We start from the raw sequence: 115,343 nt of genomic DNA on the forward strand, positions 1-115,343 counted from the left end.
CGGCTGGCGCGCGACTGGTCCGGGGTGACGGTTGACGAGCCCTACCGGCCGGAGCCGCAGCTGCCTCCGCGGCGGCCGGACGGGCTCTACGAGGTGAACAAGCACCTCTACAAGACCCCGCAGTGGGCCCGCTACAACCTGCGGATTGACCGGTCCTGGCGCGACCCGGCCACCTGGCGCGACTTCCTCTTCCTGCTGCTCGACCCGATCGTCGGCGGCGCGATCGTGGGCGCCTCGGTCGGCGCGGTCGGTGTCGGCTTCCTGGGCCAGGTGATCCCCGCGGTGCGGCTGTTGGTCGGCGACGACGCCGTCGACGGCCCGTTGGCCCTGGCCGGCCGGCCGTGGCTGGCTCTCGTGCTCGGCGTCGCGCTCATGGTCTTCGGCCTCGTGTCCGCCCCGACCGCGCTGCGCCTGCACGGCCGGTGGACGGGCTGGCTGCTGCGGCCGACCGAGAAAGCCCGGCTCGACCTGCGGGTGCGGCAGCTGACCGAGAGCCGCGACGACGCCAACGAGGCCCAGGCCGCCGAGCTGCGCCGTATCGAGCGGGACCTGCACGACGGCGCCCAGGCCCGGCTGGTGGCGGTCGGCATGGCGCTCGGCCACATCGAGTCGCTCATCGACAAGGACCCGGCGGCCGCCCGCAAGCTCATCGCGGAGGCGCGGAAGACCTCGGCGGAGGCGCTCGCCGAGCTGCGCGACCTCGTACGCGGTGTGCACCCGCCCGTCCTCCAGGAGCGCGGGCTGGGCGACGGGGTCCGGGCGCTGGCCCTGGAGATGCCGGTGCCGACCACGGTGACGGTCGACCTGACCGGCCGCGTCCCGGCGCCGATCGAGGCTGCCGTCTACTTCGCAGTCAGCGAGGTGCTCACCAACGCGGCCAAGCACTCCGGGGCACGGCGGGTCGAGGTCCGGATCGAGCACGACGGCCGGGCCCTCTACGTCCGGGTCGAGGACGACGGGCGGGGCGGCGCCGACCCGGCCCTGGGTAGCGGCCTGCGGGGCCTGCGGCACCGGCTCGCGGTCTTCGACGGTACTGTCCGGGTGGAGAGTCCTTCGGGCGGCCCGACCGTCGTGACGTTGGAGGTACCGTGCGCGTCGTCCTCGCCGAGGACCTCTACCTCCTGAGGGAGGGGCTCATCCGGCTGCTGGAGGCGCACGACTTCGACGTGGTCGCCGCCGTGGACAACGGTCCCGACCTGTTGAAGGCCCTCCTGGAGCACCGGCCGGACGTGGCGGTCGTCGACGTACGGCTGCCGCCGACCCAGACCGACGAGGGCCTCCAGGCCGCGCTGGCCGCCCGGCGCGAGATCCCCGGCCTGCCGGTGCTCGTGCTCTCCCAGCACGTCGAGCGGCTGTACGCGCGCGAGCTGCTCGCCGACGGCACCGGCGGGATCGGCTACCTGCTCAAGGACCGGGTCTTCAACGCGGACCAGTTCGTCGACGCCATTCGTCGGGTCGCCGGCGGCGGCACGGCGATGGACCCGGACGTCGTGGCGAAGCTGCTGGCCGGCGCCCCGACGACGGCGTCCGGGCGGGCGGTCGACCGGCTCACGCCGCGCGAGAAGGAGGTCCTGGCGCTGATGGCCGAAGGCCGTTCCAACGCGGCGATCGGCCAGCGGCTCTTCCTCAGCGAGAGCGCCGTCGGCAAGCACACGGCCAGCATCTTCACCAAGCTCGACCTCAGCGTCTCCGACGACGACAACCGCCGGGTGCTGGCCGTGCTGGCCTACCTCGACGGCGCCGGCTGAGAGGCCCAGCCTGGCGCGGAGGGCGACCTGCCCGCCTGGAACGATGGGCGAGTGAAGATCACCCGACTCGTCACCCCGGAGGACGCGCCGGCCCTGGCCGAGTCGCTCCGCGTCAACCGTGAGTTCCTCGCGCCGTGGGAACCGCTCCGGAGCGAGGACTACTTCACGGCAGACGGCCAGCACGCCGTCATCGAAGCCGATCTCCAGCAGCACGAACAGGGATCGAAGCTGCCCCACGTCATCCTCGACGACTCCGGTCGCGTGATCGGCCGCATCACGCTCAGCGGCATAGTGCGCGGCCCGTTCCAGTCATGCGCCATGGGCTACTGGGTGAGCGCCAGCCACAACGGCCGAGGTTTCGCGACCAGGGCGGTGCGCGAGATCGTGCGGGTGGCGTTCGATGAATTGGGGCTGCATCGGGTGCAGGCAGAGACCCTGCTGCACAACGCCAGATCGCAGCGGGTGCTGGAACGCAACGGGTTCGTGCGGTACGGCATGGCGCCGGAATACCTCAACATCGCCGGCCGATGGCAGGACCACGCCATGTACCAGGTGGTGAAGCCGTGCCCAGCCCCACCACCTGCATGACGGCTGGTCCAGGAAGTGCGGGCGGCCGCGGGTGCGGGCTGCGGCTCATGGCGGTATACAGGCCGGAAGCCCGTTCCGGTTGGGCCGGTAACGGGCTTCCGCGCTGTTGCCTCCATCGGGAGACGGTCCTTGCTACGCGCTCACGGCTCAGCCGGGGATCTCTCGGGGGTCGCGGCTGCGGGGGTAGGTGTTCTTCTCACCGATGGTGCCGTCCTGCTTCTTGATGACGTGCTCGGCGTCCCGCTGCTTGGCCATCTCGCGGCCGGCGGCCTCGGCCTCCGCCTTGGTGTCGTGCACGCTGCTCGCGCGCTGGTTGCCCTCCGGACGGTTCTTCCACTGGCCGTCCTGCGGGTAGGTGTCGATGTCGCCCTTGGCCATGCTCTTCGCCTCCCTGATCGTCATGGTCGGTCACGAATATCTGCCCCGACTGTGCGGTGCCTGAAACGTTCCGCATGCAGGTCCGGTGGAAGCCACGATCAGGGAACGCTCATCCGAAGGCGATTCCGTACGACAGCCCGCACCGGTTCACGGCCGGGCGACGACCATCGCCTCGTCAGCGAGGGCCGCTGACGAGGCGATGGTCACCAGGGGGCGCCGAGCTGCCCGACTACTGGGCGACCGTGATCGTCGCCGTACGGTAGTTGTTGCGCTTGTCGTTCTTGGACGGGTCGTAGTTCTGCTCGATGTTGCCGGCGCTGTCGACCGAGAACCAGTGGAACGTGGTCGTCTCGGTCACGTGGAACACCTGCCCCGGCTCACGGAACTCGGTCGCCGCGTAGCGCGGGGACTCGAGGGTGGGCCGGCTGCCGTCCGTCGTGTAGTAGATGGTGGCCGGTTCGCTCGTCTCGAAGCGCACGTCGACGGGCCCGGAGTACTTCCCGCCGCCGGGAACGAGCTGGGACGTCGGCTTCTGGTGGTCCTTGCCCCAGTCCGCCGCGATCCGGAACATCTCCATGATGCCGTTGGCGTACTCCATCGTCTCGGAGTGGCCGCTGACGAGGTCCGGGTCGCCCACCCACGCCGGCTGGAACGAACCGCCCTGCCAGTTGCCGGTGGCCGGGTTGTAGACCGAGCCGCCGACCTCCCAGCCGAAGGCGTAGATCCCGTAGTTGTAGTAGAGGTCCTCGCGCACGTTGCCCGCGGAGGAGTAGAGGACGTCCGACGAGCCACCGACGTTCTCCGGCGTCACGACGGTCTGCCGGTGCGCCTTCACCTGCGACAGGATCCGGGCGGCCGACTGCCAGTAGAAGGCCTCGTCACCCAGCGGGGGCCGTGGGGTGGTGATCCGACCGTCCGCGATGTAGGCGCCCGGCTGCCAGAACAGCTGGCCGCCGTTGGAGTGCACGGACATCATGAACTTGATGTTCCGGTACTTCTCGACCAGCCAGATGATGTTCTTCGACTCCGGCTCGGACAGCTTCTCCGGGCCCTGGTACGTGTCGCTGACGCAGCTGAACGACCCGCCCGAGTAGCCGTCGTGAGCCGACCCCACCCGGTAGTTCCGGTTCAGGTCGACGCCCCAGGAGTTGCGCCGTGCCGGATCGGCGTTGTCGTCCGCGCAGTGGTTCGTCATGTTCCGGCGCTGGGAGGCGAAGTTGTAGAAGCTGTAGTTCGCCCCGTCGGGGTTGTTGGACAGGATGAAGAAGATGTCGGTGTTGTCGACGATCTTCTTGGTCTCCCGGTCGGACTTGTAGTTGTGCACCAGGCGCTCGGCCGACTCCAGGCTGGTCGTCGCGGGCACCCATTCGCGGGCGTGGTCCTGCGCCTGGATCAGCACACCCGGGTTCCGGCCGTCGCGGTGCTTGCTGATCCGCAGGACGGGGATCGTGGCCGGGCCGCGCGGCACCTCGCCCTCCGGGGCGCCGACGCGCTTCTGGTCGAGGAAGTCGGTCAGCGCGACCGGGCCGGCGGTCGCCGCGACGACGCCGGTGCCCGCGTTGGTCCGGTACGGGTGCGCCCGATCGATCAGGCCCTGGGACTGGCTCTCCAGTGCCGCCGCCACCTGCGCGGCCGTACTCGCCAACCCACCGGAGGCGTTCTTCGCGAGGAGGACGCGGATCGCCTTGCCCGCAACCTCGACCCCGAGCGGGAGGTTCGCCCCCGGCCGGTCCACGAACTCGACGGTGATGTCGTTGCCGCCCTCGTGGCCCCAGGCGGCCGAGCTGACGACGACCGCGCTCTGCCCGGTGCCGCCGATCGTGGCCTGCGCCTTCCGCTGGTAGCCGTTCGTCTTGTTCGGCAGGTAGACGATCTCGGCGATGTCCGGGTACTGGCGGGCGATCTCCTCGGCGCGGCTGAAGAGCTGCTGCGGGTGCCGGTAGCCGTCGACGAAGTCCCACTTGTAGGCGGGGTTCGCCGTCAGCGGCGGCGCGGCGTCCTCGAGCCAGTTGGAGACGTTGCCGGTGGCGACGCCACCCGTCGAGCTCGTGACCCGGATCTGGCTCGGGCGGGTGTCGAGCTTGAACAGGTTCCGGTGGAACATGTACTGCCCGGAATCGACGAACCGGCTCATCGTCCGGGCGGAGCCGAACGAGGTGCCCGGGCCCGAGTCGTTCTCGAGCTGCATCGAGACGATCGGGTTCGTCTGCGCCCCCTCGGTGGTCCGCGCCTCGACGTACAGGAAGCCCTGGCCCTTCGTGGTGAACCAGTCGGCGCGGGCGATCCGGACCGTCTCCTGGTGCGCGAGCGGCTGGACGGCCGCCGTGCGGAGGGCCTGGAGGCCGCCGTCGGCCTCCTCGCTCCAGGCGAAGCCCTCACCGTCGCCGAGGATCTCGACGCCCAGCGCCTCGAGTTCGGCGACCTGCTCGGCGGTCGCCACCGCCTCGCCCTCGATGCCCGTCGGCACGCGCTTCAGACCGTGTTCGAGGTCGAAGCCGGCGGCGACCACCTTGTCCAGCATGTCGGCGCCGGTCAGCTTGACATGGACGAGGCGTGCGGCCTCCGGAACCTCGAGGCGGGATCGTTCTGAGCCTGCCGCTGCCGACCCGGCGGGGTCCGCGCCCGCGGGCCCGGTCGCCATGAGGACGCTTCCCACCAGGGTGGGCAGCGCGAGAAGCGCAATGCGTCGTTGTACGGGTCCCATTCTCCCCTCCTTCTGCTTGCGCCGCGTGGTGGTCGGCCCGGCTGCGGGTCGAGCCGATCCATCCGCGACGGTCGTGCCGAGCTCGCGCAGGGTCGGCCCGCGCGCGGCGGTGGTTGCCGCCGTGACGGGCTCGGGGAGGACCGTGAGAGAGCCAGGTGCGTCGAGCGTATGTACGCCCGTCGCATCGAAGGATCGGCCGAGCTGGATTTGAGAATTACTTGAGGCGCGCGGCGAACCGCCTGCGGACCTGGAGGCGGCCGGCCAGGAAGAGCAGCGCCGGCCCAGCCGTAGCCCGGAGATCACCCACAGGTAGGCGAGCGCGACCAGCGCCACGGGTACCTTTCCCACTCAACCCCGGACGCCACAGATCGCGTCTCACCCTGCATCCGCACGTGAACGCGAGGCGGACGCGACCTGGAGGTGGCGTGAGACGGCACGAGGACGAACAGTTCCGGCTGTTCGTACAGCGGCAGTGGGGACCGTTGCTCCGGACGGCCTACCTGCTGACCGGCGACCGGGGGACGGCCGAGGACCTGACGCAGTCGGCGTTGGAGAAGACCCATCGGCGCTGGGAGCGGATCCTGCGCAAGGACGCGCCCGAGGTCTACGTACGCCGGGCGATGGTCAACACGGCGATCTCCTGGCGGCGCCGGCGGCGGCCGCTGGAGGTGCCGCTGCTGACCTCCGACAGCGCGCCCGGCCCGGACGCGTACGCGCAGGTGGAGCAGCGACAGCTGCTCCTCGCCGCGCTGCGTCGGCTGCCGCCCCGGACACAGGCCGTTCTGGTGCTGCGCTACTTCGAGGATCTCAGCGAGGCGGACACCGCCCGGATCCTCGGCTGCTCCGTCGGCTCCGTGAAGAGCAGGCGTCGCGCGGGTTGGCCCGGCTGCGGGGCGAGCTCAGCCCGACCGCCCCTCAGTCTTCGCTACGGCTTCAGGAGGAATCGGCATGACCGGGAGCTTCGTGAACGCGGCGCTCAGCCCCGCGCTGCGGCAGGCCGCGCAGGGCGTCGACGCGCCTGAGGACCCGTGGCCGGGGTTCGCCCGGCGGGAGCGACGGCACCGGCGTACCCGACTGGTCCGGACGGCGCTGGCCGCCGCGGTCGTGGCCGCGCTCGTCGGAGTCCAGACGAACGTGGTGCCGCTGCCCGGCTGGGCGCCCGGCATCGCGGTCGCCGCCGCCCCGGCAGCGCTGCTCGACGCACCGCCCCGGGGCACGCTGGCCGGCGACCAGGACTGGCTGGACACGCTGCGGGCGCGGATCAGCACCGACACTCCGTCGGGTGGTGGCTGGAACCCGGACGGCGCCTGGAGAGTGGGCGACCGCGACCGGATCCGCCTGCTGTACGGCAGTGACCGGCCGGGCCACCGGGTCGCACTGGTCGCGGTGCCGCTGCGGTTCGGCCTACTGACCAGGGAGGCGCTGGTCTGGTACGTGGGTCCGGCCGGGGCCGGCGCCGACCAGATGCACTACGCCGGCCACAGCGAGCGCGACGACAGCCCGGTGGTGACCCTGATGCGGACCGACCCCGACCTGGGCGGATTCGCCGTCGTCCTCGGGCCGGCCGACTCGAGCGTGACGATCAGCGGCGACCCCCGGTACACGCCGGGGGGGACCCTGGAGTACGAGAATCTCGCCAGGGCGGACGGCAGCGGAGCCGGGTTCGCCGTCCTGCCCGCCACGCCGCTCCAGCACGAACCCGTCGTGCGGGTCAGCCGCGACGACCACGTGCTCTACGAGGGCGGCCTGGGTGGCGGCCCGTACGGGCCCACGGTCGACCCGACCGGGCCGGAGATGGACGCCCTGCTCACCGCCGCCCGACGGGGCACCCGGGGTACGCCGCCGGACGACGCCACCCTGCGTACCTTCATCGAATCGGCACTCCAGCACAGTCGCCTCCCCGCTGCCGGGACGACGGTGCGGGTGCGCTGGTCGGGCAGCGAGCACGGCCGGGCCGCCGCGCTGCTCACCGTGCAGCCCACCGGCGGCGGAGTCATCGCGTACGCCATGCACGGCGACGAGCGCACCGGGTGGTGGGTCGACCTGCGGCTGCTGCTGCCGGCCGAGGGCGCCGGCCAGCGGCCGATCGGCTGGCGGATCCGGGCCGACGACACCACGCGCACGCCGACGGACCAGGTGCGAGTGATCGCCCCGCCGGACGCGGCTCGCGTCACGGTCACGGCGGGCGGCCGACCCCCTGCTACGGTCACCCTCGATCCGTCGAACGCCGGCACCACCCGGATACCGCCGGACCAGCCGGCCACCTTCACCGCGTACGCCGCGGACGGCAGGGTCCTCGGCACCACTCCGTTGCCGCCGGTCGAGGCCGACATGTCGGGCCTGCCGGGCGACAGCCCGGCTACCCGGGTGAACCCCTGACGAACCGAGGTGACCGGATGCCGCGCATCGAGCTGACCACGGTGGTCCCGGCCGCTCCGGAGACCGTCTTCGACGCCTGCCTCGACGTCGACACGCACACCGAGTCCATGGGGGCCAGCGGCGAGCGGGCGATCGGCGGCGTGACGGCCGGCCGGTTGACGGCCGGCGAGGCCGTCACGTGGGAAGCCCGGCACTTCGGCCTTCGCTGGCGGATGACCGTCCGGATCACCGACCACCGGCGGCCGCACGGCTTCACCGACGAGCAGGTCAGCGGCCCGTTCGGCCGGTGGCGGCACGAGCACCGGTTCACGCCGGACCCGGCTGACTCCTCGGCAACGGTCATGCGTGACGTCATCGACTTCACCGCGCCGATGGGGCCCCTCGGCCGCCTCGTGGCCAGCCTCGTCCTGCGGCCGTACCTGCGACGCCTCGTCGCGCGCCGGAACGCCTACCTCGCTGCGACCCTGGCGGATCTTCCTGGTCCGCCCGACGAGGAGGCGCATCGGGACGGTCGGTGACGGCGGGGCCCGGAGCCGGCCCGTCCTGGTCCGGCTCAGGCTGTCACAGGCTCCTGTAAGGATCGTCGCCGTGACGGCATGGAGATACAACGACCGCCCTGAGGGCGTCAGGTTCCTGACCGAGCGGATCGCGGAGCCGGGCCGTGCGGAGATCGAGCGCGAGATCTGGGACTGGGTCGTGCGAGGCGAGGACGACGCCGGCGAGTTCGTGGAGTTCTTCGACGCGGAGGAGGAGCGTCACGGCGCCTCCGACGAGGAACTCCGGGCGGCCTACGAGGCGGCGCTGGACGCTCGGCGGGAGCAGCAGCGGCAGTGGGGTGAGGTGCGCAGCAACCTCACCCGCGCCTTCGCCGAGCTCAACGAGCTCGGGGTGTTGGCCAGGGAGAACTTCAGCTGCTGTGGCACCTGCGCGGCCGCCGAGATCCACGACGAGCGGGACGGCTCCCGCCACTGGCACGGCTACCTCTGGTACCACGAGCAGGACACGGAGTCGCTGCTCGCCAGCGACGACGGCGAGGTCTACCTCGGCTACGGCGCCTATCCGCCGGCGGACTTCGACGAGGTGGCCTATGCCGCCCTGCCCGAGGCCGAGCAGCAGGCCCGCTACCAGGCGGACCTGGAGCGGCTGCTGGACGAGGTCGTGTTTCCGGTGCTCCGCACGCACGGCATGCGGCCGGTGTGGAACCGCAAGCAGTCCACGCGGATCCGGGTGACCGGCGCCCGGTGGTACGCGCCAGTGAGCTGAGCGCCACCCGCCTCGGCGGGCTCGGGCCGGCCGCGAACGCGAGCGGGTCGCGTGCGACGACGCCAGGAGACGCGGTTACCTCTGACCCTGGTGGTCACCGGCTACCGGCTCAGCGACGGGCTCTGCTCGCCCGGGTGCTGGGGCGGGACGGCCGTCGCGCCGGAGTCGCGCCGCGCCGAGGGCGTTCAAACCCACACCCCAGATGAGCAGAACGGCGAGCCACTGGACCCAGTTCAGTGCGCTCATCTGGCCGGAGAGCAGGTGCCGGACGGTGGAATACGGGGTCAGGGCCTGGGCCGGATTGAGGACCTCGACGGCACCCAGCAGGATCCACAGGCCGAGCGGCAGGACGATGCTGGCGGCGAACGCGAGGGCGGGGCGCCGCATCAGCAGGCCGAGTCCGGTGCCCACGAGCTGGGCGACCACCTGGACCAGCACGCTGCCCGCCGCGATGATGCCGACGTGCCGCCACGGCTGCGGCGCGGTCGACGTGGTCATCGCGAGGGCCGCGACGCACACCAGGAAGCCGAACAGACCGACGGCGGCGGCGAACAGCACCGCGGCCAGCAGGGTGGGCATGAGGCGAGTGATCCCGGCCCTCCGTCTCAGGTCGCGGGCGAGCAGGATGCCGAACGCCGGTACGACGACGGACATCAGGCTCTGCACCAGGTCGGAGAGCTTGGCGAAGGTGCGGTCACCGGGCGGCCCGGCCAGCGCGAGCCCGGCGGCGGCCAGCAGCCCGAGCAACAGGGTGACCGCGAGTAGACACCAGCGGGCCCGCGTCCCGAGGCAGCGGCGCAGGGCGGCGACAGTGGCCGCGCCGAGGGTGGAGGTGCTGCGGTCGTGAGGAATGCCGGTCTCGGTCATTGCGCCCCCGTTCGACGATCAGACCTCAGTCTCTCCTGAAAGGACGCTGCCAGTCACGACCGGTTCGAGAATCGCCACGCTCCGGTGAGGTGGTGGCAGGTCCCGGTCCGCGCCCCTCACCGGCGTCCGGTCCGATGAGGGGCGCGGAGGCTTGTCCTACTTCGATTCGATGCGGCCCATCTCTCCGGCGCTCGCCATGGCCCAACCGGCGTCGGTGGGATAGAGCGCGCTGCGCAGGTAGGCCCACGTGAGCCGCTGGATCAGGGCGACGCGTTCGGGGCTCTCGTCGGTCGTCTCCGTGACGGTGTAGCCGGCGATCCCGCCGAGGGAGTGTTCCGCTCCGAACAGGGTGAGCAGGCTCTTGGGGCCGGGGCTCAGGTGGTACGGGTCGGTGAACCAGTCCGGCCCCCGGACGGACAGCGGCGAGTCGTCCCGGTCGCCGGCGATCACCAGGGCCGGCGTGGTCATGTCCGAGAAGCTCGGGCTCATGAAGGGGAAGTGCTCGGCGGCGAACGGGCTCAGGTCGGCTCCGCCCGTGCCGGTCGTCGCCAGCAGCACACCGGCCTTGACCCGCGGGTCGGACATGTCCTCGCCGGGGACGCCGTCGGCGCCGACGACCCGGGCGCCCAGCAGCATGCTCGCCGTCTGGCCACCCCAGGAGTGTCCGGCCACGGCGACGCGGCTCCGATCGAGGCGTCCGCGCAGACCGGGTACGGCGGCCTCGATGAGATCGAGTTCGTCGAGGACGTGCCGGAGGTCCGCCACGCGGAGACGCCAGATCTCCGGGTACCGGGGATCGTCGGGCGTGACGGCCAGCGTCCTCGAGTCGAGGTGTGTGGGCTGCACCACCACGAAGCCGTGGGCGGCCCAGAAGTCGACCAGCGGGGCGTAGCCGTCCATCGACCAGCCGAAGCCGTGCGAGAAGACGATGACGGGCAGGTCCGATCCGGTCGCCGGGGCGGACACCCTGACCTGCAGGTCCTCGCCGCGTCCTTGATCCGGCAGCAGGACCGGACTGACCGAGACGACCGGGGCGGGCGCACCGGAGGCTTCAACGGAGTGAGGCATGGCTGTTCTCCTTCACGGGGCGAACCGAGTTGATGACGCGGCTTGGACACGGGGCTTCCGCCCTGACATCATGAACAAGCGGAACGGCGTTCCGTTAAGACGATACGGAACATGGTTCCGTTTACCAACTCGTGTGACGGAGGCAACTGCACGTGGCCCACTTCGACAGCGCGGCGGGGGAGTCCGCCCCGCGCAAGCGTGCCGACGCCCGGCGCAACGAGCAGACCCTGCTCGACGCTGCCGCCGAGGCCTTCCTCGCCTCCGGCGTCGACGTGCCGGTACGCGACATCGCCGCCAGGGCGGGTGTCGGCGTCGGCACGATCTACCGCCACTTCCCGACGCGGGCCGATCTTGTCGTCGCTGTCTACCGGCACCAGGTCGAGGCCTGCGCCGAGGCGGGTCCGGCCCTGCTGGCGAGCAGCGCCAGCCCGCACGCCGCCCTGGCCCGATGGATCGACCTGTTCGTCGACTTCCTGGTCACCAAGCACGGGCTGGCGGAGGCGCTGCAGTCCGACGATGCGGCCTTCCAGTCCCTGCACGCCTACTTCCTCGACCGCCTCGTCCCGGTGTGCGCCCGGCTGCTCGAGGCCGCCGCTACGGCGGGCGAGGTCCGTCCCGAGGTGCACGCCTACGAACTGATGCGCGGCGTCGGCAATCTCTGCATCGGCGCGGGCCGCGACCCGCGCTACGACGCGCGCCGCCTGGTCGGACTCCTGGTCGCGGGGCTGCGTCCCACCGGCGAGGAATGATCGCGGGCTCGGGGCGCCCGATCAGCTGGTGATCCGGATGAACTTCTCCCAGTTGCCGATGGCGGTCCGACTCGCGACCAGGGGCTGGGTGCCGGCCTGGTCCGCGGTGACGTACCGGTTGTTCGCGTTGGCGAGCAGGCTGACCGTGCCGTCGGCGTTGGTGATGAGGCGGAACTTCTCCCAGGGCCCGACCGCCGTGCGGTTGGCGATCAATGGTGAACCGCCGGCGTTCTCCGCGGTGACGTACCGGCCGTTGGCGCGGGAGCGGAAGGCCACGAAGCCGCCTCCCGCGTCGATCTGGTCGAACTGCTGCGCCGCACCGGCCGTGGTCTGGTTGGCGATCAGGGCCGAGGCGCCGCCGCTGCCCGCCGTGACGTAGCGGAGGTTCACGCCGGCCAGCAGGCTGACGAGGGCCGGCGGCGGGACGGCGCGGAACTTCTCCCAGGCGCCGACGGCGGTCCGGTTGGCGATCAGCGGCTGGGCGCCGGCCTGGTCCGCGGTGACGTACCGGTTGTTCGCGATGGCGAGCAGGCTGACCGTGCCGTCGGCGTTGGCGGTGAGGCGGAACTTCTCCCAGGCTCCGACCGCCGTGCGGTTGGCGATCAGTGGTGCGGCGCCGGCGTTCTCCGCCGTGACGTACCGGCCGTTGGCGCGGGAGCGGAACGCCACGAAGCCGCCTCCCGCGTCGATCTGGTCGAACTGCTGCGCAGGACCGATCGTGGTCTGGCTGGCGATCAGGGCCGAGGCGCCGGCGTTCTCCGCAGTCACGTAACGGTTGTTGACGGTCGCCAGCAGGCTCGTCGCGGGACCGCCGAGCAGCCGGGCCAGCGCGGCGTGGTCGCCCTTGAAGACGTCCAGGTCGGGCGAGGAGTAGTCGGAGCCGGGGATGGCGGCGCCCGCGGCGTGCTGCCAGACGGTGAAGGACGACCAGCCGGCCGGTAGCGGCGGCGGGTTCTGTGAATAGTTGGCGATGAACAGCGGGTTGGCCGCGAAGCTCTGGCTGCTGGCCGTGCAGGGATTCCACCAGTTGGTGTTGGTGTAGATCATGGCCTGCCGACCGGTGCGCACCGCGATCTCGGTGACGAAGTCCCGGACCCAGGCCACCAGTTGGGCGGGCGTCATGTTGTAGCAGTCGTTCAAACCCCAGTCGGCCCGGGGCCACTCGATGTCCAGCATCGGCGGGAGGCTGCGACCATCGGCGACGTAGGGGGCGAAGTCGAGCAGGACGTCCGCCTGCTGCTTGCCGCTGCTCAGGTCGGGGCGGGCCCGGTGGTACGCCCCGGTGTACAGGCCGTTGGCGCGGGCGCCGGCATCGTTGGTCGCGTAGAAGGGATCAGGATTGTTGTGCGGCACCACCCGGCCGTCCTGCTCGCTGACCCGGATGTAGGCGAACTTCGCCCCGCCCCGGGCCATCGCGGCCCAGTCGAGCGATGGTCCCTGGAAGTAGGACACGTCGACGCCGGTGATCGCGTATCCGCTGGGGGTGGGCAGCGCCCGGGCCGGTGACGCACCCCCGGCCAGCCCTCCGAGCCCCAACGCCGCACCCAGCAGCACAGCCAGACCTCTGCGTACCATGGCTCGCCTCCAGACACCGGCCAGGGCGCTACCCGCGTCGTGACGAAGCGTAACGCCGTCTCGGACGCACAGGTATGGGCCACGTGTCCACAGTTGGCGGCGCGCTGTGCGGGGAGCGAACCCCACCGGCGGGCGGGGACCGTGTCACGCGGGCGGTGCCACCTCTTGGTGATCCCGTCCTGCGGTGGTTCCGCCCCCGGGCGCTTAGGCTGGGTGCGGATCGTCCGCGCTGGGAGGCTGTTGTGGATCTGCTGATGTCGGTCCGTCCGGGCCGGGGTTGCACCGTGGTCGAGGTGCGCGGCGAGCTCGACATGGCGACCGCCCCGCAGCTGCGCGAGGGGCTGCAGCAGCTGGTCGACGCCGGTGACCGGCAGGTGGTGCTCGACATGGCCGGAGTGGGCTTCATCGACTCCAGCGCGCTGGGCGCGCTGGTGGTGACGTTCAAGTCGCTGCGGGATGTGGGCGGCCAGCTGCGTCTGGCCGCGGTGCGGCCCGCCGTGCGCAGCGTCCTGCGCATCACCTCGGTGGATCGGGTGATCGACATCTACGACAGCGTGCAGGCGGCCGAAGCCGACCTGCGGCCCGTGGACGGTGCGGCCGGCGGGTAGTCAGTCCGGCGGGGGCGCGCTGGCCCGCCGTGGGTCGGCGCCGGCAGCGGTACGCCGGCCTCGCCGGTGCCCGCCGTACCAGTCGAGAATCAGCAGGGTCGCGTCATCGGGCAGGCGCGGCCCGGCCACCTCGAGCACGGCGTCGGCCAACGCCCGGACAGCCTCCCGCGGGTGCAGATGCCCGATCGACCGCAACATGGCCAGCAGGTCCAGGCTGGCGGCGGCGCGCTCGCGCATACCGTCGGTGACCAGTACCAGGCGGTCGCCGGGTTGCAGTTCGACCTCTCCGTGGTGGTAGTCGGCCTCGGCGAACATGCCCAGCGGGAAGTTGCGCGGCAGCCGCAGCGGCTGCGCGTCCCCGCCGCGCACCAGCAGCGGCGGCACGTGCCCGGCGTTGAGCAACGCGCACGTACCGGTGCGCAGGTCGAGGCGGCCGAGCACCGCGGTGACATAGCTGCCGCGCACGCCGGCGTGTTCGGCCACGGCGGCGTTCGCGGCGTCGGCCTGCTGCACCAGACCGGCCCCGCGCCGGCGGGTGTTGCGCAGGCTGCCCACGCCGAGGGTGGCTGTCAGCGCGCTGGCGACCCCGTGGCCCATGGCGTCGGTGACGCTGAAGTGCAGCACGTCGCGGCCCAGGCTGTAGTCGAAGGTGTCCCCGCCGATGCTGGCGGCGGGTTCCAGCCAGCCGGACAGGGTGAATGCGCTGGCCTCACACGTGAACGAGGCCGGCAGCAGGCGGCGCTGGATCTCCGCGGACAGGGTGAACGGGGTCGTGCGCTGCCCCCACTCGAACAGGTCGGTGTGCCGGCGGTTCGCGATCACCACGAACGCCAACGCGTGCGCCGTGCGCGAGATCTCCGCCAGCATCTGGGCGGTCGGCTCCTCGGGCAACACCATCTCCAGCAGGCCGATCGCCTCACCGCGGTCCGTCACCGGCGCCAACACCGTCCAGCCGCCGGGCTGCGCGATGACCTGCACCATCTGGCTGCGCAGCGCCTGCTCGGCGGGGCCGCCGTCGAACGGCAGCACGGTGGCAACCTCTTCACCGTTGCGCCGGGCCCCGCCCGCGTCATCGAACGGCACGTGAGCCAGCCGAACCAGGGCCCGGCCGCCGAGATCGGCGATCAGGAACGAGACGGTACGCGCGGCGAGCGCCGCACCGAGCTCCCGGGTGACCGCCTCGACCGCGTCCACCGGCGAGGCGTCCTCCGCCGCGTCCAGCATGCCCGCCAGGACCTGCCCTTGACTGCTCTGCACCCTCGGAGTCTACGAGTGCCCCCGACCCCCGTCGTGCTCAGCGCAGCCCGGCGAACAGGTCGTCCTCGCGCGTCGGCGCGCCGGTGGTGTCGCGGACCCGGACGAAGGTCTCCACGCCCATCAGCTCGGTGAACCGGTCCTGCCCCAGCTGGAGGAAGAAGATGTTCTCGGCCTGGCTGGCGTGCGCGGCCAACGATTCGAACTTCTGCGCGCCGTAGGCGCTCGTGTCCACCCAGGTGGTGATCTCGTCGTCGGGCAGGCCGAGCTGCGGCATCTCCTCCGACGGCTCGTCCGGCTCGGGGAACTCGACGCCGATCTCCTTCATGACGCGACCGAACTCCTGGAAGGCGCTGCGCGGCACCGTGGTCCAGTAGACCTTCGCGGGGATGCCCGTCCGCTCGACGGCGGCCATGGTGATGCGGTGCGCCTGGATGTGGTCCGGGTGGCCGTAGAAACCGTTCTCGTCGTAGGTGACGACGACGTTGGGCCGGTAGCGCCGGATCAACTCGGCCAGCCGGTCGGCCGCCTCCGTCACCGGCGTGTTCCAGAACGCGCCGGGCAGATCGTTGGTCGCCCAACCCATCATCCCGGAGTCGGCATAGCCGAGCGTCTCCAGGTGCGTGACCTTCAACGCCTCGCAACTGGCCTCCAGCTCGGCGCGGCGCATCGCCGCCACGGCCTCCGGGTCGTGCCCCGGGTCGCCCGGCTTGATCCCGCCGGGGCCGTCGCCGCACCCCCCGTCCGTGCAGGTCACGAGCACCGTCGTGACCCCCTCCGCCGCATATCGGGCGAGGATGCCGCCGGTGCTCGTCGCCTCGTCGTCAGGGTGGGCGTGCACCGCCATCAAGGTCAGGGATCTGTCAGCCACCCCATCACCATACGAGGGTGGTCCGACGCACTAGCATTGCCGCGGTCCGGGACGGCTCTGCTGAAACGAGGCGAAATGGGTTGGCTCCAGCGGTTGCTGGGTGGCAGGCGGGTCCAGCTCGATCCGGAGCGGCAGCAGACACTGCTGCGGGAGGTCCGGCACCGGTACGGCGCCCGCGCGCAGATCCGGTTCCCCGAACAGGTCGACGCCGTCACCCGGATGCTGAGCGGCGACGACGGCCTGGTGGTGGCGGCCCGGATCGTGAGCGAGGTCGCCGACGAGGCCCACGCGGACCTGCTGGCCCAGGCCCAGGACATACACCGCCGGACGGGCCGGCGGCTCCTGGTGCACCGCCGGAACTACCGGCCGTTGTGGAAGGAGGCCGGCCGGGGGTTGCGGTGGCCGCTGTTCGCGCTGCCGTGCGGCTTCCACCCGTACGCGCAGGTGCCCGCCGCCGTCGCGGTGCTCGGCGGCGGGGCGTCCCGGCTCGACCGGGTGACCGACCCGGCCCCGGTCGTGACCCGGGTGTTCGAGCTGCTCGACCTCACCATCGCCGGCTGGGAGTACGGCCGGGTGCGGGTGGACACCGACGCCGCCACCCTGGCCGCTCGACTGATCTCGACCGCCGGGCAGGTCCTCGCGGCCATGGACGACCCGCCCCGGCTGCCACCGGCGGTTCGCGAGCTGATGCGCCGCAACAACACCCTCGACGTGTACGACCCGAACGGTCCCCGGGTCGTCCACGGGATCAATCCGGGCGCGACGATGCGGGAGACGCTCCTGGCGTGAGGGCGCCGGGGGAGCCGGCCCCGGGCGGGACACCTGCCGGCGATCCGGCGTGGGCCGGTGCCGGCTCCCGGTCGGGTACGACCGGGTGATCCTGGCGGCGCGGTAGCAGCAGCGGGCTGGCGAGGATCAGCAGCCCGGCCATCGCGATGGCCGTACGGGGGCTGGTCGCGCCGGCGAGCAGCCCGCCGAGCGCGCTGAGGATGGCGATCGTGGCGCTGCTGCTGATCGACCAGGCCGACAGGGTGCGCGCGATGCGGTCGGTGGGCGTGTGTTCGAGCCGATAGGTGGCGAGCACCGGGTTGTACAGGCTCATGCTGATGATGATCGCGAGTTCGACGGCGATCACCGTCGCGAGGCCGGCGACGCCGGGTTGGACGAAGGCGAGGCCGATCAGCCAGACCGCGCGCAGCGTGCCCACCGTCCGGAGGATCCGGTGCTGGCCGTAGCGCGCCACGACACGGCGGGCGAGGCGTGAGCCGATGAGCCCGCCGACGCAGGGAGCGGCGAAGGCGAGTCCGTACTGCCAGGGCGGGAATCCGAGTTGGCCGAGCAGGAGCACGGCCAGCAGCGGCTCGGTGGCCATGATCAGGCCGCCGACGAGCAGCTGGTTGAGGTAGAGCGCTCGCAGGCCGGGGTGGGCCAGGAGGTGGCGCCAGCCGTCGAGCAACTCGCCGGCCCGGACCGGCCGGCGGTCGTCGCGTCGCCGGTGTTCCTCCCGGCCGCGGACGGCCGTGATGCCCAGCGCGGACAGCAGGTAGCTGAGCGCGTCGGCCACCACGGTGGTCACCGGCCCGAAGAGGCCGACGGCCGCACCGCCCAGCGGCGGACCGACCGCGATGGCGCTCCACGTCGTCGACTCGAACCTCGCGTTCGCCACGAGCAGGTCGCCCGGCCGGACGAGGGCCTTCAGGTAGGCGCCGCTGGCCGCCTGGAAGGTGATCCTGGCGGCGGCGACCACGGCCGAGACGATCAGCAACTGGACGAAACTGAGCCGGCCGAGGGCGTAGGCGACCGGAATCGTCATGATGACTGCGAAGCGGGCCAGGTCCATCGCGATCATCACGGGACGCTTGCGGCGGAACTCCACCCAGGGCCCGAGCGGCACCGCGATCAGGGCGCCGATCGCCGGCCCCACCGCGGACAGCGCGGACACCTGAGCGGGACCGGCGTGCAACACCAGCAGGGCGATCAGCGGCATCGCACCGAAACCCAGCGCGGAGCCGTAGGCGCTCACGGCGTAGGCCGTCCAGAGCCATCCGAACTGCCGGCCGAGGGATCGTCTGACCACCAGGTTCCGCACCTTCCGTCCCGGACACGTGCCGTTGACCGCCGTGATCGAAGCAGGGCCGGGGAGGCGGGATCAAACAACCGAGCCGGCGGCGAGCCACAACGGTTCGTTGTGCGGCTAGGGTCGGTGAGTGGATCTCGACGCCGTGCGCACCTTCGTCGCCGCCGCCGACGCCGGCCAGTTCCAGGTGGCGGCCGCCGCGCTGTCGATCACCCAGCAGGCCGTCTCCAAGCGGGTCGCCGCGTTGGAGAGAGACCTGGATGTACGCCTGTTCACCCGTACGGCCCGGGGGGTGCGGCTCACGGTGGACGGCCAGGCATTCCTGCCCCACGCCCGGGAACTCCTCCGGGTGGCCGAGCGCGCCGACGCGTCCGTGCGTCCCGGCCGGCGCGCCCTCCGCGTCGACGTCCACAGCCGGCGGACCGCGCCGGCGGTGCTCCTGCAGGACTTCCACCGGGCGCATCCGCGGATCGAGCTGGACGTCGTGACCCTCGACGCCGACGTGCACGCCGCGACCGCCGCCGTCGAGGCGGGGACGGTCGACGCCACCTTCCACGCCGTCACCATTCCCGCGCGCCACCTGCCGGGCGCGATCAGGACCGCCCGCCTGATCGACGAGCACCACGAGGTCCTCGTCGGGCCACGCCATGCGCTCGCCAACGCCCGCGCCGTCACCCCCGCGCAACTCGCCGGGCACCGCATCTGGATGCCCGGCATGGCGGCCGGCACCGAATGGGCAAGCTACTACGACGAACTTGCCGCCGCGTTCGGCCTCACCATCGACCGGGTCGGGCCGGTCTTCGGGAACGAGGCGCTGCTGGCCGAGATCGCGGACTCCGCGGAACTGGCGACGTTGGCCGGAGAACGCACGCGGTATCTGTGGCCGGACAGCTACGACCTGCGGCGCATACCGGTGCGGGGCCCCGCACCGGTATACCCGATCTCACTGATCTGGCGTGACGACAACCCGCATCCCGCGCTCACCGAACTCCGCGCTCACCTCGACTCCCGGCGGGCGGACGCACCCGACACCGAGGTCTGGCTGCCGACCTGGCGCCTGACGTAGGGGCGGTGTTCAGACCGCGCCGGACAGGTACTCCCGACGTCGTTGCGGTTCGAACTTCTCGATCGCGTACCGCAACATGACCCGCGGCATGGTCCGGTACCGCCGGGCCAGGAACTCCTCCTCCGCCGCCCGGTCACGGTTGCCCACCTCGCGCAGCATCCACCCCACCGCCTTCTGGACGAGATCGTGCGGATCGTCCAGGAGCCGTTCGCTGAGGCGGAAGGTCCACTGGAAGTCGCCGGCCCTGATGAAGGCGAAGGTCGCCATGACGGCGATGCGCCGGTCCCACACCAGGCTCGACCCGGCCAACCGGTCCAGGACGCTCCGGTCCTTGTCGATCAACCAAGGGCCGACGATGTACGGAGCGGACGAGTCCACCAGGTCCCAGTTGTTGATGCGGCCCGTGTTCGCGAGGACGAGGCGGAAGATCCGGCCCCGTTCCTCCTCGTCTCCCTTGGCGAACTTCCGCACCAGGATGAACAGCGACGTCAGCCTCTCCTCGTGCACGCCACCGGCCAGCAGTTCCGCCGTTGCGGCCAGGGAGAGGTCGCGCCAGTACCGGGCGGCCACCTTGCGCTGCTCCGGCACCGGGACGCCGATGGTCCGGTCGCCCTCGCCGTACCCGCCCGGGGTCATCTGGAGGAACCGGCTCGATGCCTCCGCCCGCCGCGGATCGGCGAGGCGGGCGAGGTCGTGGCGGACGTCGGCGGTCGTGGCCATGACTGTGCAACCTACCGCGACGGCACCGCGAAAACTCGGGGGACAGCGAGGACGGGCGCGGCTAGCCTCCACGGGCACCAGCGATCGGGGGAGGGGCGCGCATTGTCCGGCGGCCAGATGCACGTTGATGAGGTACGCACGGACGCCGCCCTGGTCCGGCGGCTGATCGCCGGACAGTTCCCGCGGTGGGCGGACCGGCCCGTCACGCCGGTGCCCTCCGGTGGCACGGACAACGCCATCTACCGGCTCGGCGACGAGCTCACGGTCCGGCTGCCGCGCATCGCGAGTGCCGTCAAACAGGTCGAGTTCGAACACGAGTGGCTGCCGGTCCTCGCGAAGCACCTGCCGGTGGCGGTGCCGCAGCCGTGCGCCGTCGGTCGGCCGGCCGACGGGTACCCGTGGCCGTGGGCGGTCCACCGCTGGGTCGACGGCGAACACCCGACCGGGGGCAACACCGATCCGCGGGGCTTCGCCGCCGACCTCGGCGAGCTGGTGGGCGGCCTGCGGCGGGCGGACACCGCCGGCGCCCGCACCGGATACCGCAGCGGTCCGCTGAGCGGCCGTGACGAATACCTGCGGGAATGGACCGAGGCCGCCCGCGGCATGGTCGACACCGACGCCGTCCTGGCCATCTGGGAGGACGCCCTGGCCGCGCCGGCCTGGGACGGCCCGCCCGTGTGGACCCACGGTGACCTGCTCGCCGGCAACGTCCTGGTCAGGGGCGGCCGCCTCCGCGGTGTGATCGACTTCGGCGCGGCGGGGGTCGGCGACCCGGCCTGCGACGCGATGGCGGCGTGGACCCTGCTCGACTCCGACACGCGCGATGTCTTCCGCGAGACGGCGGGCTTCGACGACGCGACCTGGGCGCGCGGCAAGGGCTGGGCGCTGACCTTCATCAGCGCGCTGACCTATTACCGGGAGACCAACCCCACCATGTACGCGCTCGCGAAACGGGCGGTGGGCGCGGTGCTTTCCGACCGCGCCGCCCGGTGACCGCGCTGTAGCGGCGTCACGACGCGTCGTGCCATCCTGATCGGATGCGGGTCGCCTCGATTCACACGTACCCGATGAAGGGGTGCCGCCGGATGGACCGCGACACGGCGCGGGTCGAGCCGTGGGGGTTGGACGGCGACCGGCGCTGGCTCATCGTGGACGAACACGGCGTCGGCCTGACCCAGCGCCAGCACCGGGAACTGGTGACGACGCGGGCGGTGGCCCGGCCGGGCGGGCTGACGCTGGACGCGCCGGGCCTGGCCCCGCTCGATCTGGCCGAGCCCACCGGCGGTGAGGCGATCCAGGTCCGGGTGTTCCGGGGGCGGCCGCCCTCACCGGTACGCGCCGCCGGCCCCGAGGCGGACGACTGGCTCAACCGGCTGTTGGGGCGCGCCGCCCGGCTGGTGTGGCTCGGTGAGCCCACCCGCAACCTCGTGCCCTGGGCGGTGCCGGCCGGCGCCGGCGCCGAGGTGAGCTTCGCTGACGGCACCCCGTTGCTGCTGGCCAACACCGCGTCGTTGGATGCGTTCAACGACTGGCTGGTGGAGTCGGGCAGCGCCGAGGGGCCGCTGCCAATGAGCCGGTTCCGCCCCAACGTGGTGGTCGGCGGCGCCGCGCCGTGGGCCGAGGGCGAGTGGGTCGGCCGGCGGATCAGGATCGGCGGGGCCGTGTTCCACGGCGTCAACGAGTGCGGTCGCTGTCTGGTCTCGACGATCGACCAGGAGACCGGGGAGCGGGGTCGGGAGCCGCTACGGATGCTCGCCGCCCGGCGGAACATCGGCCAGAAGCTCCTCTTCGGCCTTCAGATGGTGGTGCGGACCGAGCCGGGCGGACCTTCCCCCGACGGTCGCACGGTCAGCGTCGGTGACACCGTGGAGGTGCTGGACTGAGCGGGACCGCCCGCGTCGGGCTGCCTTCGCCGGCTCGTCCCCGCGACTGGGGAGGATCGTCGGCTGCGCACCGCCGGACCCTTCGCGCGGCCCGATCTCTAGCCACTCGCACCCGGCGGGACCGCGTCGGCGGCGGTGCGACTGCGCCCCAGGGCATCCACCCTGCCCCACCGGCCGGGTATGTCGAGCAGTTCCAGCCGTCCCAGCCCGGGCGGGAGTTCCGGGTCGATGATGAGGTGCTCGTCGTGGGGCTGGAGGCCGAGGATCACCCGCAGCAGGAGCAGCGGCGTTCCTGCTGACCAGGCCTGGGGGCTGCACGCGGTCGGGTACTCCACGGGGTAGGTGGTGCGGGCCCGGGGGTAGCCGGCGAAGGCCTCGGGCAGCCGGCCTCGGAAGTAGTCGGCGGCGTCGAAGGCGGCCTGGCAGATGGTGGCCGCCTCGCGGCGGTAACCGTAGCGCCAGAGGCCCCACGCGATGATCGAGTTGTCGAACGGCCAGACGGTGCCCACGTGGTAGCCGAGCGGGTTGTAGCGGGCGCAGTCGGTGGCCAGGGTGCGCACACCCCAGCCGGAGAAGAGCCGTTCGCTGAGCAGCAGCTCGGCGATCCGGCCGGCCCGCGACTCCTCGACGATGCCGCTCCACAGCAGGTGCCCGATGTTCGAGGACAGCGCGTCGACCTGGCCTCCCTCCGCGTCCAGCGCGAGGGCGTAGTACTCGCGGTCGGCGATCCAGAACTCCTCGTTGAACCGGGCCTTCAGGTCGGCGGCCTCGCGTTCGAGCCGGTCGGCGTAGGCGGGGTCGTTCCAGAACAGCCGGGCCAGGCGGGCGCCCCGGATCTTGGCGTCGTAGGCGTAGCCCTGCTGTTCGCAGGTCGCGCGGGGAAACGGGGGCAGGCGCCCGTCGCGGTAGCAGATCGAGTCCGGGGAGTCCTTCCAGCACTGGTTGACCAGACCGTTGTCGCGGTTGCGGGTCTCGTACCAGAGGTAGCCGGTGCCGAGCAGGTCGCCGTAGGTGTCGATCCAGTCGAGGGCGGCCCGGGCCTCGAACTCGTAGGCGCGCACCAGGGCGCCGTCGCCGGTCCAGCGTTCGTACTCGTCGAGCAGGATGACGAACAGGGGAGTGGTGTCGGCCGCGCCGTAGTACGGGGAGTGGGGTTGTTCCTCGAATCCGGCGGACTCGCCGTAGCGCAGCTCGTGGAGGATCTTGCCGGGCTCCTCGTCCCGGAAGTCGTCGAGGCGGCTGCCCTGGCCGTAGGCGAGCGTGCCGAGGGTGGCGGGCACGAGCTGCGGGGTGAACGGCAGGGCCTGCAGGCAGGTGAAGATGCTGTCCCGGCCGAACACGGTCATGAACCACGGCAGTCCGGCGGCGACCAGTTCCTCCGCCATCGTGATGGAGGTGTAGCGCAGGGCGGCCAGGTCCACCAGGCTCTGGCGGTAGGCGGTGGTGATGGACGGGCTGTCGCACTTCAGCCGGGGTGCGGTCGCCGTCCATTGCCGCAGCTGCTCGTCGAGCTCGGCCGGGGACCGGGCCTGGCGCAGCTCAAGGCTGTCGCGGAAGTCGCGCTCGTGTGCGCCCAGCACGAGCGTGCGTACGTGCAACCGGGTCTGCCACTCCGACTGCGGCGGTACGCGCACCTCGAACGTCATGCCCTCCGGGTCGACCCGGGCGGGCGCGGAGCTGGAGATCACGGTCTCGCGGTGGAAGCTGTCCCGGCGGTAGCGCAGCCGCAGCTGTCCCTTCTCCACGATCGCCTGCACCGGCGCCTTCTTGCCCTGCGGGTTCTTGATCTCGAAGATGTCGGCGAAGTCGGAGGCCATGTCGACGCGTACCGTCAGGGTCGTCTCCGCGTCGGTGTGGTTGAGCACCGCGAGGTCCTCGGTGAAGCTGCCGCCGATGCTGCGGTCGCGGATCACCGACACCGTCGCGTCGACGTAGTGGGTCGGTTCGCCCGGCACGAGGAAGAAACGGCTCTCGAAGTACCGGATGTCGTCCACCGACAGCGCGTGCAGCCGTTCTCCGTTCACGCTCAACCGCCAGGTGGACAGGAAGCGGGTGTCGTAGGAGAACAGACCGGTCGGCACGCTGGGCGACGGATCCACGTCGCCACGGTCGTCGCAGACCAGGAAGGTGTTCCCGTCCAGGATGCTGATCGACTTCCGCGTCGCCATCCGGTCACACCAGCCCGGCTCGCAGGCGCTCGCGCCACGCCTGCCCGTGGAGAGCCCGCCGCTGCGCGCCCTCCCGCGGATCGCCGGTGCCTCGCGGGGGCGGGAAGTATCGCCGGAACGCCAGGATCAGTCGGGCGTCGCCGACCAGGGTGGCCTCGTTGCGCAGCAGCACGGCCGTGGCGGGGGACTCGCCCCGCACCAGCCGGACGAACACCGCCGGGGTCGTCGTCAGCACGGCGTCGGCCGCCCTGACGTCCCGGTTCACCACCACCTGGTCCGCCGCGCGGAGATCGACGTACCAGTGGTCGGTCGAGCCGTGGGTCACCAGGTCCACGCGCAGCGTGCCGCGAACCCGTGGTGGCAGCATGGCACGCCCCCGCGCCGGTAGCGCCACGAAGAACGCCTCGATGTCATCGCTCATGCCTGCCCCCGCCCGATTGCAGCCTAAGGCCACACCACCTGCGAGAACTGCCGTTTTTCGTACGTTGCCGTGCGGGCTCCGGGGCGCCACCGCACCTCGTCGCCGCGGCTCACACCTTCCCGTCGGCGCAGCAGCCGTCCGCGCAGCTCGCGGGTCGGCCGGCATCGGGAACCGGCAGGGGTGCGCAGTCGTCGCAGTGCTCGCCGCGCCAGGCCGCCACGCCCTCCTTGACCGCCACCCCGGCGATGACGAGCGCGGCGATCGGGTCGGCCCACGACCAGCCCCACAGGGCGTTGAGGACCAGGCCGGCGAGCAGCACCACGGACAGGTAGGTGCACAGCATGGTCTGGGTGGAGTCCGCCATGACCGTCGCCGAGCCGAGCTCCCGGCCGGTGCGCCGCTTCGCCGCGACGAGCAGCGGCATCACGACCAGCGACGCGACGGCCAGGCCGATGCCGACCGGGCTGGCGTCCGCGTCGCCCCCGGCCACCAGCGAGCGGCCGGCGTCGACGGTCACCCACGCGGCCAGGGCGAAGAAGGAGACGCCGATGAGCCGCAGCGCGAGGCGTTCCCGTTGCTCGGGCACCCGCGAGCGGAACTGCCAGATGACGACGGCGGCGCTGGACACCTCGACGAACGAGTCCAGGCCGAACCCGATCAGCGCTGTGGAGGAGGCTGCCGCGCCGGCCGCGAGGGCGACCAGGCCTTCCAGGAGGTTGTAGCCGGCGGTGGCGTAAGCCAGCCACAGGCTGCGCCGGGACAGCACCGCCCGGCGCTCCGGGGTCAGCAGCGACACGCTCACCGCGTCACCGCCGCCGGCGAGCCGGCCGCCGTCCCGTAGACCGGGCACAGTGCCACCGCTTCGCCCGTGGCGGCCAGGAGCTGCTCGGCGGAACGCAGCAGGTCGAGCAGCTCCGGCCGGGTCAGGAAGTAGAACGACTGGCGGCCGTCGACCCGGTAGTCGACGAGGCCACAGTCGCGAAGGCACGCCAGATGTTTCGACACGCTCGACTGCGCCAGGCCCAACTCGCCGGTCAGGTCGACCACGCGAGCCTCGCCGGTGGCGAGCCGGCGCAGGATGGCCAGCCGGGTCGGGTCACCGAGGGACCGGAACAGGGCCACGGCGGGGCCCGACCCCGGCTCGCAATCGATCGCCATCAGGTGATGATATCCCAATCACGGAATGGATCAGGCCGCGAGGCCGACGGTCACTCGAGAACCTCCTGCAGCTTCATCGCGAACAGGGCGACACCTGACCTCCACGGGCCAGCCGGGGTGCGGCAGATGGCGGTGACGCACGAAGCCGACGTCACCCTTCGGGTCCGTTTCGCCACGTGCCCAACGGGTAGTCGCGGCCTCTCATGGGCCGTGCCACCGGTCCGGCGGTGACGGGCAAGCGCTGTTCGTGTCTTCCGGCAGGCCAGAGGAGGTGCCCTGAGGGTGTGCGGGATCAGCGGGGAGGCGCGATTCGACGGATCCGTGCCGGACGGCCACGCGGTGACCCGGATGAGCGAGGCGATGCGGTCCCGGGGGCCCGACGGGGAGGGCCTCTGGAACGACGGGTGGATCACCCTCGGCCATCGCCGGCTGACCATCATCGATCTCTCCGATGCCGGAGCCCAGCCGATGGTCCGGGAGGATCTCGGCCTGGCGCTGGTGTTCAACGGTTGCGTGTACAACTACCCGCAGCTCCGCGACGAACTGCGGAGGGCCGGGCACACCTTCCGCTCGACCAGCGACACCGAGGTCATCCTCGTGGCGTACGCGGAGTGGGGTGAGGACTTCGTCCACCACCTCGTCGGGATGTTCGCGGTCGTGCTGGTCGACCGGGAGCGGCGCCGGCTCGTGCTGGCCCGGGACCGACTCGGGATCAAGCCCCTCTACCTCGCCGAATCGCCGGGGCGGCTGCGCTTCGCCTCCACCCTGCCGGCGCTGCTGGCCGCCGGCGACGTGGACACCGGCATCGACCCGGTGGCGCTGCACCACTACCTGTCCTGGCACTCGATCGTGCCGGCGCCCCGGACCGTCCTGCGGGGGATACGTAAGCTGCCGCCGGCCACCGTGCGGGTGGTGGACGCCGACGGGCGCAGCCGCGAGCGTGTCTACTGGCAGCCCGACTACCGGCGGGACCCGGCGCACGCCGGGATGGAGGCGCGGGACTGGCAGGCCGCGGTCGGTGACGCCCTGCGCACGGCGGTGCGGCGGCGGCTGGTGGCCGACGTGCCGGTCGGGGTGCTGCTCTCCGGCGGGCTGGACTCCAGCATGATCGTGGCCCTGCTCGCCGAGGCCGGGCAGCACCACCTGCAGACGTTCAGCATCGGCTTCGACAGCCGGGGCGGCGAGAGCGGCGACGAGTTCCACTACTCCGACCTGGTCGCCCGGACCTTCGGCACCGACCACCACCGCATCCAGCTCGGCAACGACGACCTGGAGCCGGCGGTCCGCCGGACGATCGTGGCGATGACCGAGCCGATGGGCAGCCACGACGTCGTCGCCTTCCACCTGCTCTCCGAGCAGGTGGCCCGGCACGTGAAGGTGGCACAGTCCGGCCAGGGCGCCGACGAGGTGTTCGCCGGGTACGCGTACCACCAGCCCCTCACGCAGGTGCCCCGGGGCGGTGCCGCCGAGGCGTTCGCGGCCGCGTTCTTCGACCGGAGCCACGCGGAGCTGGACCTCGTGGTCGACCCGGCGTACGCCTGCGACCACGACGCCAGCCGCGAGCTGCTCGCCGCGCACCTGGGCGCACCCGGCGCGCACACCGCACTCGACGCGGTGCTACGCCTGGACACCCACCTGATGCTGCCGGACGACCCGGTGAAGCGGGTGGACAGCATGAGCATGGCGTGGGGGCTGGAGGTGCGTACCCCGTTCCTGGACCAGGATCTCGTCGCCCTCGCGGCCGCCTGCCCCCCGGAGCACAAGGTGGCGCAGGGCGGCAAGGGCATCCTCAAGGAGGTGGCCCGGGAGACGCTGCCGGCCGAGGTGATCGACCGGCCCAAGGGCTACTTCCCGGTGCCCGCCCTGCGCAACGTCGACGGGCCGGTGCGGCACCTCGTCACGGAGGCCCTCGCCGCGCCCACCGCGCGGGAACGCGGCCTGTTCCGGCCCGAGTACGTCGCCGAACTGCTCGCCGAGCCGGACCGGGCGCAGGCCGCCGCCGGCAGCAACAAGCTCTGGCAGCTCGGCCTGCTGGAACTCTGGCTCCAGTCCCACGACATCCGGTGACCTCGGGCGGCCGCCCGTCAGCAGTCGAAGTACAGGGCGAACTCGTGCGGGGTGGGCCGCAGGCGCACCGGGTCGACCTCGTTGGCCCGCTTGAAGGAGATCCAGGTGGAGATGAGGTCGGGGGTGAACACGCCGCCGTCGAGCAGGTAGTCGTGGTCGGCTTCGAGGGCGTCGAGGACGGCGGGGAGGCTGCCGGGGACCTGCTTGACGTCGCCCCACTCCTCGGGGGGCAGGTCGTAGAGGTCCTTGTCGATCGGTGCCGGCGGCTCGGTCTTGTTCTTGATGCCGTCGAGGCCGGCCATCATCATCGCGGCGAACGCGAGGTACGGGTTGCTGGAGGGGTCGGGGACGCGGAATTCGACCCGCTTGGCCTTGGGGTTGCTGCCGGTGACGGGGATGCGGGTGCAGGCGGAGCGGTTGCGCTGCGAGTAGACCAGGTTGACCGGGGCTTCGAACCCGGGCACGAGCCGCCGGTAGGAGTTGACGGTCGGGTTGGTGAAGGCCAGGAGCGAGGGCGCGTGGTGGAGCAGGCCGCCGATGTACCAGCGGGCGGTGTCGGAGAGGCCGGCGTAGCCGGTCTCGTCGTAGAACAGTGGCTTACCGCCGAGCCAGAGGCTCTGGTGGGTGTGCATGCCGGAGCCGTTGTCGCCGAACAGCGGCTTGGGCATGAAGGTGACGGTTTTTCCCGCGGCCCACGCCTCGTTCTTGATCAGGTATTTGAACAGCTGCAGCTGGTCGGCGGAGTGCAGCAGCGTGGAGAACCTGTAGTTGATCTCCGACTGGCCGGCGGTGCCGACCTCGTGGTGCGAACGCTCGACGATGAATCCGGCGTCGACGAGGCGACGGACCATCGCGTCGCGCAGGTCGGCGTAGTGGTCGACGGGCGGGACGGGGAAGTAGCCGCCCTTGAAGGCGGTCTTGTACCCGCGGTTGCCGCCCTCCTCCTCGCGGCCGGAGTTCCAGGCGCCCTCGATCGAGTCGATGTAGTAGAACGACTGGTGGGCGGAGGTTTCGTGGCGGATGGAGTCGAAGATGTAGAACTCCGCCTCCGCCCCGAAGTAGGCGGTGTCGGCGATGCCGCTGGCCGCCAGGAACGCCTCGGCCTTCTTGGCCACGTTGCGCGGGTCGCGGGAGTAGGCCTCGCGGGTGAACGGGTCGTGGATGAAGAAGTTGAGCGCGAGGGTCTTCTGCGCCCGGAACGGGTCGATGAACGCCGACGTGACGTCCGGCAGCAGCAGCATGTCGGACTCGTGGATCGTCTGGAAGCCGCGGATCGACGAACCGTCGAAGGCGAGGCCGTCGGTGAAGACGCTGTCGTCGAATGACTCCACCGGCAGGTTGAAGTGCTGCATCACGCCGGGCAGGTCACAGAAACGAACGTCGACGAACTTCACGTCCTCGTTGGCGAGGTAACGCAGCAGTTCCTCGGGATTGGCGAACACACGTCCCCCTGACACGTCGGCACGGCGGTTGAGCGCCCGGGATTACCCGTTCCGCGCCGACGTACACCCGGCGGGTGCTCCCGGCGGCCGCACCGCCGGGAGCACCCGATCCGGTCAGGGCAGCTCGGGCGGGTCGAGCCACGTCCAGGTAACGCCGTCGGTGGAGAGCCAGGCGCCCTCGCTGTCCGGCCAGCCGGTCTGCACGTACCCGTCCGCCACCGGGCGGGGGTCGGCGCCGGGCCCCAGCGGCGCGGGGCGCAGGGTCGCCCCGTTGTCGGAGCTGGCGAACATCAGCGGGTTCTCCCGGGCGGAGATGCCGGCCTGGACCACCAGCACACCGTCGGGCCGCACCGCCGCGCGGATGGTGCGGTCGCCGACCCTGGCCGTCGCGGCGGTCCGCTTCCAGGTGCCGCCGCCGTCCGTGCTGCGCCAGATCACCAGGGCGCCACGCACCCGGCCGAGCGCGTAGACGGTGCGGCCGTCCCGAGTGGCGACCGCCGGACCGCCGACGTCGTCCGAGGCGGCGAGGTCGTCCGGGAACTCGTGCCGGGACCAGGTACGACCGCCGTCGCGGCTCACCTCGACGGCGCCGCCCGTGCCGACGATCCGGCTGTCGCGCTCGGTGCGCTCACCGGTGAACCCGCTGACCCACAGACCGGCCGCCGCGGGCACGCTTTCGACCACCACCGAGTTGAGCAGGGCCGACTTACGGGTGAGCTGCGCCAGGTCGCCCGTGGCCGGGTCGGCGGCGATGATCGGGTCGTACGTGGGGCCCGGCTGCCGGCCGAGGACCCGCCAGCCGGCCGGTAGGGCGTCCACGGCCCGTACGGTCACCTCACGCCAGGTGTTCCCGCCGTCGGCGCTGGCGATCCAACGCGCGGACCTGCTGTCCGGGGCGGACCGGGACAGGTAGTGGGCCACCACGGTGCGCGGTCCGGCCGCCCTCAGGTCCACCATGGCGTCCGCCGGTACCGGTAGCGGACCGGTGCGCCAGTGCCGGCCGCCGTCGTCGGTGCCCGCCCACTTCAGGGGACAGCTCTGGCACTCGCTCCAGCGCAGGTAGACGTGGGTCAGGTCGCCGGCGGCGGGCCGGCCGGTGGCGACCTGCGGGCCGGTGCCCGGGGTGGGGGTGCCACCCGGGTCGGGGATGAACTCCGGCGTACGGTCGGCGGCGAACCGGCCCACCGTCGGGCCGGAGTCGCCGGACCGGGCCGCCACGGCGGCCCCGGAGCCGGCGAGCAGCAGTGCGACCGTGGCGACGGTCACGACCTGCCGACGGCGACGGCGCCGGCGCGCCGCGGCGACGACCTGCTCGAAGTGCGGCTTGAACCCGGCCTGGGCGGCGGCGTTGAGGCTGGCGAAGTTCAGCTCAGGCATGGCGGGCCTTCCGGTCGGGGCGGGTCGGGACACCGTGGGAGGCCGCCGGCACCAGCGGGGCCCGGTCGTCCTCGCCGAGATGCTCGGCAAGCGCGCGGCGGGCCCGGACCAGCCGGGTCTTCACCGCCTCCACCGAGCAGCCCATCGCGGTCGCCACCTCGGTGACGGGCAGGTCCGCGAGGTGGTGCAGCACCACGGTCTCCCGGGCCGTACGCGGCAGCCGCTGCAACGCCGCCACCAGCGCGACGTGGTCCGGGGACAGCGCCGGCGCGCTGGGCTGCGCCGGGTCGAGGCGACCGGAGCGGACCAGCCCGTGCAGCAGCACCCGCCGGCGGTGCCGGGACCGGGCGACGTTCAACGCCACCGTCCGCAGCCAGGCCTCCGGGTTGGCCACCTCGCGGAACCGTCCCGGCCGGGCCAGCGCCCGGACGAACGCCTCCTGCACCACGTCCTGCGCCTCGGCGTAGTCCCCGGTCATTCCGTACACCTGCGCCACCAGGCGGGCCGCCGAGGTGGCGTACACCTGTCTGATTTGTTGCTGTGGCTCCACATCGTCCCCTCCCGTGCCGATCACTCCACCCGGTACGACCGGCGAGCGGGCCGCGAGGTGACATCATCGCCGGGCGATCACCGGTCAGCACTGGTGAGGACGACGAGCTGCTGGGTCGCCCGGGTCATCGCGACGTAGCGGTCCACCGCTCCCTCGATGCCGTCACCGAACGCCTCGGGGTCGACGAGGACGACCAGGTCGAACTCCAGCCCCTTCGACAGCTCCGGGGTCAGCGACCGGACCCGGGGCGTCGCCCGGAACTCCGGTTCGCCGATGACGCAGGCGACGCCCTCGGCGTGCGCGGCGAGCCAGGCGTCGAGGATGGAGTCCAGCTCGGACACGGACCCGTGTACGACGGGGACGCCGCTGCCGCGGATGGAGGTCGGCACGTTGGCGTCCGGGAGCGCGGCCCGGATGACCGGCTCGGCTTCCGCCATGACCTCCTTCGGCGTCCGGTAGTTGATGCTCAGCGTGGCCAGGTTGACCCGGTCGAGCCCGATGCGTTCGAGCCGTTCCTGCCACGACTCCGTGAACCCGTGCCGGGCCTGGGCGCGGTCGCCCACGATGGTGAAACTCCGGGACGGGCAGCGGAGCAACAGCATCTGCCACTCCGCGTCGGTCAGTTCCTGGGCCTCGTCCACCACGACGTGCGCGAACGGGCCGGCGAGCAGGTCCGGGTCTGCGCTGGGCAGTCCGGCCTCGTCGACCAGGGCATCCTGGAGGTCCAGCTGCCGCAGGCTCGACAGCACACCTTCACCGTCGTCATAGGCGTGGGCCTCGATCAGCTCGTCGACGACCGTGGACATCCGCGCACGTTCGGCCGCCAGGGTGGCGTCGTGCCGGCGCTGACGCCCGGACGCCTCGGGGTCGCCGAGCCGCTGCCGTGCCGCGTCCAGGAGTGGCAGGTCGGACACCGTCCAGGCCCGAGGGTCGGCGCGCTGCAACGTCCGGACCTCGTCCGGGCTGAGCCAGGGGGCGCACTTTCGCAGGTAGGCGGGAACCGACCACAGGTCCCCGACGAGGTCGGGCGCTTCGAGCAGCGGCCACGCGCGGTGGAAAGCGGTCCGCAGCTCCCGGTTCCGCAGCAGTGACCCGCGGAGCTGGTCGGCCGGTTCGTCGCCGTCGTGCTTGTCCGTCAGGATCGTGAGCAGCTCCTCCCAGATCCGCTCGCGCGCCTCGTTGTGCGGGGTGCCGGGATCCGCCGCGTCGAACGCGACGGCCCAGTCGTCGGCGCTCAACCAGATGTCGGACTCGTCAGTCGTGACCGTCATGCCCTTGGCCGGCGGCTCCTCGTAGAACCGGACGGCCGCCTCGATCGCCGCGACCAGGTTCGCGGACGACTTCAGGAGCGCCACGTCCGGGTCGGTCTCGACGGTTGCCTCGGCGCCCTCGGGGACGAGGTCGCGCAGGGTGCAGGTCTGCACCTCCTCCTCGCCGAGGCTGGGAAGGACGTCACCGACGTAGGCGAGATAGGGCTGGTGCGGACCGACGAACAGCACGCCGCCCCGGCGGTGGCCGAGGTGCGGGTCGGCGTAGAGGAGGTAGGCGGTGCGGTGCAGGGCGACGACGGTCTTCCCGGTGCCCGGACCGCCGTCCACGACGAGGGCGCCGCGGGACCCCGCCCGGATGATGGCGTCCTGGTCGGCCTGGATGGTGCCGAGCACGTCCCGCATCCGGTTCGACCGGCTGCCGCCCAGGCTGGCGATGAAGGCCGACTGGTCGTCGAGCGCCGCGTGCCCTTCCCACCCGTCCGAGGTGAACACCTCGTCCCAGTAGTCGGTGATCCGGCCGCGGGTCCAGCGGTACCGGCGGCGGCTCGCCAGACCCATGGGGTTGGCGTGGGTCGCGCCGAAGAACGGCTCGGCCGCGGGGGAGCGCCAGTCGAGCAGCAGCCGGCGACCCGTGCTGTCCGTGAGGCCGCGCCGTCCGACGTACACGGGCTCGCCGTCGTCGGCGCCGACCATGCGCCCGAGGCACAGGTCCACGCCGTAGCGATGCAGGGTGCGCAGCCGGGCGGTCAGCCGGCGGACCTCCTCGTCCCGGTCCGACGCCTGCCGGCCCTTGCCGCCGGGCGCCCGGCGCGCGGCGTCGAGGCGCTCGGACAGGTCGGCGGACAACCGCTCGATGCTTTCCGCCAGGACCGCGAAGTGCTCCTCGTCGCGGGCGATCAGCGTCGGGTCGGCCTTGGCGGAGAGACGGTCGGGAAGGTCGAACACGCTGCTGGTCAGGGGATTCAACGCACCATTTCCGATCTGGGGCCGCGATGGCGCCGCCGGTCACCGGCGCCGTTCCGCCTGCCCCGTTTTCGCAGGTAGCTGGCTTCGGCGGGTGATTCTGCGGCACGACCGGGGTCTTGCCGCAAGCCCCCAGGTGCGATATACGTTGGAGGTGGAAGGGAGCAGGTGCTCCCTTCTTTGTGATTTTCGGGCCCATCTTTTTCGAATTTCGGCGGACGAATGCTGGCCGGTCGCCCCGGCCGGTCAGTGCGGCCGGGGCGACCGGCGCGGCATCAGGGCAGGGCCTTCAGGAAGGGGCCGTGCTGGAGCCGGAACTCCCAGCCGTAGTACCGGTCCCAGTTGATCGACCACGTCATGAGGCCGCGGAAGCCCGGGTTGGTGCCGCTGCGCGGCGTGTAGCCGCCGCAGCTCTGGCCCTTCACCAGGCAGGTGACCGCCTGCTGCACGCCCGCCGGGGCGACGTAGCCGTTGCCGGCGCTTGTCGACGACGGCGCCCCGAAGGCGACCTGGTCCTCCCGTAGTGCCGGGAACACGGCGCTGGCGTTCCCGGCGACCGGGAAGCCGGCGAGCAGCATGTCGGTCATCGCGATGTGGAAGTCGGCGCCGCCCATGGTGTGGTACTGGTTGTCCAGCCCGACGATCGGGCCGGAGTTGTAGTCCTGCACGTGCAGCACCGTGAGGATGTCGCGCAGGGCGTGGATCACGGGCAGGTACGACCCGGCGCGAGGGTCCTGCCCGCCCCACGGGCCCGGCCCGTAGAACTGGTAGCCGAGCTGCACGAAGAAGGTCTCCGGGGCCATGGTGAGGACGAAGCCGGCGCCGTAGCGCTGCTTCAGGGTCCGGATCGCCGCGATCAGGTTGACGATCACCGGAGTGGTGGGGTTGCGGAAGTCGGTGTCGCCGGGGTTCAGGTAGAGGGAGTGGCCCTCGAAGTCGATGTCCAGGCCGTTGAGGCCGTACCGGTCGATGATCGCGGACACCGACCGCACGAAGGTGTCCCGGGCGGCGGCCGTCGTGAGCTGGACCTGCCCGTTCTGGCCGCCGATGGACAGCAGCACCTTCTTGCCCTGCTGCTGCTTGGCCCGGATGGCGGCGGTGAACTCCGCCTCGCTCTCGACGTTGGGGCACTCGGCGACGGGGCAGAGCTGGAAACGGATGTCGCCGGAGGTGACCGAGGTGGGTTCGCCGAAGGCCAGGTTGACGACGTCCCAGTCGGCGGGCACGTCGGCCATCCGCAGGTAGCCGGAGCCGTTGGCGAAGCTGGCGTGCAGGTAGCCGATGAGGGCGTGCTTCGGCAGCCCGCCGGCCGGCGGCGGGTTCGTCGGCGGTGGCGTGGACGGCGGGGTCGTGGTGGGCGGGGTCGTGGTGGGCGGGGGGCTGGTCGTGGGCGGTGCGGTGGTCGTCGGCGGGGTGGTCGGGGTGCCGCCGCCGCACGGGGCGCCGTTCAGGGTGCAGTCGGTGGGCGAGCCGGACCCGGTGGCGAGGAAGCCGAACGACACCGAGGCGCCGGGGGCGATGGTGCCGTTCCAGGACCGGTTCGTGAACGTGTGCCGCTGGCCGGCGCTGCTGACCGTGGCGTCCCAGTAGGAGCCGAGGGTGGTGCCGGCCGGCAGGGTGAAGGCGACCTGCCAGCCGGTGATGGTGCTGGCGCCGCCGTTCGTGATCGTGTACTTGCCCTCCCAACCGGTGCCCCAGTCGGAGGTCTTGGCGAAGGTGGCGGTGGGGCCGGCGGCCAGCGCCGGGCCGGCGAGCGCCACGGTCGCGGCGGCGGTGGCGAGCGCCGCGAGAGCGGCCAGGAACGGGGTACGGGCGGTGCGGTGCATCCGGTCCTCCCGGTACGGGGGTGGGCCGTCGGACGTATCGACGGATGCACAATTATTAGGTTTGTTAACTGTAGCTGTCCAGGACCGCGCTGTCGCCGCGGTCACTTCCGGCGGTGGATCCCATCGCACCGTGGTTGGATGGCGGGATGGGTTTCACGGTGACGGACGTGCCCGAGCGGGAGCGGTTCGAGGCGCGGGACGAGGCGGGCGCGACGGCCGGCCTGGTCACCTATCAGCTGAGCGGCAACATCATCGCCTACACCCACACCGAGGTCGCCCCGGAGTTCGAGGGGCAGGGCGTCGGCTCGCTCCTGGCCCGGGCCGTCATGGACGACGCGCGGGCCAACCGGCGGACCGTGGTGCCGATCTGCCCCTTCCTGAGCGGCTGGCTGGAGAAGCACCCCGAGTACGACGGCATCGTCGCCCGCTCGACCCGCAAGGTCAAATAGCGGCGGGCTCAGTCCGTCGAGCGGGTGAGGATCGGCGACGCGCCGAGCGGCGGCGAGGAGACCGTCGTTTCCGTGCCGTCACCGCCCCGGACGGGAAGCGCGCCCGCCGGGATGTCTCTCGCGGCGTGCCGGCGCCCGGCGCGGAGCACCGCCGCCCCCGCCACCACTGCCGTCAGTGTGATCATCGCTGCCTGCAGCAGTGACCGCCGCCTGCTCCGCCGACGCTTCATCTCGTTGCCTCCTGGCGCTCGTGTCCTGTCTCGTTGCCATGATGAAGGCGTCAAAGCGGCCGTTCGGGATGTTTCGGAACTTCGACACCGCCCGGGTGAGTGAGTCCTTCCGGCCACCCGCGGTCACGCCGGATCGACCCGGCCACGGCGCGGCCCCACCCGGCCGGTCTCGCCCCGGATCGGCAGCCAGTAGAACGGGATGAACGCGGCGATGACCGCGACGCCGAGAGCGGGAACGAGGGCGCCCACCAGCGTGCCGGCGGCGATCCAGGTGAGGGCGAGCCGGAAGCGCCGGGTGATGGCTCGGGCGCCGGCGGAGTCGATGGTGGTCACGAGCAGCCCGGGACGACGGCGTGCGTACGCCCAGATGACGTTGAACAGGACGGCCGCCACTTCGAACGTGACGCCGTGGAGGACGACGGCGACGCGCTCTCCGTGCCCGTCGCGGAACGCCTGGGACAGAATCGAGGCGGCGAAGGGCAGGAAGGCGATGTCCATCAGCAGCACGGTGTTGAGGAACAGCACCGTCCGGTCGGCGGTGCGGATCTGGTCGAACATGACGTGGTGATTGGCCCACACCTGCCCGATCAACATGAAGGTGACGACGTAGGCCAGGTAGGACGGCCAGAGCGTGACGAGGCCGTGCAGCAGGTGCCGGCTGTCCTCCGGTGGACGGATCTCCAGGACGAGCAGCGTGACGGCGATGGCGATGACCGCGTCGCTGAACGCGACGACCCGCGAAGGATCCCGCTCCATGCCGAACGGTGATGACCTTCCTGGCCAACCAGCGGGTTCTGTCACGGTCCCAGCATCGGGCACCAGCGGCCGCGGACCGCGAACGCCGAGCGGCATTTCGTGGCGCCGTACCCGGAAGGGGTTGACGGGTCGCTGGTCGCGGCCCGTCAACCCCCGGTACCCGGTGCTACTTGCCGCCCCCGGACCGGAACGCCACCCAGGCGTCACTCATCCGGTCCGCCTGGCCGGCGGTGAACATGTTCATGCAGGAGTCCTGCGTGTAGTCCATGAAGTTGTGGATCGGGTCCAGCCCGGGTGCGGTGCAGGTGTCCGCGCCGACCGGGCAGTTGAACTGCGGCGCCGCTTCCCGCGGGGTGTCCGCGACGAAGTCGCCCGAGGCGGAGCACCCGTGCGCGAAGGTGTGCTCCAGCATCAGCCAGTGCCCGACCTCGTGCGTCAGCGTGTCACCGAGGGCGTACTTGCCCGCCGTCCCGCCCGGCATCGACTCGTCGAGCATCACCACGCCGTCGATGTAGTCCCGGCCGTTGTTGTAACCCTTCGGGAAGTACGCCCAGCCGAGGAGGCCGCCGCCGATGTTGGCCGCGTACACGTTCAAGGTGCGGGCGTCGCCGGTGTACAACGCCTTCTTCATGTCCCGCTCGTTCTTGCCGGGCACGACCGTGTACCAGTCGCTGTTGACCGTCCACGTCGTGTCGACCAGCGAGAACCGGAACGGCGTGTCGGAGGCGTCCGACGCCGTGCGGCCCGCGTACGAGTCGTTGAGCACCTTCATCTGCGCCGCGATGAGGGTGTTCCACCGGTTGGTCTCGGCCGCGCTCAGGGCGTGGTCGGAGACCATGTGGAAGACCGTCGGCACGGTGACGCTGCCGTTGGGCAGGCGCGGCGCGTCCTTGATCACGCCGTAGGCGTTCGCCTCGTTCTTGGAATACAGCTCGGGCTCCTGGGCGGTGGCGCCCTCGCTCACCCGCGCCGCGCTGTGCCCCTGGCCCGGCGCGCACGCCGTCACGCCCGCGGAGGCGGTCACGGAGGCTGCCGTGCCCACCGCCGCGGATGCTCCGCCGGCCCCCAGGAATGTCGCCGCGGTGGCGGTCAGGACCGCCAGTCGGAAGGTGGATCTTCTGTGCATCGTTGCACCTTTCGCCGGATGGAGCCACCGACCTGAGTGGACGAGGGTTGCCGCAAGCGGGCCGGTGACAGTCGTCGTCCCGGTATGAGAACACGCCGCTGACCTGAGCAAAAGGCCCCCACCAGGCAGCCGTCGCACCCGTGGGGTGACAGGCCGCCGCCGGCATGGGAACCTACCGGTCGGTAACGTTCCCGGCGGAAGGCAGTGACATGGCGGACCTGACAGCGCTGGCGGATCCGGGCGGGCAGCAACCGGAGGCGCTCGATCCCGCCGTCGTGCGCCGCGCCTGGCGGGTGACCGAGCCCCTGCACGCGATGATCTACTTCGTGCCGGAGGCGCACGAGCGGTACGCCGCCCTCGGCCTCCCCGCCCCGGCCGGCTACTTCGCCTCCCGCGCGGCCGCCCTGGGACCGGTCGGTCCCGGCCCGGTGGTGGCCAGCTTCTTCAACTTCAGCCCGGACCTCGTGGCCCGCGTGCTCCCGGCCGCCTGGGAGCGGGCGACACCGGCCGCCGTGCTGGCCGCCCGGCGGGACGCCGCCGACGCGGCCCTCACCCGGGCGCTCGGCGACGCGGTGCGGGCCCCGGAGCTGGTCGAGGCCGCCGAGCTGGCCCGCCGCGCCGCCGAAGCCGCCACCGCACACCCCGAGGGGCGGCCGCTGTTCGCGGCACACGCGGCGCTGCCCTGGCCGGACCAGCCGCACCTGATCCTCTGGCAGGCCCAGACGCTCCTGCGGGAGTTCCGTGGCGACGGGCACGTGGCCGCCCTGGTGCTCGCCGGCCTGACCGGGCTGGAGGCGCTGGTGCTGCACGCCGCCTCCGGCGAGGTGTCGGTCCGCTTCCTGCGCCGCACCCGGGGCTGGACCGGCGAGCAGTGGGCGGACGCGGTCGAGCGGCTGCGCGGGCGCGGGCTGGTCGAGGGCGACGAGCCGACCCTGACCGACAGCGGACGGGCGCAGCGCGCGCGGATCGAGGCGGCCACCGACCGGCTCGCCACGCCCGCGTACGCGGTGCTCGGCGCCGACGGGTGCGCCCGCCTCGCCGAGCTGACCCGGCCGCTGAGCCGGGCCGTTGTCGACGCCGGTCTGCTCGACGTCGACAACGCCGTGCCGCCGGCGCCGCGCAAGGGATGAGGCGACGGCGGGTCAGGTGAGGTCGAGCTGCACCGTGGCGATCTCCCAGGCGCGCAGCGGCAGCCGGACCGACCCGTCAGCGTCGACGGTGAGCGGCTCGCCGGCCCGGCCGAGCAGGTCGGCCCGCCACGCCCCGCGTACCGGCGCGCCGCCGAGCACGGCGGTGGTGTCCACCGGGGTCTGCGCCACCAGGCGCACCTCGGTGCGGCCCGCCCGGTCCCGCACGCTGGTCACCGCGACGCCCGGACCGTCGACGGCGAGCCCGACCGCCGGCGCGGGCAGCGCGGTGGCCGGGTCGGCGGTGCCGGGGAACGACAGCAGCTCGTGCCGGTACGCCTCGGCCGCCGCCAGCACACCCGCCTCGTGCCAGGCGCCCCGGTACGGCAGCACCGCCAGCTCGACCGTGCGGGTGCCGCGACACTGCGCCTGGGGCGTGGGCAGCTGCGGGCCGGCGGGTTCGTCGCGCAGCGCGTGCCGGTTGCGGGACAGCATCCCGATCGACCGCAGCGCCGTGACCGCCAGCTCGCGGCCGGTGTCGGTCAGCTCGTACTCGGTGGGCTGGGTCAGCAGCACGGCGAGCGCGCCGTCCGGCCCGCCGGCCGCCACGAACCCGTTGGCCGGGAACGTGGGCAGCGGCACCTCACCGCCACCGCCCTCGGCGGTCAGGCCGCGCGCCACCACGGCGAACTGGCCCTCGGCGTACGAGGTGTCGGCCGGCGACGGCAGCGGCAGGTGCAGCCGCACGCGGTGGTCGTCGCAGCGGTTGTCGAACTCGACGCGCAGCCGGAGGAAGCCCTCGCCGCGGCGCAGCTCGACCCGGGTCGTCACGGTGACGGGTTCCCGGTCCACGGAGCGGGAGCCGGCGTCGACGTCCGCGGCCACCGGCCAGCGGTACTCGCGTACCACCTCCAGGACGGCCACGAGCGGGCCGTCGTGGCGCACCACGGTCCGCACCGCCCGCGGCTTGTCGACCAGTTCGTCGGCGGCCGGCGGCGCGTAGTTGTAGCTGTCGCCCACGTCGCCGCCGTCGACGATCCGGCCGACCCCGTCGACGGTCACCCCGTCCGGGGTGGACAGCGCGAGGGTGCCGTCCTCCGCGACGTCGACCCGGAGCAGGCCGTTGTCGAGGCTGCGGCCGGCAACCGTCACCGGGTCCGACGCGGGCGTGGCGGTCGCCGGGAGCGGCGCCGGCCGGACCGCGGCGTGCCCCAGCGGCGGCACGTCGACCAGGGCGGCCACGGTGGCCCGGGGAGCGGCGAGGATCCGTACCCGCCACCGGTCGGGCTGTCCGGCGGCGGCGAGCGCCAGCCGGACGTCCTCCACGTCGAAGGCCGGGTCGCCGTGCCGGGCCACCTCGAAGGTGAGGGTGGCGTCCTCGGGCGACACCGACCAGGCCGTGACCTCCTGACCGTAGAGCTCCCGGCCGTGCACCCGGGTGAGGACGGCCGGCAGCTCGGCGGCCGGCACCACGTCGTCGGCGAGCAGCGTGCGGCTCCGGTCGAGGACCTGGGTGGCCATGCTGCGGCCGGTGGCGTCGGCCAGCGCCACGGCGCCGTCGGCCGGCACCGCCACGTCGAGGCACACCAGGGCGGTACGCGCCGCCGGGGTGGGGTTGAACAGCAGGTGACCGTCCCGGGGCACGGCGGCCGAGAGCCGCGCGCCGACCAGGTCGCAGACCGCCCGGCCGAGCTGGTCGGCCTCGGCGAGCCGGGCGGCGACCTGCTCGGCGGTCTCGTCGCAGCCGCAGCCGGTGACCGAGTCGTGGCAGCTCGCGTCGATCAGCCGGGTCCAGGCCATGTCGAGGAAGCGCTGCACGGACCCGTCGTGGGTGAGCGCGGCGAGCGGTTCGGCGTACCGTTCGACCCGCCGCTCGGCGCGGTTCATGGCCTGCTTCAGGTGCGCGCGGACGGAGATCACGCCGGGCAGGATGTTGGCCCGGGCGTGCGAGCGCAGCTCGCCACGCACCACGGGCAGCCCGTCGACCGTGGCCGGTTGGGTGGCGAAGTACTCGGCGAGGGTGCCCAGCCGCAGCCGGGTGCCGGCCACGTCGGCGGTGGCCAGCAGGTCGGGGGCGTCCGGCGCCGGTGCGGCGTGGTCGGTGCCGTACATGGCCAGGACCGGGGTGTCGTCGCCGGCCGGACGCCATTCGGCGAGGCGGTCGGCGAGGTCGCCGGCGCGGCGGGTGACCTGCGCGGCGTCGTCCATGAGGCCGGCCGCGTTGCCGTAGCCGCCGGGCAGGTACTGGGTGCGGACGGTGGTGCCATCGGGCGCCTGCCAGGCGAACGCGTGACTGTGCACCCGCTCGGGCACGCCCCGGAACACGCAGGCGTGGGCCAGCCCGGCGCCGGCCAGGATCTGCGGCATCTGGGCGATGTGGCCGAACATGTCGGGCAGGTAGCCGACCGGCATGGCGCCGCCCAGCTCGGCGCTGCGCGCCAACCCGCGTTCCAGGTTGCGGACGATGTTCTCGCCGGAGCAGAGGAACTCGTCGAGCAGGATCTGCCAGGGGCCCACCGCCAGCCGGCCGGCGCGGACCAGGTCGATCACCTGCTCCCGCCGCTCCGGGCGGACCTCCAGGTAGTCGTCGACCGCGGCGAGCTGCCCGTCCAGGGTGAACCGCTGCCGCGGGTCGCGCTCCATCCGGTCGAACACGTCGTCGAGCAGCGCCACGAGCCGCAGCCGGAACCGCTGGAACGGCTCGTACCACTCCCGGTCCCAGTGGGTGTGCGGCACCACGATGATCTCGGTCGGTCGCGTCATCAGCTTGCCGCCTCTCCGCCGATCGCCGCCCCGGTCAGCTCACCGTAGCGGCGTACCACCTGCTGGCTGGTCCGTACGTCGGCCGCGCCCTCGGCGATGCCGGTCAGCGGCGCGGCGCCCGCCGTGACCATCGCGTGGAACGCGACAAGTTCCTGCTCGAACGCCTCGGTCACCGACCGGTACGCGGCCCGCCGCTCGCCGCCGCCGTGCTCGTCCACCACGGTCAGCGTGGTCGGCGCGTTGAGCAGGTACGGCGAGGGGAACACCAGCTCCAGCGAGCCTCGGGCGTGGTGCAGGGTGACCGTCTCCCGGTAGGCGGGGTAGTCGGGCAGGTTGAGCCACCGGATGCCGTAGCGGGCGCCGTCCGGCAGCCGGCCGCTGATCTCCACCGACGGCTCGGCCGGCCCGTCCGGCGTGAGCGGCCAGGTGGCGACCTGCTCCACGGTGGCCGGTGCCCCGGTGAACAGCCGCAGCAGGGACAGGTCGTGCGAGATGCTGTTGATCAGGATCTGGTAGAGCGCGCGGGCGCCCGGGTCGGTGCCGACGGCGGCGTCGAGCAGCGCCCGGTCGGCGGCGGACAGCCGGGCCACCTCGTCGGGCGGCAGGTCGCCGGCGGCCGGCGGCAGGTTGGCGAAGCGGAGCTGCCGGTCGCCGCCGGCGTGCAGCACGGTCACCTCCACGGCGTGCACCCGCTCCGCGCCGCCGAGTTCCGCCAGCAGCCGCGCGGCCTCGGCCACCGCCGGGTCGTACTGCTTCATGTAGCCGACCATCAGCGCCGGGCTGCCGGCACTCAGGTCGGCCAGCACGGCCGTCTCGGCGCGCGTGTAGGCCAGCGGCTTCTCGCACAGCACGGGCAGGCCGGCGCGCAGCGCCAGCGCGGCCAGGTCGCCGTGCGAGCCGGAGGTGGCCAGCAGCACCGCGTCGCAGCCGCCGTCGGTCACCATCCGGGCGGCATCGGTGTAGCGGCGGGTGGGCTCGACGCCGTACCGCTCGCCCAGCTCGGTCATCCGGGACGGGGACAAGTCGGCCAGCGCGACGATCTCGAACAGGTCGCTCCGGCGCTGCAGCAGCGGCAGGTGCACGGTGCGGGCGATGATGCCCAGCCCGGCCACCGCGATCCGGATCCGCTTGCCCGGCTCGGTCATCGCAGCGCCTCCTCGAGCCACCGCCGGTTGTCGTGCTGGTCGGCGCGGATCCGGTCGAGGTCCCCGCCCTCGGGGGCGTCCTGCTCGACGACCAGCCAGCCGGTGTAGCCGATGTCTTCGAGGGCGGCGAACACCCCGGCGAAGTCGACGTCGCCGCGGCCCAGGGCGCAGAAGCCGCCGGCGGCGACCACGTCCATGAGGCCCCCGCCGGCCGCCCGGGCCCGCGCGTGGGCGGCGAGGTCGGCGTCCTTCAGGTGCACCTGGCCGATCCGGCCGGCCCAGCGGCGTACGGCGGCCACCGGGTCGCCGCCGGCCAGCGCCAGGTGCCCGGTGTCCAGGCAGACGGCGATGTCGGTGAGGTCGAGCAGCCGGTCGGCCTCCGCCTCGGTCTCCACGTCGGTGCCGAGGTGGTAGTGGAACACCGGCTCCAGCCCGCGGTCGCGGCACCGGTCGGCGGCCTGCTGCACCCGGGCGGCGAAGTCCGGCCAGGCCGCGGCGGGCAGCGCCGACGCCAGATCGGTCGGGACGCCCGGTCGGGCCATCCGGCCCGGGTTGCCGGGGCAGGCCAGGGTCGGCCGGGGCGCGAACCGGGGGTCGTCGACCGGCGCGGCGGTGAACACGTCGAGCGCGGCGTCGAGCTGGGCCAGGTCCTCGGCGAAGCCGGCCGGGTCGGCGAAGCGCAGGTCGACCCAGCCGCCGGCCAGCGCGATGCCGGCGGCGGCCAGCCGCCGGGCGAGGGTCTCGCCGGTGCCGAGGTAGCCGATCGGGCCGGAGTCCACCCCGGTGTAGCCGTCGCGGGCCAGCGCCGCGAGCAGGTCCTCGGGGCCGACGGGTGCGCCGGTGGGCTGGTAGATGCCGTAGTTGACGGGGGCGCCGGCCACCCGCGTGCGTGCGGTCAGCTGCACAGTGCGATCACCTCCATGCGGTGGGACTCCAGGACGTGCAGCCCGTCGCCGGCCGGCAGCAGGCACCGGTCGCCGCGGACCAGCCGGTGCCGGCCGTCCGGGTAGGCCAGCAGCGCGCCGTCGGCGTCGAGCGCCAGCAGCTCGTCACCGAGGCGCAGCAGCAGCGGCCCGTCGGGGTCGGCGGAGACGGCGGTACGGCCGCCGCGCAGCGCGTCCAGCACGGCGTCGACGGGTGCGCGGTCGGGGTCGGCGAGCACCCAGGTGGTGGGGGAGCCGGGCGGCGCGTCGTCGCCGGGGCGGTGGAAGTCGCTGCCGCCGATCGCCACGACGTCCGGCCGCCACGCCCGCGCCCAGGCGAGGGGGGCGCCCCAGGTGCGGTCCCACCAGCCGGAGTGCCACACCTCGACGAGGTGGGTGCGTTCGGCCAGCGGCTGGCGCCAGGCGCAGTCGCCGCCCAGGGGGTGGTTGACCGACATGAGCCCGCCGTCGCGCCGGGTGGCGGCGAGCCACTCGTCCGGCGGGCGGCGGAAGTCGACCCAGCCCACCGGCCCGAACACGTTGGCGTGCCCCCGGTCGGTGGTCACCTCCTGGCCGGGCAGCAGCGTGATGCCGTAGCGGGCGGAGGCGTCCGGCAGCCACGGGTGGTGGCTGACCGTGTTGTGGTCGGTGACGGCGAGGAAGTCCAGGCCGCGGGCGGCGGCGAGCGCGGCCAGCTCGTCGATGGTCTGGCTGCCGTCGCTGTGCACGGTGTGCGCGTGCAGGTCACCGGCGAGCCAGCGCCGGCCGTCGACGGCGGGCAGGTCGCGGCGGGGCGGGCGGTCGGGGCGCGGTGGCGCCGCCGGTGCGGGTGGCGCGGGCGGCGGCGTGGTGCTGGTGGTGGCGGTGACCTCGTAGGCCAGCCCGTCCGGTGAGATGCGGTGCAACCGCAGCAGCACCTGCCACTCGCCGGGTTCCAGCTCGCCCGGCAGGTAGCCGGGGGTGGCCCAGCCGGCGGCCACGGTGTAGCCGTCGCGGGCGCCCCCCGACCAGCCCCGGAAGCCGCCGGGCCCGACACAGCCCAGGTCGAGCACCCCGGCCTCGCGGGGATAGTCCAGCCGGACGGTGAGCGCGGCGGTGCCCGGTGCGACGGTGACCGGCAGGGGCCGCAGCACGTCGTCGGCCCGGTCCTGGAGGGTCCACCTGCCGCGGTGCACGACCACGGTCAGCTCCGGACGGCCGCGTCGGCGCGGGGGGCCGGCACGGCCGCCGTGGCGGTGGCCGTCACCAGGTTCCCGTCCCGGTAGAGCAGCGACCGGCCGGGGCGGGGCACCGCCCAGCCGGTGTCGCCCGGTTCGGGTTCGGCGCCCTCGGGCACCACGACCTGCACGCTGGTCCGGCCGGCCTCGTCGCCCGCCTCGGCGTCGTCGGTGGGCACGTCCAGCGAGACCAGGGAGACGCTGCCCAGGTTCTCCACGACGACGACCTCGCCGGTCAGCGCGCCGGGGACCTCGGTGGGGGAGTAGTCCAGGTATTCGGGGCGGATCCCGTAGACCAGCCGCTCGCCGTCGGTGACCTGGCCGCGGGCGTCGTCGGGCAGCGGCAGCCGGGCCCGGGCCACGGCCAGCTCGTCGCCCCGCACCCGCGCGTCGATCAGGTTCATCGGGGTGGAGCCGATGAAGCCGGCCACGAAGGTGTTGGCGGGGCGGCGGAACACCTCGGTGGGGGTGCCGACCTGGCGGATCCGGCCGCCCTCCATCACCGCGATCCGGTCGGCCAGGGCGAGCGCCTCGGCCTGGTCGTGGGTGACGAAGACGGTGGTGACGCCCAACTCCCGCTGCAGGCGCTTGAGGAAGGTCCGGGCCTCCAGCCGCAGCCGGGCGTCGAGGTTGGACAGCGGCTCGTCGAGCAGGAACACCTGCGGGTGGCACGCCATCGCGCGGGCCAGGGCGACGCGCTGCTGCTGGCCGCCAGAGAGCTGCCCCGGACGGCGTTCCAGCAGCCCGGACAGGCCGAGCTCGTCGGCGGTGTCGGCGGCCTTGCTGCCCCGGCTGCGCCGGTCGACCTTCTTGATCCGCAGCGGATAGGCGATGTTGTCCCGCACGGTCATGTGCGGGAAGAGGGCGTAGTCCTGGAAGACCATGGCCACGTCCCGCTTGCCCGGCGGCAGGTTGGTGACCTCGCGCTCGCCGATCCGCACGCTGCCGCCGGAGGCGACCTCCAGGCCGGCGATCGTGCGCAGCAGGGTGGTCTTGCCGCAGCCGGACGGGCCGAGCAGGGCGAAGAACTCGCCGTCGGCGATCTCCAGGTCGAGGGCGTCCAGGGCGCGTACCCCGCCGGGGTAGACCTTGGTCAGCTCGCGCATCGTGATGGCGGACATCAGCGCTTGATCCCTCCGTGGAAGCGGAACCCGTACCGGCTGCTGACGAAGACGAACATGAGCGCCACCGGCAGCGAGTAGAGCAGCGAGAAGGTGGAGAGCAGCCGCAGGTCGGCCTGCCCGCCCTCGGTGTAGAGCGTGTACATGATCACCGCGGCGGGGGCCTTGTCCGGCCCGCGCAGCAGCAGGAACGGCACCAGGAAGTTGCCCCACACGTTGGCCACCGCCCAGACACCCACGGTGGCCAGGCCGGGACGGACGAGCGGCACCACGATGTGCCGCATGATCTGCAACGGGCTGGCGCCGAAGACCCGGGCCGACTCCTCGTAGGACGTCGGGGTGGAGTCCATGAAGTCCTTGAGGATGAAGATGGCCGCCGGCAGCAGCCCGCCGCTGAGGATCAGGATGACGCCGAGCCGGGAGTCGATGAGGTTGAGCCGGAAGGCCAGCTCGAACAGCGGCACCATGGTGGCGGTGCCGGTGACGATCGACGACAGCAGCAGCAGCCCGTAGAGCAGCGCGTCGCGGCCGGGCACCCGGACCCGGCTCAGCGCGTACGCGGCGAGGGCCCCGAAGGTCACCACCAGCGCCGCGGTGCCGGCCGCCAGGTAGACCGAGTTGAGCAGCGACGTCAGCGCGTAGGGGTTGTCCAGCAGGGCACGGAAGTTGTCCAGGGTGAACCGGGGCAGCGAGGCCGTGATGGTCGGGGTGTCGTCGAACGGGGCGGTGGCCAGCCACAGCAGCGGAAGCGCGAAGAAGCCCAGGACGGCGCAGAGGAACGTGTAGCGGGCGATCTGGGCGAGCAGGTGGCGTACCGCGACGGTGGGCCGCTCGCCGGTCGGCTCGCTGGTGGTGGTTGCGGGCGCCGCGGTGGTGGTCACGCCGACTCCTTCCGCCGGCCGAGCATGCGCAGGTAGATCAGCGCGATGACCAGGTTGATCAGCAGCATGATGAACGAGATGGCGGCGCCGAAGCCCAGTTCGCCGCCGGAGAGCGCCACCTTGTAGACGTAGACCGGCAGGATCTCCGAGCGCTGCTCGGGCCCGCCGGCGGTGATCAGGAACGGCGCGAAGTCGTTGAACGTCCACAGGCTGATCAGCAGCAGGTTGGTCAGCACATGCCCGCGGATGCGGGGGAAGACCACGTCGCGCAGCTGCTGCCAGGTCGAGGCGCCGGCCAGCCGGGCGGTCTCCAGGTGCGAGCGGGGGACGTTCTCCAGCGCGGCGGCGTAGAGCATCATCGAGAACGCCGTGCCGCGCCAGGTGTTGAAGATGATGATCGACAGCATCGGGTGGTCCAGCAGCCACGCCGTCCCGGGGATGCCGAGCAGCGCGTTGAGCGTGCCGGCGTCCCGGTCGAGCAGGGCGATCCACAGGAAGGCGACCACCGAGCTGGGCAGGATCCAGGAGAGCAGGACGAACCCCTCGACCACCCGGCGCAGCGGGCCGCGCCGGTCGCGCAGCGCGAACGCGATGGCGAAGCCGAGGCCGGCCTGGCCGATGACGGCCGAGCCGAGGACGAACTGGAGGGTGAGCAGCAGCGAGGTGCGGAACCGCTCGTCGCCGAGGGCCTGGGTGTAGTTGTCCAGGCCGACGACCTCGGGATGGGCGGCGGCCAGCCCGGTCAGCCGGTAGTTGGTCACGCCCAGGTAGATCGTCCAGGCGGCCGGCACCACGAGGAAGACCAGGACGAGCACCATGGCCGGGACGAGGAACCCGGTGGCCCGGGCCCGGCCGAGCCCGGCGGCGTCGGGGGCCGGGGAGGCGCCCGTGACCGGGCGCACTCCCTCGACCACCTCGTCAGGAGGTGACGTTACCTGGACCACCGACGAACCCTTCGACCTTCTTCTGGTACGCGGCGGCCGCCTCGTCGGCGCTCTTGCCCGAGGCGGCCGCGGCGGTCGCCTCCTGCAGCGCCACCGACACCTGCGGGTACACCGCCAGCGGCGGCCGGTACGCGGTCACCGGCAGCACCTTCTCGGTGATGAAGCTGAGCATCGGGTCGCCCGCGAGGACCTCCTTGTTGACGTCCTGCCGCGCGGTGATGCGCGCCTCGCCGGCGAGTTCGGCCTTGACCCCCTCGGCGGAGTGCATGAACGACAGCAGTTCCCACGCCTGGGAGGGGAACTTGGAGTTGGGGTTGAGCACCCGGACGCCGCCACCGGACATGCTGACGAAGTCCTGGCCGCGGATGCCCGCGCCGGGCTGCTTGGCGGGGATCATCGCGTAGCCGACGGTGGTGTCCCGGTCGGCCATCTTGGCGATGCCGTCCTTCGGGTTGATGACGCTGCGCCAGAAGTAGTCACCCTCGCCGAGGATGCCGATCTTGCCGGCGGCGAACTCGGCGAACGACTTGTCGCGCCCCTTGGCCTCCTGCTGGAGCTTCGGGTCGCCCAGGCCGCCACCGTAGACCTTGGTGTAGAAGTCGAGCATGTCCTTGACCGGCTGGGTGGCGCCGGCCCACTTGCCGTCCTTGTAGATCTCGCCGCCCGCGCCGACCAGCAGCGGCAACGCGCCCTGCATCGAGGTGGCCTCACCCATCGCGGTGCCGGCGTTGATCTGGATCGGCGTCACCCCGGGCAGCGCCTTGAGCTTGGCGCCGGCGTCGAGGATCTCCTGCCAGCTCTTCGGCTGCCAGTCGGCGGGCAGGCCGGCCTGGGCGAAGAGCTTCTTGTTGTAGTAGAGGACCCGGCCGTCGGTGCCCAGCGGGATGCCGTAGCGCTTGTTCTCGAACGAGCCGAGGCCCTGCACGGTCTCCGGGATCTGGGACCAGCCCTCCCAGGAGTCGACCTGGTCGCCGGACACCTCGGACAGCGGCTTGAGGTAACCGGCCTGGACGAACTCGCCGACCCAGATGCCGTCCACGGCGATCACGTCGGCGCCGCCCTTGGACCGCAGGTCCAGGGCCATCTTGGTCTTGTACGCCTCGTCGTCGACGCCGCTGGGCACGAACGTCACCTTGGCGGTGACGCCCTTGGCCTTCTGCGCCTCGACGAACTTGGGGATGACCCATTTCTCGATCCACTCCGCGCCGGCGGAGTTCTTGCCGCCGACGATGGAGTTCGCGGAGATGGTGAGGGTGATGTTCTTGGCGTCCTTACCGGCGGGCTCGTCCGAGCCGCCGCAGGCCGTGGCGGTGAGGGCGACGGCGGTGAACGCGGCGAGCACGCCGGCGGCGCGTCTCGGCTTGGCTGACATGGGCTGTTTCCCTTCGCAAGGAGGAACTTCGAAGAGACTCGCGAGGTCGCCCCGCCGGCCGCACGTCCGCCGCCGGCGGTGCTTGCGGCCACAATGTCATGACAGCCTGACGACGTAAATACCTGTCACTGAAATGAGCGCGAAACATCCACCGTCACCGCTCGGCGACGGTCACCTCAAGGGAGTAGCGGCTGGCCCGGTAGATGTGCGCGCCGTGCTCGACGTAGCGACCCTGGTCGTCGTACGCGGTCCGGGTCATGGTGAGCAGCGGCGCCCCGCGCCGCTCGCCGAGCATCTGCGCCTCGGCGGCGGTGGCGGCCCGTGCCCCGATCCGCTGCTGGGCGCCCCGGATCCGCCGCCCGCCGGCACGCAGGATCGCGTAGAGGCCGTCGGCCTGCAGGGCCGCCATGGTGAGCCGCGGCTGGTCGACCGGGAGCCAGTTCTCCATGAGCGCCAGGGGTTCCCCGTCGGAGAACCGCAGCCGGCGCAGGTGCTGGACCTCGCCCCCGGGCGGCACGCCGAGGGCGGCGGCGACCGCCGGCGGGCAGGCCACGGTGGCCAGCTCCAGCACCGAGGTGGACGGCCGCTGGCCGGCGCGGACCAGGTCGTCGTGCAGGCTGGTCAGCTCGACGGCCCGGCGGACCTCGCCGCGCACCACCTGGGTGCCCACGCCCCGCCGGCGGACGATCAGGCCCTTGTCGACCAGGTGCTGGATGGCCTGCCGCACGGTGGGCCGGGACAGCCCCAGCCGGTCGGCCAGTTGCAACTCGCTGTCCAGGCGGTCCCCCGGTGCCAGCTCACCGCGCTGGATCGCCGCGGCGAACTGCTGCGCGACCTGGAAGTAGAGCGGGACCGGGCTGCTGCGGTCGACCGCGATCTCGGGGCCGGTCACGGAATCCTCCTCGCTGCGGCTGCGCGGGATCGGGGAGTGCTGATGCGCGCCACTGTACCGAAGCGATCACGGAGCGCAGAGCGCGGTTGTCATGACAACACATTGACACAACTCGTAGGGCACTGTTACCAATCAGGGACGGTCAAGCTGGCGGACACGCCGACGCCGGCCGGGACGGAGGGCGCCGCATGCTCGATGTGCTCACCATCGGCCGGGTCGGGGTGGACATCTATCCGTTGCAGGTCGCCACACCGCTGGCCGAGGTGGAGACGTTCGGCCGGTTCCTCGGCGGCAGCCCCACCAACGTGGCGGTCGCGGCCAGCCGGCAGGGCCTGCGCGCCGGCCTGATCACCCGCACCGGCGCCGATGCCTTCGCCGGCTACGTGCACCGGGCGCTGCGCGAGTTCGGTGTGGACGACAGCCAGGTCCGCCCGGTCGACGGGCTGCCCACCCCCATCACCTTCTGCGAGATCTTCCCGCCGGACCACTTCCCGCTGTGGTTCTACCGCACCCCCACCGCCCCCGACCTCCAGATCCGCCCCGAGGAGCTGGACCTCGATGCGATCACCTCGGCCCGCGTCTTCTGGCTCACCGGCACCGGCCTGTGCCAGCAACCCAGCCGGGACGCGCACACCGCCGCGCTCGCCGCCCGGGCCGGCCGCCCGCACACCGTGCTGGACCTCGACTACCGGCCGATGTTCTGGCCCGACCCGGCGGCCGCCACGGCGGCCGTCGCCGAGGCGCTGCCCCAGGTCACCGTCGCCGTCGGCAACCTCGACGAGGTGGAGATCGCGGTCGGCACCCGCGACCCCGACCGGGCCGCCGACCTGCTGCTCGAACGGGGGCCCCGGCTCGCCGTGGTCAAGCTCGGCCCGGCGGGCGTGCTGGCCCGCACCGCGGAGCAGAGCGTACGGGTGCCGCCGGTGCCGGTGGACGTGGTCAACGGGCTGGGCGCGGGCGACGCGTTCGGCGGCGCGCTCTGCCTGGGGCTGCTGCGCGGCTGGCCGCTGGAGCGGACCATGCGCTTCGCCAACGCCGCCGGCGCGATCGTGGCCTCCCGCCTGGCCTGCTCCTCCGCCATGCCCGACTACGCCGAGACGGCGGCGCTGGCCGGGGACGCCGCGCCGCGCCCGGCGCCGTCGACCGCCGTCCTGACAGGAGAAGACCGGTGAGCACCGAGTACGACGCGCTGACCCGCACCCGCGCGCACCGGCCGCAGGCGATCGCCGAAGCCGCCGCCCGCCGTACCCGCCGGCCCTGGCCCGAACCGGGCCGGCCGCTGTTCGTCATCGCCGCCGACCACCCGGCCCGCGGCGCCCTCGGGGTACGCGACCGGCCGATGGCCATGGCCGGGCGGGTGGACCTGCTCGACCGGCTGCGCGTGGCGCTGTCCCGGCCCGGCGTCGACGGTGTGCTCGGCACCCCGGACATCCTGGAGGACCTGCTGCTGCTCGGCGCCCTGGAGAACCGCCTGGCCATCGGCTCGATGAACCGCGGCGGCCTCTCCGGCGCCACCTTCGAACTCGACGACCGGTTCACCGCCTACGACGCCGACAGCATCGCCGCGATGCGCTACGACGGCGGCAAGATGCTCTGCCGGATCGACCCGGACGACCCGGCCACCGCCTCCACCCTGCAGGCCTGCGCCCAGGCGGTCACCGCCCTCGCCGGGCACCGCACCGTGGCCCTGGTGGAACCGCTCTGGGTGGCCCGCGACGGCGGCCGGGTCAGCGCCGACCTGCGCCCTGAGGCGGTCATCAAGGGCGTCAGCGTCGGGCAGGCACTGGGCGCGACCAGCGCGTACACCTGGTTGAAGCTGCCGGCCATCGACGAGATGGAGCGGGTGATGGCCGCGACCACGCTGCCGGTCCTGCTCCTCGGCGGCGACCCGGTGGAGGCGCCCGACGTGGTGTACGCCCGGTGGGCGCGGGCGCTGCGGCTGCGCGGCGTGCGCGGCCTGGTGGTCGGCCGGGCGCTGCTCTACCCGCCCGACGACGACGTGGCCGCCGCCGTGGACCTGGCCGGCTCGCTGCTGCCCACCGGGCAGGACGCGTGAGGACCCCCGACGCCCACCTGCCCTGGGGCGCCACGGCCCGCGCGCCGTGGGCGCTGGAGGTCACCCCCGAGCGGGCCGGCTGGACCTACGCCGGGCTGCGGGTGCTCACCCTGCCCGCCGGCGGCGAGGTCAGCTTCACCACCGGCGACGAGGAGATGCTGGTCCTGCCGCTGGCCGGCGCCGCCGTCGTGCACTGCGACGGGTTGCGGCTCGCCCTGACCGGGCGGACGTCGGTGTTCGCCGCGGTCACCGACTTCGCCTACCTGCCCCGGGACGCCGACGTGACGATCCGCGGCGCGGGACGCTTCGCGCTGCCGTCGGCGCGCGCCACCCGCCGGCTCTCGCCCCGCTACGGCGCGGCCCGGGACGTGCCGGTGGAACTGCGCGGCGCCGGACCGGCCAGCCGGCAGGTCAACAACTTCTGCGCGCCGGACGCCTTCGACTGCGACCGGCTGGTCGCCGTGGAGGTGCTCACGCCCGGCGGCAACTGGTCGTCGTACCCGCCGCACAAGCACGAGCAGGAGCGGGCGTACGACGACGGGCGGGTCGAGGCCGCCCTGGAGGAGGTCTACTACTTCGAGGTGGCCGGCGGCGCGCCCGGCGAGGGCCCGGTGGGCTACCAGCGGGTCTACGGCACCGCCGACCGGCCCATCGACGTGCTGGCCGAGGTGCGCACCGGCGACGTGGTGCTCGTCCCGTACGGCTACCACGGGCCGTCGATGGCCGCACCGGGCTACGACCTCTACTACCTGAACGTGCTGGCCGGACCCGGTGCCGCCCGGACCATGGCCTGCGTGGACGATCCCCGGCACGGCTGGATCCGGGGCAGCTGGGCCGGCCAGCCGGTGGACCCGCGGCTGCCGCTGACCCGGCCCGGAACGAAAGCGGCGTGATGCTCAGGTTGACGGTGGCGCAGGCGGTCGTGGCGTTCCTGGCCCGGCAGTACTCCGAACGCGACGGGCGGCGGCAGCGCCTGATCCCGGCCTGCTTCGGCATCTTCGGGCACGGCAACGTCGCCGGGATCGGCGAGGCCCTGGCCACCGCCGGCGGCGACCTGCCCTACCACCTCTGCCGCACCGAGCAGGGGATGGTGCACACGGCGGCCGCGTACGCCCGGATGACCGACCGGCTCAGCACCCTGGCCTGCACCACCTCCATCGGCCCGGGCGCCACGAACCTGGTCACCGGCGCCGCCGGGGCCACCATCAACCGGCTGCCGGTGCTGCTGCTGCCCGGCGACATCTTCGCCACCCGGGTCGCCAACCCGGTGCTGCAGGAGCTGGAGGACCCGCGCTCCTACGACGTCAGCGTCACCGACGTGCTGCGGCCGGTCTCCCGCTACTGGGACCGGATCAACCGGCCGGAACAGCTGCCCGCGGCGCTGCTGGCCGCCATGCGGGTGCTGACCGACCCGGCGGAGACCGGCGCAGTCACCCTCGCCCTGCCGCAGGACGTGCAGGCCGAGGCGTACGACTGGCCGGACGAGCTGTTCGCCGAACGGGTCTGGCACGTGCCGCGCGCCCGCGCCGACGAGGCCGCGCTGGCCCGGGCGGCCGCGATCGTCCGGGCGGCACGCCGGCCGCTGCTGGTGGCCGGCGGTGGAGTGATCTACAGCGGGGCGACGGAGGCGCTGCGCCGGTTCGCCGAGGAGCACGGTGTCCCGGTCGCCGAGTCCCAGGCCGGCACCGGCGCCCTGCGGCACGACCACCCGCTCGCCCTCGGCGCGGTCGGCGTCACCGGCACCACCGCCGCCAACGAGATCGCGGCCGGCGCGGACGTGGTCATCGGGGTGGGCACCCGCTACAGCGACTTCACCACCGCCTCCGGCACCCTGTTCGGCGAGGGAGCCCGCTTCGTCAACCTCAACGTCACCCGCTTCGACGCGGCGAAACTGTCCGGCACCCAGGTCGTCGGCGACGCGCGCGAGAGCCTCACCGCGCTCGGCGAGGCCTGCGCCGGATGGGCCACCGAGCCGGCGTACCGGGAGTCGGTGACCCGGCTGCGCGAGCGGTGGACGGCCGTCGCGGACCGCGCCCGGCACGCCGACCCGGACGCGCGGCCCACCCAGACCGCGGTGATCGGCGCGGTCAACGACGCCGCCGGCCCGCGCGGCGTGGTGGTGTGCGCCGCCGGGTCGATGCCCGGCGACCTGCACCGGCTGTGGCGCAGCGACGATCCCAAGAGCTACCACGTCGAGTACGGCTACTCCTGCATGGGCTACGAGATCGCCGGCGGGATCGGGGTGAAGCTGGCCGCGCCGGAACGCGAGGTGTTCGTGCTGGTCGGCGACGGCTCCTACCTCATGCTGCCCAGCGAGCTGGCCACCGCGGTCGCCGACGGCGTCAAGCTGGTCGTGGTGCTGGTCGACAACTCCGGCTTCGCCTCGATCGGCCGGCTGTCGGAGAGCGTCGGCGCGCAGCGGCTCGGCACCGCCTACGCCGGCCGGGCCGGGGAGCCGCTGCCGATCGACCTCGGCGCCAACGCGGCAAGTCTCGGCGCCGACCTGATCCGGGTGTCCACCATGGATCAGCTCCGGGCGGCCCTGGCGACGGCGAAGGCGGGCACCCGGACCACCGTGGTGCACGTGCGGACCGACCGGTTCGAGGCCGGGCCGGACGCCGGCGCCTGGTGGGACGTGCCGGTCGCCGAGGTGTCGACCACCGCGGAGGGGCGGGCCGCCCGGGCCACGTACGAGGCGGGACGCAAGACCCGGCGCACCCACCTGCGTCCCTCCTGACGGGTTCCCTGTCACGATTGGTGCCCGACCGGACATGGAGATGGACGTGAGCTCCGGGACCGAGCACGAGGACCGCTTCCGACGCGTCTACGCCGCCGACTTCGCGTCGCTGCTGGCGTACGCCCTCCGCCGCGTCGCGCATCCCGAGGACGCGGCCGACGTCGTCGCCGAGACCTTCCTGGTCGCCTGGCGCCGAAGACGCGACCTGCCGCCCGACGGCGAAGCCCGGCTCTGGCTGTACGGCGTCGCCCGCCGCGTGCTCGCCAACCACCACCGCGGTGGCGTACGCCGGCAGCGGCTGGGGGAGCGGCTACGCCAACGGATCAGCGCGGTGATCGACGGGGACCCGGGCGGTGAGGTGCCCGAACGGCTCGCCGTCCGGGCGGCGCTGGCCCGGCTCGGCGAGCTGGACCGGGAGGTGCTGCTGCTCACCGTCTGGGAGGGCATGGAGCCGCGCGAGGCGGCGGAGGTCCTCCGGGTGAGCCCGGCCGTGGTCCGCACCCGCCTGTCGCGGGCGCGAGCCAGGCTCCGCGAACTCGTCGGTGACGACCTCGGCCCACCCGGACATGTACTCGACGTCGTGACCGCACCCGCCTCGAAGGAGGGCAGATGACCGAGGAGCACCTCGACCGGATGGTCCGAGACGCCGACCCCTACCGACCCGATGTCATCGGGCACCTCGACGGGGCCGAGCAGGCTCTCCTGGAGGAGATCATGTCCCAACCGACGCCCGACCGCGTCGCCGAAGCGCCGCAGCCACGCTCCCGGGCGCGCCGCGGCCTGGTTCGCCGCCTCGCCGGCCCGCTGACCGCGGCCGCGGCGCTCATCGGCGTCCTCGCCGTGGTCACCGTCTACGGCGAGCCTCCGGAGGACCGACAGGCAGCCCCCACGGAGACGGCCGGGCCGACCAGCGCCGGGCCGACCAGCGCCGGGCCGACCACGTCGATCGTGTTCTCGCCCGTGGCGTTGAAGGCCGCCGAGGAGAACCCGCGGCTGCTGATCGACGAGCCCGGCTGGCAGGTGACCACCGTCTACGGGTTTGCCGAGAAGCAGGGCACCATCGCGTTCCGCAACGGCGAACAGCAGATGGACATGAACTGGTACCCGGCGGACCAGTACGACGGCTACCACGCGGACCGGCGCCACGTCAGCGCCCCGGAGGCCGTGAAGGTGGACGGATGGTCGGGTGACCTGTTCCGCTACAGCGCCGAGGACTTCGCGGTCATGCTCCGCCCCCGCGACGGCGTCTTCGTCGAACTCCGCGCCAGCGGCGGCAACCGGAGGGAGTTCGACCGGCTTCTCACCAAGGTCGTCCGCGTCGACGTGCGTACCTGGCTGGCCGCGCTGCCGCCGGAGATCGTCACGCCCGCCAAGGTGGACGAGCGCGCCACGGTCGTGCTCGCCGACATCCCCCTGCCGCCCAAGTTCGACAAGGCCGCGCTGCGCGATCTCGGCACCAACGACGCCTACCAGTTCGGCGCCCAGGTGACGTCCCGGGTCGGCTGCGCCTGGATCGCCGAATGGCAGCGCGCGAGGCGGGCCGGCGACGACGCCGCGGTCCGGCGGGCCGTCGACGCGCTGCGCAGCAGCCACAAGTGGCAGGTGCTGCACGAGATGAACGACGAGGGCGACTGGCCGGAGGTGTTCTGGGAGACGGCCGACAAGGTCGCCGCCGGAGAGTTTCCGCGAGGCTACGAGGGGGCGCTGGGCTGCGACTGACCGTCCCTTCCCCGGCCGTGCCGGCGCTCCCGCACCGGGAGCGCCGGCACCGCGGTCCGTAGGGTGAGCGCGTGATCACCTGCGTCGTGCACTACACCATCGACCCCGCGCAGATCGAGGCGTTCGAACGCTTCGCCCGCGAATGGATGCGGCTGGTCGCCAAGCACGGCGGCGTGCACCACGGCTACTTCCTGCCCGCCGAGGGCGCCAGCGACCGGGCCGAGGCGCTGTTCAGCTTCGAGAGCCTGGCGGCGTACGAGCGCTACCGCGCACGATTCGGCGACGACCCGGAGTTCGTGGCGGCCGACCGCATCCGCGACGACTCGGGCTGCGTCGTCCGCTACGAGCGCACCTTCATGCGTCCACTCCTGCCGACCGACTGAGCCCGCACGCTCCCCGGACCGCCCAGAACCCGCGGCGGTGATACTTGTCGGGTGACACAGGAGCGGGCAACGGAGTCGACCCGGTGGACGATCCACGGCGAGCGGGTGGTGGACGACACCTGGCGGGCGCGGCTGAGCATCGCCGACGTCGAGCTGCCGGACGGTGTCCGCTTCGAGGGAGTCATGTCACCGTGACATGACCCGCCGACATGGCCCCTCGCCCGGGTGGGACGGGATGGTGCCGCCATGACGCGTGACTGTCCGGACCTATTCGTTCCCTCGTCCTCCGCTCCTGCGGCAGCGGTCGGGTCTTGGTGGCACGGCCGATGAGAAGGGCTCAGCTCTCGGGTGGGCGGCAGGTGTCGTACGAGGGGTACCTGATCGCGGCGGTGATGACGCTGGCACGTCGGCACCGGCCGGTGTGGTCGTGGCGGAGGTGACGTCGGATCTGCCGCTGCGGATCGGAGTTGCCGTGCCGTGCCCGCCACCGCATTCCCATCAACCGAGCGCACTGGCCGGGGGAGCAGGAGTGAGCAGCGCGCGCCTCCGGCTCGGGTGCTTCCCATGAGCACGCACGGGCCAGTGCTGCCGATCTGGGCCTGCGGTGACTGTGGTGGTCCATGGCCCTGTCCGACCCGGCGCCAGGAACTGCGCGCGGAGTTCGCGGATGCTTCCGTGTCACTTGCGCTCTACATGGGTGCGCAGCTCGTGCGAGCGTCAGCCGACCTGCACTGGATGCCGGCTGGTGCGCTGCACCGGCGGTTTCTCGGGTGGACGCGGTGAGCATTCTGCGGGCCGGAGACGAGAAGTTCCACTACAGCGATGGCTCGTGTGAGCGCGGCTGTTGCGGAGGTCGCCCGGGTTCGGTGCGGGAGGGGGCCTCGGTCGGTTGGCGTCCGGTGGGTCACCGGTTGGCGGCCCGGGCCTCCGGTTTGATCCACCCGAAGGTGCGCTCCACGGCGCGCTGCCAGTTCTCCCGTTCCTCGGCGCGGATCGTCTCGTCCAGTTCCGGCTCCCAGCGGGCGGCGAGGTGCCAGTTGCTGCGCAGCCCCTCCAGGTCGGCCCAGTAGCCGACCGCGAGTCCGGCGGCGTACGCGGCGCCGAGCGAGACCGTCTCGGCGACCATGGGGCGCACCACGGGGACGCCGAGCACGTCGGCGACGAACTGCATGAGCAGGTTGTTGGCGGTCATCCCGCCGTCGACCCGCAGCGCTGTCAGATCCAGTCCGGAGTCGGCGTTCATCGCCTCGACCACCTCGCGGGTCTGCCAGCCGGTGGCCTCCAGCACCGCCCGGGCCAGGTGCCCCTTCGTGATGTACGAGGTGAGCCCGACGATCACGCCCCGCGCCTCGCTGCGCCAGTGCGGCGCGAACAGCCCGGAGAAGGCCGGCACGATGTAGCAGCCGCCGTTGTCGTCGACGGTGCGGGCGAGGGTCTCGATCTCCGGCGCGGTGGTGATGAGGTCGAGCTGGTCGCGGAACCACTGCACCAGGGAGCCGGTGATCGCGATGGAGCCTTCGAGGGCGTAGACGGCCGGCCTGCCGGCGATCTGGTAGCCCACGGTGGTGAGCAGCCCGTGGTCGGAGTGCACCGGCTCCTCGCCGGTGTTGAGCAGCAGGAAGCTGCCGGTGCCGTAGGTGCACTTGGCGTCGCCGGGCGCGAAGCAGGTCTGGCCGAACAGGGCGGCCTGCTGGTCGCCGAGCGCGGCGGCGATCCGCACGCCGGGCAGGACGGTGGTCGCCGTGCCGTACACCTCCGACGAGGAACGGATCTCGGGCAGCATGGCGGCCGGGATGCCGAAGAAGGCCAGCGAGTCGGGGTGCCAGCGGAGCGTGTGCAGGTCCATCAGCATGGTGCGGCTGGCGTTGGTCACATCGGTCAGGTGCAGGCCGCCGTCCGGCCCGCCGGTGAGGTTCCAGATGAGCCAGCTCTCCATGGTGCCGAAGAGCACCTCGCCCCGCTCGGCCCGCTCCGGCAGGCCGGGGGCGTGGTCCAGCAGCCAGCGCAGCTTCGGTGCCGAGAAGTACGTGGTGAGCGGCAGGCCGCAGCGCTCCCGCAGGCCGTCGGCGCCGGCCGCCTCGGACAGCGTCTCCACCAGCGCGTCGGTGCGGGTGTCCTGCCAGATGATCGCGGGCGCCACCGGCACGCCGGTGCGGCGGTCCCACACCACGATGGTCTCCCGCTGGTTGGCGATGCCGATGGCGGCGATCTGGTCGACGCCGATGCCGGCCTCGACGAGGGCCCGGGGCACCACCTTGCCGACGTTGCGCCAGATCTCCAGGGCGTCGTGCTCCACCCAGCCCGGGCGGGGGAAGTGCTGCTGGTGCTCCCGCTGGGCCACGGAGACGAGGTTGCCGCGGCGGTCGAACACGATGCAGCGGGTCGAGGTGGTGCCCTGGTCGATGGAGACGACGTAGCTGTCGGTCATGTCCTCGTCCTCTCTGGCGCGGGGGTGGCGGTGCAGCCTGGACGGATCACCAGCGGGCGGCCCCGAGATCGCGGGACACCGCCCGGGCGGCGTCCCGGACGTACGCGACGAGCGCGGGCCGGGGGTGGCTCTTGCCGTCGCAGACCCGGTGGACCGGGCCGGAGAGCCCGATCGCGCCCACGACGAGGCCGCCGTAGCCGCGGATGGGCGCGGCGATGCCGGCCTCGCCGAGGGTCATCTCCTCGATCTCGGCGCCCCAGCCGTTGTCCCGGATCTCGGTCAGCGCGCGGGACAGGGTCCGCGCGGTGACCAGGGTGCGGCGGGTGTACGGCTCGGGTTCGCCCTGCAGGACGGCGTTGGCAGCGCCTACGTCGTAGGCGAGCAGGACCTTCCCGAGTGCGGTGGCGTGCGGGGGCAGCAGGGACCCGACGTCGAGCGTCTGCAGGGTGTCGTCGGGCCGGAAGACGTGGTGGACCACCAGCACCTTGCCGTCCAGCAGGGTGCCGATGCGGACGGACTCCCCGCTGCGCGCGGCCAGCGGGTCGGCCCAGTTGATGGAGCGGGAGCGCAGTTCGTTGACGTCGAGGTAGCTGGTGCCGAGGTGCAGCAGCGCCGCCCCGAGCTGGTACTTGCCGGAGGTCTTGTCCTGCTCCACGAAGCCGACGTCCTGAAGGGTCCGGACGATCCCGTGCGCGGTGCCCTTGGGCAGGTCGAGGGAACGGGCGATCTCCCCGATGCCGAGTCGGCCGGAACTGCTGGCCAGCAGGCGGAGGATCGCCGCGGCACGCGCGATGGACTGCACCTGACCCGGCATGGGGCGGAATGCTAGCGGCGTTCCGCCAGTCGCAACAGTGTTCGACAATGTCGACCGGGGTTCGTTGACCCGACCTCGCGGCGCTCTCTACGGTTCAGCCACTCCCACCGCTTCTGGAGGCGCCAGATGACGCAACGAGCGAAGGTTCCCGGACTTCTCGGTGAGTTGGCCGCCGAGTTCGCCGGCACCGCGATCCTCATCCTGTTCGGCGTGGGCGTGGTCGCCCAGGTGGCCGCCGCCGGCACCGGCGAGTTCGACAGCATCGCCTGGGCGTGGGGCCTCGGCGTCACGCTCGGCGTGTACGTGGCGGGCCGGATCAGCGGTGCCCACCTCAACCCGGCGGTCACCGTCGCCCTGGCCGTGTTCAAGGGCTTCTCCTGGCGCAAGGTGATGCCGTACGCGCTGGCCCAGACCGCCGGCGCGTTCGTTGCGGCCTTGGTCATCCGCTGGAACTACAGCGAGGCGCTGTCCCGCTTCGACCCGGGCCTCACGGTCAAGAGCCAGGGCGTCTTCTCCACCCTGCCGGGCGCCGGCGTCAGCGAGTGGGGCGCCCTGCGCGACCAGATCATCGGTACGGCGATACTGCTGTTCCTGATCCTGGCGGTCACCGACGCACGCAACTCGCTGCCCGGCGGCAACCTCGCCCCGCTGATCGTCGGCCTGATCGTGGTGGCGATCGGGATGGCCTTCGCCGCCAACGCCGGCTACGCCATCAACCCCGCCCGCGACTTCGGCCCCCGCCTCGCCTCCTTCCTGACCGGCTACGAGACAGCGTTCCAGGATGCCGGCGGCTACCCGTACTTCTGGGTGCCGATCGTCGGGCCGCTCGTCGGCGGTGTGGCCGGCGCCGGTCTCTACGAGCTGATCGTCGGCCGGTTCCTGCCCGACGAGGACACCCCGGAGCCGGGCGCCCTGGCCACCGAGGCCGCGCCGGGAGAGGCCGAGCTTTCCCGAGTCTGATCCGCCGACCCCGTATTTCCCGTACCGGAAGGAGACCCCCGCATGGCTGACTTCGTCGGCGCCGTGGACCAGGGCACCACCAGCACCCGATTCATGATCTTCGACCACGGTGGCAACGAGGTCGGCCGCCACCAGCTCGAACACCAGCAGATCCTGCCGCGGGCGGGCTGGGTCGAGCACAACCCCCTGGAGATCTGGGAACGGACCCAGACGGTGATCCAGACGTCGATGAACGAGCACGGCCTGGCCGGCTCCGACCTCGCCGCGCTCGGCATCACCAACCAGCGCGAGACCACGGTGGTGTGGAATCGCCGGACCGGCCGGCCTTACTACAACGCGATCGTCTGGCAGGACACCCGCACGGACCGGATCGCCTCTGCCCTCGAACGCGAGGGCAAGGGGGACGTCATCCGGCGCAGGGCGGGCCTGCCGCCGGCGACGTACTTCTCCGCCGGGAAGATCCAGTGGATCCTGGAGAACGTCGACGGGGTCCGGGAGGCGGCCCAGCGTGGCGACGCCGTCTTCGGTAACACCGACACCTGGCTGCTGTGGAACCTGACCGGCGGCACGGAGGGCGGTGTGCACGTCACCGACCCCACCAACGCCAGCCGCACGATGCTCATGAACCTGGAGACGCTCGACTGGGACGACGAGTTGCTGTCGTTCTTCGGCATCCCGCGGGCCATGCTGCCGGAGATCCGACCGTCCTCCGACCCCCGCTCGTACGGCAGCACCGTGCCGCACGGGCCGTTCAGCAGCCCCGTCCGGATCACCGGCGACCTGGGCGACCAGCAGGCCGCCACGGTCGGGCAGGTCTGCTTCGCGCCGGGCGAGGCGAAGAACACGTACGGCACCGGCAACTTCATGCTGCTCAATACCGGCACCGACATCGTGCGGTCCAAGGCCGGGCTGCTCACCACGGTCTGCTACCAGTTCGGCGACGACGCGCCGGTGTACGCGCTGGAGGGCTCGATCGCGGTCACCGGCTCGGCCGTGCAGTGGCTGCGTGACCAGCTCAAGATCATCAGCACCGCCGCGCAGAGCGAGATCCTGGCCCGCCAGGTCGAGGACAGCGGCGGCGTGTACTTCGTTCCGGCGTTCTCCGGCCTGTTCGCCCCGTACTGGCGCTCCGACGCTCGCGGCGCGATCGTCGGCCTGTCCCGGTTCAACACCGACGCGCACATCGCCCGGGCCACCCTGGAGTCGATCTGCTACCAGAGCCGGGACGTGGCCGAGGCCATGGAGCAGGACTCCGGGGTGCACCTGGAGTGCCTGAAGGTCGATGGCGGCGTCACCGTCAACGACCTCTGCATGCAGCTCCAGGCGGACATCCTCGGGGTGCCGGTCAGCCGGCCGGTGGTCGCCGAGACCACGGCCCTGGGCGCGGCCTACGCGGCCGGGCTCGCCGTCGGGTTCTGGAAGAGCACCGACGAACTGCGCGAGAACTGGAACGAGAGCCGGCGCTGGCAGCCGACCTGGTCGCCGGAGCAGCGCGAGACCGGCTACGCCCGGTGGAAGAAGGCGGTCGGCCGCACCCTCGACTGGGTCGACGTCGACTGAACCGTATCCCTGTCCCACCCCCAGGATCCGGGCGGCCGGCGCCCCCTCGCCGGCCGCCCACCCCGCGCAGAAAGAGAAGACGGATGCATTCCGCGACACTGTCACCGGCCGCCCGCGAGCGGTCCCTGGCCGCGCTCGGCGGCGGCCAGGAACTGGACGTCCTGGTGATCGGCGGCGGCGTCACCGGCGCCGGCTGCGCGCTCGACGCCGTCACCCGCGGCCTGTCGGTCGGGCTCGTCGAGGCCCGCGACTGGGCCAGCGGCACCTCGAGCCGGTCCAGCAAGCTCATCCACGGCGGCCTGCGCTACCTGGAGATGCTCGACTTCGGGCTGGTCCGGGAGGCGCTGCGCGAGCGCGGGCTGCTCCTGCAGCGGCTCGCCCCGCACCTGGTCCGCCCGGTGCCGTTCCTCTACCCGCTGCGGCACCGCGGCTGGGAGCGGCTGTACGCGGGGGCCGGCGTCCTGCTCTACGACACCATGAGCCTCTCGGGCAGTCACGCGCGCGGCGTGCCGGCCCACCGGCATCTGACCCGCCGGGGCGCGCTGCGCGCCTGTCCGTCCCTGCGGCCCGAGGCGATGGTCGGCGCCCTCCAGTACTACGACGCCCAGGTCGACGACGCCCGGCTGGTGACCTTCCTGGTCCGCACCGCCGCCGCGTACGGGGCGCATCCGCTGTCGCGGGCGCGGGTGGTGGGTTTCCTCCGCGAGGGCGCCCGCGTCACCGGGGCACGGGTGCACGACCTGGAGACCGACCGGGTGTTGGAGGTGCGCGCCCGGCAGGTCGTCAACGCCACCGGCGTGTGGACCGACGACAGCCAGGCACTCGTGGGCGAGCGGGGCCAGGTCCAGGTCCGGGCCTCCAAGGGCATCCACCTGGTCGTTCCGCGCGACCGGATCCGGTCCCGGACCGGCCTGATCCTGCGTACCGATACCAGTGTGCTGTTCGTGATCCCGTGGGGCCGGCACTGGCTGATCGGCACCACCGACACCGACTGGGACCTGGACAAGGCGCATCCGGCGGCGACCAGCCGGGACATCGACTACCTGCTGGGGCACGTCAACCAGGTGCTGGCCACCCCGCTGACCCGTGACGACGTCGAGGGGGTGTACGCCGGACTGCGCCCGCTGCTGTCCGGGGAGTCCGACGCCACGGCGAAGCTGTCCCGCGAGCACGCCGTGCTCAGCCCGACGCCCGGGCTGGTGATGGTGGCCGGCGGCAAGTACACGACGTACCGGGTCATGGCACGCGACGCGGTCGACGAGGCCGTGCGCGGCCTCGGCGGCGGGGTTCCCGCCTCGTGCACCGACCGGGTGCCGTTGCTCGGCGCGGAGGGCCACGTCGCGCGATGGAACCAGCGACGCCGGCTGGCGCAGCAGTTCGGCCTGCACACCGAGCGCGTCGAGCACCTGTTGCACCGCTACGGCGCCGCCGTTGACGAGGTGCTGGAGCTGCTGCGGGAGGACCCGACGCTCGGCCGGCCGCTCGACGGCGCGGAGGACTACCTGCGGGTGGAGATCGCCTACGCGGCCTCCGCCGAGGGAGCGCTGCACCTGGAGGACGCGCTGACCCGGCGTACCCACATCTCGATCGAGAGCTTCGACGGGGGGCTGACGGCGGCCCGGCCGGCGGCGGAGCTGATGGCTCCGGTCCTCGGTTGGGACGAGCAGCGGGTCGACCGGGAGGTGGCGCACTACCTGGACGTGGTCCGGGCCGAGCGGGCCGCGCACGAGCAGCCCGACGACACGGCGGCCGACGCGGCCCGGCTGGGCGCCCCCGAGGTGGTGCAGCAGGCGGCCCTGGCGGCCTGACCGGTCAGCGCAGGGCGATGGTGACGGTGGCGGTCAGCCCGTCGGCGCGGCGGCGCAGGGTCAGCGAGTCGGCCAGCTGGTCCGCCAGCCAGAGGCCCCGGCCGCCGGCCACGTCCCCGGCGACCTGCCGGATCGGCGGTGCGTCGACGCCCGCACCGTGATCGACGACGTCACAGAGCAGGAGGTCGCCCTGCCGCCGCAGGTGCAGGTGGCCCGTGCCGCCGCCATGGCGTACGGCGTTGGTGGCCAGCTCGTGGACGGCCAGGACGAAGTCCTCGGCGGGCTCGCCGGTCAGCCCTGCCGCCGCGAGACCCGCGGCGACGGCATGCCGCAGCTCGGTGATGGTGGCAGCGGTGAAGTCCCGGGAAAGGAGCGACGACGCCCCGCGTCGCGCGTGCCCGGCCCCCGTGGAGTTGATCTCGGCCGGCGGCCCGAAACCGCCCATGGGAAAAGAGGCTACCTGCATTCCGAATATCCGCCCGCGCCGCCCCGTCCTACTCCGGTGCGCCGGGGGGCTCCGGCGGTATCCGCAGCACGAGCAGGGCGATGTCGTCGTCACTTCTGCCCGCGAAGCGGGCCAGCAACCCGTCGCAGAGCTGCTCGGCGGACTCCCCGTGCCGGCCGGTGAGGCTCCGCACCAGCTCCGCCAACCCGTCGTCGATCGTCGCGCCGCGGCGGTCGATCAGGCCGTCCGTGTACAGGACGACGGCGCAGCCGGGCGTGAGGGTGACCCGGTGGCTGCCGCGCACGACGCCGGCCTGGACGCCCAGCAGCATCTCCGGCGGCGTGCGCAGCAGGGTCGCGACCCCGTCGGGGGTGACGAGGACCGGTGGCGGGTGCCCGGCGTTGGACCACGACAGGGTGTGCACGCCGCTCCGGGTCTGCTCCTCGTCCTGCTCCACCCGCGCCAGGACACCGGTCGCCAACGTGTCCACGCCCAGGCCCCGCATCGTCGCCTCCAGGCCCTCCAGCACCCCGCCCGGCGGCTTCCCCACCGTGTACGCGACCCCGCGGAGCAGGTTGCGGATCTGCGCCATGGCCGCGGCGGCCTGCTGGTCGTGGCCCGCCACGTCCCCGATCACCAGGGTGAGGCCGCCGTCGGGCTGCAGGAACGAGTCGTACCAGTCACCGCCGATCCGCGCGCGTTCCGCCGCCGGCTGGTAGCGGACCGCCACCTCGGTCCCGGGCGGCTGGGCGGGTGGGGTCAGCAGGCTGCGCTGCAGTCGCTCCGACAGGTCGCGTTCCAGGATCGCGACCCGCCGCTCGGCCTGGCGCGCCTGGGCCCGCTGCAGCGCCTGCGCCACCGACGCGCCCAGCAGCCGCACGAACCCCACGTAGCCGTCGTCCAGGGGCAGGTGCTGGCTCAGCCGTGCCACCAGGATCGTCTCCGCGGACGGTGCCAGGCCCGGCAGGCGCACCCGCATCACGGGGACGTCCGCCGTCGTCTCCAGCACGAAGTCCCCGTCCTGGAAGATCGTCGACGGCAGCGCGGGCAGTGGCGGGCGGCCGGCGTCGCCGGCGGCGCCCGGGACGAGGATGTCGACGTCCGGCAGGTCCTGTGGATCGGTGCGCAGCACCCGCACCGCCCGGTCGAGGATCTCCGCCGGGTCTTCGAGGCCGCTGAGGGCGTCGCTGAGCCCGACCAGCATGATCAGCCGCCGCTGGGACAGCACCTGCGTGGTGGTCTCGGTCGCGATGTCGATCACGCCCTCGGCCCGGCCGTCCGGGTCGCGGACCGCGGAGTAGGAGAACGTGAAGAAACACTCCTCGGGATAGCCGCTCCGGTCCATCAGCAGCCGCATGTCCCGCGTCCAGGTCGCGCGCCCGGTCGACCGCACCGAACGGAGCATCGGCCCGATGACATCCCAGATCTCCGCGAACACCTGCGCCGCCGGGGCGCCGAGCGCGGCCGGATGCTTCTGCCCGATCAACTCGACGTAGGCCTGGTTGTAGACCATGACGAACTCCGGGCCCCAGAACAGCGTCACCGGGAACCGGGAGTGCAGGGTGAGGTCGACGGCGGCGCGCAGCGTCGGACTCCAGTCGCGCACCGCGCCCAGTGGCGTGGACGCCCAGTCCACCCCGCGGTACGCCGAGCGCAGCGTCCCGGCCGGCTCGAACAGCTCATCCACCGCCCGACCATAGCCCCACCGCCGTACCCGGGTCGGTCGTCGCCGTCAGGCGGTGCCCACGCTCACGGGATCGTCCGGGCGCGGCTGCGGCTCGGGCGCCGGGCCCGCCCCGGCCGGGTCGCCGCCGGTCGGGGACGGCCTCCGGGGCAGGCGGGCGAGCCCGGCAGCCACCCCGCCGAGGGCGATCGTCGCCGCGGCGCACAGCAGCAGCGTGTGGCGGGCGCCCATCGCGGCCGTCAGGGGACCGCCGAGCATGGTGCCCAGCGGCACCGCCAGCACGACGACGGCGCCGTTGGCGGCCAGGGCCTGCGGGAGTCGCGCCGTGGTGGTGCTGCGCTGGAACAGCGCCATGGACGTGGACCGGTAGGGGGCCCAGAGGAGGCCGGCCAGGGCGAAGGCCGGCAGCGAGAGGCCGACGGGCACGTCGAGGCCGAGCGGCAGCATGGCGCCACCGAACCCGATGACGATGCCGATGGTGATCGGCCACAGCGGCCAGCGGCGCAGGTAACCGGTGGCGAGACCGCCCACGAGCGAGCCGGCGCCGAAGGCGGTGTAGTACAGGCCGAGCGTCGTCGCGGAGCCGTGCAGGTCCTCGGTGACCAGGACCGGCATGGCCACGTAGAACGGCCCGAAGAGGAGGAAGAACCCGAAGGTCAGGGCCAGTAGGCCCCGCAGGGCCCGGTGCTGGCGGATGACGGCGAAACCGGCCGTGCGGGACGGGGCCGCCTCCGCCGGCGCTGCCCGCGTGCCGCCGGGGACGGCGAGGCGGTAGGTGGCGGCCAGCACGGCGAAGGTGAGCGCGTCGAGCGCGATGACCCAGACCGGACCGGCCACGCCGATCAGGATGCCCGCCAGCGGCGGGCCGGCGATCGTGGCGGCCTGGCCGATGACGCCGAGCACCGCGTTGGCCGGCAGGTGATCCCGTTCGGGCAGGAGTTCGGCGATCAGCGTGAAGCGTCCGGCCGAGCCCCACGAGTGCAGCAGCGAGGACGCGGCGAGCAGGGCCACGTAGCGGCCGATGGTGAGTGCCCCGGCTAGGTGGGCGACGGGGATCGCCGCGAGGGCGCCGGCGCGCAGGACGGCGTCCCAGCCGGCGAGCTGCGCCCCGCTCCGACCGGCCAGGCGCCGGGCGAAGACGATGGTTCCGGCGGCGCTCGGCAGGGTGTACGCCGCCACCGCGACGGCTGTCCACGTGCCGCGCTGGCCCTGGGGTGCGAGTTGCATCGCCAGCCAGGTCACCGCGACCAGGGCCATGCCGTCGCCCAGGGCCGAGACCGCCAGCCCGGGCAGGACCCGGCGCAGCAGCGGGTGACTCACCACCGGCCAGTAGGGCGAGGAACGCGGAAATCGGGGCGTCGCGGTGTCTTGCTGCATGTCGCCACCCGACACGAGGCAGGGCACGCACCACAACGAAATCGCCTCAGGGCAGAAGGCCGCACCTGCTCAGCCGACCGGAAGTGGCGGCGCCGGTCGCCGGCGGTGTCGGTCATACGACATGGCGCGCCGGTGGGAAAGGGAACGGCGGGAAGCCTTTTGTGAATAGCCGGTGAAATGTGCGCGGGAAGCGCCGACAAAGGTGAGCGACCGTCCGCTGTCCCGCGCCTTTCCGACAGTGCCGAGGAATGGCGTAACCGGCGGCACTGGCAAGAGTCCTACCTGCTCAGAGCGCATGTGGAGCGGGCATGGCGGAACCGGCAATGGTCGCACGCCGACCGGGTCGCGGTAAATGGCTGAGTCCGCTTGGTAGCAGCAGCCTGGTGAATGGGATTCATCGCCGCAGAATTCGAGGTCGACCGGGGGAATTGTCACCCCGGCGGCTCTCACCAGCAGGAGGTAAATCCACATGAGTCGAATGACATCGGGCGGACGCGGGGGTACGGTCATGCGCCGTACCATTTTCGCGTTGGCCGCCGCGATCGTCGCGGCCGGGGCCTTCGGGACCCCGGCGATGGCCGACGGCAAACCCGTCACGCCGTCGACCCAGCCGGCCGAGGCCGTGCCGGGCGGGTTCGCCAGTTGGCGGGCGCTGTTCGCGGAGCAGGACCGGCTCAACGCGGCGGCCGGCGAGATCACGGCCGCCCGCGGCGAGGGCTTCGCCGGCGTGGTCGCCGCGCCGGAGTCCCGGAGGCTCACCGTCTACTGGAAGGGGCGGGTGCCCGGGTCGGTCCGTGACCTGGCCAAGCGGCTCTCCGTGCCGGTGAAGTTCAAGCCGGCCCGGTTCCACCAGCGCGAGATGGTCGCCGAGGCCAAGCGACTCGCCGCCGACCCGCGGGCCGTCTCGGTGGCCGCCAAGGTCGACGGCAGCGGGCTCGCGGTGACCGTCAACGGCCGGGCGCTCGCGTCGGGCAAGCGGGACGTCCTGCGTACCGCGCGGCTGCCGCTCAGCGTGAGCACCACGCCGAGCGCGACGGCCCTCAACCGCCAGAACGACTTCGCCCCGTACTGGGGTGGGGCGCGCTACTACGCCGGCGGTGGCTGCACCACCGGCTTCGGGGTCTACTGGAACGACGCCCGGCAGATCCTCAGCGCCGGGCACTGCGGCGTCAACGGCCAGGTCGCCTACGACGGTGGTGGCCCCACCAACACCATGGGTCCGATCATCAACGACAACAACCCGCGGGACACCCTGATGATCCGGGTCGCGGCCGGCGGCCGGATCTACACCGGGCCGTACAACGCGGCCACCAGCGTCGGGGTCGGCGGCGCCGCGTCGGACTACGTCGGCAACTACGTCTGCACCGGCGGCTCCTCCAGCGGTGAGCACTGCAGCCTTCGGGTCGACGTGGTCAACCAGTTCGTCAACATCGGGTACGTGATCGGGCCGGTGACGCAGGCCAACCACCTCGTCGCCGGGGGCTGCGCCGCCGCGCCGGGCGACAGCGGCGGGCCGGTGTACTCGTACCGGTCGGACGGCCGGATCGACGCGCGCGGCACCGTCTCCGCCGGCGTGCTCGGCACGGCGGTCTGCCCCGGCGTGAGCCCCAACGGCTCCCGGACCGTCTGGTACGCCCCGCTGCTGCGGCCGGTGGGCGACGCGCAGATCGGGTCGCTGACCTACTACGGCGCCTCGCTCATCCAGGGCTGAGGCGAACAGCGTGGGCCGGTCCACTCGGGACCGGCCCACGCCGGCGCCCTTACGCGGCCGTCAAGAAGCGGTTCCGGCCGGTTCACCCGCTGGGCGGCGCTGGCAGACTGGGGCGATGCCCTCCGCCGACACGTTCGATCCGCCCGTGCCCCGCCGCCGTACCCGGGCGCTCGTCGCGGTGGCCGTCGCGCTCGCGGTGGTCGGCGCGGTCGGCGCCTGGTCGCTGCGCGACCGGGTCGCGGGCGTGGGCGGTGCGCCGGACCCGGGAGGCACGGCGGCGGTCGCCGGCCCGGCGGGCGGTGGCCCGGACTGCGCGGGCCGGCCGGCCCGGGCGACCCGCGAACTGCGCGGCATGTGGATCACGACGGTCAACAACATCGACTGGCCGAGCCGGCGGGGCCTGCCGGCCGAGGCCGCCCGGGCCGAGTTCCGCGGGTGGCTGGACCTGGCGGTGCGGCGCAACCACAACGCCGTCTTCGTGCACGTGCGGCCGAGCGGGGACGCGCTCTGGCCGTCGGCCTACGCGCCGTGGTCGGAGTGGCTGACCGGGCGCCGCGACGGCCGCGACCCGGGCTGGGACCCGATGGAGTTCATGGTCGCCGAGGCCCATGCCCGCAACCTGGAGTTCCATGCCTGGTTCAACCCCTACCGCGGCGGCCAGCCGGCCACCGTGGGCGGGCCGGGCCCGCGCCTGGACCAGCTCGCGCCGACGCACCCGCTGCGGCGGCACCGCGACTGGGCGGTGACCTATCCCAGCGCCGACCGGCCCGGCAGCCGCCTCTACTTCAACCCGGGCATCCCGGAGGCGCGCCGGTTCGTCGAGGACGCGATGCTGGAGGCGGTCCAGCGGTACGACGTCGACGGGGTGCACTTCGACGACTTCTTCTACCCCTATCCCGAGGCCGGGCAGGACTTCCCGGACGACGCCGCGTTCGCCCGCTACGGCCGGCGGTTCGCCGACAAGCACGCCTGGCGCCGGGACAACGTGAACACCCTGGTCCGCGAGATGAGCGAGCGGATCAAGGCGATCAAGCCGTGGGTGAAGTTCGGCATCAGCCCGTTCGGCATCTGGCGCAACAAGCGCACCGACCCGGCCGGCTCGCCCACCGCCGGCCTGCAGAGCTACGACGACATCTACGCCGACACCCGCCTCTGGGTACGCCGGCAGTGGCTGGACTACGTCGTGCCGCAGCTCTACTGGCACATCGGGTTCGGCAAGGCCGACTACGCCAAGCTGCTGCCGTGGTGGGCGGCCACGGTGCGGGGCACCCGGGTGCAGCTCTACGTCGGCCAGGCCGACTACCGGGTCGGTGAGCGCGGCGCCTGGCGGGATCCGGCGGAGCTGGACCGGCAGCTCGCGTTGAACCGGCGGCACGGGGTGAGCGGGAGCGTGCACTTCAGCGCCCGGCAGGTGCGTGCCGACAAGCTCGGCGCGGTCAGTCGGTACAGCCGCGCGCACTACGGCGCCCCCGCGCTGCTGCCCACGATGGCCCAGCTGCCGGCGGCGCCGCCGCCCGCACCCGCCGTCACCGGGGCGCGGCGTCAGGACGCCGGCGGGGTGGCGCTGACCTGGCGTGGCGACGCCGTGAGCTACGCCGTCTACCGGGTGGACGGCGGCACGGCCCGGCTGGTCGGCACCACCCGTGGTGCGGGCTGGGTGGACCCCGCCGCACCGGCCGGCGGACCGCTCACCTACTGCGTCTCGGGGCTGGACCGCAGCGGCAACGAGGGCGGGCTCAGCGCGCCGGCGACGGTGGCGTGACGGTGGCCGTCCCGCCCGGCGCGTCGGCCCGGTCCGGGTCCGCCGCCATGGCCGGTGGCGGGTCGTCGGGCGGCTGCGGGGGTGAGATCCAGGTGACCAGCACCACCGAGATGATCATGAGAAGGAACCACGAGGCGAGCTTGGCCGGCGAGACCAGGTGCCAACCGCCCAGCTGGCTGGGGTAGAGCCAGGCGTTCGACCAGGTGGCGATGTTCTCGGCGAGCCAGATGAAGAAGGCCACGAGGAGGAAGGCCACCAGCAGCGGCATGCGCCAGCGGAACCGGAAGATGCGGAACTGCATGACGCAGCGCCCGAACACGAGGGCGACGGCGGCGATGAGCAGCCACCGCACGTCGGCGACGTAGTGGTTGGTGAAGAAGTTCGCGTAGATGGCGGCGGCCAGCACCGCCGTCACCCAACGCCTCGGGTAGCGGGTGAAACGCAGGTCGAACAACCGGTTCACCCGGACCAGGTAGGAGCCGACCGCGGCGTACATGAAGCCGCTGAACAGGGGCACCGCGCCGATCCTGAGCAGGCCGTCGGAGGCGTAGGACCAGGAGCCCACCTGGGTCTTGAACAACTCCATCGCCGTGCCGACGAGGTGGAACAGCACTACCACGCGCAGCTCGCGCAGGCTCTCCAGGCGGCCGGCCACCATCGCCACCTGGATGGCGACCGCCGCGAGCGTCAGGAAGTCGTTGCGGGCGAACGCCGCGTCCCTCGGGTACCAGAGCTGCGCCGCGAAGATGACGGCCAGCATCGCGCCACCGAAGACGCAGGACCACGCCTGTTTGAGCCCGAAAACCGCGAACTCGGTGAGCCAGCCGGCCGGCCCGTGCCGGGGCAACCGGGCGAGGATCGCGCGGAAGCGGGTGTCGATGGCGTGTTCGGCCGTGGTCAGGGCGGCTGGTCCGGAAGGGCTGTGCATCACCTGCGACGCTATCGCGGGCTCACCGGGGTCGTCCGGGCCGTCCCGCGCAGCCCGAGCAGGGCGACCACGGCGAGCACGATGACGGCGACCGCGTACTCCTCGGCCGTCTGGCGCAGGCCGCCGCCGTGGACCACGAGGAACCCGGCGACGACCGTGGGCAGGCCGAAACCGACGTAGCAGACGACGTAGAGCAGGGAGAGCACACTGGCGCGTTCGTGCGCCTCGACCAGCGGCGTGACGGTCTTGAGGCTGCCCTGGAAGCCGCCTCCGAAGCCGACCCCGCCGAACGCCAGGCCGACGAAGAAGCCGGCGATGGATTCCGCCCGGACCGACACCAACGTGATGATCATGCCGAGGACGAGCGCGGCGATCCCGATGAGCATCACCCTGCGCGCCGGGGCGGCCCGCAGCACGAGGATGGCGGCGGACCCGAAGACGGCGAAGACGAAGATGCTCAGCCCTCCGGCCACGATCGAGGAGTTCATGAGGGCGCGCACGAGCGCCGGGCCGAGCGCGCCGAAGAAGCCGGCCAGCGCCCAGACGGCGAACGCGACCGGGGCGACGACCAGCATGGGCCCGCGTACCGCACGGGGCAGCCTGATCTCCGGCCGCAGGCTCCGCAGCGCTCCCGCCATGGGCGTGACCGTCTCCGGCAGCAGCGCGACCCCGACGCCCTGGATCAGCAGGACCACGATCAGGACGACGTACACCAGTCGCGTCGGCGCGGGCAGGAACTGGACGAGCAGCGCCGAGAACAGCGCACCGACCCCGGTGCCGATGCCGGGGGCGATCGAGTTGGCGAGCGTGCCGCGAGCACGGTCGACGTCGAGCATGGCGGCGGCCGCCGCGCCGGTCGCCGCGCCGGCCGCCAGGCCCTGCACGACGCGGGCGGCCACCAGCATGGGTACGCCGCCGGCGAGGACGAAGATGACCAGCGAGACGATCTGGACCGCGATCGCGGCGAGCAGGACCGGGCGCCGCCCGACATGGTCGGAGAGCTTGCCGACGGTGAGCAGGGAGGCCAGCACCGCGACGGCGTAGACGGCGAACACCGCGGTGGTGGTGACCGGCGAGAAGTGCCAGCGCGACTGGTAGATCGCGTACAGGGGAGTCGGGGCCGACGACGCCGCCACGAAGGACACGATGATCGAGGCGAGCAGGAACAGGGCGCCCTTCGGCACGGTGCGCCTCGACTCGGCGATGCTCATCAGGCGTGCTCCTCCGGTGAGCGGCGCACGGGCGGGCTCAGGCGGACACGTCGACGGCCGCGGCGCCGACGACGGCCCGCTCACCGTCCTGCTGCACGTAACCGACCACCGACGCCTGCGCGGGGTCGAGGTCCGGTGGCACCGCCAGGTCCACCCGGCCCTCCTCGGCGGCCAGGCCGACCGAGGTGAAGGCGCGTACCACGTTGTCCTGCCGCAGCCGGCGGCCGGCGTTCTCGCCCCGGGGCACGTCGTTCTCCAGGCCCCGCTCGACGACCGCCACGTGCAACATGCCCCGAGCCGGTGGCTTCTCCGCCCGGTAGTCCACCACCACCTGCCCGCCGCCCGCGTTCCCGACCGACAGGGCCAGCGGCGTGAGGGCCGCGGCCGACAGCGCGGACGTGATGGCCTCGGCGGCCCGCCGCCGGTCGGAGCCCACGAACTCGGCGGTGCCGTTGACGACCATCTGCGGTGTGTAGAGGTGTCCGGTCCCGAAGGCCCGGGCGTACGCCTCCTGCCGGGCCGTGTACGCCGCGGCGGCGTACGGGTCGGGCCAGCCCAGGTGGTCCCAGTAGTCGACGTGGAAGCCCAGCGCGAAGACCCGCTCGCCGCGCTTGCGGGCGTCCCGCTCGATCTCGGTCAGCACCTCCTCGGCGGGCGGGCAGCTCTCGCAGCCCTGCGAGGTGAACATCTCCACGACGGCGAAGCCGGCCTGCGCCGGCGACCCGGTGGGCGAGAGGTCCGTCATGGCGTGGCTCCTGGCGTCCGTCGGTCCTGCTGGCGGCACTCCGATTCCCGTTGCGGCCCGGACCATGCACCGACGTCCGCCCCGCGTCAGGTCGGCGCCGTGTCCAGCGCCGCCAGGAAGTCGTCCAACAGGTCGGCGGTGTCCTCGATGCCGGTGGAGACGCGGACCAGCCCCTCGCCGATGCCGGTGGCTTCCAGCTGCCCGGCGTCCACGATCCCCGCCCACATCGACCGGGGATGCACGACCAGCGTGCTGACGCTGCCCAGGCTGGCCGCGCGCTTCGCGAGCCGCAGCCCGGCCAGCAGGGCGGCGGCCCCCGCCCGGCCCGCCGCGAGGTCGACGCCGAGCACCCCGCCGAAGCCGGTCATCTGCCGGCGCGCGAGATCGTGCTGGGGGTGCGACGGCAGCCCCGGGTAGCGGACCCGGGCCACCGCCGGGTGCCCCTCCAGGGCCCGGGCCAGGGCGAGCGCGTTGGCGTTGTGCCGCTGCACCCGCAGCGGCAGCGTGCGGATGCCGCGCAGCAGCAGCCAGGCGTCCACCGGGCCGAGCGTGCTGCCGGTGACGATCGCCGTCCGCCACACCCGCTCGACCAGCCCGGCGGGGCCGACCACCACGCCGGCCGACACGTCGGAGTGACCGCCGAGGAACTTGGTGCCGCTGTGCCAGACCAGGTCCGCCCCGGCGGTCAGTGGCCGCTGGTTGACCGGCGTGGCGAAGGTGTTGTCGACCACCACCAACGCGCCCGCCGCGTGGGCCGACGCGACCACCGCCGCCAGGTCGGTCAGCTCCAGCAGCGGGTTGCTGGGCGTCTCCACGAGCACCAGGCGGGTCTCCGGGCGCAGCGCCCGCTCGAACGCCCCGCTGTCGGTCTGGTCGACCTGGGTGCAGGACACCCCGAAGCGCGCCAGCAGGCCGGTGGCCAGCGAGGTGGTGCCGCCGTACGTGCTGCGCTGCACCACCACGTGGTCGCCGGCGGAGAGCAGGGCCAGCGCGACCGTGGTGATCGCGCCCATACCGGAGGCGGTGACCAGGCCCGTCTCCGCCCCCTCCAGCTCGGCCACCACGGCGGCCACCTGCGCGTGGTTCGGGTTGCCGTAGCGGGTGTAGAAGGCGCTGCCCCGCGCCTCGGTGGCGATCTCGGTGAACCGCTCGTCGGACTCGGCGCTGAACGTCGCGCTCTGCACGATCGGCGGCGCCACCGCCCCGCCGGGGACCAGGCCGTCGTCGCCGTGCACGGCGGCCGTGCCGAAGCCGGTCACGAGCGGGCCACCCGGTCCACCAGCGCGCCGTAGCTGCCCAGCGCCGTGAACTCGGGCAGCGTGAGGTCGCTGCCGTGGCGCTGCCGCAGCACGGTGACCAGCCGCAGGGCGCGCAGCGAGTCTCCGCCGGCGGCCAGGAAGTCGGTGGCCGGGTCGCGCGGCGCGGCACCGAGCACCTCCTGCCAGGCCCCCGCCACCCGGGCCGCCCACTCGCCGCGCGCGTCACCGACCCCGGGCCCGGCGGCGGCGACGGGCGGCAGCGGCGCGGTCGGGTCGGCGGCCAGCAGCCGGCGGAAGCCGTCGGCGAGCGCGTCCACCCGCTCCGCGGGGACATGCCGGTGGTCGTACTGGACGGTGACGGCCAGCCGGCCGGTCCCGGCGTCCAGTTCGGCGTCGACGGCGAGGCTGAACGCCACGTCCACGGTGATGCCCCGGCTGTCCACGATGCGGCTGCCGCCGTCGGCCGGACCGTGCGGGAAGTGGGTCCAGTTGAAGAAGTGGTCGAAGCGGGGGCCGCCCCCGCCGGCGCGGACGATCTCGGCGAGCGGGAAGCGGTGGTGCCCCATGAGCTCCCGCTCCGCCCGCCACACCTCGGCGGCCAGCTCGGCCGGGGACCGGGTGCCCAACGCCACGCCCACCGGCAGGGTGTTGAGGAACAGCCCGAGGGTGGCGTCGCTGCCCTCGCCCTCCGGCCGGCCCCCGACCACCAGGCCGCTGACCACGTCGTCCCGGCCGGCCAGCTCGCCGATCAGCCGCAGGTGGGCGGCGAGCAGCCAGGACTTGACCGGCACCCCCGCGGCCCGGGCCGCCTCGGCGACGGCCTCGGTGGTGCCCGCCTTCAGCGGCACCCGCTGGGTGGTGGTGGTCCGGGGCTGCGCCCCGCCGAGCAGCAGCGGCCGCGCCGCGCCCGCGCCGTCCAGCCAGAACCGGCGGGTGGCCGGGTCGGCGAGGGCACGCCGTTCCGCCGCCACGTACTCCCGGAACGGCAGGCCGGGGTCGGCCGGGCGGGCCTGGCCGGCCCGCTCGGCGTCGTACGCGGCGAGCAGGGCGGCGAGGAACCGGTGCAGGCTCCAGCCGTCGAGGATGCCGTGGTACTCGGCGACGACCAGCGTGAACGCGTCGGCCTCCTCCCGCACGGCGTGCAGCCGCAGCAGCGGCGGACGGGCCCAGTCGAAGGGGCGTACCCGCTCCTCGGCCACGAGGCCGTCGATCCGCGCCCGGCGGGACTGCGGGTCGGCGCCGGCCAGGTCGGTCACCGGCACCTCGACCGGCACGTCCGCGTGCACGAGCTGCAACGGCTCGGAGTACGCGCCCAGCGCGAACCCGGTCCGCAGCACCGGGTGGGCGGCCACCAGCCCGGCCAGCGCGCGGCGCAGCGCCGCCACGTCCAGCGGCGCGGCGATCCGGTGCGCCGTGACGTTGTGGTACGAGGCCGGGTCGCCGGTCAGCTCGCCGTGGTAGACCATGCCCTGCTGGAGCGCGGTCATCGGGTACGCGTCCGCGAGCCCGTCCGGCAGCCGCTCCCGGTCGGCGTCGGCCACCAGGGCGAACCGCCCGGCCTCCGCCGCGCCGGGCAGGGTCTCCACGCCGTCGACCGTGAGCCGCCCGTGCTCGACCAGCTCCCGGATCGTCTGGTGGGTGAAGATGTCGTTGAGCTGGAAGGACAGCCCGCGCTTCTGCGCCGCCACCTGCATCTGGATGCTGCGGATCGAGTCGCCGCCCAGGGCGAAGAAGCTGTCGGTCACCCCGAAGTCCGCCACCCCGAGCACCTCGCGCCACGCCTCGACCAGGATCTCCTCGGCCCGGTTGGCGGGCGAGACGCCCCCGCCGGCGCCGGGCCGGCCGAGGCGGGGCGCGGGCAGGGCCGCCCGGTCGAGCTTGCCGTTGCGGGTCAGCGGCAGCTCGTCGAGGAGCACCACCGCGGCGGGGAGCAGGTGGGCGGGGAGCCGCTCGGCCAGCCAGCCGGGCAGCCGCTCCGCCAGCGGGCCGGCCGCCGGCGCGGCCGGCGTGACCACGGCCGGGCGCGGGTCGGCGGCGTACTCCGGGCGCACGGCGTGCAGGGTGTGCCGGTCCGTGCCGGCCAGCAGGTCGTCCTGCCGGCTGACCACCGTGAAGCCGCGCGCCTCGAAGAACGCGACCAGCTCGGCCAGCCGGCCTGCGGTGTCCGTGCCGGGCGCGTCGTGCACCTCCATGGCGACCTGCGCGATCAGCGGCCAGTGCCGGTCCTCCAGCCCGGCCAGCACGTCCGCCTCGGCCCGCTGCACGTCGATCTTCAGCAGGTCGATCCGCTCCGGGGCGAGCTCGTCCAGGACGGCCGAGAGCGGCCGGACCGGCACGGTGAGCCGCCGGCCGGCGAAGCGCTCGGCGAGCAGCTCGTCGACCCGGCCGAGCAGGACGTCCCGCTCGTCCGCGCCGGCGTCCCGCTCGTTGGTCAGGTACCGCTTGATCACCGCCACCTCGGCGTCCGGGTCGGCGTACGCGGCGTGGCCGGACATCATCGAGTAGCCGGGGTAGTAGGTGAAGGACACCTCACCGGCCGGCCGGGACAGCCCGAACCCGTGCACCGTGGCCGGCACGCCGAACTCGGCGACGTTGCGCCGCAGCACGTCGACCACCGACGGCACCGGCTCGAACGCGTGGATGGTCGCGTCCGGGCAGACGGTGTGGACGAAGAGCGAGAACATGCCGATGTTCGCGCCCACGTCGAGCACCGTCGCCCCGGGCCGCAGCACGATGCCGTCGCGCAGGTAGACCTGCTGGACGAAGATTTCGTCGTACAGGTAGCGGGTCTCGTGCGGGTTGACCCCGGCGATCCGGTCGACGTCGACGGTCGGGGCCGCGCCGGGCCGGACGTAGGCGACGAGCCGGTCGCCGTACCCGTCGTCGTCGCGGGCGACCACGGCGGCGTCGGCGACCTCGGGGTGCCCGCGCAGGACGGCGGCCACCTCGCCCGGCTCCACCCGGAACCCGTGGATCTTCACCTGGTCGTCGAGGCGGCCCAGGTAGCGCAGCCGCCGGTCGGCGTCGAAGCGGACCCGGTCGCCGGTCCGGTAGACCCGCGCGGTGCGCCCGGACGGCAGGGCCACCTCCACGAAGCGCCGCGCCGTGGCCTCCGGGTCGCCGAGGTACCCGTCGGCGAGCTGCGGGCCGCTGACGCAGAGCTCCCCGGCCACGCCCGGCGGCACCGGCCGCAGCCGCTCGTCGAGCACCCAGACCGCGACGCCGGGCAGCGGCCGGCCGATGGTCGGGGCGTCCCCGGCGCGGATCTCCGCCGCGCTGGTGTCCACCGTGCACTCGGTCGGGCCGTACAGGTTGACCGCGCGGACGGCGGGCAGCGCCGCCACCGTCTCCCACAGGTCCGGCGGGACCGCCTCGCCACCGAGCAGGAGCAGGCCGGGCAGCCGGGTGTCCCCGGCGCCGGCGAGCAGGATGCGCAGCTGGGCGGGGGTCAGGTCGAGCACGTCGACGTCGTGGTCGGCCAGCGCGGCGGCGAGCGCCGCGCCGTCCCGGCGGACCTCCTCGGGCACCAGGTAGAGGCCGCGCCCATGGCCGAGCTGCACGAGCTGCTTGACCGAGGCGTCGAAGGTGAGCGGGGCGTTGACCGCCACCCGCAGGCCGGGGCGGCTGCCCGCGTACACCGTCTGCTCCAGCGCCCCGGCGAGGTGCGCTGCGGCACCGTGCGACACCCGCACCGGGCGGGGCGTGCCCGTGGAGCCGGAGGTGAAGATCACGTATGCGGGGTCGGCCGGGGTGGGCGCGGCGGGCGGCGGCCCGCCGGCCGCGACCAGGTCGGCCACGGTCGCGGTGGCCGGGCCGCCGGCGCCCACCACCACCTCCGCGCCGACCGCCCGGAGCTGGGCGGCGAGACGCGCCGCCGGGGCGTCCGGGTCCAGCGGCACGAACACCGCCCCGGCCCGCAGCACGCCGAGGAAGGCCACGACGGTGTCCCGGGAGCGGGCGGCCAGCACCCCGACCGGCGCGCCGGCCAGGCCGCGCGCCGCGAGGGCCCCGGCCACCCGGTCGGCCCGGTCGCGCAGCTCACCGGCGGTGTACGCGCCGTCCGCGGCGACCACCGCCGCAGCGTCCCCGGCCATCCCGGCGAGGCCCGAGTCGAGCAGGTCCACGAGGGTACGCGCGGGCGCCTCGGACGCGGTCCCGGCCGCGCCGGCCAGCCAGCCGGCCTCCCCGTCGCCGAGCACGGCCAGCGGGGCGTCCCCGGAGAGCGCGGCGGGCAGGGTGCGCAGGATCGCCAGCAGCGCGTCGAGCAGCCACTGCCCGCCGACCACCCGCACGGTGACCCCCTCGCCGTCGGCCAGCGCGGTGAGCTGCGGGCCGGCGGCCGGCGCCGGGTCGGCGACCGTCACCGTGGCGCCGCCGAGACCGGCCACGGTGGCCGGGTCCACGGCGCGCCGCAGCGCGAAGGCGGCGACCGCCCCGGACTGCTCGTCCACCGGGTCGACCAGGTGGAACGTGTCGTCGGCGGCGGCCTCGGCGGCGCGGACGACCGCCAGCAGGTCGGTGGGGGAGGTCGGCAGCGGCAGGGGCAGCCGGAGTGGGCCGTAGCCACCCAGCGGGCCCACCACCCCGGCGGTGCCGTCGGCCTGCCGGCCGTCGCTCCACCGGGCCAGCACCAGATCCGCCTCGTCGGCGCCGTCCGGCGCCTCGGCCCGGCGGGACACCGCGAGGGCCCACGCGGCGAGCAGCACGGTGCCCGGTTCGACGCCCGCGGCCCGGGCGGCGTCGGCCAGCGCGGCGGCGGGCACCGTCGCGGTGACGACCGCGCTCGGGTCGTCGCCGTGCGGGGTGACCAGCCGGGCGGCCGGCGCGGCCGGACCGGCGGCCGGGGCCTGCTCCCGCTCCTCCAGCTGCCACTCGGCCACGTCGAGGAACTGCAACGCCTCCGGGTCCTCGGGCAGCGCCTCGCCGGCGTACGCCCGGGCCAGGTCGCCGAGGACCAGCCGCAGGCTCGCCGGGTCGGCGATCAGCGGGGTGGCGGCCAGCTCCAGCGCGTCGTCGGTCAGCGTGACCGACAGGTCGCCCTGCGCCCCGACCGTCACGGCGCGGGCGTCGTCCACGTCCTGCAACGGCACCCGCAGACCGGGATGGTGCACGAGGGTCAGCCGCAGCGCCTCGTGCCGGGCCACCACCGTGTCGACGGCGGCCTGCAAGCGGGCCCGGTCCAGCGGCCGGTCGAGCCGGACCCGCGCCCGGACCAGGTCCTGCTTCCCGGCCCAGGCCAGGCGCTGGATCGGCGACAGACGGTATCCGTTCACACCACACTCCGATTGACGTAGAGGTCGGACATGGCGACCAGGATCTGCCGGTCGCCGCTGAAGGGTTCCCGGCCGTGGGTGGCCAGGAAGTTGTCCACCACCAGCACGTCGCCGCGATGCCAGGGCACCGAGACGGCGTGCTGCCGGTACAGGTCGCGGATGCCGGTGACCACCTCGTCGGGGATCGGCTCGCCGTCGCCGTAGTAGGCGTTGCGGGGCAGCCCGTTCGGGCCGTACTCGCGGAGCAGCGCGCCGGACACCTCGGCCGGCATGTTGGAGACGTGGAACAGGTGGGCGTGGTTGAACCACACCGTCTCCCCGGTACGCGGGTGCGTGGCCACCGCCTGCCGGCGGGCCCGGGTCCGCAGCCCGTCCCCGCCCAGCCAGGTGAACTCCGTCGCCGAGGCGGCGCAGTACGCCTCCACCTCCGCCCGGTCGCTGGTCTGGAACGCCTCCTGCCAGGGCAGGTCCAGGTGCGGGCCGTAGTTGCGCACGTAGCTGACGCCGGCGCGGAGGAACCGCTCCCGGATCTCGTCCGGGATCAGCGGCGTGATGACCCGCTCGCTGGCCAGCGGGGTGGCCCCGCCGCTGCCGGTGGCCGGCTGCGCGCACCAGAAGTAGAGGTGCGTCGGCCAGTTGTGCGAGTACGACATCTCGTGGTGCAGCGGGATCCACTGCTCGGCGTTGAACTCGGTGGAGGTGAACACCCGCTCGGCGACCTCGTGCCGGGGCGCGGCCCGCTCCAAGTAGCCGAGCAGGTCCGGGCTGACCGCCCGGGCGGCCAGGCTGAAGTCGTCGGGGGTGCGCACCTCGAAGCCGCGGAAGAACACCGCGCCGTAGTGGTCCAGGTCGGCCAGCAGCTCGTCGCGGCGGCCGGCGAGCCAGCCGGCCAGGTCGAGGTCGGGCACGGCGGCCTCGACGAGCAGCACGAACCGCTCGTCCACGAGCACCCGCCGGGTCACCGGTGCGCTGACCGTGCCGGTGGAACGCCGCCGGGGCGCCGGCCCGCTCATGCCCGGCCTCCCACGGCGCCGGCGCGCAGCGCCTCGGTCAGCTCGGGCGCGGCGACCGGGTCGGACATCGCGGTGAGGATGCGGCGGGGCGGGGTGAACGGCTCCCGGGCGTGTGCGGCCAGCATGTTTTCCACTAGCAGCACGTCGCCGCGCTGCCAGGCGAAGGAGCGGGTCTCCGCCGCGTACGCGGCCCGCAGCTCGGCCAGCACGTCGTCTCCGATGGGCATGCCGTCCCCGTAGGCGGTCTGGTAGGGCAGGTCCTCCTCGCCGAGGGCGGCCCGCAGGCCGGCGCTGACGTCGTCGGGCAGCGAGGTGACGTGGAAGAACAGCGCGTGGTTGAACCAGGTCCGTTCCCCGGTGACCGGGTGCCGGCGCACCGCCGGGCGGACCTGCCGGGTCCGCAACTGTCGCTCGCCAACCCACTCCACGTTGATCAGCGCCCGGGCGCAGTACGCCTCGACCTCCTCCCGCCGGGACGTCTGGAACGCGGTCTGCCAGGAGAGGCTGATGCCGGGCAGGTAGTTGCGCCGGTAGAGCACGCCGCGCCGCTCGAACTCGGCGACCGTCCCGGGGCGGAGCCGGGCGAGCACCCGGCGGCTGTCCGCGAGCGGGGTCCGCCCGCCGGCGGCCGGCTCGACCTCGCAGTGGAAGACGATCCGCAGCGGCCAGTTCACCGTGTACGACTGCTCGTTGTGCAGCACGATCGGCTGGTCGGCGGGGTGCTCGGTGGAGGTGTACACGCCCTCGGTGACCTGGCTGCGCGGTGAGGAACGTTCGCCGTAGGAGAGCACGTCGTCGGAGAGGGCGCCCATCACGGCGCGGAAGTCGCCGGCGCCGGCCACGGCGAAGCCGCGGAACAGCACCGCCCCGGCGCGCCGGGCCAGCTCGTCGACCTCGTCGCGGTGGCCGGCCAGCCAGCCGGTCAGGTCGACGTCGGGCACGTTGGCCCGCACCAGCGCCGGCAGCGGCCCGCCGGGCCAGTCGGGGCGCACGTCCACCAGGTTCCGCTCGCGGCCGCGTCGGGGGATGGTCCGTGCGACCCGGTTCTGCTCAGTCATTTCTCACTCTCCAGCGGTGTCGGCGCAGTCGGCGAGACTGCGCCGGGGGTCGGCGGCGGCGGTACGCAGTACCGCGCCGAACCGGCGGTGCCACGCGACCACGCCGTCGTGGTCGAACAGGTCGGTGCGGTAGGTCCAGAGCGCCGCCAGCCCGTCCCGCCGCTCGTCGAGCCAGAGGGTCAGGTCGAGCCGGGCGGTGTCCGGGGTGAGTTCCACGCCGGTGAACTCGACGCCGGCCGCGCCGCGGTGCCGGGCCGGCGGGGCGTTCTGCACCCCGAAGGCGACCTGGACGAGGGGGTTGCGCCGTGGCCGGCGGGTGGGCCGCAGCCGGTCCACCAGCAGGTCGAAGGGGACGTCCTGGTGGGCGGCGGCGAACAGGGTGACCCGGCGGGCCTCGGCGAGCAGGTCGGCGAAGCCGCGGTCGGGCGCCGGCCGCAGCCGCAGCGGCAGCGTGTTGACGTGGCAGCCGACGCTCTGCTCGGCGGCGACGCTGGTCCGGCCCGCGAAGGCGACGCCGACGAGCAGGTCGCGCCGGCCGGTGGCGGCGCCCAGCAGGGTGGCGAACGCGGCCAGCCCGACCATGTGCAGGCTGGCCCGCCCGGCCCGGGCCAGTTGGCGGGCCGCGTCGGCGGTGGCGGCGTCCAGGGTGGTCCGTAGGGCGGCGCCGGGTGGCGGGCCGTCCTGCGCGTCCAGGGCGGTCCGTGGCGCGGTGCCGGGCGGTCTTCCGTCCTGCGCGTCCAGGGTGATCCGGGGCGCGGCGCCGGGTCGGCCGGTGGACGGTGGGTTCGGCCGGGTCGGTGCGGTCCATCCTTGCCGGGGTGCGGCGGTGGGGAGGTCGAGCAGGTCGGGGGCCCCGCGCAGCTCCGCGAGCACCTCGGCGACCGCCCGCCGGCCGGCCGGCCCGGCCAGCCACTCCCGCTGCGCCAGGGCGAACGCTGCCGGGCCGACGGCCGGCCGTTCGGGCGCCGGACGGGGTTCGCCCTCGGTGTCGTACGCCCTCGCCAGGTCCCGCACGAGCACGCCGAACGACCAGTCGTCGCAGACGATGTGGTGCACGACCAGCAGCAGCGCCAGCGCCCGGCCGGCGGCGTCCGGCACCAGGTGGGCGCGGAACAGCGGGCCGGCGGCCAGGTCCATGGGTGCCCGGGTGGCCTCGGCGGCGAGCCGGCGCAGCCGCGCGTCGAGCGGCGTGCCCTCGTCGGGCGGCGTGCTCGCGTCGGGCGGCGTGCCCACGTCGGGCGGAGTGCTCGCGTCGGGCGGCGTGCTCGCGTCGGGCGGCGTGCCTGCGTCGAGCGGCGTGCCCGCGTCGAGCGGGGTGGCTGGCTCGGGCGGCGCGATGACCGGGACCACGTCGGCGGGCGGGCGGACCTGCTGCACCGGCCCGTCGGGGCCGGACGGGAAGACCGTGCGCAGCGCCGGGTGCCGGTCGACCACCCGGCGCAGCGCCCGGGCCAGCCGGTCCGGGTCCAGCGGCGTGGCGAACCGGACCGCAAAGGCCAGCAGGTAGGAGGTGTCGGCCGGGTCGAGCCGGTGCAGGAACCAGAGCCGGGCCTGCGCGGCCGAGAGCGGAAGCGGGCGGTCCGGCGCCGGGCCGGTCGGTTCGGCGTCGGGAGCCGGGCCGGCGGCCAGCCCGTCGAGGTGGGCGGCGTCGGGGGCCGGATCGGCGGCCAGGCCGTCGAGGTGGTCGGCGGCCGGGTCGGCGGCCAGCCCGTCGAGGTGGGCGGCCAGTGCGGCCACGGTCGGGTGGGCGAAGAGGTCACCCGGCCGGACCGGCCGGCCGGTAGCGGCGGCCAGCCGGGTGGCGCAGCGGACCGCGAGCAGCGAGTCGCCGCCCAGGGCGAGGAAGTCGCTGTCGGCGCCGGTGACCGGCACCCCGAGCAGCTCGTGCCAGATCCCAGCCACCGTCCCGGCCGTGCCGTCGAGCGCGGCGGGTGCCCCGGTGTCGTCGCCCAGGGTGGGCGCGGGCAGGGCGGCGCGGTCCACCTTGCCGTTGGGCAGGGTGGGCAGCCGGTCCAGCCAGATCACGGCCGCGGGGACCAGCGGGGCGGGCAGCGCCTCGGCCAGCCGGGCCCGGACGTCGGCGCGCCGATCGCCCACCAGGTAGCCCACCAGCAGCGGGTCGCCACTCGGCCCGGGCCGCACGGCGGCGGTCGCCTCGCGTACGCCGGGCAGGGCGGCGAGGCGGGCCGCCACCTCACCCAGCTCGATCCGGTAGCCCCGCAGCTTGACCTGGTCGTCGAGCCGGCCCAGGTACGCGAGCTGCCCGTCCGGCCGCAACCGGACCCGGTCGCCGGTGCGGTACATCCGCTCGCCGGGCCGGAACGGGTCGGGCCGGAACCGGGCGCGGGTCTCCTCGGGCCGGTCGAGATAGCCCCGGGCCAGGCCCGCCCCGGCCAGGTGCAGCTCACCCGGCTCGCCGGGCGGGACCGGTTCGCCGGTCGGGTCGAGCACGTAGGCGCGGGTCTGCGGCAGCGGCCGGCCGATCGGCGGGTCGCCGCTGTCCGGTGGCACCTCCGCCCAGGTGGAGTAGGTGGTGTCCTCCGACGGTCCGTAGAGGTTGCAGAGCCGGCGGACGTGCGGGCGGGACCAGACCCGGGCGGCCAGCGCGGCGGTCAGCGGCTCGCCGGCCAGGCAGACGGTGCGCACGCTCGCCGGCAGGGCCGACGCCGTGAGCAGTTCGCCCATGGCCGACGGCACGGTGTTGACCAGGGTGACCGGCAGCCGGTCCGCGCCGGGGGCGGCGAGCGCCAGCACGTCGTCGACGAGCAGCACCCGGCCGCCCCAGCAGAGCGGGCCGAAGATCTCGAAGACCGACAGGTCGAAGCAGACCGAGGTGGCGGCGAGCAGGCCGCCCAGTTCGGCGTCGTCGAAGGTCTGCCGGACCCAGTTCATGAGCACCGACGCCGAGCGGTGCTCGATGGCCACCCCCTTGGGCCGCCCGGTCGAGCCGGAGGTGTAGATGACGTACGCCAGATCCGCCGGCGTGGCCGCGACCGCCGGGTCGGTGGCGTCCTCGACCGGGTCGAGCCGGTCGACCGGGACCGCCGTGTCGGGGAACCGGCCGGCGAGGTCGGCGCTGGTCAGCACCAGCCGCACGCCGGAGTCGGCGGTCATGAACGCCACCCGGGCCGGCGGGTACGCCGGGTCCAGCGGCACGTACGCGGCGCCGGCCTTGAGCACGGCGAGCAGGGCGACCACCAGCTCGGGTGTGCGCGGCAGGCAGACGCCCACCCGGTCCTCCCGGGTCACGCCGCGCCGCAGCAGCATGCGGGCCAGCCGGTTCGCCGCCTCGTCCAGCTCCCGGTAGGACAGCGCGCGGTCGCCGTGCCGGACCGCCTCGGCGTCCGGGGTGCGGGCGGCCTGCGCGGCGACCATCCGGTGCAGGCAGTCCACGGTGGTCGGGCCGCCGGTCACGCGCCGGCCGGTGCTCCGGCGGGTCGGGCCCGCGGGTCGGGTGGGGGCGCTCACCGCGGGGACCCCCCGCTCCGGAGCAGCGCCAGCCGCCGGTCGGCCTCCTCCTGGAGCCGGTCCTTGTCGGCGAGGATGATCGTGCCCGGATCGTTGTCGGGCAGCTCGTCCTCCACGTCGCGGATCGGCCGGTACGCGATGCCCGCGGCGGCCAGGCCGAGCGCGCACAGCCCGGCCACGATCGCCGCGAGGGCCATGCCGCGCCCGGCTCCGGTGCCCACGACGCCGGCCAGCGGGCCGCCGGGGGCGGCCAGCGGGGCGAAGACGTGCTCGGCGAGCGGGCCGGCGCTGAGGAAGCCGGCCGGCACCATGAGCCAGGACAGCATCTGGCCCATGGACAGCACCCGGCCCTGGAGTTCGAGCCCGACCTTGGCCTGCACGATGGCCAGCCAGTGGGTGTTCACGAGTGCCGTGGCCAGGCCCATGCCGAACAGGCCGAGCGCCGGGAACAGCGGGCTGGGGTGCAGGCCGACGGTGAGCAGCGAGACGCCCAGCAGCACGACGCTGACCAGGATGCCCGTGGTACGCCGGGCCGTGCCGCCCCAGACGCCCATGAGCACCGAGCCGACCACCATGCCCACGCCGCTGGCGGCGAGCACCCGGCCGAGGACCGCCGGGTCGCCGAAGGACAGGGTCAGCGGCGTGACCAGGACCTCGACCATGGCGAAGAAGTAGTTCAGCGACGCGACCAGCACCACCAGGGCGACCAGGCCGTGCCGGCGGACGATGAACCGCCAGCCGCCCAGGACCTCCCGCCGGAACGGCTCCTCCCGCTTGACGAACAGCGTGTCCGGGAAGCGGACCGACAGGGTGACGAGCACCGCCACGGCGAACGTGAGCAGGTCGATGACGACGATCCCGCGCAGCCCGACGGCGAGCACCAGCGCGCCGCCGACCAGCGGCGCCAGCACCGTGCTGGTGGCCGTGCCGAGGGAGACGATGCCGTTGGCCCGCCCGTAGTACCGCTTCGGCACCAGCTGCGTGACGGCCGCCAGGTAGGCGGGTTGCTGGAAGGCGGTGGCCACCGCGGTGACCGTGATCGCGGTGAACACGTGCCAGAGCTGGAGCTGACCCCGCCAGAGCAGCAGCGCGAGGCTCACCGTGCCGACCGCGGCCAGGCAGTCCGCCAGGATCATGATCCGTCTTCGGTCCCACCGGTCGGCGAGCGCGCCGGCCACGGGGGAGAGGACCACGGCGGGCAGCAGCGCCAGCACGGTGGCCGTGGCGAACAGCGACACCGACCCGGTCCGCTGGTAGACCCAGAGGCTCATGCCGAAACCGGTCAGCCCGCTGCCGATGAGCGAGACGAGCTGCCCGATCGCGATCAGGTAGAACACGGCCAGGCTCGGCATGGCGCGGCGCGGGGCCGCCGGCTGCTCGCGCGGTGGCACGGGCACGGGAGCGGGCGCGGCCGCCGGCTCCGGGCGGGCGGGCCCGGCGCAGTGCGCCAGGATGATGTCCGCCAGCTCGGCGGGCTGGTGCTTGGCGAAGTAGTGGCCGGCGCCCTCGATGACCTCCAGCGACACCCGGTCGGCGAAGAACTCCCACTCCAGGTACCGCTCCTGGTACAACTCCGTGGCGCGGTCGCCGCTGCCCACGACGCTGACCAGCGGCGCCGACAGCTTCCGGGGCAGGCCCTCGGCGTAGACGTCGGTGTAGTAGTCCTCGCCCCTCGCCGAGTCGGCCAGGACCACGCGCATCACGAAGTCCTTCTCGTTCTCGTCGAAGACCTCGGTGAAGAAGCCCATGGCGCGCAACGACTCCAGGGTGCGCCGCTTCGACGTCCAGCGCTCCACCGGGAACCACCGCCGCAGCCAACCGAACACCCGGCCGGGCAGCCGCGGGGCGGGGAAGTGGGCGCCGATGACGACGCCGGTCACCTCGACGCCGGCCGCCTCCAGCCGGCGGGCCAGCTCGACCGCCTCGGCGCCGCCCACGCAGTGCCCGTACACGGCCACCGGGCCGCTAATCTTCTCGACCACCTCGGCGACGCAGCCGTCGATCAGCTCGTCCAGGTCGAGCAGGGGTTCGTCCGGGCGGTTCACGTCGTGGCCGGGGCGTTCCAGGGCGTACAGCGAGACGCCTGGCGGGAGCGCGTCGGCGAGCGGCTGGAAGGTGATCGCGCTGCCGCCGCCGAACGGTACGCAGACGAGCGTCAGCGTCGTCGGTGTGCCCGGCCGCGCCGGGGTCAGCTCGTGCAGCAGGCGCCCGACCGAACCTCCGGTCGCCGCCAGGTGCTCGGTCAGGCCCCGGATCGTCGGGTGGCGGAACAGGTCGAGGACGCTGATCGCCGGGTCGCTGCCGGCCAGGGCCTTGATCGCCTTGAAGGAGTCGCCGCCGAGGTCGAAGAAGTCGTCGTCGATGCCGACGCTGTCGTACCCGAGCACCGCCGCCCACCGCTGCGCCAGCGCCCTCCGCAGCGGGGTGTCCGGCGGGGTGGCGCCGGTGGTGGCGCCGCCCCGGCGGGGGGCGGGCAGGGCCGACCGGTCGACCTTGCGGTTGGCGTTGAGCGGCATCCGGTCGAGCACCACGAACGCCGACGGCACCATGTAGTCCGGCAGCCAGGTGCGGGCGAACGCCCGCCACGGCGCCGGGTCGACGTCGAAGTCCGCGGTGACCTCCGCCGGCTCCGGGTCGGCGTCGCCGCCGGGCCCGGCCAGCGTCAGGTAGGCCACGATCGACTTCTCGGCGCCGTCCTCGCGGACCACGACGGCGGTGTCGCGGACCGACTCGTGGCGGCGCAGCACCGCCTCGATCTCGCCCAGCTCGATGCGGAACCCGCGTACCTTGACCTGCGAGTCGCTGCGGCCGACGAACTCGATGCGGCCGTCGGCGAGCCGCCGGCCGAGGTCGCCGGTGCGGTAGAGCCGGCCGCCGCCGTCCGGGTCCGGCACGAACCGCTGCGCGGTCAGCGCCGGGTCGCCGTGGTAGTCGCGGGCCAGCCCCGCGCCGCCCAGGTACAGCTCACCGAGCACGCCCACCGGGGTGGGGGAGAGCCGCGCGTCGAGCAGGTGGACCCGCATGTTGCCGATCGGACGCCCGACGGTGAGGTGGGTGAAGCCCGCCTCGATCCGGTCCATGGCGCACCAGACGGCGGCCTCGGTCGGGCCGTAGAGGTTCCACAGCGCGTCCACCCGCTCGGCCAGTTGCCGGGCCAGCGGCGCGGACACCGCCTCGCCGCCGCACACGGCGGTCAGGCCGGGTGTGCCCGTCCAGCCGGACTCGACGAGCAGCCGCCAGGTCGCCGGGGTGCCCTGGGCCAGGGTGACCCGCTCGGTGTGCAGCAGGCCGGCCAGCCGGGTCGCGTCGTAGGCCACGTCGCGGCCCACCAGCAGCATCCGGGCGCCGACCACCAGGGGCAGGAACAGCTCCGGCACCGACATGTCGAAGGCGAAACTCGCCATCGCCAGCATCGTGCCGTCGGCCGCCAGGCCCGGCCGCTCGCGCATGGTGGCCAGGGTGTTCACGATGGCGCCGTGGCTCACCCGGACCCCCTTGGGGCGGCCCGTCGAGCCGGACGTGTAGATGACGTACGCGAGGTCGTCCGGCCCGGCCGACGGCGCGGGGTCGTTGTCCGGCTCGGCGTCCAGCGCCGCGCCGCCGCACACCACCTCGCCCGCGAAGCCGGCGAACCGGTCGGCCAGGCCCGCCTCGGTGACCAGCACCCGCGCGTCGCTGTGCGCCAGCACGTAGCGCTGCCGCTCGGCCGGGTAGTCGGGGTCCACCGGGACGTACGCGCCGCCGGCCTTGAGCACGCCGAGCAGGGTGACCGGCAGCTCGGCCGAGCGGTGCAGGCAGACGGCCACCGTGACGTCCGGGCCGACGCCGGTCCGGCGGAGCCGGTGCGCGAGCCGGTTGGCCCGGGCGTTCAGCTCGGCGTAGGAGAGTGTCGTCGCCCCGAAGGTGACGGCGGGCCGGTCGGGCCCCGTGGCGACCTGGTGGCCGATCAGCTCGACCAGGGTCGGCCGGCCCGGCACGGCCCAGCCCGGCTCGATGGCGGTGTCGTTCCACGCGGCTTCCCGCTCCCGCTCGGCGGGGGTGAGCACGGCCAGGTCCGCGAGCCGGACGCCGGGGTCGGCGACGGCCGCGGCGAGCAGCGTCTCCAGGTGCCCCATGATCCGCTCGGCGGTCGCGGCGTCGAACAGCGCGGTGTTGTACTCCAGCCGGAACCGCAGCCCCTCGTCCACCTCGTACGCGTACAACGCCAGGTCCTGCTGGGCGATGCCGGGCTCGACGGCGAACGGGACCATCCGGAGGCCGGCCCTGCCCAGGTCCCGCTGCTCGGGCACGTTGAGCAGGTTGAACATCACCTGGAACAGCGGGTTCCGGCTGAGGTCGCGGGGCGCGTCGACGAGGTCCACGAGCCGCTCGAACGGCACCTCCTGGTGGTCGTACGCGCCCAGCGCCGTGCGCCGCACCTCGCCGAGCAGCTCCGCGAAGGTCCACTCGCCGTCGAGCACGGTGCGCAGCGGCAGCATGTTGACGAAGAAGCCGACCATCGGTTCGAGTTCGGCGCGGACCCGCCCGGCGACCGGCGTGCCGACGCAGATGTCGCGCTGGCCGGTGTAGCGCCAGAGCAGGGCCTTCAGCGCGGCCAGCACCGTCATGGCCAGGGTGGCGCCCCGCGCCTGGCTGAACCGGCGCAGCTCGTCGGCGGTCTCCGGCGGCAGGACCCGGGTGCTGACCGCGCCGTCGAAGGTCTGCACCGGCGGCCGGGGCCGGTCGGTGGGCACCTCCAGCACGCTCGTCACCCCGTCGAGCTGCCTGCGCCACCAGCGCAGGTCGTCGCCGTCCGGGTCGGCCAGCCGGCCGCGCTGCCAGCGCGCGTAGTCGCCGTACTGGACGGCCAGGTCGGGCAGCGGCGCGGGGCGGCCCTCGCGGGCGGCGTCGTATCCGGTGGCGAGTTCGCCGGCGATGATGCCGAGCGACCACCCGTCGGAGACGTTGTGGTGCATGGTCAGCGAGAGCACGTGCCGGTCGGCGGCGATCCGCAGCAGCACGGCCCGGAACAGCGGCCCGCCGGCCAGGTCGAACGGGCGCCGGACGTCGGCGGCGAGGGCCGCGTGCACCCACCCGGGCACCGCGTCGGCAACCGCCGATTCGACGATGCTGCGCGGCGCGGCGTCGTCCGCGTCGTCCGGCGCGGTCACCACCGGCAGGTCGACCGGCCCGGCCGGTCGCACCTCCTGGACCGGGTCGCCGTCGGGGCCGAGCGGGAAGACGGTACGCAGCGACTCGTGCCGCCGGACCAGGTCGGCCAGCGCCCGGCGCAGCGCGTCGACGTCGAGGTCGCCGTCCAGCAGCAGCGCCGTGCTGACCGTGTACGCGTTCTGCGCGTACGCCTGGTCGAGGAACCAGAGCCGGTGCTGCCCGGAGGAGAGCGGCGCCGGGCCGGCGTCGGGGTCGGCACGGGGGATGGTCGGCTCGGCCGGCGCGGCGGGGGCCGGCTCGACCACGGCGGGCGCGGCCGGTGCGTCGACGGTGGCCGGCAGCGCCGCCGCGAGCCCGGCGACGGTCGGCTGTGCGAAGACCGTCTCCAGCGGCAGCGCGACGCCGAGCCGGGCGCGCAGGCGCACCACGACCTGGGTGGCGAGCAGCGAGTGCCCGCCCAGCTCGAAGAAGTTGTCGTGCGCCCCGATCGGCCGGATGCCGAGCAGCTCGGCCCAGATCTCCGCCACGCGTTCCTGCGCCGGGGTGCTCGGGGCGACGTAGGCGCTGCTCAGGGCCGGCCGGTTGCCGGTGTCGGCGGGCCCGGGCGCGGCCGGCGCCTCCGGTCCGGTGGGCGCGGGGAGGGCCGCCGCGCCGGCCCGGCGCACGGCGTCCACCCAGTACCGCTGCCGGTCGAACGGGTAGCCCGGCAGGGCCAGCCGGCGACGCCCGCCGCCGTGGAACCGGGCCCAGTCGACCGGCGCGCCGGCCAGCCACAGCCGGCCGACGGCGTCGAGCAGCGTGGCGAGGTCGTCGGCGTCGGAGCGCGGATGCCGCATCGCCGCCACGGCCTGGCCCGGTCGCAGGCCGGCCAGCCGGGCCAGGCCGCCGAGGGCGTGCCCGGGGCCCAGCTCGGCGAGGACCACGTCCTGCTCGGCGAGGAGCGCGGCCGACTCGGCGAAGCGCACCGGCTCGCGCATGTGCCGCACCCAGTACGCCGGGTCGGTGACCTGCCCGGGCGTGACCGGACCGCCGGTCAGGTTGCTCAGGTAGGGGCGCTCGGGCTCGTGGTAGGTGACCCGACCGGCGTGCTCGGCGAACTCGTCGAGCACCGGGTCGAGCAGGGCCGAGTGGTAGCCGCGGGCGACCCGCAGCGGCCGGCAGTCGACCCCGTCGCCGGTCAGCCGCTCGCGCAGCGCCGCGATCGCCTCGGGGTCGCCGGAGAGCACGCACAGCTCCGGTGCGTTGACGGCGGCCAGCGACACCCGGTCGTCCAGCAGCGCGGCCACGGCCGCCTCGGGCGGGCTCACGGCGAGCATCGCCCCGGCCGGCGTCCGCTCGACCAGCGCGCCGCGGGCGCACACCAGACGCAGCGCGTCGGGCAGGGAGAAGACGCCGGCCAGGCAGGCGGCGACGTACTCGCCGAGGCTGTGTCCCACCATGAGGTCCGGCGTCACGCCCCGGGCGAGCAGCGACCGGGCGAGCGCGTACTCGCTGACGAAGAGCGCGGGCTGGACCAGCCGGGGCCGGGCGAGCAGCCGCTCGGCCTCCGCGTGACCGTCCGGCGGCGGGCAGAGCAGCGTACGCAGGTCCAGCCCCAGATCGTCGCGGATCAGCTCGGCGCACTCGTCCACCACGGCCCGGTAGGTCGGCTCGGCGCGGTGGAGGCCCGCGCCCATCGCCACGTGCTGGGCGCCGTGCCCGGGGAAGGCGAACACCAGCGGCCGCCGGCCGCCGGGGTGGACGCCGCCGAACTGGCGCTGCGGCGCGTCGAGGGCGGCCAGCGCGTCGGCCCGGTCCGCCGCGACGAGGAACCGCCGGTGGGGCATGGACTGGCGCCGGCCCAGGTTGGCCGCGACGTCGGCGAGGTCCACCTCGGGCCGCCCGTCGAGCCAGTCGCGGAGCTGGCGCGCCTGCCGCTCCAGCGATTCCGCCGTACGGGCCGACACGACCAGCAGGTGCGGGCCCGCGGCCGGTGCGGCCGTCCGCGGCGCCGGGGTGGCCGGCGGCTCCTCCAGCACCACGTGGGCGTTGGTGCCGCCCATGCCGAACGAGCTGACCCCGGCCCGGCGTGGGCCGTCGACGGTCCACGGGCGGGCGCTGTCGTTGAGGTAGAACGGGCTGCCCGCGAAGTCGATCGCCGGGTTGGGCTCGCGCACGTTGATCGCCGGCGGCAGCGTACGGCTCCACAGGGCCATGACCGTCTTGATGAGACCGGCCACCCCGGCCGCGGCGTCGGTGTGCCCGATGTTGGCCTTGACCGAGCCGAGGGCGCAGAAGCCGCGGTCGTCGGTGCCACGGCGGAACGCCTCGGTCAGCGCCGCCACCTCGATGGGGTCGCCGAGGCTGGTGCCCGTCCCGTGCGCCTCCACGTAGCTCACCGAGCGGGGGTCCACACCGGCCGTGGCCAGCGCGTTGCTGACCACCTCGGCCTGACCCGCGACGCCCGGCGCCGTGTAGCCGGTGCGGCGCGCCCCGTCGTTGTTGACGGCGGAACCGCGGATGACCGCGTAGACCGTGTCGCCGTCGGCGACCGCGTCCTCCAGCCGCTTCAGCGCGACGATCCCGACCCCGCTGGACTCGATGCTGCCGCGCGCGTCCGCGCTGAACGGGCGGCAGTGCCCGTCGGGCGAGTAGATCCCGCCGTCGTGGTAGAGGTAGCCCCGGCGCTGCGCCGGGAAGATGCTGACGCCGCCGGCCAGGACCAGGTCGGACTCGCCGGTCAGCAGGCTCTGCCGGCCGAGGTGCACGGCCACCAGCGAGGTCGAGCAGGCCGTGGCGACGGTGACCGCGGGGCCGGTGAGGTCGAGCTTGTAGGCGACCCGGCTGAGCAGGAAGTCCTTGTCGTTGCTGATGGAGAGCTGGTGCTCGCCGATGGTGCCGGCCAGCTCGGGGTGGCCGCTCAGGTGGTCGAGCAGGTAGCTGCTGCGGCCCGATCCGGCGAAGAGGCCGATCCGGCCGGGGTGACCGGACGGGTCGTGGCCGGCGTGCTCCAGCGCGTGCCAGGCGCACTCCAGCAGCAGCCGGTGCTGCGGGTCCAGGGTCTGCGCCTCCCGGGGCGTGATCCCGAAGAACGCGGCGTCGAACTCGTCGATGCCCGGCAGCCAGGTCCCGGCCCGGACGTACGCCGGGTCGGCCAGCCGGTCGGGGTCCGCCCCGTCGGCGAGCATCTCCTCGACGCTGAACTCCCGGACCGACTCCACCCCGGTGCGGATGTTGTGCCAGTACTCGTCGAGGGTCCGGGCGCCGGGGAAGCGGCAGGCCATGCCGACGACGGCGATCAGGCCGGTCGGCTGCCCGGTGTCTCCGGCCCCGCCGGCGCGGGGCCGGGCGATCCGGGCCGGCGCGACGGCCGGCGCGGGCGCCCCGGTGGTGGCGGTGGTGAGGAACGTGGCCAGGGCGTCGACCGTGGGATGCCGGAACAGGTCGGTGACGGTCACGACGTCGCCGAGCGAGTCGCGCAGCCGTTCGAGGACCGCCAGCAACCGCATCGAGTGGCCGCCGAGGTCGAAGAAGTTGTCCCGCACGCCGACCGCGTCGACGCCGAGCACGTCGCGCCACACGTCCACGACGAGCCGCTCCAGGCGTACCCGGGTCGCGTCCCACCGGACCGGGCCGGGCGCGGGCGCCGGCGGTTCGGGGGCGGCGGCCTCGGGTGCGGACCGTGGCCGGGGCACGTCCGCCGCGCGGCCGGGCGCGGGCAGCGCGGCGGTGTCCACCTTGCCGTTGCCGGTCAGCGGCAGCGCGTCGAGCCGGACGAACACGGCGGGCACCAGGTAGGACGGCAGGTCGGCGGCGAGCGCCGCCCGGAGGTCCGCGACGTCGGTCTCCGCCGCGCCCGCGAGGTACGCGACGAGCCGCGGGTCGTCGGGGTCGTCCCGGCGCAGCTGCACCGTCACGTCGAGCTCCGGCCGGCAGCGGCGGACGGCGGCCTCGACCTCGCCGCACTCCACCCGGTAGCCGCGCAGCTTGACCTGGCGGTCGGTGCGGCCGAGGTATTCGAGGTGCCCGTCGGGGCGCAGGCGGACGAGGTCGCCGGTGCGGTAGAGCCGCGCGCCGGGGACGGCCGAGAACGGGTCCGGGACGAACCGCTCGGCCGTCAACCTGGGCTGGTTCAGGTAGCCGCGCGCCACGCCGGCCCCGCCGACGTACAGCTCGCCGACCACGCCCGCCGGGACCGGGTTGCGCCACGCGTCGAGCACGTACAACCGGGTGTTGGCGATCGGCCGGCCGACGGGGACGGAGCCGTCGTCCGGCGAGGTCGGGTCGACCTCGTACGCGGCGCAGCCGACCACGGTCTCCGTCGGCCCGTACTCGTTGACCAGCGCGGTGCCGGGCGCGTGGGCCCGCCAGGGCGCCACCTGGTCGGCGCGCAGGTTCTCGCCGCCGATCACGAAGCACCGGGTGCGGCCGGCCAGCTCGGCGGGGCCGAGCTGGTGGCGGACCAGGTCGAGCTGCGCCGGGGTGATCTTGACGAGGCCGAACGGTGTCCGCTGCTCGCGCAGCGCCTCGCCCAGCGCCTCGGGGCCGAGGTGCTCGCCGATCATGCGCACGGTGGCGCCGCTGACCAGCGGGACCAGCAGGCTCGTCACGGTCAGGTCGAACCCGATCGACGAGTGCAGCGGGACGAGGTCGCCGGGCCGCAACCGGTAGGCCTGCGCCGCCCAGCGCACGTAGTTGCACACGCCGCGGTGGGTGACCATGACGCCCTTGGGCCGGCCGGTGGAGCCGGAGGTGTGGATGACGTACGCCAGGTCGTCCGCCGACGGCTGCCGGGGGCGGCGGGCCCGCCGGCGCGGGCCGCCACCCCGGGCCGGTTCGGCGGCCGGGACCGGCGCGTCCGGGCCCGGCACCAGCAGCGCCGCGCCGTCGGGCACCAGGTGCGCCAGCTCCGCGCAGGTGAGCACGACCGGGGCGGCGGCGTCCGCGATCAGGTGCCGCAGCCGGGCCGGCGGGTTGGCCGGATCCATGGGTACGTAGGCCGCGCCGGTCCGCAGCACGGCGAGGACCGCCACCGCGAACGGGACCGCGCGGGGCAGGAGCACCCCCACCAGGCTGCCGATGCCGACGCCCCGCCCGCGCAGCGTCTCCGCCAGCGCCTCGGCTCGGGCGTGCAGCTCCTGGTAGCTCAGCGCGGCGTCGCCGTCGGTCACCGCCACGGCGGCCGGCGTCTCCCGCGCCTGTCGCTCGATCAGCAGGTGGACCAGGTCGTCCGGCTCGGCGGGGGTGGCCGTGCGGTTCCACTCGCCGACGAGCTGCCGGTGCTCGTCCGGGGTGAGCATCGTGGCCGCGCCGACCGGCGCGGCCGGCTCGGCCAGGAGCGACCGCAGCAGCGTCTGGAAGTGCCCGGCGAGGCGGGTCATCGCGTCGCCGTCGAACAGCTCGGTGCGGTACTCCAGCGCCGTGCGCAGGCCGTCGGCGTTCTCCCGGACCGAGACGGTGAGGTCGAACTTGGCGGTGTCGACGGGCACCTCGACCGTGGTGACCTCGAGGTCGTCCAGGCGCGGGGGCGCCGCCTCCCGGCCGTAGACGAACATCACCTGGAACAGCGGGGTGAAACCGGGCCGGCGGGACGGGCGCAGCGCCTCCAGCACCGTCGGAAAGGGCAGCTCCTCCCGGCTCAGGTCCTCCAGGGCGGCGGTGCGCACCCGCCCGAGCAGCGTCTCGAACGACGGGTTGTCGTCCAGTCGGGCCCGGACGGCCACGGTGTTCAGCAGCAGCCCGACGAGCCGCTGCGTCTCGGGCCGCCGCCGGTTGGCCACCGGCGTGCCCACGACGATGTCGCGCTGCCCCGTCCAGCGGGCCAGCAGCACGTGCGACGCGGCCAGCAGGACCATGTACGGGGAGACCCGCATCCGCCGGCAGAGCGCCGTGAGCGCCTCGGCGGGGACGTCCAGCGGCACCGACAGGGTGGCCCCCGCGCTGGACGGCACGGCGGGGCGCGGCCCACGGGTGGGCAGCTCCAGCACGGCCGGCGCGCCCGCGAGCCGCTCGCGCCAGTGGTCGAGCTGGGCGGCCGCCTCCGGGCCGTCCAGCCAGTCCCGTTGCCGGGCCGCGTGGTCACGGTAGTCGGTGTCGACCGGGTCGAGGTGCGGCGGCTGCCCCGCGCGGTGCGCGGCGTAGAGCCGTTCCCACTCGTCGTGGAGGATGCCGAGCGACCACTCGTCGACCGCGACGTGGTGGAACGTCAGCAGGAGGACGTGCTCCTCCGGCGCGCAGCGCAGCAGGAGGGCGCGCACCACGGGGCCGCGTTCCAGGTCCATCGGGGCGTGCGCCTCGGCGTGCATCCGGGCCTGCAGCTCCTGGTCGCGTTGCCAGGTGGGCAGCCCGCTGAGGTCGTGCACCCGCAGGAGGCCGGGGCGCGGCTCGTGGACCACCTGCGCCAGGCGTCCCGCCGCGTCGTCGTCGCCGGGCGCACCGTCCGCGGCCGGGGCGAGGGTGGTGCGCAGGGCGGCGTGCCGGGCGACCAGATCGTCGAGTGTGGCCGACAGGGCCGGCACGTCCAGCGGACCGTGCAGCCGGTACGCCAGCGGCACCAGGTAGGTGGTCGTCCCTGGGTCGAGGCGGCTCAGCTGCCACATCTGGTGTTGCGCGGCGGAGGCCGGAGCAGGGGCCGCGTCGGGCGGAAAATTGCCGGCGTCGACCCTTGTGATCAGTGTTTTCATAAGACAGGTGCAGATCCCTCGATAGGAATTTCCTGTCCCCATCATCGACAGCGGTGATCTTTGGCGGGATCCCCGGATCGGGCGGCCGTCGATGCGTTCGGCCGACGGACTCGCACGTTCGTCTATTTTTCCGGCGGCGGTAACCTTTGCGACTGCGGCGGCCCGCCGACCCCGTCCCCGCGACGGCGCGATGCCGCCCTCTAGCAGGGCATTTGCCCTCTCCGGACGGGCCCGGACGGCGGTGCCGCCGGCCCGGTCGCGGCTCGCGGGCGCCACTGTTGACAATCCGACTCCGGGCCGCCGGTGTCCCGTCGGCGCATTTTGGTCGGATGCACCCGGCCGTGACCTCTCTATGCGGCTGTGCCACTCCTATGTCGACTTGAGGCGGGCGCAGATCGTGGTGAGCAGAGTGGCTGGGGGCGATTTCCCGGGACGGGCTTGCAATGAGCATTTCCGGCAGTTCGGTGATGAATTGAGGCAGTGGTGGGCGAGGCATGCGGTGTCGTCGTGTGCTCAGGGGATGCCGGGCCACGGCGCGGGGGAGGATGTGACCATGAGTGGTCTAGAAGCAGTGGTTCCCCGGCGGGTCGTCGTCACCGGCGCGGCCGGAAAGCTCGGTCGCGCCGTGGTCGCGCACCTGCGCGCGGCGGGCGTCGACGTGCTCGCGGTCGACCGCGCCGGCGGGCGCGACCCGCGTGACGTCGACGGCGAGTTCCTCCTGGTCGACCTCACCGACTACGGGCAGGTGCTGGAGGCGTTCACCGGCGGCGCCGACGAGCACGCCGGCGGTGTCGGGGCAGTGGTGCACCTGGCGGCGGTCCCGGCGCCCGGGCTGCTGCCCAACGCGGTGACCTTCGCGAACAACTCGGCCGCGACGTACAACGTCTTCGCCGCCGCGCGGGCGGCCGGGATCAAGCGGGTCGTGTGGGCGTCGAGCGAGACAGTGCTGGGCCTGCCGTTCGACACCCCGCCGCCGTACGCGCCGGTGGACGAGGAGTACCCGCCGCGCCCGGAGTCGACCTACTCGCTGAACAAGGCCCTCGAGGAGGAGATGGCCCGGCACTTCTGCCGCTGGGACCCCGACCTGGTCATGGTGGGCCTGCGCTTCTCCAACGTGATGGACGTCGAGGACTACGCGGGATTTCCGGCCTTCCAGGCCGACCCGGGGCTGCGCCGCTGGAACCTCTGGGGCTACATCGACGCCCGCGACGGCGCCCAGGCGGTCGAGCGGGCGCTCGCCCACGACCACCCCGGCGCCGACGTCTTCATCATCGCCAACGCCGACACCGTGATGACCAGGTCCAGCGCCGGCCTGATGGCCGAGGTCTACCCGGACGTCGAGATCCGCGGGGAGCTCGGCGAACACGAGACCCTGCTGAGCATCGACAAGGCCCGCCGGGTGCTGGGCTACGAGCCGCGGCACTCCTGGCGCGACCACGTCGATCCCGCCGGTTGATCCGCCGATCAGGCGGCGGAGGCTCCCGTGAGCAGGGCCCCGCCATCCGATCGGGGGAGCGGGTCTGTATCGGAAGGTGGGACGGCCCGCCGGTGCGGCCGGAATTGATGCCGTGCGGTGGAATCCGGGTGCGCCGCGGTACCGCGAAAAGACCTTGCCTTCTACGGTGACGTCCGGCACGCGGGCGGGTGGACGCGCCGGGAACCGACCCGGTGGTGCCGTCCCGGGCGTTCACAGGGAGTTGACTGGATGCAGGTCTGGAGTCGCACCGCTGCGGGTCTGGTCGCCGGGGCCGTCGTGGTGATGGGCGTACCGGCGGTCGCGGGCACCGTGGCGACCAAGCTCACCACCACGGGCGCGGCCACCACCGCGCGGACCGGCACGGCGGCGATGAGCGGCGGCGCCGCGCTCGGCGCGGCGCGCACGGTCGCCACGGCCGCACAGGTGGTGCCGGGGGACACCCGGCTGGTGCCGACGGCGCCGCGCACCGACACGCCGCGGATCACCAACGGCGAGATCAAGGACCTGGCGGTGATCGGCAACCGGGTCTTCATCGCCGGCACCTTCACCTCGATCGCCAACGTCGGCGGGGCGACCATCGCGCAGAAGTCGCTGGCGTCGTACAACCTGGACACCGGGAAGGTCGACACCGGCTTCAAGCCGACGTTCGACGGGTCCGTCGAGGCCGTCGAGGCGTCGCCCGACGGGTCGTCGCTCTACGTCGCGGGGTCCTTCAACACGGTCGGCGGCGTCACGAAGCGGAAGATCGTGAAGCTCAACCCGACCACCGGCGCGCCGATCGCCGCGTTCACCGCGACCGCGAACGCCCGCGCGACCGCGCTGGCCGTGAGCAGCACCGCCGTCTACGTGGGCGGCCAGTTCGCCACCGTCAACGGGGTGAGCCGCCCCGGCCTGGTCGCGCTCAACCCGACCACGGGCGCGGTCGACACCGCCTTCAACCTGCCGCTCACCGGCGGCATCGGCGTCGGCGGCATGCTCACCGTCCAGCAGCTCAAGCTGACCCACGACCGGAGCAAGCTGCTCGTCGTCCACACCGGCCGGCAGATCGCCGGCCAGGACCGCTACGGCGTCGCGCTCATCAACACCGCCACCAAGGCCCTGCTGCCGTGGCGTACCCGGCTGTGGGAGGACAACCTCTCCTTCGTGGGCGGCATCCAGCGGGTGTTCGCCGGTGACATCGCGCCGGACGACTCCTACTTCGTCGTCACCAGCGGCTCGGGCGGCGACCGCCCGCCGATCAACGACACGGCCATCGCGTACCCGCTCACCGGCGCCGACAACGTCCAGCCGCTCTGGGTGTCGCGGCACTTCGACAGCGTCTACTCGGTCGCCATCACCGCCACCGCCGTGTACGTCGGCGGCCACTTCAGCTGGCAGGAGTCGCCGACCTCGAACGTCCCGTGGCCGGGCCTGGACAACGTCGGGTACGGCACCGGCCAGGGCCTGAGCGGCTACGGCCTCGGCGACCAGGTGGTCCGCCGCGACCACCTCGGCGCGCTCGACCCGGCCACCGGCACGGCGCTGGAGTGGAACCCCGGTTCCAACTCGTACGAGGGCGAGAAGGCCATGCTGGCCACCGCGCGCGGACTGATCGTCGGCGGCGACGGCAACGTCAAGGGCGGCAAGACCGTCGGCCGGGTCGGCTTCTTCGACCTGAACACGGTGCCGGCGCCGGCGGCGGTCGACACCACCATCGTCACCCCCATCGAGGGCGCCGTGAAGCCGGCCAACGAGCCGTTCACGCTGGGCGGCCAGGCGCTCGCCCCGGCCGGCGTCACCCGGGTCCAGATCGAGATCCAGAACAAGAACACCAGCCAGTACCTCCAGGACGACCTGAAGACGTGGGGCGCGTCCAACAGCATCAACGCCACGGTCGCCGCGCTGAACGCCACCTCGACCACGTGGACGCTCCCGGTGTCGCTGCCCTCCGGCGTCTACCAGATCCAGGCCAAGACGTTCGGCCGCAACAGCACCAGCGACCCCACGAAGGCGGTCAAGAAGATCGAGACGTTCCGGTTCGACGACCTGCCGCCCTCGACGCGGATCGACTCGCCGCCCGGCGGCCTGCTCGCCACGAAGACCTTCGTCGCCACCGGCACCGCCACCGACGACAAGGGCGTCAGCGCGCTGACCTACTCGTTCCGCACCCCCGACAACCGCTACCTGCAGGACGACGGGACGGTGGCCGCGGTCTACAACACCTTCCGCGGCGAGCCGGACGTGATCGGCGCGCTGTCGACCACCTGGCAGTTCGAGGTGGCCCTGCCGATCGAGGGCCAGTGGAAGATGACCGCCACGGCGATCGACACCACCGGGCAGAGCGACCTGCGCGGCGACACCCGGGACTGGACCGTCTCGGCGACCGGTGTCCCGCCCACGGTGGCCATCACCGCGCCCGTGCCGATGACCCCGCCGACCGCGGCCGCGCCGGTCACCGTCGGGCCCGGCGGCACCATCACCTTCGCCGGCACCGCCCAGGACGACGACGCCGTCCGGTCGGTCGAGATCTACCTGCGCAACAACACCACGCGGGAGGCGCTGGCCGCCGACGGCACGTGGGGCGCCGACTCGGTGGCGGCCTACTACCGGATCTCACCGACCAACCTCAACGCCGCCTCGTACGCCTGGTCGTTCACCACCGTGCCGCTCACCCCGGGCGTCTACGACTTCCGGGTACGGGCCACCGACAGCCTGGGCCTGACGACCTCGGGCAGCAACCAGGGCCGGCTGAGCGTCACGGCGCAGGTGCCCGGCGACGCGTTCCCCGACGGCCGGCTGAGCTTCACCGGTGTCGACCAGAACGTCGACCAGCTGCACCTCAACCTGGCCGGCACGGCGACCGACGACAAGGGCGTGCAGAGCGTCCGGGTGGCGCTGCGTGACCTGGACACCGGCCGGTACGTCCAGCCGAACGGCACCATGGCCGCCGCCTTCGCCACGGTGAACGCCACGCTGGCCGCGCCGGGCGCGACGAGCACCGCGTTCACCCTGTCGATCGACCTGCCGACCAAGGGCGAGTACAGCGTCGAGGCGTGGGCCGTCGACACGGCCGGCCAGCAGGACGGCTCGACCTCCGGCGCCACGGCGCGGTACCTGGTCTACCCGGGTGACCTCGACCCGCGGCTGGAGCCGAGCATCACCCCGGTGGAGGGCGAGGCCTACACCGGCGGCCGGATCGTGGTCACCGGCCGGGCGGTCGACGACGTCGGGATGCTCCGCGTGGAGATCCAGATCTCGAACAGCGCGGGTCAGGGGATGAACGCGGCCGGCACGTTCAGCACGCCGGGCACCCCGGGCAACTTCCCGTGGATCGCGTCCTTCCTCACCAGCCCGGGGTCCCCGGGGTCGAACTTCGCGTACACCTCGCCGGCGATCCCGGCGGGCACCTACAAGGTCTCGATCCGGGGCGTCGACACGTACGGGCAGTTGCAGCAGCCGCCGAGGACCGTCTCGGTCACCGTCAGCTGAGCACCGCCGCGGACCGGTCCGGCCCTCCAGGGGGCGGACCGGTCCGCGGCGCGTTCAGCGGGGTACGACGATGCACATGCCGCCGGCGGCGGGACCGTCCATCGCGGACAGCGCGTCCGGCACCTCGTCGAGGCCGATGGTGCGGGTGATCAGCTCGCCGGGACGCAGCACCCCGGCCGTGACCAGCCGGAGCAGCTCCGGGTAGGCGTGCGCCGCCATGCCGTGGCTGCCCCGCAGCTCCAGCTCGTACGCGATCACCAGCTCCATGGGCACCGCTGGGCGGCCCTGGGCGACGGGGAGGAGCCCGACCTGCACGTGCCGGCCGCGCCGGCGCAGGCTCTCGACGGACGCCACGCAGGTGGCGTGACTGCCCAGCGCGTCGAGGGAGAGGTGGGCCCCGCCGCCGGTCGCCTGCCGGACGGCCGCGGCCACCGCGCCCGGCCCGGTGAGCGCGCCGCCGTCGAGGCAGACCGTCGCCCCGGCGCGCCGGGCGAGGTCCAGCGCGCCGGGCGCGATGTCGACCGCCACCACCCGCGCGCCGCAGGCCGCCGCGATCATCACGGCGGACAGGCCCACCCCGCCGCAGCCGTGCACCGCCACCCACTCGCCGGCCGCCACCCGGCCCTGGCCCACCACGGCCCGGAACGCCGTGGCGAAACGGCAGCCGAGCGCCGCCGCGGTCGGGTAGTCCAGTTCGTCGGGGAGGCGGACCAGGTTGACGTCGGCGTGCCGCACCACCACGTGCTCGGCGAACGAGCCCCAGTGGGTGAATCCGGGCTGCGTCTGCCGCTCGCAGACCTGCTGGTCGCCGGCCAGGCAGGCCGGGCACCGCCCGCAGGCGCAGACGAAGGGCGCGGTGACCCGGTCGCCGGGTCGCCAGCCGTGGACGCCCGCGCCGACCGCCGCGACGACACCGGCGAACTCGTGCCCGGGCACGTGCGGCGGGCGGATGTCGGGGTCGTGCCCCTGCCAGCCGTGCCAGTCGCTGCGGCACAGGCCCGTCGCCTCGACCCGGACGACCGCGCCGTCGGGCGGCGCCACCGGATCGGGGACGTCGCGGACCTCGGGCCGGGCACCGAACTCGTCGAAGATCACGGCACGCATGCCGGCATCCTCACACGCCACCCGTCCGGCCGGCGACGCGGGCGGTGGTGGGGTGGCCGCGGATACCGCCGCTGCCCACGGCCATGGATGCCACGATGGGGGCGTGACAGCGCGGGGCTGGTATCTGGTGGGGGCGCCGTGGGACTGCTCGGGCCTCGGTCGGGGTGAGCGGCTCGCCCCGGCCGCCCTGCGCACGGCCGGGCTGTCGGACCTGGTCCCCGACGACGCCGGGGACGCGCCGATCGTCATCGACGACGACCGGCGGGACGACACCACCGGCGTACGCGCGCTGGGCCAGACCAGCCGGGCGGCGCGGGTGCTGGCCGACTCGCTCGACGCCGCCGCCGGGGGCCGGGCCGGCCGCCGGCCGCTGGTGCTGGGCGGTGACTGCAGCCTGCTGCTCGGCGTCCTGCCCTGGCTGCGGCGGGACCGGGGCCGGGTCGGGCTCTGGTTCGTCGACGGGCATCCCGACTTCCTCGACGGCGCCTCCTCGCCGACGGGGGAGACCGCCGACATGGACCTGGCCCTGCTCACCGGCTCCGGTCCCGAGCAGCTCACCGCGCCGGTCGGGTCGACCGCGCCGCTCGTCGCGCCCGCCGACGTGGTGCTGATCGGCCACCGGACCCGTGATCTCGACCCGGAGGCCGCCGCGGAGGTGGCCCGGCTGCCCGACAGCATCCGGCGGATCGACGCCCCGGCGGTCGTCGACGCGCCGCGGCGGTGCGGCGAGCGCGCCGCGGCCCTGCTCGCCGACGTCGACGACGGCGTCTGGCTGCACCTCGACTGCGACGTCCTCGACCCGGCGGCCCTGCCGGCCGTGAGCTACCCGGAACCCGGCGGGCCGACCGCCGGACAGCTCGCCGACCTGCTGGAGCCGCTCTTCGCCTCGCCCCGGCTGCTCGGCGCGAGCATCGCCGACTTCCGCCCGGACCTGGATCCGGACGGCACCCACGCCGCGACGCTGGTCGCGCTGCTGCGCCGGCTCCTGTCCGGCCACGCTTGTTGACGGTCCGATTCCGTGGCCGGCGACTAATGTGCGACCGGAGCCGGCCGCTTCCTTTTTCCGCCTCCGTCGGTAAGGTCGTTCGCGCTGCTCATCGCGGGTGTCGATGCGCAATCGGCACGCCGCAAATTGCACGCCGGCAAGGAATCCGCAACGCCGATGGAACGCAATTCCCAAGCCAATCCCATTGATGTCGACAAATCTTGACTTGATTCGCCGAAGGGCGCACCGTGAACGGTGCCGGCACCCGAGGGGTCGCCGGGTCGCCATTCCAGGAGGCGGTCATGCGGTGGAATCCGTTCGCCGGCGCGTATCTCGCCGACCCGGCGCAGGTGTGGCGGGAGCTCCTCGACTCCCCGGGCGGGGTGCACCACGACGAGGACCTCGGGCTGTGGCTGATCACCCGGCACGCCGACGTGCGCCGGGCGCTCGGCGACACGGAGAGCTTCCGCAACGCCCTCACCCTCGCGCCGGTCTACGACGTCTGTCCGGAGGCGATGGCCGTCATCATGCAGATCGACGCCCCGCCCACCACGGCCGCCGCCGACCCGCCGGTGCACCCGCGGACCCGCCGGGCGCTGCGGGCCACCGTCGCCAACACGGCCGACCGGGTCGAGCAGCGGTACGGCGCGATCGTCCGGCGCCGCGTCGACGAGCTGGTGTCCCGCCTCGCCGCCCGCGCCGGCCAGCAGGTCGACCTCGTCCCCGCGTTCACCACCGAGCTGCCCCTGCTGGTGCTGCTCGACCTCCTCGGCGTGCCGGAGCGGGACATCGCCCGGGTCCGGGCCTGGGCGGACGGCCAGATCGCCCTGGTCTGGGGGCGGCCGGAGCCGGCGGAACAGGTCCGGCTTGCCCAGGGTCTGCTGGAGTTCTGGCGCTACTGCCAGGAACTCGTCCGCGACCGTCTCGACAGTGACCGGCCCGGCGACGGCTACGTCGACCAGCTGCTCGCGTACCGGGACGGTGACGACGAGGTGCTCACGATCGCCGAGGTGTCGAGCATCGTGTTCAACCTCCTGGTCGCCGGGCACGAGACCACGGCCGGGCTGCTCGCCCACGCGCTGGACCAGGCGCTCGCCGACCCCGACCGGTGGCGGGCGATCGCCGCCGAGCCGCACCGGGTGCCCGCCTTCCTCACCGAGACGCTGCGCTTCGCGCCCGCCATCGACGGCTGGCTGCGGGTGACCAACCGGCCGGTCACGGTGGGCGGCGTCAGCATCCCGGCCGGGGCGCGCTGCCTGCTGCTGATCGGCGCCGCGAACCGGGACCCGGCCGTGTTCGCGCACCCGAACCGGTTCGATCCGGAGCGGGCGGACGGGACCGACCACCTCTCCTTCGGGCACGGGCCGCACTTCTGCATCGGCGCGGCTCTGGCGCGGCTGGAGGCCGGGATCGCGCTCACCCGGCTCGCCGCGGCCGTGCCCGGTTTGCGGCCGGCGCCCGGGCACCGCCGGTCGTACCAGCCCAACGTGGCGTTCCGCGCGCACCGCGGCCTGCCCGTGGTGGTCGACACGGCGGTGCCCGCCGTCGCGCGGCCGGCCGCCTGACCCGCGTCGCCGTGCCGGGCGCTGACCTGCGGACGCCGTCACGGAGCGGAGTCATGTCTTCACACCCGCCGGTGAATGGGTTAAGAATTGTCCCCTGCGAATGCCCAGTCATCACCCCGCCCCGATCTCATGTCGATGCCGATCCGGCGTCGCGAAGGTGAGCACATGGATCGCACGCCCCCGTCGAGCGCCGCTCACTCCGCCGCCAGCCATCGCTTCCGCGCGGAACTGCGTCGCTGGCGGACGCGGCAGGGCCTGACCCAGCGGGCGCTCGCGGAGCGGGTGCGGTTCAGCCGGGAGACGGTGGCCGCGGTCGAGTCCGGCCGCCGGTTCGGCAGCCAGGAGTTCGCCGTCCGGTGCGACGAGGTGCTCGGCACGGGTGGCCGGCTGGCGGCGTTGTGGCCCCAGGTCGCGGCGGAGCAGTTGGCCGCGGACGGCCGCCGCGGGCCCCGGTTCGGCGAGGTGGCGCGGCTGGAGGCGGGGCCGCCGGCCCGGCGCGACGCGCGCGATCCCGAGGCGGTCGTGGCGGCGATCGACGAGTTGCGGGAACTGATCGGTCAGGTGCTCGGCCAGCCGGAGGCCGACGGCCCGCCGTCCTCGCCGTCCTCCCGGCGCTGACGCCCGGGAGGGGCGGGTCGTCACGCACCGTCAGCGCTGCCAACTCTGGGTACAGATGCTGGTACGGGCTGTTTGTACCACCGTCAGGTCTGGTCTGGGCGCACGGCTTCCGGCGCAATGAAACGTGCAATCCGCAAATGCAGATAGACCGTTGTTGATGAGTGCGGGGAGTCAGCCTTGGCGTCGAGCACGAGGTCCCACGCGGCCCGACCCTACCCGACCCGCCGCCGCGGCTGGAAGATTGCCGCCCGGATGCGCCTCATCGTCGCGGCCCCGCTGGTCGCCGTGCTGGGCTTCGCCGGCCTGGCGCTGACCGAGAGCGCCCGCCAGACCACCCGCGCCAGCGACCTCGGCCTCCTGGCACAGCTCGGCGCGGAGGCGGGCGACCTGGCCCACCGGCTGCAGAACGAGCGCATCGTCGCCGCCGACCTGCTCACCCGGGGCGCCCCCGAGCAGCAGGACGCCTTCGCCGACGCCACCACCGCCACCGACGCCGCCGTCGCCCACTACCGCCGGCAGCGGGCGAAGCTGCCCGCCGGCTCCGCCGCCGACCAGGCCGTCCTGCCGCGGATCGACGCGGCGCTCGCCGGCCTGCCGCCGCTGCGGGCCCAGGTGCGCACGGCGGAGCGCGCCTCGGTGTCGGCGATGACCTTCAGCTACCGGATCGCCATCGCCGACCTGCTCAGCCTCCGCGGGAGCGTCACGCTCGGCGTGGTCAACGCCCGGATCGCGGACGGCATCCGGGCCTCCGCGGCGCTGTCCCAGGTGGCCGAGGCCATCGGCCAGCAGCAGGTCGCCGTCCTGCGCGCGGTGTCGTCCGACCAGCTGACCCCCGCCATGCAGCAGGACATCACCGCCGCCCGGGCCGGTTTCACCGAGTCGAGCCTCGCCTTCCTGGCGCTCGCCCGGCCCTCCTGGCGCGGCTGGTGGGAGCAGGCCGCCAGCGGCGAGAGCGCGCTCCTGCTGCAACGGATGCAGGACCAGGTGTCCCGCAGCGTCGCCGGCAGCCCGCTGGAGCTGGACCTCGACACCTGGGTGACCGCCACCCGGCAGTGGTCGGTGCGCCTGGCCGAGTTGCGCCAGCGGGTCGACACGGTGGTGCTCGGCGACGTCCGCACCGCGCACGAGGACCAGCGGCGGCGCACGGTGATGGAGGCCGTGGCTGTCGTGGTGGCCCTGGTGCTCACCACGCTGGTCACCTGGGCGGTGGCCCGGCAGATCACCCGGCGGCTGCGCCGGCTGCGGGACGCGGCGAACGCCGTCGCGTTCGAGCGGCTGCCCCAGGTGGTGGCGCGGCTCGAACACCCGGACAGCTCCTCGGTGGACCCCGACGAGCTGGCCCGGCGGCAGGCCGGCGACGCGCTGGAGCCGTCCAGCGACGACGAGATCGGCGAGGTGGGGCAGGCCTTCACGGCGGTGCACCGGGCGGCGGTGCGGACGGCGGCCGAACAGGCGGTGATGCGCGCCAACACCGCCGAGATCTTCATCCACCTCAGCCGGCGCGAGCAACGACTCGTCGACGCGGTGCTGGCCCAGGTCGACAAGGTCGAGCGGGACGAGACCGACCCGGACCGGCTGCACCAGCTCTACACGCTGGACAACCTGGCGACGCGGATGGGGCGGATCAACGCGAGCCTGCTGGTGCTCGGCGGGGTTGGCGTCGGGCGGGTACGCCGTCACGACGTGCCGCTGCAACAGGTCCTCCAGGCGGCGCAGAGCCAGATCGAGCACTACGCCCGCATCCGACTCGGCCTGGTCGACGGCGACGTCGCCGTCGGCGCGGAGTCCGTCGACGAGGTCGTGCACCTGCTGGCCGAGCTCATGGAGAACGCCACCGGCTACTCACCGCCGGGCACCGACACCTGGGTGACCGGCCGCAGCCTGGGCGACCGGGTGATCGTGCAGATCAGCGACGAGGGCGTCGGCCTGTCCCCGCAGCGGCGGCAGCAGCTCAACGACCTGCTCGTCCGGCCACCCGCCATCGACGTCGCCGCGGTGCGGGCGATGGGGCTGGTCGTGGTGGGGCAGCTCGCCACGCGGCTGGGCGTGGCCGTGCAGCTCCGTCCCGGCCCGCGCCGCGGCACCATCGCCGAGGTGGCGCTGCCGGGGTCGATGATCCGTCCGCTGCCCCCGGAGGAGTTCCTGCTCACCCCCGGCCGACCGTCCCGGCGGGCGGCGCGGACCGCCGTCGCGCCGCCCTACCGGGCGGCGCCCGAGCCGTGGGCCGGCAGCCCGCCGGCCGACCAGGTGCTGCCGGTGGCACCCGTCTTCCAGCCCGCCGCCGTGCCGGACCGCGGCACCGTGCCCGCCGAGGAACTCGTCATCTACCACCAGGTCAACCACTGGTTCCAGGCCGACCGCCCGGGGGCCGGCAACGGTACGCCGTGGGCCAGTCCCGCCGACGACGCCTGGCGTACGGCGGCCCGGGCCGACTCGCCCGAGGTCGCCGGCACCACCACCTCGGGCCTGCCCAAGCGGCAGCCGCAGCAGCACCTGGTGCCGGGCGGCGTCACGGTGCCGCGGCAGCGCTCCGAGCACCGCGACCCGGCGCGGGTGGCCACCGCCATGGCCGCGTACGCCCGGGGGGTCGCCGGCCGCCGGCCCAATCTGATCAACAACTGACCCGACAGGGGAGTGCACGTGACCGACCACCAGGATCTCGGCTGGCTGCTGGACGCCTTCGCCGAGCGCGCGACCGAGGTCAGCCATGCCATCGCCATCTCCAGCGACGGCCTGATGGTGGCCGCCACCCGAGGGCTCCCACCCGACCGGGCCGACCAGCTGGCCGCCACCGGCAGCGGGCTGGTGAGCCTGCTCCGCGGTGCGGCGGCCTTCTTCGACGCCGGCGCGGTGATCTCCAACGTCACCCAGCTCGAGGGCGGCTTCATGTTCTCCATGGCCTTCAACGACGGCGCCTCGCTGCTCGTGCTCGCCGACCCCCAGTGCGACGTCGGCAAGGTCTCCTACGAGATGACCGAGCTGGCCAACCGCATCGGTGACGCCCTGACCCCGGCGGCCCGGGCGGCCCTGAGCCGCAGCCGCTGACCCCCGGCGCCCCCACGCCGGAACCCCACCCCTCATGTAGGAGCACACATGTCCCTCACCCTGTCCCGGCGCGGCCGCGCCCGCACCGCGGCGCTGCTCGCCCTCGTCCTGCTCGCCACGCCCGCGTGCGCCCACGACGAGGGCGGCGCCGGCGCCGGCGCACCCGTCAAGATCGGCCTGCTGGCGTCGCTCTCCGGCACCTACCAGGCGGTCGGCAAGGACATCCGCGACGGTTTCGAGCTCTACCTGTCCAGCCACGACGGCAAGCTCGGCGGCCGGGAGGTGGAACTCGTGGTCGCCGACGAGGGCAACGGCGCGGCGACCGCGGTGCCCGCCGCCACGAAGCTGCTCAAGCAGGACCGGGTCGTCGCGCTGACCGGCGTCGTCGGCGGCGGCTCGGTGGCCGCGGTCTACCCCCTGCTCAACGAGACGAAGGTGCCGTTCGTCGGCTCCAACGGCCGGCCCGAGCTGAAGGACGTCTCCCGGGTCTGGCACACGTCCTACCTGTCCGACGAGCCGGGCGAGGCGATCGCCCAGCACGTGCGCGACGACGTCAAGGGCAGCGTCTACGCCATCGGTCCCGACTACCAGGGCGGCTGGGACGAGTTGCGCGGCTTCACCGAGGCGTTCACCAGGGCCGGCGGCAAGCTGGCCAACCCGGACGGCAAGGCCACCTTCACCCCGTTCCCGGCGACCACCAACTTCACCCCGTACTTCGCGCGGATCAAGGCCTCCGGCGCGGACGCCGTCTACACGTTCTACGCCGGCAGCGCGGCCGTCGACTTCGTGAAGCAGTACGCCCAGTCGGAGGTGAAGGACCTGCCGCTCTACGCCGCCGGGTTCCTGACCGAGGGCGGGGTGCTCAACGCGCAGGGCGAGGCAGCCCGGGACATCTACTCCGTGCTCAACTACTCGCCCGACCTCGACAACGCGGAGAACCGCGCCTTCGTGGCCGCCTGGAAGGCCGAGCACGACGGCTCCCCGACCACGTACGCCATGGCCTCCTACGACGCGGCGGCCGTGCTGGACCGGGCCATCGCGGCGGCCGGGGACGACGCGACGCCGGAACGCGTCAACGCCGCCATCGGCCAGCTCGGCCAGATCGCGAGCCCGCGCGGCACCTGGCAGTTCTCGCCGGCCACCCACGCGCCGGTGCAGAAGTGGTACCTGCGCCAGGTTCGCCAGGACGGCCGGGCGCTGTCCAACACCGTGGTGGGCGACCTCGCCACCGTCGGCGGGTGACCGCGGTGGCCGCCGGCATCCGGTTCGACCCGTACGTCGTTCCCGCCATCGACGGGGTCGCCTACGGCCTGCTGGTCTTCGTCGCCGCCGCGGGGCTGGTGCTCTGCTTCGGCGTCGCCGGCATCCTGAACCTGGCGCACGGCACCCTCTACGCGATCGGCGGCTACACCGCGGCCGCGCTGCTGGACGGCGGCTGGCCGAGCCTGGCGCTCGCGCTGGCCGTCGGGGTGGTGGCCGCCACCGCGTCCGGCGCGCTGGTCGCCGGGCTGCTCACCCGGGTCGCCGCCCGCAACCACCTCACCCAGGCGCTGCTGACCTTCGGGGTGGCCCTGGCCGGCGGGAGCCTGCTCGTGGGCGCCTTCGGGCCGGACGACCCGCCGGTGCGTGTCCCCGCCGCGCTCGACGGGTCGGTGGCGGTGGCCGGTCACCGCTATGCCGCGTACCGGCTGGTCTTCATCGTCGTGGCGGCGCTGCTCGCCGGCCTGCTCCACCTCGTGGTGCGCCGCACGCGGGCCGGGATGCTGGTCCGCGCGGCGGTCGACGACGCCGAGATGGTCGCCGTCCTCGGGGTGAGCCCGGCCCGGATCCGGGTCGGTGTGCTGGCGGCCGCCGGGGCGCTGGCCGGCGTCGCGGGGGTGCTCGGCGCGCCGATCATCGGCCCCGGGCCGGACACCGCCGACGCCGTGCTGCTGCTGTCCCTGGTGGTGGTCGTCCTCGGCGGCCTCGGCTCGATGACCGGCACCCTGCTCGCCGCGCTGGCCGTCGGGCAGATCCAGACCCTTGGTGTCGCGCTCGCCCCGTCGGCCGCCCCGTTCCTGCTCTTCGCCGCCATGGCGGTGGTGCTGGCCGTGCGGGCGCGGGGGCTGGCCACCGTGCGGAGGGCGACGTGAGGCGGGGAGCGGTCCGCGCGCTGCGCCGCGGTGTCGCCGTGGTGGTGGTGGCCGCGCTGGTGCTGGCGCCGTGGACGGTGGACGACTACACGGTCGCGCTGCTCGCCCGCACCCTGGCGCTCGGCCTCGTGGCGGTGAGCGTCGCGCTGCTCACCGGCGTCGCCGGGCTGCCCACCCTTGGGCAGACCGCACCCTACGCGGCGGGCGCCTACGCCAGCGCGGTCGTCGGCAGCCACCTCTCCGACGTCGGCCTGGTGCACCTGGCCGTCGCGGCGGCGGCCGGGGCGGCGCTGGCCGCGGTGACCGTGCCGCTGGTGGTCTCGGCGCGGGGCGTGGTGCTCCTGATGATCACCCTGGCGGTCGGCGAGCTCGCCGTAACGGTTGTGGGGCGCTGGCGGTCGGTGACCGGCGGCACCGACGGGCTGGCCGGCGTCGCGGCCTCCCGTCCACTGTGGGGGCTGCCGGTGCTGGCCACCGACCGGGCGCGCTACCTCTACACGCTGGTGGTCGTCGCGGCGCTGGTCGGCGTGGTGCTGCTGGTCCTGCGTACCCGGGTCGGGCTGCTGCTGCGGGCCGGCCGCGACGACGAGGCGCGGCTGCGGGCCAGCGGCCACCGGGTGCCCGGCCACGTCGCCGGCGTGCACGTCGCCGCCGGAGCGGTCGCGGGCGCCGCGGGCTCCCTGCTCGTGGTGGCCCAGCAGTTCGTCTCCCCGGCCGACTTCGGTTTCGACACCTCCGCCCTGCTGCTGCTCGGCGTGGTGATCGGCGGCACCGCCTCGGTGGGCGGCGCGCTGGTCGGCGCCGCGCTCGTCGTGGCCGCCCGGGACTGGCTGTTCGGCGTGCTCCCCGGGCAGGCGCCCCTGGTGCTCGGGCTGGCGTTCGTCGCCGCCGTCTACCTGCTCCCCGACGGCGGGCGCCGGCCGGCCGTACGCGGCCGGCTGCTCCCGACCGTCCCGGCCCGCCGTCCGGCACCGGACCGCCCGACGCCGACGGGAGCACGCGCATGACCCCGCTGCTGTCCGCCCACGGGATCACCGTCCGGTACGGGTCGCTGGCCGCGCTGGACGGCGTCGACCTGTCGATCATGCCGGGCCAGCGGCACGCGCTGATCGGGCCGAACGGCGCCGGCAAGACGACGTTGCTGGACGTGCTCGGCGGGTCCACCCGGGCCGGCGGGGGCCACGTGCTGCTGGCCGGCCGGGACGTCACCCGCCTGGGTCCGGCCGCCCGGGCCCGCCGGGGCGTCGGCCGGATCCACCAGCGCCCAGCCGTCTGGTCGACCCTGACCGTGCGGGAGAACCTGCTGGTCGCCGCGCTGCCGCGAGCGGTGCGGCCGGGCCGGTGGCACCCGTCGGCGCGGCGGCGGGCGGCCGCGCGGACGGCGGACGCGCTGCTGGCGCGGGTGGGCCTGACCGGGATCGCGGCGATCCCCGCGGGGCACCTGGCGCACGGGCAGCGCCGGCAGGTGGAGATCGCCATGGGGCTGGCCGGCCGGCCCCGGCTGCTGCTGCTCGACGAGCCGGCCGCCGGGCTGTCCACCGTCGAGGTCGGGTGGCTCATGGAGTTCCTGCGGACGCTGCCCCGCGCGGTCGCGGTGCTGCTGGTCGAGCACCGGCTGGACCTGGTGTACGCGCTCTGCGACACGGTGACCGTGCTGCGCGACGGCCGGACCCTGGCCACCGGTACGCCGGCCCAGATCCGCGCCTCCGGCCCGGTCCGCGAGGCGTACGCCGAGGGGGTGGCCTGATGCTGCGGATCGACGGGCTCTGCGCCGGCTACGCGGGCGGCACGGTGCTGCACGAGGTGAGCCTCGACGTGCGCGCCGGCACCGTCCAGGCGGTGGTGGGGCGCAACGGCGCGGGCAAGAGCACGCTGGTGCACAGCGTGGCCGGCCTCGTGCGGCCGTACGCCGGCCGGATCGAGATCGGCGGCGCGCAGGTCGCCGGCCGCCAGCCGCACCGGATCGCCCGGTCCGGGGTGGGCCTGGTCCCGCAGGGCCGGCGGGTCTTCTCCCGCTTGACCGTGGCCGAGCACCTGGTCCTGGCGGCCGCGCCGTGGCGGGCCGCGACGCCCGGCGGCGAGGGCTGGACGGTGGCCCGGATCCTGGAGCTGCTGCCCCGGCTGGGGTCCCGGCTGCGCCACCGCGGCGACCAGTTGTCCGGCGGCGAGCAGCAGATGCTGGCCATCGCCCGGGCCCTGCTCGGCCAGCCCCGGCTGCTCCTGCTGGACGAACCGTGCGAGGGCCTCGCCCCGGACCTGGCGGCCCGGGTGCGGGAACTCGTCGGCACGCTGGCCCGGACCGGGCTGACCGTGCTGCTCGTCGAACAGCAGCTCCGGCACGCCGTCGGTGTGGCGGACCGGATCGCGGTGCTGGAGTACGGCCGGGTCGTCTACGACCGGCCGGTGCACGAGGTCCGGGCCGACCCGGACGTCCTGGCGGCGATGCTCAGCGTCGCCGCGGTCCCGGAGCCGTCGGCTCCCCGACCGGTGCCCGGGCTCTGGCCCGACGCCGGGCACTGACCCGACCCGCAGCGACAGGGATGAGGAACGATGCCGACCCACGTCCATGACACCGACTACGCCTTCGACAACGGCTCTCCGGACGCCGTGCCCCAGATGCGGGCGCTGGAGTCCTTCCTCGATCCGATCACCGCGCGCCGGATCGCCCCGCCGGTGCTCGCCCCGGGCGGCGTGTGCTGGGAGGTCGGCGCCGGCGGCGGTTCGGTCGCCCGCAACCTGGCCCGCGCGGT

The 115,343-nt window shown here is 73.8% G+C and carries 86 protein-coding genes and 1 pseudogene (2 of these 87 only partly in view); 42 read left to right on the forward strand and 45 right to left on the reverse strand.

The features are described 5' to 3' along the window. The 3 genes in view from ABZ452_RS14400 to ABZ452_RS14410 are tightly spaced (at most 51 nt apart) and all read left to right on the forward strand, a layout consistent with a single transcriptional unit that may run on beyond the window. On the forward strand, positions 1–1,125 hold the 3' portion of the coding sequence (locus tag ABZ452_RS14400) for a sensor domain-containing protein (RefSeq protein WP_357942539.1). It extends 777 nt beyond the left edge of the window; 1,125 of the gene's 1,902 nt are visible here — the last part of the coding sequence; its start codon lies off the left edge, out of view; its stop codon occupies positions 1,123–1,125. Then, positions 1,089–1,748: a response regulator transcription factor gene (locus ABZ452_RS14405; protein WP_357942541.1), complete on the forward strand. Its 660-nt coding sequence runs from the start codon at positions 1,089–1,091 to the stop codon at positions 1,746–1,748. The genes ABZ452_RS14400 and ABZ452_RS14405 overlap by 37 nt, the downstream gene beginning before the upstream one ends. Before the next feature lie 51 nt (positions 1,749–1,799). Continuing rightward, the gene (locus ABZ452_RS14410) at positions 1,800–2,336 is read left to right on the forward strand and encodes a GNAT family protein (RefSeq protein WP_357942543.1); all 537 of its coding nucleotides are present in this window, start codon (positions 1,800–1,802) and stop codon (positions 2,334–2,336) included. Positions 2,337–2,483: 147 nt separating this feature from the next. On the opposite strand, the gene ABZ452_RS14415 is transcribed toward ABZ452_RS14410, so the two are convergent. After that, on the reverse strand, positions 2,484–2,738 hold the full coding sequence (locus tag ABZ452_RS14415) for a DUF2188 domain-containing protein (protein WP_357942545.1): 255 nt from the start codon (positions 2,736–2,738) through the stop codon (positions 2,484–2,486). Between the two features lie 205 nt (positions 2,739–2,943). Next, the gene (locus ABZ452_RS14420) at positions 2,944–5,235 is read right to left on the reverse strand and encodes a M14 family metallopeptidase (RefSeq protein WP_357942547.1); all 2,292 of its coding nucleotides are present in this window, start codon (positions 5,233–5,235) and stop codon (positions 2,944–2,946) included. Positions 5,236–5,843: 608 nt separating this feature from the next. On the opposite strand from ABZ452_RS14420, the gene ABZ452_RS14425 reads away from it, so the two are divergent. The 4 genes from ABZ452_RS14425 to ABZ452_RS14440 all read left to right on the forward strand — a co-directional run bounded on the left by ABZ452_RS14425 (position 5,844) and on the right by ABZ452_RS14440 (position 9,060). Beyond that, positions 5,844–6,440 carry a SigE family RNA polymerase sigma factor gene (locus ABZ452_RS14425; protein WP_357942549.1) on the forward strand — a complete coding sequence of 199 codons (597 nt, stop codon included), beginning with the start codon at positions 5,844–5,846 and terminating at the stop codon, positions 6,438–6,440. After that, on the forward strand, positions 6,367–7,797 hold the full coding sequence (locus tag ABZ452_RS14430; protein WP_357942551.1) for a hypothetical protein: 1,431 nt from the start codon (positions 6,367–6,369) through the stop codon (positions 7,795–7,797). Before ABZ452_RS14425 ends, ABZ452_RS14430 begins: the two co-directional genes overlap by 74 nt. 17 nt (positions 7,798–7,814) lie before the next feature. Next, entirely contained in the window at positions 7,815–8,315 is a 501-nt protein-coding gene (locus tag ABZ452_RS14435) for an SRPBCC family protein (RefSeq protein ID WP_357942553.1), read from the forward strand. Positions 8,316–8,385: 70 nt separating this feature from the next. Next, complete coding sequence (locus ABZ452_RS14440) at positions 8,386–9,060, forward strand: hypothetical protein (protein ID WP_357942555.1); 675 nt, start codon at positions 8,386–8,388, stop codon at positions 9,058–9,060. A gap of 75 nt (positions 9,061–9,135) precedes the next feature. Here ABZ452_RS14440 and ABZ452_RS14445 read toward each other — a convergent pair whose 3' ends face one another. Then, a complete protein-coding gene (locus ABZ452_RS14445) occupies positions 9,136–9,927 on the reverse strand; it encodes a hypothetical protein (protein WP_357942557.1) in 792 nt (263 codons plus the stop codon). Positions 9,928–10,083: 156 nt separating this feature from the next. Then, positions 10,084–10,995 (reverse strand): alpha/beta fold hydrolase, encoded by a 912-nt coding sequence (locus ABZ452_RS14450; RefSeq protein WP_357942559.1) that lies wholly within the window; start codon positions 10,993–10,995, stop codon positions 10,084–10,086. 152 nt (positions 10,996–11,147) lie between these two features. On the opposite strand from ABZ452_RS14450, the gene ABZ452_RS14455 reads away from it, so the two are divergent. Continuing rightward, positions 11,148–11,744 carry a helix-turn-helix domain-containing protein gene (locus ABZ452_RS14455; RefSeq protein ID WP_357942561.1) on the forward strand — a complete coding sequence of 199 codons (597 nt, stop codon included), beginning with the start codon at positions 11,148–11,150 and terminating at the stop codon, positions 11,742–11,744. Positions 11,745–11,765: 21 nt separating this feature from the next. Here the strand turns inward: ABZ452_RS14455 and ABZ452_RS14460 are convergent, their stop codons facing one another. Then, positions 11,766–13,319 carry a GH25 family lysozyme gene (locus ABZ452_RS14460; RefSeq protein ID WP_357942563.1) on the reverse strand — a complete coding sequence of 518 codons (1,554 nt, stop codon included), beginning with the start codon at positions 13,317–13,319 and terminating at the stop codon, positions 11,766–11,768. 254 nt (positions 13,320–13,573) lie between these two features. Between ABZ452_RS14460 and ABZ452_RS14465 the strand changes: the two genes are divergently transcribed. Beyond that, positions 13,574–13,927, forward strand: a complete 354-nt coding sequence (locus ABZ452_RS14465; protein WP_357942565.1) for an STAS domain-containing protein — start codon at positions 13,574–13,576, stop codon at positions 13,925–13,927. On the opposite strand, the gene ABZ452_RS14470 is transcribed toward ABZ452_RS14465, so the two are convergent. Then, positions 13,928–15,184 carry a PP2C family protein-serine/threonine phosphatase gene (locus tag ABZ452_RS14470; RefSeq protein WP_357942567.1) on the reverse strand — a complete coding sequence of 419 codons (1,257 nt, stop codon included), beginning with the start codon at positions 15,182–15,184 and terminating at the stop codon, positions 13,928–13,930. It lies immediately after the preceding gene. A 37-nt stretch (positions 15,185–15,221) separates the two neighbouring features. Continuing rightward, positions 15,222–16,052 (reverse strand): PIG-L family deacetylase, encoded by an 831-nt coding sequence (locus ABZ452_RS14475; protein ID WP_357942570.1) that lies wholly within the window; start codon positions 16,050–16,052, stop codon positions 15,222–15,224. A gap of 75 nt (positions 16,053–16,127) precedes the next feature. Here ABZ452_RS14475 and ABZ452_RS14480 point away from each other — a divergent pair, with 75 nt between their 5' ends. After that, positions 16,128–16,841, forward strand: a complete 714-nt coding sequence (locus ABZ452_RS14480) for a hypothetical protein (protein WP_357942572.1) — start codon at positions 16,128–16,130, stop codon at positions 16,839–16,841. On the opposite strand, the gene ABZ452_RS14485 is transcribed toward ABZ452_RS14480, so the two are convergent. Then, positions 16,801–18,129 carry an MFS transporter gene (locus ABZ452_RS14485; RefSeq protein WP_357942574.1) on the reverse strand — a complete coding sequence of 443 codons (1,329 nt, stop codon included), beginning with the start codon at positions 18,127–18,129 and terminating at the stop codon, positions 16,801–16,803. The genes ABZ452_RS14480 and ABZ452_RS14485 overlap by 41 nt on opposite strands. A 130-nt stretch (positions 18,130–18,259) precedes the next feature. Between ABZ452_RS14485 and ABZ452_RS14490 the strand changes: the two genes are divergently transcribed. Then, positions 18,260–19,195: a LysR family transcriptional regulator gene (locus tag ABZ452_RS14490; protein ID WP_357942576.1), complete on the forward strand. Its 936-nt coding sequence runs from the start codon at positions 18,260–18,262 to the stop codon at positions 19,193–19,195. Positions 19,196–19,204: 9 nt separating this feature from the next. Here ABZ452_RS14490 and ABZ452_RS14495 read toward each other — a convergent pair whose 3' ends face one another. Next, positions 19,205–19,915 carry a DNA alkylation repair protein gene (locus ABZ452_RS14495; RefSeq protein WP_357942578.1) on the reverse strand — a complete coding sequence of 237 codons (711 nt, stop codon included), beginning with the start codon at positions 19,913–19,915 and terminating at the stop codon, positions 19,205–19,207. Between the two features lie 117 nt (positions 19,916–20,032). Here ABZ452_RS14495 and ABZ452_RS14500 point away from each other — a divergent pair, with 117 nt between their 5' ends. Next, complete coding sequence (locus ABZ452_RS14500; RefSeq protein ID WP_357942580.1) at positions 20,033–20,908, forward strand: aminoglycoside phosphotransferase family protein; 876 nt, start codon at positions 20,033–20,035, stop codon at positions 20,906–20,908. 44 nt (positions 20,909–20,952) lie between these two features. Next, positions 20,953–21,798, forward strand: coding sequence for an MOSC N-terminal beta barrel domain-containing protein (locus tag ABZ452_RS14505; RefSeq protein ID WP_357942582.1), 846 nt, complete (start codon positions 20,953–20,955; stop codon positions 21,796–21,798). Positions 21,799–21,896: 98 nt separating this feature from the next. Here the strand turns inward: ABZ452_RS14505 and ABZ452_RS14510 are convergent, their stop codons facing one another. The 4 genes from ABZ452_RS14510 to ABZ452_RS14525 form a co-directional block, all read right to left on the reverse strand. Further along, positions 21,897–23,966: a glycogen debranching N-terminal domain-containing protein gene (locus ABZ452_RS14510; protein WP_357942584.1), complete on the reverse strand. Its 2,070-nt coding sequence runs from the start codon at positions 23,964–23,966 to the stop codon at positions 21,897–21,899. Positions 23,967–23,970: 4 nt separating this feature from the next. Further along, positions 23,971–24,387, reverse strand: coding sequence for an SCP2 sterol-binding domain-containing protein (locus ABZ452_RS14515; RefSeq protein ID WP_357942586.1), 417 nt, complete (start codon positions 24,385–24,387; stop codon positions 23,971–23,973). Positions 24,388–24,496: 109 nt separating this feature from the next. Further along, on the reverse strand, positions 24,497–25,189 hold the full coding sequence (locus tag ABZ452_RS14520) for a cation transporter (protein WP_357942832.1): 693 nt from the start codon (positions 25,187–25,189) through the stop codon (positions 24,497–24,499). Continuing rightward, the gene (locus ABZ452_RS14525) at positions 25,186–25,545 is read right to left on the reverse strand and encodes a metalloregulator ArsR/SmtB family transcription factor (RefSeq protein WP_357942588.1); all 360 of its coding nucleotides are present in this window, start codon (positions 25,543–25,545) and stop codon (positions 25,186–25,188) included. The genes ABZ452_RS14520 and ABZ452_RS14525 overlap by 4 nt, the downstream gene beginning before the upstream one ends. 282 nt (positions 25,546–25,827) lie before the next feature. Between ABZ452_RS14525 and ABZ452_RS14530 the strand changes: the two genes are divergently transcribed. Beyond that, a complete protein-coding gene (locus tag ABZ452_RS14530; RefSeq protein WP_357942590.1) occupies positions 25,828–27,612 on the forward strand; it encodes an N-acetylglutaminylglutamine amidotransferase in 1,785 nt (594 codons plus the stop codon). Between the two features lie 17 nt (positions 27,613–27,629). Here ABZ452_RS14530 and glnA read toward each other — a convergent pair whose 3' ends face one another. From glnA to ABZ452_RS14555, 5 genes are all read right to left on the reverse strand, one after another. Continuing rightward, entirely contained in the window at positions 27,630–29,054 is a 1,425-nt protein-coding gene (gene glnA, locus ABZ452_RS14535) for a type I glutamate--ammonia ligase (protein ID WP_357942592.1), read from the reverse strand. A gap of 114 nt (positions 29,055–29,168) precedes the next feature. Continuing rightward, on the reverse strand, positions 29,169–30,431 hold the full coding sequence (locus ABZ452_RS14540; RefSeq protein ID WP_357942594.1) for a sialidase family protein: 1,263 nt from the start codon (positions 30,429–30,431) through the stop codon (positions 29,169–29,171). After that, positions 30,424–31,005: a SigE family RNA polymerase sigma factor gene (locus ABZ452_RS14545; RefSeq protein ID WP_357942596.1), complete on the reverse strand. Its 582-nt coding sequence runs from the start codon at positions 31,003–31,005 to the stop codon at positions 30,424–30,426. The genes ABZ452_RS14540 and ABZ452_RS14545 overlap by 8 nt, the downstream gene beginning before the upstream one ends. Before the next feature lie 53 nt (positions 31,006–31,058). Further along, positions 31,059–33,197, reverse strand: coding sequence for an RNA polymerase recycling motor ATPase HelR (helR, locus tag ABZ452_RS14550; RefSeq protein ID WP_357942598.1), 2,139 nt, complete (start codon positions 33,195–33,197; stop codon positions 31,059–31,061). Between the two features lie 293 nt (positions 33,198–33,490). Then, entirely contained in the window at positions 33,491–35,041 is a 1,551-nt protein-coding gene (locus ABZ452_RS14555; protein WP_357942600.1) for a cellulose binding domain-containing protein, read from the reverse strand. 146 nt (positions 35,042–35,187) lie between these two features. On the opposite strand from ABZ452_RS14555, the gene ABZ452_RS14560 reads away from it, so the two are divergent. Further along, positions 35,188–35,490 (forward strand): GNAT family N-acetyltransferase, encoded by a 303-nt coding sequence (locus tag ABZ452_RS14560; RefSeq protein WP_357942602.1) that lies wholly within the window; start codon positions 35,188–35,190, stop codon positions 35,488–35,490. A gap of 8 nt (positions 35,491–35,498) precedes the next feature. On the opposite strand, the gene ABZ452_RS14565 is transcribed toward ABZ452_RS14560, so the two are convergent. The 3 genes from ABZ452_RS14565 to ABZ452_RS14575 form a co-directional block, all read right to left on the reverse strand. After that, positions 35,499–35,675 (reverse strand): hypothetical protein, encoded by a 177-nt coding sequence (locus tag ABZ452_RS14565; RefSeq protein WP_357942604.1) that lies wholly within the window; start codon positions 35,673–35,675, stop codon positions 35,499–35,501. Between the two features lie 168 nt (positions 35,676–35,843). Next, entirely contained in the window at positions 35,844–36,476 is a 633-nt protein-coding gene (locus ABZ452_RS14570) for a TMEM175 family protein (protein WP_357942606.1), read from the reverse strand. A gap of 166 nt (positions 36,477–36,642) precedes the next feature. Next, positions 36,643–37,500: a zinc metalloprotease gene (locus tag ABZ452_RS14575; RefSeq protein ID WP_357942608.1), complete on the reverse strand. Its 858-nt coding sequence runs from the start codon at positions 37,498–37,500 to the stop codon at positions 36,643–36,645. 311 nt (positions 37,501–37,811) lie between these two features. Here ABZ452_RS14575 and ABZ452_RS14580 point away from each other — a divergent pair, with 311 nt between their 5' ends. Further along, positions 37,812–38,732 (forward strand): hypothetical protein, encoded by a 921-nt coding sequence (locus ABZ452_RS14580; RefSeq protein WP_357942610.1) that lies wholly within the window; start codon positions 37,812–37,814, stop codon positions 38,730–38,732. Positions 38,733–38,744: 12 nt separating this feature from the next. Here the strand turns inward: ABZ452_RS14580 and ABZ452_RS14585 are convergent, their stop codons facing one another. The 9 genes from ABZ452_RS14585 to ABZ452_RS14625 all read right to left on the reverse strand — a co-directional run bounded on the left by ABZ452_RS14585 (position 38,745) and on the right by ABZ452_RS14625 (position 49,987). Further along, positions 38,745–41,492, reverse strand: a complete 2,748-nt coding sequence (locus ABZ452_RS14585) for a hypothetical protein (RefSeq protein ID WP_357942612.1) — start codon at positions 41,490–41,492, stop codon at positions 38,745–38,747. Further along, positions 41,492–42,637, reverse strand: coding sequence for a Gfo/Idh/MocA family oxidoreductase (locus tag ABZ452_RS14590; RefSeq protein WP_357942614.1), 1,146 nt, complete (start codon positions 42,635–42,637; stop codon positions 41,492–41,494). The genes ABZ452_RS14585 and ABZ452_RS14590 overlap by 1 nt, the downstream gene beginning before the upstream one ends. Continuing rightward, positions 42,634–43,542, reverse strand: coding sequence for a sugar phosphate isomerase/epimerase (locus ABZ452_RS14595; RefSeq protein WP_357942616.1), 909 nt, complete (start codon positions 43,540–43,542; stop codon positions 42,634–42,636). Before ABZ452_RS14595 ends, ABZ452_RS14590 begins: the two co-directional genes overlap by 4 nt. Then, positions 43,533–44,741, reverse strand: coding sequence for a CehA/McbA family metallohydrolase (locus tag ABZ452_RS14600; RefSeq protein WP_357942618.1), 1,209 nt, complete (start codon positions 44,739–44,741; stop codon positions 43,533–43,535). Before ABZ452_RS14600 ends, ABZ452_RS14595 begins: the two co-directional genes overlap by 10 nt. A gap of 2 nt (positions 44,742–44,743) precedes the next feature. Further along, positions 44,744–45,898: an ABC transporter ATP-binding protein gene (locus ABZ452_RS14605; RefSeq protein WP_357942620.1), complete on the reverse strand. Its 1,155-nt coding sequence runs from the start codon at positions 45,896–45,898 to the stop codon at positions 44,744–44,746. Then, positions 45,898–46,779, reverse strand: coding sequence for a carbohydrate ABC transporter permease (locus ABZ452_RS14610; protein WP_357942622.1), 882 nt, complete (start codon positions 46,777–46,779; stop codon positions 45,898–45,900). Before ABZ452_RS14610 ends, ABZ452_RS14605 begins: the two co-directional genes overlap by 1 nt. Then, positions 46,776–47,723: a sugar ABC transporter permease gene (locus ABZ452_RS14615; RefSeq protein WP_357942624.1), complete on the reverse strand. Its 948-nt coding sequence runs from the start codon at positions 47,721–47,723 to the stop codon at positions 46,776–46,778. The genes ABZ452_RS14610 and ABZ452_RS14615 overlap by 4 nt, the downstream gene beginning before the upstream one ends. Beyond that, complete coding sequence (locus ABZ452_RS14620) at positions 47,698–49,095, reverse strand: extracellular solute-binding protein (protein WP_357942627.1); 1,398 nt, start codon at positions 49,093–49,095, stop codon at positions 47,698–47,700. The genes ABZ452_RS14615 and ABZ452_RS14620 overlap by 26 nt, the downstream gene beginning before the upstream one ends. A 154-nt stretch (positions 49,096–49,249) precedes the next feature. Beyond that, the gene (locus ABZ452_RS14625) at positions 49,250–49,987 is read right to left on the reverse strand and encodes a GntR family transcriptional regulator (protein WP_357942629.1); all 738 of its coding nucleotides are present in this window, start codon (positions 49,985–49,987) and stop codon (positions 49,250–49,252) included. Between the two features lie 188 nt (positions 49,988–50,175). On the opposite strand from ABZ452_RS14625, the gene iolC reads away from it, so the two are divergent. From iolC to ABZ452_RS14665, 8 genes and pseudogenes are all read left to right on the forward strand, one after another. Next, on the forward strand, positions 50,176–51,159 hold the full coding sequence (iolC, locus tag ABZ452_RS14630) for a 5-dehydro-2-deoxygluconokinase (RefSeq protein ID WP_357942632.1): 984 nt from the start codon (positions 50,176–50,178) through the stop codon (positions 51,157–51,159). Beyond that, positions 51,156–52,043: an aldolase gene (locus ABZ452_RS14635; protein ID WP_357942634.1), complete on the forward strand. Its 888-nt coding sequence runs from the start codon at positions 51,156–51,158 to the stop codon at positions 52,041–52,043. Before iolC ends, ABZ452_RS14635 begins: the two co-directional genes overlap by 4 nt. Further along, entirely contained in the window at positions 52,040–52,936 is an 897-nt protein-coding gene (iolB, locus tag ABZ452_RS14640; RefSeq protein WP_357942636.1) for a 5-deoxy-glucuronate isomerase, read from the forward strand. The genes ABZ452_RS14635 and iolB overlap by 4 nt, the downstream gene beginning before the upstream one ends. Beyond that, positions 52,936–54,780, forward strand: coding sequence for a 3D-(3,5/4)-trihydroxycyclohexane-1,2-dione acylhydrolase (decyclizing) (iolD, locus tag ABZ452_RS14645; protein WP_357942835.1), 1,845 nt, complete (start codon positions 52,936–52,938; stop codon positions 54,778–54,780). The genes iolB and iolD overlap by 1 nt, the downstream gene beginning before the upstream one ends. 40 nt (positions 54,781–54,820) lie before the next feature. Continuing rightward, entirely contained in the window at positions 54,821–55,393 is a 573-nt protein-coding gene (locus tag ABZ452_RS14650) for an RNA polymerase sigma factor (RefSeq protein ID WP_357942837.1), read from the forward strand. After that, positions 55,390–56,499: a hypothetical protein gene (locus ABZ452_RS14655; RefSeq protein ID WP_357942638.1), complete on the forward strand. Its 1,110-nt coding sequence runs from the start codon at positions 55,390–55,392 to the stop codon at positions 56,497–56,499. Before ABZ452_RS14650 ends, ABZ452_RS14655 begins: the two co-directional genes overlap by 4 nt. A gap of 71 nt (positions 56,500–56,570) precedes the next feature. After that, on the forward strand, positions 56,571–56,882 hold the full coding sequence (locus ABZ452_RS14660; RefSeq protein ID WP_357942641.1) for an NIPSNAP family protein: 312 nt from the start codon (positions 56,571–56,573) through the stop codon (positions 56,880–56,882). A gap of 51 nt (positions 56,883–56,933) precedes the next feature. Then, positions 56,934–57,059, forward strand: a pseudogene (locus tag ABZ452_RS14665) (NUDIX hydrolase); the annotation flags it as partial. A gap of 727 nt (positions 57,060–57,786) precedes the next feature. On the opposite strand, the gene glpK (ABZ452_RS14670) reads toward ABZ452_RS14665, so the two are convergent. Together glpK (ABZ452_RS14670) and ABZ452_RS14675 are read right to left on the reverse strand one after the other, a co-directional pair. Beyond that, positions 57,787–59,310, reverse strand: coding sequence for a glycerol kinase GlpK (glpK, locus tag ABZ452_RS14670; protein ID WP_357942643.1), 1,524 nt, complete (start codon positions 59,308–59,310; stop codon positions 57,787–57,789). Positions 59,311–59,356: 46 nt separating this feature from the next. After that, positions 59,357–60,124: an IclR family transcriptional regulator gene (locus ABZ452_RS14675; protein WP_357942645.1), complete on the reverse strand. Its 768-nt coding sequence runs from the start codon at positions 60,122–60,124 to the stop codon at positions 59,357–59,359. Positions 60,125–60,250: 126 nt separating this feature from the next. Here ABZ452_RS14675 and ABZ452_RS14680 point away from each other — a divergent pair, with 126 nt between their 5' ends. The 3 genes from ABZ452_RS14680 to ABZ452_RS14690 all read left to right on the forward strand — a co-directional run bounded on the left by ABZ452_RS14680 (position 60,251) and on the right by ABZ452_RS14690 (position 64,452). Beyond that, a complete protein-coding gene (locus ABZ452_RS14680) occupies positions 60,251–61,084 on the forward strand; it encodes an MIP/aquaporin family protein (RefSeq protein ID WP_357942647.1) in 834 nt (277 codons plus the stop codon). 42 nt (positions 61,085–61,126) lie between these two features. Then, complete coding sequence (glpK, locus tag ABZ452_RS14685) at positions 61,127–62,644, forward strand: glycerol kinase GlpK (protein ID WP_357942649.1); 1,518 nt, start codon at positions 61,127–61,129, stop codon at positions 62,642–62,644. An 83-nt stretch (positions 62,645–62,727) separates the two neighbouring features. Continuing rightward, positions 62,728–64,452, forward strand: coding sequence for a glycerol-3-phosphate dehydrogenase/oxidase (locus ABZ452_RS14690; protein WP_357942651.1), 1,725 nt, complete (start codon positions 62,728–62,730; stop codon positions 64,450–64,452). Positions 64,453–64,456: 4 nt separating this feature from the next. On the opposite strand, the gene ABZ452_RS14695 is transcribed toward ABZ452_RS14690, so the two are convergent. Genes ABZ452_RS14695 through ABZ452_RS14705 form a run of 3 tightly spaced genes read right to left on the reverse strand, consistent with a single transcriptional unit; the run spans position 64,457 to position 67,958 of the window. Beyond that, positions 64,457–64,897: an ATP-binding protein gene (locus tag ABZ452_RS14695; protein WP_357942653.1), complete on the reverse strand. Its 441-nt coding sequence runs from the start codon at positions 64,895–64,897 to the stop codon at positions 64,457–64,459. Between the two features lie 49 nt (positions 64,898–64,946). Then, positions 64,947–66,584, reverse strand: a complete 1,638-nt coding sequence (locus ABZ452_RS14700; RefSeq protein ID WP_357942655.1) for a SpoIIE family protein phosphatase — start codon at positions 66,582–66,584, stop codon at positions 64,947–64,949. 45 nt (positions 66,585–66,629) lie between these two features. After that, positions 66,630–67,958: an MFS transporter gene (locus ABZ452_RS14705; protein ID WP_357942657.1), complete on the reverse strand. Its 1,329-nt coding sequence runs from the start codon at positions 67,956–67,958 to the stop codon at positions 66,630–66,632. Positions 67,959–68,466: 508 nt separating this feature from the next. On the opposite strand from ABZ452_RS14705, the gene ABZ452_RS14710 reads away from it, so the two are divergent. Both ABZ452_RS14710 and ABZ452_RS14715 read left to right on the forward strand, forming a co-directional pair. After that, positions 68,467–69,669: a S1 family peptidase gene (locus ABZ452_RS14710; protein ID WP_357942659.1), complete on the forward strand. Its 1,203-nt coding sequence runs from the start codon at positions 68,467–68,469 to the stop codon at positions 69,667–69,669. A gap of 115 nt (positions 69,670–69,784) precedes the next feature. Next, the gene (locus ABZ452_RS14715; RefSeq protein ID WP_357942661.1) at positions 69,785–71,431 is read left to right on the forward strand and encodes a family 10 glycosylhydrolase; all 1,647 of its coding nucleotides are present in this window, start codon (positions 69,785–69,787) and stop codon (positions 71,429–71,431) included. Here ABZ452_RS14715 and ABZ452_RS14720 read toward each other — a convergent pair. From ABZ452_RS14720 to ABZ452_RS14760, 9 genes are all read right to left on the reverse strand, one after another. Next, on the reverse strand, positions 71,406–72,359 hold the full coding sequence (locus tag ABZ452_RS14720) for a DUF817 domain-containing protein (RefSeq protein WP_357942663.1): 954 nt from the start codon (positions 72,357–72,359) through the stop codon (positions 71,406–71,408). The two genes, ABZ452_RS14715 and ABZ452_RS14720, sit on opposite strands and share 26 nt — an antisense overlap. Before the next feature lie 11 nt (positions 72,360–72,370). Beyond that, a complete protein-coding gene (locus ABZ452_RS14725) occupies positions 72,371–73,570 on the reverse strand; it encodes an MFS transporter (protein WP_357942665.1) in 1,200 nt (399 codons plus the stop codon). Between the two features lie 37 nt (positions 73,571–73,607). Then, a complete protein-coding gene (locus tag ABZ452_RS14730) occupies positions 73,608–74,315 on the reverse strand; it encodes a DUF1223 domain-containing protein (protein ID WP_357942667.1) in 708 nt (235 codons plus the stop codon). Between the two features lie 86 nt (positions 74,316–74,401). Then, positions 74,402–75,574 (reverse strand): aminotransferase class I/II-fold pyridoxal phosphate-dependent enzyme, encoded by a 1,173-nt coding sequence (locus ABZ452_RS14735; RefSeq protein WP_357942669.1) that lies wholly within the window; start codon positions 75,572–75,574, stop codon positions 74,402–74,404. Next, positions 75,571–80,847, reverse strand: coding sequence for an amino acid adenylation domain-containing protein (locus ABZ452_RS14740; RefSeq protein ID WP_357942671.1), 5,277 nt, complete (start codon positions 80,845–80,847; stop codon positions 75,571–75,573). Before ABZ452_RS14740 ends, ABZ452_RS14735 begins: the two co-directional genes overlap by 4 nt. Further along, positions 80,844–81,860, reverse strand: a complete 1,017-nt coding sequence (locus ABZ452_RS14745) for a TauD/TfdA family dioxygenase (protein WP_357942673.1) — start codon at positions 81,858–81,860, stop codon at positions 80,844–80,846. Before ABZ452_RS14745 ends, ABZ452_RS14740 begins: the two co-directional genes overlap by 4 nt. Further along, positions 81,857–82,918, reverse strand: a complete 1,062-nt coding sequence (locus ABZ452_RS14750) for a TauD/TfdA family dioxygenase (RefSeq protein WP_357942675.1) — start codon at positions 82,916–82,918, stop codon at positions 81,857–81,859. Before ABZ452_RS14750 ends, ABZ452_RS14745 begins: the two co-directional genes overlap by 4 nt. Before the next feature lie 3 nt (positions 82,919–82,921). After that, positions 82,922–86,386, reverse strand: a complete 3,465-nt coding sequence (locus ABZ452_RS14755) for an amino acid adenylation domain-containing protein (RefSeq protein ID WP_357942677.1) — start codon at positions 86,384–86,386, stop codon at positions 82,922–82,924. Further along, the gene (locus ABZ452_RS14760) at positions 86,383–98,244 is read right to left on the reverse strand and encodes an amino acid adenylation domain-containing protein (RefSeq protein WP_357942840.1); all 11,862 of its coding nucleotides are present in this window, start codon (positions 98,242–98,244) and stop codon (positions 86,383–86,385) included. The genes ABZ452_RS14755 and ABZ452_RS14760 overlap by 4 nt, the downstream gene beginning before the upstream one ends. Positions 98,245–98,752: 508 nt before the next feature. Here ABZ452_RS14760 and ABZ452_RS14765 point away from each other — a divergent pair. Further along, on the forward strand, positions 98,753–99,655 hold the full coding sequence (locus tag ABZ452_RS14765; RefSeq protein ID WP_357942679.1) for an NAD(P)-dependent oxidoreductase: 903 nt from the start codon (positions 98,753–98,755) through the stop codon (positions 99,653–99,655). 249 nt (positions 99,656–99,904) lie between these two features. Further along, positions 99,905–103,144: a hypothetical protein gene (locus tag ABZ452_RS14770; RefSeq protein ID WP_357942681.1), complete on the forward strand. Its 3,240-nt coding sequence runs from the start codon at positions 99,905–99,907 to the stop codon at positions 103,142–103,144. Between the two features lie 54 nt (positions 103,145–103,198). Here the strand turns inward: ABZ452_RS14770 and ABZ452_RS14775 are convergent, their stop codons facing one another. Next, complete coding sequence (locus tag ABZ452_RS14775; RefSeq protein ID WP_357942683.1) at positions 103,199–104,248, reverse strand: zinc-dependent alcohol dehydrogenase family protein; 1,050 nt, start codon at positions 104,246–104,248, stop codon at positions 103,199–103,201. 103 nt (positions 104,249–104,351) lie between these two features. Between ABZ452_RS14775 and ABZ452_RS14780 the strand changes: the two genes are divergently transcribed. From ABZ452_RS14780 to ABZ452_RS14830, 11 genes are all read left to right on the forward strand, one after another. Then, positions 104,352–105,254, forward strand: a complete 903-nt coding sequence (locus ABZ452_RS14780) for an arginase family protein (RefSeq protein ID WP_357942685.1) — start codon at positions 104,352–104,354, stop codon at positions 105,252–105,254. Positions 105,255–105,535: 281 nt separating this feature from the next. Next, positions 105,536–106,798, forward strand: a complete 1,263-nt coding sequence (locus tag ABZ452_RS14785; RefSeq protein ID WP_357942687.1) for a cytochrome P450 — start codon at positions 105,536–105,538, stop codon at positions 106,796–106,798. A 165-nt stretch (positions 106,799–106,963) separates the two neighbouring features. Next, complete coding sequence (locus ABZ452_RS14790) at positions 106,964–107,416, forward strand: helix-turn-helix transcriptional regulator (RefSeq protein WP_357942689.1); 453 nt, start codon at positions 106,964–106,966, stop codon at positions 107,414–107,416. 252 nt (positions 107,417–107,668) lie between these two features. After that, complete coding sequence (locus ABZ452_RS14795) at positions 107,669–110,038, forward strand: nitrate- and nitrite sensing domain-containing protein (RefSeq protein WP_357942691.1); 2,370 nt, start codon at positions 107,669–107,671, stop codon at positions 110,036–110,038. Between the two features lie 18 nt (positions 110,039–110,056). Next, positions 110,057–110,461, forward strand: coding sequence for a roadblock/LC7 domain-containing protein (locus ABZ452_RS14800; protein ID WP_121398599.1), 405 nt, complete (start codon positions 110,057–110,059; stop codon positions 110,459–110,461). A 48-nt stretch (positions 110,462–110,509) separates the two neighbouring features. Further along, positions 110,510–111,703, forward strand: a complete 1,194-nt coding sequence (locus tag ABZ452_RS14805) for an ABC transporter substrate-binding protein (protein WP_357942694.1) — start codon at positions 110,510–110,512, stop codon at positions 111,701–111,703. Further along, positions 111,700–112,593, forward strand: a complete 894-nt coding sequence (locus ABZ452_RS14810; RefSeq protein ID WP_357942696.1) for a branched-chain amino acid ABC transporter permease — start codon at positions 111,700–111,702, stop codon at positions 112,591–112,593. Before ABZ452_RS14805 ends, ABZ452_RS14810 begins: the two co-directional genes overlap by 4 nt. Further along, positions 112,590–113,600, forward strand: coding sequence for a branched-chain amino acid ABC transporter permease (locus tag ABZ452_RS14815; protein WP_357942698.1), 1,011 nt, complete (start codon positions 112,590–112,592; stop codon positions 113,598–113,600). The genes ABZ452_RS14810 and ABZ452_RS14815 overlap by 4 nt, the downstream gene beginning before the upstream one ends. Then, entirely contained in the window at positions 113,597–114,340 is a 744-nt protein-coding gene (locus tag ABZ452_RS14820) for an ATP-binding cassette domain-containing protein (RefSeq protein WP_357942700.1), read from the forward strand. Before ABZ452_RS14815 ends, ABZ452_RS14820 begins: the two co-directional genes overlap by 4 nt. Beyond that, positions 114,340–115,113 carry an ABC transporter ATP-binding protein gene (locus ABZ452_RS14825; protein ID WP_357942702.1) on the forward strand — a complete coding sequence of 258 codons (774 nt, stop codon included), beginning with the start codon at positions 114,340–114,342 and terminating at the stop codon, positions 115,111–115,113. The genes ABZ452_RS14820 and ABZ452_RS14825 overlap by 1 nt, the downstream gene beginning before the upstream one ends. A gap of 30 nt (positions 115,114–115,143) precedes the next feature. After that, on the forward strand, positions 115,144–115,343 hold the start of the coding sequence (locus ABZ452_RS14830) for a methyltransferase domain-containing protein (RefSeq protein WP_357942704.1). It continues 610 nt past the right edge of the window; 200 of the gene's 810 nt are visible here — the first part of the coding sequence; it begins with the start codon at positions 115,144–115,146; its stop codon lies beyond the right edge, outside the window.

It is taken from the genome of Micromonospora sp. NPDC005707, from assembly GCF_040631005.1.
GTDB lineage: Bacteria > Actinomycetota > Actinomycetes > Mycobacteriales > Micromonosporaceae > Micromonospora.

Excerpts from the sequence above, each read along its gene's own strand:
- ABZ452_RS14580 (WP_357942610.1), top strand. The coding sequence starts at position 37,812 with ATGGCGGACCTGACAGCGCTGGCGGATCCGGGCGGGCAGCAACCGGAG.
- ABZ452_RS14750 (WP_357942675.1), bottom strand. The coding sequence starts at position 82,918 with ATGACTGAGCAGAACCGGGTCGCACGGACCATCCCCCGACGCGGCCGC.
- ABZ452_RS14525 (WP_357942588.1), bottom strand. The coding sequence starts at position 25,545 with ATGGCGATCGATTGCGAGCCGGGGTCGGGCCCCGCCGTGGCCCTGTTC.
- ABZ452_RS14770 (WP_357942681.1), top strand. The coding sequence starts at position 99,905 with ATGCAGGTCTGGAGTCGCACCGCTGCGGGTCTGGTCGCCGGGGCCGTC.
- ABZ452_RS14765 (WP_357942679.1), top strand. The coding sequence starts at position 98,753 with ATGAGTGGTCTAGAAGCAGTGGTTCCCCGGCGGGTCGTCGTCACCGGC.
- ABZ452_RS14480 (WP_357942572.1), top strand. The coding sequence starts at position 16,128 with ATGGGTTGGCTCCAGCGGTTGCTGGGTGGCAGGCGGGTCCAGCTCGAT.
- ABZ452_RS14655 (WP_357942638.1), top strand. The coding sequence starts at position 55,390 with ATGACCGAGGAGCACCTCGACCGGATGGTCCGAGACGCCGACCCCTAC.
- ABZ452_RS14695 (WP_357942653.1), bottom strand. The coding sequence starts at position 64,897 with ATGGGCGGTTTCGGGCCGCCGGCCGAGATCAACTCCACGGGGGCCGGG.
- ABZ452_RS14540 (WP_357942594.1), bottom strand. The coding sequence starts at position 30,431 with ATGCCTGAGCTGAACTTCGCCAGCCTCAACGCCGCCGCCCAGGCCGGG.
- ABZ452_RS14710 (WP_357942659.1), top strand. The coding sequence starts at position 68,467 with ATGCGCCGTACCATTTTCGCGTTGGCCGCCGCGATCGTCGCGGCCGGG.
- ABZ452_RS14805 (WP_357942694.1), top strand. The coding sequence starts at position 110,510 with ATGTCCCTCACCCTGTCCCGGCGCGGCCGCGCCCGCACCGCGGCGCTG.
- ABZ452_RS14720 (WP_357942663.1), bottom strand. The coding sequence starts at position 72,359 with ATGCACAGCCCTTCCGGACCAGCCGCCCTGACCACGGCCGAACACGCC.
- ABZ452_RS14680 (WP_357942647.1), top strand. The coding sequence starts at position 60,251 with ATGACGCAACGAGCGAAGGTTCCCGGACTTCTCGGTGAGTTGGCCGCC.
- ABZ452_RS14715 (WP_357942661.1), top strand. The coding sequence starts at position 69,785 with ATGCCCTCCGCCGACACGTTCGATCCGCCCGTGCCCCGCCGCCGTACC.
- ABZ452_RS14650 (WP_357942837.1), top strand. The coding sequence starts at position 54,821 with ATGGACGTGAGCTCCGGGACCGAGCACGAGGACCGCTTCCGACGCGTC.
- glpK (WP_357942649.1), top strand. The coding sequence starts at position 61,127 with ATGGCTGACTTCGTCGGCGCCGTGGACCAGGGCACCACCAGCACCCGA.
- ABZ452_RS14790 (WP_357942689.1), top strand. The coding sequence starts at position 106,964 with ATGGATCGCACGCCCCCGTCGAGCGCCGCTCACTCCGCCGCCAGCCAT.
- ABZ452_RS14570 (WP_357942606.1), bottom strand. The coding sequence starts at position 36,476 with ATGGAGCGGGATCCTTCGCGGGTCGTCGCGTTCAGCGACGCGGTCATC.
- ABZ452_RS14775 (WP_357942683.1), bottom strand. The coding sequence starts at position 104,248 with ATGCGTGCCGTGATCTTCGACGAGTTCGGTGCCCGGCCCGAGGTCCGC.
- ABZ452_RS14825 (WP_357942702.1), top strand. The coding sequence starts at position 114,340 with ATGCTGCGGATCGACGGGCTCTGCGCCGGCTACGCGGGCGGCACGGTG.
- glpK (WP_357942643.1), bottom strand. The coding sequence starts at position 59,310 with ATGACCGACAGCTACGTCGTCTCCATCGACCAGGGCACCACCTCGACC.
- ABZ452_RS14415 (WP_357942545.1), bottom strand. The coding sequence starts at position 2,738 with ATGACGATCAGGGAGGCGAAGAGCATGGCCAAGGGCGACATCGACACC.
- ABZ452_RS14675 (WP_357942645.1), bottom strand. The coding sequence starts at position 60,124 with ATGCCGGGTCAGGTGCAGTCCATCGCGCGTGCCGCGGCGATCCTCCGC.
- iolD (WP_357942835.1), top strand. The coding sequence starts at position 52,936 with ATGCTCAGGTTGACGGTGGCGCAGGCGGTCGTGGCGTTCCTGGCCCGG.
- ABZ452_RS14565 (WP_357942604.1), bottom strand. The coding sequence starts at position 35,675 with ATGATCACACTGACGGCAGTGGTGGCGGGGGCGGCGGTGCTCCGCGCC.
- ABZ452_RS14730 (WP_357942667.1), bottom strand. The coding sequence starts at position 74,315 with ATGACGGACCTCTCGCCCACCGGGTCGCCGGCGCAGGCCGGCTTCGCC.
- ABZ452_RS14605 (WP_357942620.1), bottom strand. The coding sequence starts at position 45,898 with ATGTCCGCCATCACGATGCGCGAGCTGACCAAGGTCTACCCCGGCGGG.
- ABZ452_RS14510 (WP_357942584.1), bottom strand. The coding sequence starts at position 23,966 with ATGGCGACGCGGAAGTCGATCAGCATCCTGGACGGGAACACCTTCCTG.
- ABZ452_RS14745 (WP_357942673.1), bottom strand. The coding sequence starts at position 81,860 with ATGAGCGGGCCGGCGCCCCGGCGGCGTTCCACCGGCACGGTCAGCGCA.
- ABZ452_RS14725 (WP_357942665.1), bottom strand. The coding sequence starts at position 73,570 with ATGAGCATCGCCGAGTCGAGGCGCACCGTGCCGAAGGGCGCCCTGTTC.
- ABZ452_RS14435 (WP_357942553.1), top strand. The coding sequence starts at position 7,815 with ATGCCGCGCATCGAGCTGACCACGGTGGTCCCGGCCGCTCCGGAGACC.
- ABZ452_RS14450 (WP_357942559.1), bottom strand. The coding sequence starts at position 10,995 with ATGCCTCACTCCGTTGAAGCCTCCGGTGCGCCCGCCCCGGTCGTCTCG.
- ABZ452_RS14705 (WP_357942657.1), bottom strand. The coding sequence starts at position 67,958 with ATGCAGCAAGACACCGCGACGCCCCGATTTCCGCGTTCCTCGCCCTAC.
- ABZ452_RS14690 (WP_357942651.1), top strand. The coding sequence starts at position 62,728 with ATGCATTCCGCGACACTGTCACCGGCCGCCCGCGAGCGGTCCCTGGCC.
- ABZ452_RS14585 (WP_357942612.1), bottom strand. The coding sequence starts at position 41,492 with ATGACGCGACCGACCGAGATCATCGTGGTGCCGCACACCCACTGGGAC.
- ABZ452_RS14620 (WP_357942627.1), bottom strand. The coding sequence starts at position 49,095 with ATGTCAGCCAAGCCGAGACGCGCCGCCGGCGTGCTCGCCGCGTTCACC.
- ABZ452_RS14495 (WP_357942578.1), bottom strand. The coding sequence starts at position 19,915 with ATGGCCACGACCGCCGACGTCCGCCACGACCTCGCCCGCCTCGCCGAT.
- ABZ452_RS14555 (WP_357942600.1), bottom strand. The coding sequence starts at position 35,041 with ATGCACCGCACCGCCCGTACCCCGTTCCTGGCCGCTCTCGCGGCGCTC.
- ABZ452_RS14465 (WP_357942565.1), top strand. The coding sequence starts at position 13,574 with ATGTCGGTCCGTCCGGGCCGGGGTTGCACCGTGGTCGAGGTGCGCGGC.
- ABZ452_RS14430 (WP_357942551.1), top strand. The coding sequence starts at position 6,367 with ATGACCGGGAGCTTCGTGAACGCGGCGCTCAGCCCCGCGCTGCGGCAG.
- ABZ452_RS14460 (WP_357942563.1), bottom strand. The coding sequence starts at position 13,319 with ATGGTACGCAGAGGTCTGGCTGTGCTGCTGGGTGCGGCGTTGGGGCTC.
- ABZ452_RS14560 (WP_357942602.1), top strand. The coding sequence starts at position 35,188 with ATGGGTTTCACGGTGACGGACGTGCCCGAGCGGGAGCGGTTCGAGGCG.
- ABZ452_RS14820 (WP_357942700.1), top strand. The coding sequence starts at position 113,597 with ATGACCCCGCTGCTGTCCGCCCACGGGATCACCGTCCGGTACGGGTCG.
- ABZ452_RS14760 (WP_357942840.1), bottom strand. The coding sequence starts at position 98,244 with ATGATGGGGACAGGAAATTCCTATCGAGGGATCTGCACCTGTCTTATG.
- ABZ452_RS14515 (WP_357942586.1), bottom strand. The coding sequence starts at position 24,387 with ATGAGCGATGACATCGAGGCGTTCTTCGTGGCGCTACCGGCGCGGGGG.
- ABZ452_RS14420 (WP_357942547.1), bottom strand. The coding sequence starts at position 5,235 with ATGCTGGACAAGGTGGTCGCCGCCGGCTTCGACCTCGAACACGGTCTG.
- ABZ452_RS14785 (WP_357942687.1), top strand. The coding sequence starts at position 105,536 with ATGCGGTGGAATCCGTTCGCCGGCGCGTATCTCGCCGACCCGGCGCAG.
- iolC (WP_357942632.1), top strand. The coding sequence starts at position 50,176 with ATGCTCGATGTGCTCACCATCGGCCGGGTCGGGGTGGACATCTATCCG.
- ABZ452_RS14500 (WP_357942580.1), top strand. The coding sequence starts at position 20,033 with ATGCACGTTGATGAGGTACGCACGGACGCCGCCCTGGTCCGGCGGCTG.
- ABZ452_RS14445 (WP_357942557.1), bottom strand. The coding sequence starts at position 9,927 with ATGACCGAGACCGGCATTCCTCACGACCGCAGCACCTCCACCCTCGGC.
- ABZ452_RS14590 (WP_357942614.1), bottom strand. The coding sequence starts at position 42,637 with ATGACCGAGCCGGGCAAGCGGATCCGGATCGCGGTGGCCGGGCTGGGC.
- ABZ452_RS14795 (WP_357942691.1), top strand. The coding sequence starts at position 107,669 with ATGCGCCTCATCGTCGCGGCCCCGCTGGTCGCCGTGCTGGGCTTCGCC.
- ABZ452_RS14505 (WP_357942582.1), top strand. The coding sequence starts at position 20,953 with ATGCGGGTCGCCTCGATTCACACGTACCCGATGAAGGGGTGCCGCCGG.